A 104,487-nucleotide genomic window follows, 5' to 3' on the forward strand; every position below is an offset into this window, starting at 1 on the left:
CACCGAAACAAGCCCCAGCATGAGACGAAACGGGCTATCTCTCAAAGATCCCAAAACTTGGACACCTGAAAACCTGAACTGCAAAAAAACAAACCCGCCGAAAACGACGGGTTTGTCAGCAGTCTGAAACCCCGCGCTGCATGGCTGCGCGGGGTTTCTCATTGATCTCGAACTGCCAGATATCAGTCGTCCTTCGCTTCCAGCTCGTCGATGATGCCTTCGATCACCGACAGGCCCTTCTTCCAGAAAGCCGGGTCGCTTGCATCCAGACCAAAGGGCGCAAGCAGCTCGGAGTGATGCTTGGTGCCTCCTGCCTTGAGCAGATCGAAATACTTCTCCTGAAAGCCGGTTTCCGCGTCCTGATAGACCGCATAGAGCGAGTTCACCAGACAGTCGCCGAACGCATAGGCATAGACGTAAAACGGCGAATGGATGAAGTGAGGGATATAGGTCCAGAAGGTCTCGTATCCCGGATTGAGTTTGATCGCGGGCCCAAGGCTTTCGTTCTGGACCTCAAGCCACAATTCACCGATCCGGTCCGATGTCAGTTCGCCGTTCCGGCGTTCTGTGTGGAGCTTGCGTTCGAACGTGTAGAAGGCGATCTGGCGCACGACCGTGTTGATCATGTCCTCCGCCTTACTGGCGAGGAGGATCTTGCGCGTCTCGGGCGTCGCCGCCTGCTCCAAAAGGGACTGGAAGGTCAGCATCTCGCCAAAGACACTTGCTGTCTCAGCCAGCGTCAAAGGCGTCGGCGCCATGAGCGGCCCATTGTGCCCGGCAAGAACCTGATGCACCCCATGGCCCAATTCATGAGCCAGCGTCATCACGTCCCGTGTCTTGCCCTGATAGTTGACCAGCACATAGGGATGAGCGCTAGGAACCGTCGGATGAGCGAAGGCGCCCGGAGCCTTGCCGGCACGGGCAGGCGCGTCGATCCAGTTGCGCTCGAAGAACCGGCCCGCAATTTCAGCCATGTCCGGAGAAAACCGGCCATAGGCATCCAGCACGGTCTTGCGCGCCTCTTCCCAGGAGATGATCCGGTTATCCGTCTTCGGCAGCGGTGCATTCCGGTCCCAGGAATTCAGCTGATCCACGCCCAGCCACTTGGCCTTCATTGCATAGTAGCGGTGCGAGAGGCGCGGATAGGCGTCGCGCACGGCGGAGACCATCGCATCCACCACCTCACGTTCCACCCGGTTGGCCAGATGCCGGCTATCGGCAATGTCCGTAAATTTGCGCCAGCGGTCGGAGATTTCCTTGTCCTTGGCCAGCGTGTTGGTGATCAGTGTAAAGACCCGGAGGTTCTCCGAAAACGTCTTGGTCAGCGCCTTGGCGGCCGCTTCGCGCTTTTCGGGATCCTCGTCCTGAAGAAAGTTCAAGGTCGGCTCGATAGGCAGTTCCTGACCGTTCACATCGAAGGACAGTGAGGCCATGGTCTCATCAAAGAGGCGGTTCCACGCCCCCCGTCCCGTCACCGACTTTTCGTGGAACAGCTGCTCCACCCGGTCTTCAAGCTGAAACGGCTTTTCCTTACGCAGATCTTCAACCCATGGCCGGTAGTGAGCCAGCCCCGGATCCGCCAGGGCCGTATCCATCACCTTGTCATCGACACGGTTCAGCTCAAGTGTGAAGAAAAGCAGATGGGAGCTGATCGACGTGATCTGCTCCTGCACATCACCATAAAATTTCTGAGCCTTGGGGTCGGTGGTGTTGCCCGCATAAACGAGACCGGCAAAAGAAATTACCCTGCCCAGCAGATCCTCAAGCGCTTCATAAGCGCGGATCGCCGTTACAAGGGCCGTCACATTGTTTGCCGCTAGATCCGCAAGACGCCCTTTGTAGGATACCTCAAACGTCCGGGCACGCTCCTGCCCTTCGTTCAGATCGCTGGCGACCTGCGGCGAATCCATTGCCGGATAGAGATCCGTGAGATCCCATTCAGGCAGCGCGCCCAGTGCCTTTGCGCTGGAGCCTGCGGCTGCGGAGCGCAAGAACGGTTCCTGAAGCATCTTAATCCCTCCGGATCTGGGTCAAATATCTGAACTCGCGGATCCTAAATGGAAGAATCCGGCATATTTCCAATCAATAGGCTGCGGAAGCTATCCACCGCAATCAAAACAAGGTGCATTTTTTCACCCGGCTTGGACGATTTATTTACCGGTCTACAACCAGGATGGTCAGGATTGACACAATCAAGAACCTCCCGGAAAGCGAGACCATGGAATCCACCAGCGGCAAAATTCTGATAGTCGATGACGATCCGATCCAGCGCCGCCTGCTGCAGGAAGCCGTGACCCGGTTCGGATACCGCGCGAAACTGGCCGAGAACGGCGCAGAAGCCGTGAAGATCATGACCGGCCCGGAAGGCGCGGACATTGACCTGGTTGTTCTGGACATCGTGATGCCGGAACTCGACGGCATCGGCGCCCTGACGCAAATGCGCGCCCAGAAAGTCAGCACGCCAGTTATCGTCCAGACCGCTCACGGCGGCATTGACGCGGTGGTTTCGGCCATGAACGCGGGCGCCCAGGACTTCGTCGTCAAGCCAGTCGGCCCAGAACGGTTGAATGTCTCGATCCGGAACCTTCTGAAGACCTCTGCCCTGGCAGATGAAATCACAAGGTTCCGCAAGCAGGCCTCCGGCACGCTGACCTTTGCCGACATCATCACCCATTCTCCTGCCATGGAACGGGTCATCAATCTCGGCAAGCGTGCAGCCTCGTCCAATATTCCAATCCTGATCGAAGGTGAGAGCGGCGTCGGCAAGGAAATGATCGCAAGCGCCATTCAGGGCTCGAGCGAACGGCGGTCAAAGCCGCTCGTGACCGTGAACTGCGGTGCGATCCCGGAAAATCTGGTCGAATCCATCCTGTTCGGCCACGAGAAGGGCGCGTTCACGGGAGCTGTCGACAAGCACATAGGCAAGTTCCAGGAAGCCCATGGCGGCACACTCTTTCTCGATGAGGTCGGCGAGCTTCCGTCCGATGTGCAGGTGAAGCTTCTGCGCGCCCTACAGGAAGGCGAGATCGACCCGATTGGTGCCCGGCGTCCGGTCAAGGTTGATTTCCGTCTGATCTCGGCCACGAACCGCAGGCTGATCGATCAGGTGAAGGAAGGCGTCTTCCGCGAGGATCTCTATTACCGGCTGAATGTCTTCCCGATCTGGATCCCGCCGCTGCGCGACCGTCTGGAGGACATTCCCAGTCTCACCAGGCACTTCCTCGCCCGCTTCGCGGCAGAAGAAGGCAAGCCTCAGGTCTCCGGCGTTACGCCCGATGCCATGGCCCTGCTTCAGGCCTATCACTGGCCGGGCAATATCCGCCAGCTTGAGAACACGGTCTTCCGGGCCGTGGTGCTGTGCGACGGCCCGAGCCTGACTGTCGACGATTTCCCGCAGGTTGCCTCTGCCGTGGATGCCCCGGCTCCGTCCACTGCCCGACACTATGAAAGCCGGCGGGTTGAACCCGGCGCAGAACCAGCCCAGACGCACGCGCCCCATGCGCCGGAACCGAAAAGATATTCCTCCCCTCAGCCCCAGACAGCAGCTCCCAGCGGCTTCGAACTCTCAGCGCCCTTCGGCTTCATGAGAAACCTCGACAACGAGGGACACATAAGAAAACTTGTGGATGTTGAAGAGGAAATCATTCGGGCCGCAATCAATCATTACTCCGGACGCATGACCGAAGTGGCAAAACGTCTCGGCATCGGCCGGTCGACCCTTTACCGCAAGCTGAAGGAGTATGGCCTGGAAGAGCACATCGGCAAGGATGCAGCCGCCTGATTTTTCTGGCATTTCCGCCGGAAACCGGAACATTTCCGTTCTCGCCGTCTACACAGAAATGCGGACCCAATGTGGTCCGCATTTTGTTTTTCATCATGATTCAATGTTTTCTCAGGTGCCGTTGCATTTTCGCCACGTTTTTGGCTGAATTAGAAACAGGGTAAAAGGTTCTTAACCGGGGCGGGCTATTGGTGTTTCCTGCTGGGGAGCACCGACAGGCCATGAGCCATCAATAACGGCGAGACGGTAATTTGCGTAAACGGTTGTTTGGACATGACGCCGTAAGGGGATTTCAGCGTGCGGCGGCATTCGTGTGCCTTCTGGCAGCGCTGACCTTTTCCCTTTCTGCAGCAGTTCGCGCTGAAACGAGAACGCTTCACCTTTTCAACGCTCACACCAAGGAGCGGGTGGACATCACGTTCAAGAAGAACGGGAAATACATTCCCTCGGGTTTGCGTGACGCGAACCGTTTTCTGCGTGACTGGCGCCGCAACGAGATGACCACCATTGATCCGGAACTTCTGGATCTGGTGTGGGAAGTCTATCAGCAGGTCGGTGCGAAGAGCCCGATCCATGTGGTGTCCAGCTACCGGTCTCCGGCAACCAATGGCATGCTGCGCTCCCGGTCCAAGGGTGTTGCCAAGAACAGCCAGCATATGCGCGGCAAAGCCATGGACTTTTTCATTCCAGGTGTGAACCTCGCCACGCTCCGCGCGACAGGCCTGCGCAAACAGGTTGGCGGCGTCGGCTACTATCCGACCTCCGGCTCCCCGTTCGTGCATATGGACACCGGCAGCGTTCGCCACTGGCCGCGTATGACCCGCAGCCAGCTGGCAAAGGTCTTCCCTGACGGCCGCACCCTGCACGTGCCGACGGATGGAAAACCTCTGGCTGGGTATCAGCTCGCCCTTGCCGACGAAAAAGCAGGACGTCACAAGGCCGGTGGCCGGTCCTCCGGCACGTTGCTGGCCAGCGCCTCTGATTCTCCCGCTCCCGCACGCAACAGCACCCGCGGTCAGAGCCTCAGCAATTCTGGCAGCGTGATCCGTCCAGGTGCCGATACCGGCGGTGGAGAGGATGAGGAAACCGAAGATCAGCCGAGCTTCCTGGCCTCCTTGTTCGGCTCCGGCAAGAACACCCCGGCTCAGGAAAACGCCCGTGTGGCAGCTGTCCGCTCCGGTGGCAGCATTGTGCCTCCTGGTGCCGTCCCCGGCGTTCGTAATTCCGGCGATATCTCCTCACCTGCAACCGCAGAAGCGCCTGCGATCGTTGCACCTCCCGTTCCTGTGCTGAAGGACAAGGCCGAGCCGGAAGCAGCCCCGTCACCGGAAGCTCCGGTCGCGCCGACAGACGTGCCCGCAGCGATCGCGATCGCCAGCGTGCTTCCCTCCGCCAAGCCTGCTCTTGCACGTCCGGCACCGGTGCAGGTCGCATTTGCTCCCAACACGCTTGATTCGCAGCGTGTCCGCATGGAACGGGGTGAGCTGCCCACTCCCGTCCAGGAAGCAGCCTCCGGCACCCGTTTCAACGTTGCTGACGCAGTCCCCGGCCAGAAACCAGGCGGTAAGCTTCTCGCGGCCACCCAGCGGGCGGCAGCTCAGGCGACCATCTCGGGGAACATTCCCGTTCCGGCAAGCGCGCCGGCCAACGATCCGGTTGCCGCAATTCTGGCAGCCACCGGTAAGCCGACCGTCAACCGGGCCAACAATGGCCTTGCTCCGGAAACCCTGGCCTATGCATCGGCGACTTTGACACCGGCCGCCGTGGCTGCGAGCGCAAAGAAACCTGTTGTTGCCGCCAAGGCTCACAAGCCGGGTAAGGGTGAATTGACCCGCTCGGTGTCAGGCCGGATCCCGGTCAAGGAAATCAAGGATCCTCTCGCAGGCTTCGCAGGTCTTCCGGACAAGTCCGCACCGATGCTGCTTTCAAGCGATGGCACCATGCGGAACCAGACCTTCGCGTCTCTCAGCCACCCCCGTCAGCGGGTTCTCGGCACATTCCTTGAACCGGGCAACCGCTTTGTGGCGGGCGGATTTGGCAAGTTCCCCTATGGAGCTCTGCGCACCGACCGCTTCGATGGGCCTGCCGTCATCGTACTGCCGGTCACCTTTGCCCGGTAAGGCAAAAGAGAAATGATACCGCCGGGCAACCGGCAAAGGAAAAGGCCGCCTCAACAGGGCGGCCTTTTTCATGCCCCCGAAGGGCTTTGCTCCGGACCGCCCAGGAAAGCATGAAGACGGTTCGCACCTGCACTTCGGAAAGCTTCCGGTCTCTGGAGCGCATCAACAAAAAGGCCGCCCTGTAGAGGCGGCCTTTCGATTGTCTTGGCATCATCTAAACCGATTGAGATGTCAGATGCTGCCCTTGCCGTCGGAGCCTACGAAGGCAATCCGCAGCATATTGGTCGAGCCCGGCGTTCCGAACGGAACACCAGCTGTCACGATCACCCGCTGACCCGGCTTTGCAAAGCCTTCGGTGAAGGAGATCGAACACGCGCGATCGACCATGTCGTCTTCATTGGCAGCATCGACGCTGACCACGCAGTGAAGGCCCCAGGCAAGCGCCAGACGGCGGGCGGTGTTAACCACCGGTGACAGAACGATCAGCGGAGAGTTCGGACGCTCGCGCGCAGCACGGAGACCGGTTGCACCGGAAGTCGTGTAGCAAACGACCGCCGCCAGCTTCAGCGTTTCGGCAATCTGACGGGCAGCTGCAGAAATCGCATCCGCGCCGGTCGCTTCCGGCTCGGTCCGCTGTGCGTGGATGATGTTTTGGTAGTTCGGATCCTGCTCAACCTGGATCGCGATCTTGTCCATGGTGGACACTGCCTCGATCGGGTATTCGCCAGCTGCCGATTCTGCCGACAGCATGACGGCATCTGCGCCTTCAAACACGGCGGTCGCCACGTCCGACACTTCAGCGCGGGTCGGAACCGGAGCAGTGATCATGGACTCCAGCATCTGGGTCGCGATGACCACCGGCTTGCCTGCACGGCGGCAAGCACGGGTAATCTGCTTCTGCAGACCCGGAACTTGCTCCAGCGGCATTTCCACACCAAGGTCGCCACGGGCGACCATGATGGCGTCGGAGAGTTCAATGATCTCGGCCAGACGGCCAATGGCCTGTGGTTTCTCGATCTTGGCCAGAACACCTGCACGGCCGCGCACGATCTTGCGGACTTCCGCAATGTCATCCGGGCGCTGCACAAAGGAAAGGGCAATCCAGTCGACGTCCTGCTCAAGAGCAGCAACCAGATCCTTGTGATCCTTCTCGGTCATCGCGCTGGTGGCGATTTCGGAGTCCGGAACGCTGACGCCCTTGCGGTTGGACATCTTGCCGCCAACGATCACTTCCGTCACGGCTGAATCAGCCGTGCATTCGATGACCTTCAGCTGCACCTTGCCATCGTCCAGAAGCAGACGGTGACCAGGCTCAAGCGCCTTGAGAATTTCAGGATGCGGAAGGTGAACGCGGGTAACGTCCCCTTCCGTCTTGTCGGAATCCAGGGTGAACTTTGCCCCGTTCTCCAACATGACCGGACCGTCCTTGAACGTTCCGAGCCGCAGCTTCGGTCCCTGCAAATCCGCCAGAATGCCGATTGGCCGGCCTACCATTTCCTCAACAGAACGGATGCGCTGAACGAGCATCTTGAGGCGATCATGATCGGTATGGCTCATGTTGATACGGAAGACATCCGCACCTGCACGATACAGCTTTTCAATGATCTCTTGTTCCGAGGAGGAGGGTCCGAGAGTTGCTAGAATTTTGACTCGCCGGTTACGCCTCATTGCCCACCTGTCCCCTCTTGCACGGGCTCCGTCAGCTGGACCGTCCAGCTACTCTGCTCGCCCGTGTCGATTTCAAAAAATCCGGTTCGTTCGAAACCACGCGCCACGCAGTCCTCAATGCCACGGATCGTGAATTCTTTTTCACGCGTACACATGAAGGCGCGGCCACCCCATTCGCCAGACTGGTCATAATCAATGGCATATATGTAATAATACCGTGACACCAGCGCGCCGGGAACAAGCGTTTCACAGGAGTTGGACTCCAGATTCCACCAGCCTTCAGTGATCCAGTCGGTCTTGTCCTTGTAGCCAATGGCAACACCGACCTTGCTTTCAGTCTTGTTGCAAAGACGCAGGTCAGCTTTGGCCATTTCCACCGTGGCCGGGAAAAACAGCAAGAACATGCCCAGCAGCAACGCTGCCTTGGCAACAGAACTCCGTCCGGATGGGAGCCCGGCTTGGCATCGTTCCCCGACCTGTCTCATGAGCAGCTGTTCGTCTCGCGCTTTCTTATGGTTTCCATTAGCTTTTTGCTAGCACGTGCCTGGGATGTCAACGGCGATAACCTCTCCGCACTAGCCATAAGTATGACTTGCGCCTGAAATCTCCGGTCCAGACCAGTCCCTTTGAAGCATGCGCTGCCGTTTCGCACCAGAAATGAGGCGGGAACATGACCGCAGTCGCAGCGTTATGCCATGGGTGATGAAACTATTTTCAGAGCCAGAGACCCCGCTGGCTTATCCACCGGCACTTCCCGGTATTGACCCGCCTGCGAGGTCAAAGCTTCGGACACCTCTTCCGCGGAGGACACAAGGCCGGACGCGCTCTTTGATTCGGTCCGTCAGCTGTCATTTTTCCTGCGCGCCGGAGACATAAGCAAACCGCCTCCACCTATACGGCGGGCAGTGGCCGGTCACGCCTGGGCCGGGCGAACCAGACACCTGCCAGGATCAGGAAGCCGCCCAAGAACTGCAGCCAGGACAATTCTTCCCCCAGAAATGCCCAAGCCACAGCCGCTGCGGTGACAGCCTCTAGAAAGATCACCAGAGCTGAAAAGCCAGCCGTCAACCGTCCAAGTGAAAAGGCCAGCAGTCCCTGACCTGCTGCATGAGAGATGAGCGCAATAACCGCGAGCGCAACGGTTCCCTGCAGCGTCTGCGGCAGAATACGAGGCTCAAGCACCAGCGCCACGACAGCCAATATCGCAGCCGTCACCAGCGACGAGCGGAACATCAAGCCACCCGGTCCCAGCGTACGGCGGACGTAGCGCGTAGCCAGAATATACGCTCCGAAGAAGAACGAGGTCGCGAGGCCGAAACCGTCTCCAACCAGCCGGGCTGTATCAAGCCCCAGGCTGGCACCAACCAGGCCGGCCGCACCAAGAAGACAGGCCGCGAGACCGGCCCACATGGGTTTCGTCACCTTTTCCCGCAGGATCAAACTTGAGCCAAGCAGCACCCAGACGGGAGCAAGTGTCGCCAGAAAGGTCGCGTTGGCGATGGTGGTGTTCAAGATCGCCAGATGCCAGAAAAACAGATCGCCCGCGAAGAGCGCTCCGGAAATAATCACCGGCCAGGACCATCCCGACAGAATGCTCCGTCCGGGCTGTTCCATCCGCGCCCAGACACATAGCAGCGGCAAAGCTGCTGCAACCCGCCAGAAGGCGCTGGCAAATGGACCGACATCCGCAAGCCGGACAAAGACGGGCGAGATCCCCATGGCAACGGCTCCCGCCAGAAGGGCGGCAAAGGCGATTGCCGTTTGATTGGAACCGGCAGCAGCACCGGCCCTCTGCACGTCAGCAGTCATTTGGTCTCATATCCGGAAGGCTTGGTTCCGCGGGCGGGTTGGGCTAAATCTACCGCGAGACAGGGAACCCGTCACTTCCGATTTTCGCGCTCCCGCAATCCTGAGCAGCTCTTCAAGTAACAGACCATGACCCAAGCTTCACCTACGGCTCAAGCTGAGTTCGGACCGACGGAAACCATCGCCGGAGATCTGTCCTGCGGCATTCTTCTTCTGTGCGATCATGCGTCCAACGCCCTGCCCCCAGCCTATGGCGATCTTGGCCTGCCTGCTGCGCAGTTTCAGCGCCACATTGGTTATGACATCGGCGCGAAAGCCCTGACGCTGGCGCTTGCCGGGCGCCTGAACGCGCCAGCGCTGATGACCACCTATTCGCGGCTCCTGATTGATCCGAACCGGGGCGAGGACGACCCGACGATCGTCATGCGCCTGTCAGATGGCGCAGTGGTGCCGGGCAACGCCGGGGTTGACGCTTCCGAACGCCAGAAACGCATTGAGCTGTTCCACCGCCCCTATCACGAGCTGATTGCCTCGACCCTCGACAAGATGCTGGAAACTGCGCCTCCTCCCGTAATCATTTCCATGCACAGCTACACGCCGGTCTGGCGGGGCGTGCCGCGCCCCTGGCATGCCGGTATTCTGTGGGACATGGATGACCGCGCGGTTCGCCCCATTCTGGAGCGTCTCGGCGCTCAAGATGGCATCGTCGTCGGGGACAACGAGCCCTACGATGGTGCTCTCAAAAATGACACGATGTACCAGCATGGAACCATGCGCGGGCTTGCTCACGCCCTGATCGAAGTCCGGCAGGATCTCATCTCGGATGAGGCCGGTGTTACAGAATGGACAGAACGGCTGCTACCGATCCTCGCGGACCTTCCAGGACAGACAAGTCTCAGGGAGATCCGCAAGGGGCCATCGCGCTGCGACACGGCACCGGTCATTGCCGCTTAGGACCGAGGGAGAAACGACATGGACGAGAAGACCAGAACAGAACTTGAGGCAGCCGTTTTCCGGCGTCTTGTGTCCCACCTGCAAGGCCGTACCGATGTGCAGAACATCGATCTGATGAATCTCGCGGGCTTCTGCCGGAACTGTCTTTCCAACTGGTACAAGGATGCGGCGGACGAACGTGGCCTCGACCTCGACAAGGAAAGCGCTCGTGAATTGGTTTACGGGATGCCCTATGCCGACTGGAAGGCAAAATACCAGTCAGAAGCCACCCCGGAGCAAAAGGCCGCCTTCGAGGTGAACAAGCCCAGTCATTGAGTGCTCTATCAGGTCAATCCGCTTGACCTGAGGGGGCAACTCTGGCACGGCAGAGCCCCACGTCTGGCGCCAACCGGGTGCTTCGCCCCGCGGCCGGAGCCGGACCTTCCAGCATCATTTTGAATGAAGATACAAGCGAGAAGGAGAAGCACCCATGACAGTCGATTCGAATGCGGTGGCAGGCGATCAGCTGCGGGCTTTTGTCGAGCGCATCGAGCGTCTCGAGGAAGAAAAGAAGGTCATCTCCGATGACATCAAGGACGTCTATGCCGAAGCCAAGGGCAACGGTTTTGACGTCAAGATCCTCCGCAAGGTCGTGTCCCTGCGCAAGAAGCAGCCGCACGAGCGTGAGGAAGAAGAAGCGATCCTGGATCTCTATCTCCAGGCCCTGGGCATGAACGGCCCGGCTTGACCGCTTTTCGACCCTGAGATGACAGCGGCGGCCCAAGGCCGCCGTTTTTATTTGTCCGCAAGCATTTCAGCTGTTTGCGGCTGCGGCAATGCGGATTTTGGCGCCCAGGCCCGGTCCATCACCCACTCGATTTCCCGCACCACGTCTTGCGTGCGCGTGTGATGCGGCATGTGACCTGCACCTGGAAGGGTCACCAGGCGCGCCTGCGGCAGATCCCTGACCAGGCCATCGCTGTGAATGCTAGGCCAGACGATTGTGTCCTTGTCACCCGTAATCACCACAGCTGGCACGCCTATCTCGCTGTAGCGCTGCGATAGCTGCGCCACGTGCTCTTTCAGACCTGCCACATCCATCGCGTTGGCCCGGAAGCTGTCAGGCCGGAACAAAAGCGGCAGACGGATCATCTCGTCATAATCCGCCGGCGCTTCTTCTGGCGCAAAGACGCCGAGAATGGCTGCGGGAGCAACACGCTCTGCAATCGGCAGAGTAAGAGTGGCGCAAAAGATCCGTCCGATCACAGGAAGGGACGCGACGTTGTAGTACCAGGTCACTCCGCCGGGCCAGGGATGAGTCGCGGGAGCAATGAACACCAGCCCATCGACCAGATCTGGCCGCTCAAGGGCCAGCGCAGCCGTTACGGAAGCGCCGAGGGAATGTCCAAGCACAACAGCCTGCGTGACGCCCATCGCGTCCAGTGCCTTGCCGATCAGCCTCGCCTGCCCGGAAGGACCTGACTGCGCATCGCTGCTCCGGCCTGAATGACCAAGACCGGGCCTGTCGACAAAGATCAGATCGTAGCGGCCAGCGAGCGCCCCCCGGAAGGCTTCCAGCTGATCATAGGCATTGCCGCTGGCCCCATGAATGAACACCAGGGAGGGCTGCCCGGACAGGTCCCGGTCAGGCTTCAGTCTGTGAAAGTGGATCGGAACCCCGTCGGCGACAACAAATTGCCCATCCGCCGGAAGATCCGCTTCAATTCTTGTCACGCGGTATTCCGTATAGACCGAAAGTACCGGCAGGATCAGAAGCACGATGCCAAGGAAGTAGATCATAATCATCTCTCAGCGGGAAACATCTTCCCGTCAAGGATGACTACGCTCGAACCGGTCAAACCGATCAAATCCCTTCGCCTTCAGATCCCTTTTCCAGAGCTTCAACGGCGTCGCGGGCGTTGGAGAGGCCTGGATGGATCTTCAGAATCTGATGGAAAGTTGCCAAGGCCCGGTCCTTTTCTCCCAACCGGCGCTGGATCATGGCAAGTCCGGAAAGGGCGCCCCAATGGCGGGGCTCAAGAGCCAATGTGCGCTCGATATCCACCAGCGACCGGCCAAAGTCTTCCTGCAGATAATAAACCGTAGCTCTCCGGTTCCAGCCCTCCGCATAGTCAGGCGCAAGGGTCACAACCACATCAAGGAGATCAAGCGCAAGACCATAGTCTGAGGACTTGAGAGCCTGAGCAGAGCGGCTCATCAGAAGATCGACGGTCGCACTGCCGGATTCGAGCCAGGTAATCTGAATACGGCGCGCAATCCGCGCTGCAGACGTATCGTCCGGGGCTTCCGCCAGCTGGGAATAAAGATCGTTCAGACCCGGCTCCCGGCCATCACTCCCGGGAGCATCGCTTTTCCCCTGCTCCTGACCAGACTGGGATGGATTCTCATCCGGGTGCTGCAGCATCGGATCGAGATCCTCGATCGACGGAGCCTCTGAGTCAGGGTCGAGTTCAGGCACGGGCTGAGCGAAAACGCCAGCCGGCAAAGCGAACAGGAAAAGAAGAAACACAAAAAACCGCATACCGGCAAGTATGCCTTGCCGGTTGCAGCGGTCAATCCGGAATCGGATTCTCATCAAGAGTTGAAGAGCACGAAGCCCTTCCCCTGCTTAGCCCTGGCGAGCCTTGAAGCGCGGGTTCTTCTTGTTGATGATGTAGACGCGGCCCTTACGGCGAACCATGCGGTTCTCACGGTGGCGGGTCATAAGCGCTTTAAGCGAGTTCTTGATCTTCATGACTATGTCCCCCGGAAGGGCCTTGTTACCCGTAAACATGAAACGAGCGCCAAAGGCGCCCGCGACTGATAGGCTTTCCCGGGAAACCGCTGCAACAGCAAGCTATTGCGCAGATCCTTACCTCCGGGATCTACCCGCGCCAATCTGACCAGAACTGCCGGTTAGCGCAAGAATGGTGGGCGTGACAGGGATTGAACCTGTGACCCCTTCGATGTCAACGAAGTGCTCTCCCGCTGAGCTACACGCCCGAATTTCTCGGTATCACTGCGCCGGAGCGCCGTGGTGGAGAGCGATATAACGGGGTTCCGTGATTGACGCAACACCCTTTTTTACAGAACCGTCAAACAATTCCACAGGCACGCTCCGGACCGGTGGATATGTCCAGCCTCAGGCTGCGAGCATCTTGTCCACTTCCTGAACCAGATCGCGCAAATGAAATGGCTTGGACAGCACTTTCGCATCCTTGGGCGCATCAGATTCGGGATTGAGAGCCACCGCAGCAAACCCGGTGATGAACATGACCTTGAGATCCGGATCGAGCTGTGTCGCACGGCGGGCCAGTTCGATACCGTCCATTTCCGGCATCACGATATCGGTCAGGAGAAGGGAGAACGGTTCTTCGCGAAGACGTTCATAAGCACTTTTTCCATTATCGAAAGAGACGACATCATGACCCGCATTTTCCAGTGCCTTGGCCAGGAAACGGCGCATGTCATTGTCGTCTTCCGCAAGCAGGATACGCGGCATAGGTAGCAACCACACTAAATTGAAAAGACCCAGGCAGCGCCTTGAGGCTGCCTCTCGCCGGTTATAGTCCGAATCCGCGGTAAAGATAGAGTGAAACCACGGCCGGAAGATGCTTTGCCGGTTTCTGTGGACTGAATGTTAATTCCTTGGCACCATGGCATTTGACCGACACAAGAGGCCACACTTGGAGACCATAGACCAGCGCGATCCCTTTGCTGCGCACAGGACCGGCTTTAACGGGCACCCCCCGTTTGAAGTGCTCGCGCCCGCAGAACAGCGCCTGCCTTACGTGTTTAACTCGCCCCATTCCGGCTGCCAGTACCCCTCAAGTTTTCTCGAATCGTCACGGTTGGACGGGCGGGCAATCCGCCGCTCCGAGGATGCGTTTGTGGATCATCTCTTCTCCCATGTTGTTCCCTTGGGAGCCCCGATGCTGCGTGCCCATTTCCCGCGCGCCTATCTTGATGTGAACCGCGAGCCCTACGAACTCGACCCCAAGATGTTCGAAGACCGCTTGCCGCCTTATGCAAACGTCCGTTCGATCCGGGTCGCGGGAGGCCTGGGGACCGTGGCAAGGGTCGTCAGCGAGTCCCACGAAATCTACAAGCACCGGCTGCCCGTCAGTGAGGCGATGTACAGGATCGAGGAGATCTACAAGCCCTATCACACGACGCTTCGCCGGATGCTGGCCCAGACTCACGTCACTTTCGGTTATGCGATTCTGATCGATTGCCACTCCATGCCGTCCAGCATCCGCTGCCAGTCGACGGACATCCGCCCGGATTTCATCCTGGGAGACCGGTATGGAACAAGCTGCTCACAAGAACTGACGAACTATGCCGCCTCTATTCTGATCGGCATGGGCTACACGGTGAATCGCAACAAGCCCTATGCCGGCGGTTTCATCACCGAGCATTACGGCCGCCCGTCGCGCGGCCTGCATGCGCTTCAGGTGGAGATGAACCGGGGCCTCTACATGGATGAGGCAACCCATCAGCCGCATGCAGGTTTCCTGGAGCTGAAGAACAACCTTGAAGCCTTCGCCCGGGAACTCACGTCCATGCCTGACAGCAGTTTTGGGGCAGAGCCGATTGCAGCCGAGTAAGCGTCAAGACGCGAGCTGAACCCCAGCCTTTTGTCACGAAATCACCCGGAAATTCGATGCATATAAAAAAAGGGGCCGCATAAAGCGGCCCGAGTCTAGGGAGGAAACGCCCAAGGAGGGCGGCGCTACTCGGAAAATCGTTTCGCGCTGCAATAAAGTTCGCACCGCAACGCACAAAGGTCAAGCCTTGCTTATGAGCAGGTCATGCAAAAAAATGAGGCAAAACCTATGATTTTGCCTCCCTTGAACAGCTTGGACATTGACCAAATCCATGAAATCCTTAGAGAACAACCTATCCTCTTTCCCATCCGGGTTTGCCGGCAATCCAAGGCATACAGAATGAGCATTTCTTCCATGCAGCCAACGCATGCCTTCGCCCCCTTTCTTGAGCGTCTGGCCGAAGAGGCGCGGGCAGCAATCATGCCCCATTTCCGGTCTGCCTTCAGTGTCGAGAACAAGCAGGAAGGTGGCTTCGATCCGGTGACGATCGCCGACCGTGCGGGCGAGACTGCCATGCGCAAGCTGATCAATGCGGAGTATCCCGGCCACGGGATCCTGGGTGAGGAGCATGGCTCGGAAAACCTGGATGCGGAGCACGTCTGGGTGCTGGACCCCATCGACGGGACGCGCGCGTTCATTACGGGTCTGCCCACCTGGGGAACCCTTATCGGTCTGACCACCAACGGCAAGCCGTCGCTTGGCATGATGGCTCAGCCCTATGTGGGTGAGTTTTATGCCGGCGACTGCAAGAGCGCCTGGTACCAGGGGCCTCTCGGCGCAAAGACATTGAAAACCCGTTCCTGCGCTTACCTGACGGAGGCCGTTATGTTCACCACGACCCCCTTCCTGTTCAAGGGTGCGGAGCGCACCGCTTACGATGCGGTCGAGCGGGAAACCCGCCTCGCCCGCTACGGCACGGATTGTTACGGCTATTGCATGGTGGCCGCCGGGCAGGCCGATCTGGTGGTGGAATCCGGGCTTCAACCCTATGACGTGGTTGCTCTCGCTCCCATCATTGAAGGCGCAGGCGGCGTCATGACAACCTGGACAGGGGGCTCTCCCGCAAACGGCGGCCAAATCGTCGCCAGTGGCGACCCGCGTCTGCATGACATCGTCTTGAAGAAGCTCGCCAGCGCGGCTGCCTAGTCAATTTTGGGGCCGTCGAATTCCCTGCCGGGAATAAAGGCGTCAAAGGCAGCCCAGAACTGATTGCGGATCGGTTCCGCTTCCATCATCAGCTCGTGCTGAGCACCGGGGATTTCCAGGTAGCCCGCCGCCTTCGTGCGGGAAACGAGATCTTCAGTTGCGGGCGTTGAAACGATACGGTCAGCGCCCGCGGCAATCACCAGCACGGGAAGCGAGACCGACGGGCCGAACCGGCGCTGCCGGAACGAAAGCAGGCAGCGGGCAGCCGCATGAAGCCAGCCGACCGTTGGAGAGCCGATGCCGAGCGACGGCTCCTTGTCCAGCACCGCCAGAGCCCGCTCATAACGGCGCCGGTCGCTTGTCTGGACGTTATCCTCGAATTTCTCGTAAAGCCGGACATTCCCGCCCGGGATGAACATCCGGCCAAGGCCCGCGTATTTCAGCAGGCAGGCAGTCCGGAAGGCCCAGCGCTCACGCCGTCCCCAATCGAGAAGGCCGGTCAGCGGCGCTGTCAGCACAGCCCGGTCGATCATGGTGCGCAGCCGGGCGGTGTCCGCCAGAAGGATCGCGGCCCCCGTCGAATGCGCCAAGGCGAAATGCGGCCCGGGATATTCGGCCAGGGAGACTTGTTTCAGAACTGTATGAAGGTCCTCGAAATAGTCTGAAAACCGGCGGACATGTCCCCTGACCGGAGACCGGAGAAGCCGGCCGGAACCGCCCTGCCCCCGCCAGTCAAAGGCAATGACGGCAAAGCCGCGTTTCCGCAGGTCCTGCACCACCTCAAAATATTTTTCAATAAACTCGGCACGCCCCTGCAGGATTGTCACGGTACCGCGCCGGCGTGCGCCTTCCGCAGAGGGCCACCGGGCGTAGCGGATCTTGACCCCATCCGGTGTTTCAACAAAACCGCTCACCGCTCCGCCTGGAACCGGGTTTTCAGGAATGTCGACCAAGGTCATGCGGCGGAAACCTTTGCAAGAATGTCCACATTCTGCTTACAGCCCCGGCAGCGCAGGCTCAACCGGAAACGAAACGGCGCCCGGAGGCAAGTCCGGACGCCGTCTCGGAAACAGGATTGTTCAAGCTGATTACCAGCGGTATTCCCAGTGATGGCCACGGCCAATCGGCTCACGGCTGATCACAGCGCCGGAACGGCTGTCGACAACCAGACGCAAAGGCATGCCGCGCCAGCCGGTTGCGCTGGCAATGTAAACCCGGCCGCGTTCGCCAAGGATCCGGATATGACGGTAGCCCTGATGGCGCAGGCTGCGGCGGATCTCACGGGCATCCATGCGGCCCCAGTGATGGCCGCGCCCCCTGTCGTGATAGCCGTCACGTTGGCCGCCACGGCGGTCGTCCCGGTGCCAGTCCCGGTCGCGGCCATCGACCAGCTGCACCAGGCCTTCCGTGTCCTGGCCGCTCACCTGAACGGCAACCCTCGGCGCCGCACCCGAAGCGGCATGGGCGCCGGTGACGCTGCCAGCAAAAGACATGGTCACGACGGCCAGGGTCATTGCCGCTGCAAGTCCGGTTTCACGAGCCTTACGAATGATAAACATTGGAGTGTCTCCTCGTTTCGATTGCGGCCAGTCCGTCTGACCTTGAGGAGACATTGCCACCTGGCACTTGAACCGGACCGGAAGGCTCCGTTCATCTGGCGTTCAGGTAAAAATCCGGCGAAGGAAGCAGCGTTTCAGACCTCTTGAAACGCCGGAAGCATTCACCATCTCATTAGGGCAGGCGCCAATACGGGTCTGCAGAACCGCTGTTCTTCCCGCCTCTGACAGGGGGAAAACGACAGCAGACCATATCCGTTGCTCATAAGAGGACAGAACACATGCGTCACTTCGACTTTTCGCCGCTCTACCGCTCCACTGTTGGTTTTGACCGGCTTTTCAACATGCTCGACACCGCAAACGCAGACACTCCGAGTTATCCGCCCTACAACATCGAACGCACTGGCGAGAACACCTACCGCATCACCATGGCGGTTGCCGGTTTCTCTGATGCCGACCTCTCCGTCGAGGCCAAGGAGCACGTGCTGACGATCAAGGGCGACAAGCAGGACGATGAGCAGAACCGTGAAATTCTCTATCGCGGTATTGCCTCCCGCGCTTTCGAGCGCCGGTTCCAGATTGCAGAATATGTCCGCGTCGAGGGTGCGCTTCTCGAAAACGGACTGCTTCACATCGACCTTGTGCGCGAACTTCCCGAGGCCATGAAGCCACGCAAGATTGAAATCGGAAGCGGCAGTCCGAAACAGATTGAGACCAAGGCTCACTAAGCCTTCTCTCTCTTTTCCCTCCTCCAAAAACTGGCGCCCGGCAAAACCGGGCGCTTTTTTTGTTCAAGGAACAAGCTCAGAGCAGCGACAGGAACCGCTCGGTCTCGGTAGATTCGGTCGCGAAGCTCGCCACAAGCCGCACGCAGATTTCATTCTCAGAGGGCTTCAGTTCCGCCGGAATGGCGTGCTCCGGCCAAGGGTGGAACACCGCCCCGTTCTGCCGCAACCGGTCCGCCTGTACCTTTTCGATGATCGCGAAAACCTCATTGGCCTCTGTCGGCCACGCCATCCTCCCGCCAGAAGCCACGATCCCTTCCGACAGCTTTGCCGCCATGGCGTTTGCATGTCTTGCGGTCTGCAGCCAGTTGCCGTTCTCAAAATAGCCTTCCAGCTGGGCGGAGACGAAGCGAGCCTTGGAGAACTCGTGTCCGGCACGCTTTCTCAGATACTCGAATGACCGGGCAGCTTCCTGGTTGAAGAAGATCACGGCCTCGGCACACCAGCAGCCGTTCTTCGTGCCGCCAAAGGAAAGCACGTCCACACCGGCTTTCCAGGTCATTTCCGCGGGCGTGACCCCAAGCGAGACCAGAGCATTTGCGAAACGGGCGCCGTCCATGTGAAGGGGCAGTCTTCGGCTTTCGGCCTGCGCCTTGATGGCTCGGATCTCCTCAAGGCTATAGACCGTTCCATGCTCGCTTGCCTGGGTGATGGACACGGCTGCCGCCTGCCCATGCATGGCAGAGCCTTCCGGCAAGGCTGCCAAAGCGCTAGCCAGGCCATCTGCCGTGATCTTGCCATTGACCTGCCCGCCGACGGAAACCAGCTTGCTGCCACCGGTCATGAACTCGGCAGCCCCGCATTCATCCACCTGAATATGCGCTTCCGGATGACAGAAGATGATCCCGCCGGGCCGCGCGTAGGCAGTCAGGGCCAGCGCATTGGCCGCCGTACCGGTGGCGGTGTAGTAGACCGCGGCATCGGTTTCAAAAATATCGCGGAACTGTTGGATCACGCCCTGGGTCACGGCATCGTTGCCATAAGCAGGGGCGGGTCCGGCGGAGTGGCGGGCAAGAGCTGCCATCACTGACGGCGCGGCTCCAGCCCAGTTGTCGCTTGCAAAATTCATGTCCTGACGAATATCGCCTTCCGGTCTGACCGGCAAGATGGCTGACTGTCAGGTATAGCGCTCGCGGGCGGCTCGGGAGCGCACCAGCATCGCATCAAGAGACACGCGCCCACCGCCCTTTAAGGCAGGCACCAGCAGGATCATGATCCACATCAGCCGCTGATCGGCGATAAGGCTGCTCGGATTGCCGTCAAACATCCGCCCGATCGTCTCGGCACCGACCCCGTGCCCAGTGATATCAACGAAGGACATGACCACGATGAAACCGATCATGCCGACACTTGCGACCCGCGTAAAAAGGCCAAGGATCACGAGCAGTGGCAGGATGAACTCTGCCCAGGTTCCGGCAAGCACAATCAGGCCATAGGGGAAGAAGGCGATCTGGCTGGTGTCATAGCTGACCTGCTCCATCAGGGTCGGCAGAATCTGGGCATAGGCTCCGTCACTTGGCCTCAGAAATCCGAAGAGGCCTGGTCCAACCTTTGTCAGCGCTGAGTTGAAAAAGTAAACCAGCAGCACGCTGGCAAAAACAAACCGCGCTGCCAGCTCCAGAAACCACCCTCTTGTCACACGGTCGACGAAGCCGAACACGGCCTCATGCAGCCGCACGATCAGGTTTATCAGGATCCCCATTGTTTCCCCCATTCGTTTTACTTGCCGGCTTCGGGCCGGGATAGGACATCAAATTCTGCAAACGCGCCTGCGGTCAGCAGGTCGGCGAGACACTTGTCGAATTGGAATGCATGTTCCGGCACGCTCCCGGCGGCACGTTCCGCCGCCTGAACAAGAGAAAGACCCTCGGCCAAGCCCTCCAGAAGCACCGCGCACCCTGGCCGCATCAACCTGACTTCCACATCCAGATCAGGCCGGGTGACAAGAACGTCCTGTCCTTCGTTGAGGTCCACGCCCTCGTCTCCATCAAACCTGTTCACGGACAGGAGTGAAAACACGGGCCAGTCTGACCGGATCCAACGGCAGGCAGGATGCAGCGTCACGGTAAGATCCGCCAACTGGTCTTCAGGCACGGCGGCAAGGTGCTCAGGTTTCAGGATCTTGGCATCGGCAGCATGATACGCTTCGAGCCAGGCCCACTCCAGCCGCGCCACATCCGGCAGATAGCCATAGGCCTCCAGAGGCGGGAAGTTTTCAAGAAAACCGGCAAAGTCCGCTCCATACCAGATCAGCACAGGCGACTGAGGCGGCTGCTGTGTGACAAACAAGCGGGCCGCAGCCTTGAAATAGTCCTCGCCCAAAAGCTTCACGATGGCCGGATAGCTGTCCATGACCGCTTCGACCAGACTGACAACCACATTGTTCCGGTAGACATTAAAGCGCTTCGGCGCTGGCTGGCCATCTGGACCGACGACCCCTTGGGGAACTTCCAGGGCACTATCGAGCAAAGCCGGCGCGAAAGCCGCCAGCACAGAACAATCCGGCCTGCCGGGATCAGACCGCACGGCGTTTCTCCAATCCGGCATGGTGAGAAGACATCTGTCCTGAACCCGCCTTCTTCAAAAGACGCTCAGCTGCGGTGGCCTCGCTGAGCAGGACCGGCCAGGCAGGAACATTGTTATCCCACTCAATCAGTGTCGGCAGCGGGCCGGTCTTTCCAAGTGTGTATTCATAAAGAGACCAGACAGCCTCATCGACAGCACGGTCATGCGCGTCAATCAGCAAAGGCCGCCCCGCGTCATCCACATCGGGCGCATGGCCCCCAAGGTGAATTTCCCCGACAGCCTCCAGCGGAAAGGCATCCAAATAGGTTTCCGGGTCAGCCTGCTGGTTGGTGCAGGACACATGAACATTATTGACGTCGAGCAGCAGCCCACATCCGGTCCTCCTGACCACCTCTTTCAAAAATGCGGTCTCACTCATGGTGCTCTGCGTGAAAGCGACATAGGTGGACGGGTTTTCCAGAAGCATCTTCCGGCCAATAACCTCATGCACCCGGTCTATGTGGTCGCAGACACGTGCCAGCGTTTCCGCACTGTAGGGAACCGGAAGAAGGTCATTGAAGTAGGTCATATCATGCGTCGACCAGGCCAAATGCTCAGAAAACAAACCCGGCTCGTAGTGCTCATTGAGTGCCTTAAGTCGGGCAAGATGCGCTTCATCAAGAGGCCGCTCGGCGCCGATGGACAATCCCACGCCGTGCAGAGAGACAGGATACGCGCTCCGGATCGCTTCAAGCTGGCGGTGAGGCGCCCCTCCGGCGCCCATGTAATTCTCGGCGTGCACCTCGAAGAAGCCGATGTCCGGACAGGTCTCAAGGATTTCAGCCACATGGCTACCTTTGAGACCGGCCCCTGAACGGCACGGCACAGAGGCAAACGCGCGCTGGCTTCCAGATGGATTAAGAACCACGACGATCTCCGTGCGTTGAAAACAGTGTCTCAAGGCTGCGCCTGAGGAACTTCATTCTCCAGGCGGAGGCAATCTGCCCCTGCCCGGAGAATGACCTGGATATCAGCTCTTGGGCAAATCCCGGTCGAGCTCCGTCAACGACCCCTTGCGGCCATCAGGCAGCTCCATTGTCACACAGGTGCCAGCAGGGACCAAAGTCCAGGCATTGCCCTGATAGTCGACCGTCGAGGTCCCGGCGCAGGTCGTTCCTGCACCCGCCTTGCAGTCATTCTTGCCCTTCAGCGATACACCGTAACATTTTTCCTTTGCCTGAGCGTTTGCAGGCGCAGTGACGGACAGGCTGGTGACTGCGGATACAACAGCACCCGCAACAATCGCGGCGGTCATGGATTTGGTCTTCATATAGTCGTCTCCTAACTCCGCGGGCCATTGAACTCGAGGAAAGCACATTCCCGTTTCAGCCCGCTTCAGGAAAAATATGATTTGCGCTGAGATCAATGGGAAATCAAACGGGCGTGACAGTTGCGCGAGGGGAATCTGCCCCTCAAATCGATTGAAGTAATTTTGTTGCCTTATCGAGCCTGGATCTTATTCTTTATGATCGATTGGTGCTTGCAGGGCGAAACAATTATAACTTCCCCCAACAATAACGCACTTGCCGGATGGCTTGAAATCTGGCATGTTCGCGCCGCTTGGAATAGGACAGGATCACTGTCCCATTTATCGGCACCGGAACTCCGCACCTGACCAGGCCGGACGAACGTCGCCAGCAAGCCGGCCGGAGACCGCCAAGAGGAGGCGGGATCGGGGCCGAAGACGGGGAGCGGGCAAAAGCTGCTTCATACCGCGCAGGCTGAAAGCCGATGCGGCAACGTAACGGGTCGCCAAAACGAAGGCGAGCCGTTAAGTATTTCGACAGAGCCGGGGCTGAAAGCCGGGGTCGTCGCACGAGTCGTGTCCGGACAGGATGCGGCGCGAACGGGATCCGGCGCTTGAACCACGGCTCAGACCGGGTAATCGTGAGGGCGCAAATGATCAACGAAGAGCTGACAACCAGCACAGTCATCGAGGCAGGGGCAACGGGCGCGGACAAAACCGCGACCAAAACCACCCTGACCGACCGTCTGGAGCTGGCTGCCGAGAAAGGGCTCTATAATCCTGCGCGCGAACACGATGCCTGTGGTGTGGGCTTTGTCGCCCACATGAAGGGTGTCAAGTCGCACCGCGTCGTCGCTGACGGCCTGCAGGTCCTTGAGAACCTGACTCACCGCGGTGCGGTTGGTGCCGACCCTCTCATGGGCGATGGCGCCGGCATGCTGGTGCAGATCCCGCACGACTTCTTCGGTGAAGAGTTGTCTGCGCAGGGCATCACCCTGCCGGAGCCGGGCAAGTATGGCGTCGGCTTCCTGTTCATGCCGCAGGATGCTGATCTGCGCGCAAAGTGCGAAGCCATTGTGGAGCGCGTCATCAGTGAACAGGGCCAGTCCGTCATCGGCTGGCGCGACGTTCCGGTCGACAACTCGTCCCTCTCCAAGGCGCCGGACATTGCGGCAACGGAACCCGTTTCCCGCCAGGTGTTCATCGCTTGCAACAACTGTGAAGATCAGACGACCTTCGAGCGCCGCCTGTTCGTGCTGCGCAAGGTTGTCTCGAACACGGTTCGCGCAGAAACCAACGCGGTCAAGAGCGGCTTCTACCCGGTCTCCATGTCGAGCCGGACCATTGTCTATAAGGGCATGTTCCTCGCGTTCCAGCTGGGTGCTTATTATAAGGACCTGCAGGACGAGCGGTTCACCTCTGCCCTGGCTCTGGTGCACCAGCGCTTCTCGACCAACACCTTCCCGTCCTGGGACCTGTCACACCCCTATCGCATGGTCGCCCACAACGGTGAAATCAACACGCTGCGCGGCAACGTCAACTGGATGGCAGCCCGTCAGGCTTCTGTTTCCTCACCGCTGTTCGGTGACGACATCACCAAGCTGTGGCCGATCTCCTATGAGGGCCAGTCCGACACCGCCTGCTTCGACAACGCGCTCGAATTCCTGGTGATGGGCGGCTACTCGCTGGCGCATGCCGCGATGATGCTGATCCCGGAAGCCTGGGCCGGCAACCCGCTGATGGACGAAAACCGCCGCTCCTTCTACGAGTACCATGCCGCAATCATGGAACCGTGGGACGGACCGGCAGCCGTTGCTTTCACTGACGGACGCCAGATCGGCGCGACGCTGGACCGCAACGGCCTGCGTCCGGCCCGTTACATCGTCACCGACGAAGACTTCGTGATCATGTCCTCCGAAGTTGGCGTTCTGCCGGTTCCGGAAGAAAAGATCGTCCGCAAGTGGCGTTTGCAGCCGGGCAAGATGCTGCTCATCGACCTTGAGCAGGGCCGCATCATTTCCGACGAGGAAATCAAGCGCGAACTCTCGACGGCGAACCCCTACAAGGATTGGCTGCACCGCTCCCAGATCGTTCTGGAAGACATGCCGGGCGTGCGCGAACGGGCTCCGGTTGCCGGAGAAAGCCTGCTCGACCGCCAGCAGGCCTTTGGCTACACCCAGGAAGACATCAAGCTGCTCATGCTGCCGATGGCAACCGTCGGGCAGGAAGCCATTGGGTCCATGGGCACGGATACGCCGATCTCGGCGCTCTCCGACAAGTCCAAGCTGCTTTACACCTATTTCAAGCAGAACTTCGCGCAGGTGACGAACCCGCCGATCGACCCGATCCGCGAAGAACTGGTCATGAGCCTGGTGTCCTTCATCGGCCCGCGCCCGAACCTGTTCGACCTGAAGGGTCTTTCGACCTCCAAGCGCCTTGAAGTGCGTCAGCCAATCCTGACCAACGAGGACCTGGAAAAGATCCGGGCCATTGGCGATATCGGAGACAACCAGTTCTCGGCCAAGACGCTCGACATCACCTATTCCGCCCAGCGGGGCGCGGATGGGATGGAAGACGCTCTGGAAGAGCTCTGCCAGCGCGCGGAAAAAGCCGTCACCAACGGCTACAACATCATCATCCTGTCCGACCGCCTGATCAGCCGGTCGCGGATCGCGATCCCGGCCCTGCTGGCGACCGCTGCCGTGCACCATCACCTGATCCGCAAGGGCCTGCGCACCTCCGTGGGTCTCGTGGTTGAAACCGGCGAAGCCCGTGAAGTTCATCACTTCTGCGTTCTGGCCGGTTATGGCGCCGAGGCGATCAACCCGTATCTGGCATTCGAGACGCTGCTGTCCATGCATGCCGAGCTGGACTTCCCCGAGGAAGTCGACGCCGGTGAAGTGGTCCGCCGCTACATCAAGTCCATCGACAAGGGCATCCTCAAGGTCATGTCCAAGATGGGCATCTCGACCTACCAGTCCTATTGCGGCGCCCAGATCTTCGACGCGGTCGGCCTGTCCAGCGCTCTCGTGGAGAAGTACTTCTTCGGCACGGCAACCTCTATCGAAGGCATCGGCCTGAAGGAAGTCGCAGAAGAAACGGTCATCCGTCATGCGGAAGCATTCCAGGATGTCGCCATCCTGCGCCGCTCGCTGCAGGTCGGCGGCGAATACGCCTACCGTATCCGCGGTGAAAGCCACATGTGGACGCCGGACTCCATCGCTGTCCTACAGCATGCTGTCCGTTCCAAACTGCCGGAAAAGTACCGCGAATTCTCGAAGATCGTGAACGAGGAAACCGGACGCTTTGCGATCCGTGGCATGTTCCGCATCAAGGGCGCCGATGAAATCGGCCGCACGCCGGTGGACCTTGCCAAGGTTGAGTCCGCAGAGAACATCGTGAAGCGCTTCGTGACCGGTGCCATGTCCTTTGGCTCCATTTCCCGCGAAGCTCACTCCACGCTGGCCATTGCCATGAACACCATTGGCGGCAAGTCCAACACGGGCGAAGGTGGCGAGGAGCCGGAACGCTTCAACCCGCTCCCGGATGGCTCGTCCAACCCGCAGCGGTCTGCCATCAAGCAGGTGGCTTCCGGCCGCTTCGGTGTTACGACCGAGTATCTCGTCAATTCCGACATGATCCAGATTAAGGTCGCCCAGGGTGCAAAGCCCGGTGAAGGCGGCCAGCTTCCGGGTCACAAGGTCGACGCGGTCATCGCCAAGGTCCGTCACTCCACGCCGGGTGTGGGCCTCATCTCACCGCCGCCGCACCATGACATCTACTCGATCGAAGATCTGGCTCAGCTGATCTACGACCTGAAGAACGTCAATCCGGAAGCCGATATCTCGGTGAAGCTGGTGTCGGAAGTCGGTGTCGGCACGGTTGCCGCCGGCGTTGCCAAGGCACGCGCCGACCACATCACCGTGTCCGGCTATGACGGCGGCACCGGGGCCTCCCCGCTGACCTCGATCAAGCATGCCGGCTCGCCGTGGGAAATCGGTCTTGCCGAAACCCAGCAGACCCTGGTGCTCAACGGGCTGCGCTCGCGCGTTGCCCTTCAGGTCGATGGCGGTCTGCGGACCGGCCGTGACGTGCTCGTCGGTGCGCTTCTGGGCGCGGACGAATTCGGCTTCGCAACCGCTCCGCTGATTGCTGCGGGCTGCCTGATGATGCGCAAGTGCCACCTGAACACCTGCCCGGTCGGCATCGCGACCCAGGATCCGGTACTGCGCAAGCGCTTCAAGGGTACGCCTGAGCATGTCATCAACTACTTCTTCTTCGTTGCAGAAGAAGTCCGTGAGCTGATGGCTGCCCTCGGGTTCGAGAAGCTGGACGACCTGATCGGCCGGTCCGACATCCTCGACAAGGAACAGGCGCTCAATCACTGGAAGGCTCAAGGCCTCGACTTCAGCCGCATCTTCTTCCAGCCGGAAGCAAAGCCGGAGGAGGTCCGCTGGACCGAGCGTCAGGAGCACCCGATCGTCGACATTCTCGACCGCCGCCTGATCGCAGCTGCAAAGCCGGCCCTCGACTCCAAGGAGCCGACCATCGTCGACGAGACCATCTGCTCGGTCGACCGGTCTGCAGGCGCAATGCTGTCTGGCGAGATTGCCAAGCGCTACGGTGCCAAGGGCCTTCCGGACAACACGCTGAAGATCCAGCTCAAGGGCACGGCAGGCCAGGCGTTCGGCGCTTTCCTCGCCAAGGGCGTCACGCTGGAGCTCTCCGGCGATGCCAACGACTATGTCGGCAAGGGCCTGTCGGGTGGCCGCATCATCGTCCGCCCGCCGGAAAACACGCGGATCGTGGCAGAAGACTCCATCATCGCCGGCAACACGGTGCTGTATGGCGCGACCACCGGTGAGTGCTACCTGCGTGGTGTCGCAGGCGAGCGGTTCGCGGTCCGTAATTCCGGCGCCCTTGCAGTTGTTGAAGGCGTGGGCGACCATGGCTGTGAATACATGACGGGCGGTGTGGTCGTGGTCATCGGTCAGACCGGCCGCAACTTCGCGGCGGGCATGTCCGGCGGCATCGCCTATGTGCTCGACATGGAAGGCACCTTCGGCACCCGCTGCAACCTCGCAATGGTGGAACTGGAACCTGTTGAGGAGGAAGACGACCTGCTCGAGAAGCTGCATCACCACGGCGGCGACATCGAGCACAAGGGCCGCGTCGACGTGACGGGCGACATGACCCGCCACGATGACGAGCGCCTGCGTCAGCTTCTGACCAAACATGTTCAGTACACCGGATCGGCCCGGGCACAGGCGATTCTCGACGACTGGGCAACCTATCGTCCGAAATTCGTGAAGATCATGCCGGTTGAATACCGCCGCGCCCTTCGCGAAATGGAAGAGAAACGCCTCGGCATGGCCGCTGCCGAATAAGCAGGATCTGGAAGCACCGCACGGCTCTCGGGCGCCCAGGCGCCCGGTCGCAGCCGGAACCATGAAACGAGATTTGTGAGGGAGGTCGCCTTGGGAAAGGTAACCGGATTTTTGGAGATCGACCGGCAGGAACAGAAGTATCAGCCTGCCTCTGACCGTATCCGCCACTTCAGGGAATTCACGCTGCCGCTGGCAGAGACCGAAGTCGAGCGCCAGGCAGCCCGCTGCATGGACTGCGGCATTCCCTTCTGTCATGGCCCGACCGGCTGCCCGGTCAACAACCAGATCCCGGACTGGAACGATCTGGTTTATCAGGGTGACTGGGATCTGGCCCTGCGCAACCTGCATTCGACCAACAACTTCCCGGAATTCACCGGGCGCGTCTGCCCCGCCCCGTGCGAGGAAGCCTGCACGCTGAATCTGGAAGACGTGCCGGTCAACATCAAGACCGTCGAACAGGCGATTGCCGACAAGGGCTGGAACGAGGGCTGGATTGTTCCGGAACCCTCCGCCACCAAGACCGGCAAGGCTGTCGCCATCGTCGGCTCCGGCCCTGCAGGCATGGCAGCTGCCCAGCAGTTGACACGCGCCGGCCATACGGTTCACGTCTATGAGCGTGAGCCCAAGGCAGGCGGTCTTCTGCGCTATGGCATTCCCGACTTCAAGATGGAAAAGAAGTACATCGACCGCCGCGTGGCGCAGATGGAAGCGGAAGGCGTGACCTTCCACTACGGTGTCAACGTTGGCGTGACCGTCAGCCTCGAAGAGCTGTCCGAGCGTCATGACGCCGTGATCCTGTGCGCAGGCGCCGAGCGTCCACGCGACCCGGGGGTCGGCGGGATGGAGCTGGAAGGCTGCCATTGGGCGATGGACTATCTGGTCCAGCAGAACCGACGCGTTGGCGGTGAGCCTGAAATCGGTCCGGACAGTCTAGTCGGCCCAATCTGGGCCGCGGGCAAGCACGTCGTCGTCATCGGCGGCGGCGATACGGCCTCCGACTGCGTCGGCACGGCGTTCCGTCAGGGCGCCCTGTCCGTTACCCAGCTCGACATCCGCCCGATCCCGCCGCTGAAAGAAGACAAGCTGAACATCTGGCCCTATTGGCCGACCAAGTTCCGCACTTCCTCCTCTCAGGCCGAAGGCGCAGAACGCGAGTTCTCCGCAGCAACCCTGGCTCTGGTTGGCGAAGATGGCCACGTAACCGGCGTCAAGTGCGCACGCGTTGATGAAAAGCGCCGCCCGATCGAAGGCACCGAGTTCATTCTGCGCGCCGACCTGGTGATGGCCGCTATTGGTTTCTCCGGCCCGCGTCTGGACACGTTCATCGCAGCTGCTGGCGACAAGCTGGAGCTGGATGGCCGCACCAACGTCAAGGCCAACACCGAAGACTACAAGACCAGCTTGCCGAATGTTTTCGCCGCCGGCGACGTACGCAAGGGCCAGTCTCTGGTCGTCTGGGCCATCCGCGAAGGCCGTCAGGCTGCCCGCTCGGTCGACGAGTTCCTGATGGGATCGAGCAACCTGCCGCGCTGATTGCACGCCAACAAACAAGAAAAGGGCTCCGGTGTTCCTGCACCGGAGCCCTTTGTCTTTTGGACAGGCTGAAAATCTTCAAGACCCGCCTGGCGCTTTCCAGACGGTGCTGTCCGCCCGGCCTTCCGGTCCCTTGCGGGCTTCCCCCAGAATGAAAAACCTGCGGGCGGCGTCAACTGCAACGCCTTCATACGGGACAGGCCCGTTTCCGTCCTGACCTCCAAGAAGCTGGTCTTCCGGCGCTGTCGTGCGCCCGGTCAGCACAATAAAGTTCGGGTCGTCCTCCACCCCTTCAAAGGCCATTCCACCGTATCCGCCCAGCAGCCGGGAGAGCTCCCGTTCAACGAAAAACGCGACCTTCCGGTAACCGTCCCAGGTGAACCCAACCTTGTCCGCATCACGCAGGCGCGCCCGCTTGCCGTCCACATCGGGACCGAAAGAGTCGTACTCGCCGTTTTCGGTCAAGAAGATGTCCCACACGTCCACATACTTGCCGCGGTTTTCCTCCGTGCCCGCCTGGAACAAGCTGTTCAGGAGGGTGAAATCCGTGTTGGTCAGCGGATTTCCTGTCGGCGGCAGCCCAACCCAGATCAGCTGCTTGCGCTCCTGACGGATAGAGGAAACGAGCGCGGAGACCTTGGACGAATAGGCCTTTTCCCAATCGGCGGTCGCGAACTCGACAGGCGGTTCACCCGCGAAAGGCACCGCGAGATCGTGGCGGCCCATCATCAGAACGACGGCCTTGACGTCTTCTCCACGGATCCGGGCGGTAATCTCCGTACCCCAGTCCGGAACACCGGCACCGGCAAGGCCTGACTTTTCATGGATCAGCGTGTCTACGCGCACCATGGATTTGTCCGCCAGCGTATAGCGCAGCCCCTCCGCAACCCCCTTTGCCATCTGATCACCAGCCACAAGGATCACTCCCGCATCCGGATCCTTTGGCTTGGCCTGGAATGCGGGAGCAGTATTGGCCGCTCTTGGCCGCTTGACGGCTTCAGAGGGACTAGTCCGGGTTCTGGCTGGGCGCTTTGTTTCACCGAAGCCAAACAGACGGAAGAGAGGCCGGAATCCCGTGGAATTACCCGGCGCGGGCCGGATCACCGCACCGCCGCTGCTCTGCGCAACAGCGTCAGGAGCGGCAAGTCCCCACAGGCCCAGGCAAATCGCCCCGCAAAGCAGACCCGGCACAAACCAGGAAATGCCTTGACGCCGGACCCGTCCCGCGATCAGGTCTGCCAGTTTCCGTAAGAGTGTAAGCACGGCCATCCGTTCCGCCAGATCTGTCTGACGGCAATTCTAGCCGTCCATTTTGATCCGGGCTAGCAAAACAACAGAGGCATAGCCGTCAGGGATGATGCCACGGGACTTTTGATAGGCCCGGATACCCGCCCGCGTTGCCGGCCCGATGATTCCGTCAGCAGTGCCGACATTGTAACCGCGCCGGTTCAGCTCATGCTGCAGCTCAGCCGTCTCATCCCGGTTCAGCGGCAGATATTCCCGCGCCCAATCGCCTGCCAGCTCGCTGCCGCCATTGATCCGGTCAGCCAGATGGCCAACGCCCAGCGCATAGGCCGTGGCATTGTTGTAGCGTTTGATAACGTAAAAGTTCCGCAGCATCAGAAACGCCGGGCCCTTGGCGCCCGCGGGCATGACCAGAATGGCATCGTCATCCGGACGGGGGAAGGACCTGCCATTCACCCGCTCCACGCCCTGCCGCTCCCAATCCTTCAAGGCCAGCGTGGTCTTGTCATCGGCAAGATTGAAATTGAAGTTCCGCGGCAACCGGACCTCATAGCCCCAAGTCTTACCGGTCTGCCAGCCGTGCTCTTTCAGATAGCGGGCCGTCGAAGCAAGCGCATCGGGAACGGACGTCCAAATGTCCCGGCGGCCATCACCGTCATAGTCAGCCGCATAGGCCTGCCAGCTGGACGGCATGAACTGGGTGTGGCCCATGGCACCTGCCCAGGAACCTTCCATGTCCTCGAAACGGACGTGACCGGCTTGAACGATCCCCAACGCCTTGACCAGTTCGCTGCGCCAGAAGTCATTCCGGCGGGGAGCAGCATAGGCAAGCGTGGCAAGCGCACGGATCACATTGTGTTTGCCCATGTAGCTGCCGTAATTGGTCTCCATGCCCCAAATCGCCAGCACAGCCTCCCGGTCCACGCCGTAGCGCTCTTCGATCACGGCCAGAACGTGAGAATACTGCTGCAGCATCTCTTTGCCGCGCGCGATCCGCGCTTCAGAAACGGCACTGTCCAGATAGTCCCAGACCGGTTTCACGAACTCCGACTGCTTGTCCATGAACTTCAGCGTGTCAGGATCCGGGTCCATGTTCCGGAAAACATGCTTGTAGGTCGAAGACGAAATTCCGGCCGCCTTGGCGGTCGGCCAGAACCCGGACACGAAACGGTCGAACCCCGGATCCGCGAAGGCCTGGCCAGCGGACAGCGTCAAGCTCGCCGCCGCCAACGGACCCGCCAGCCAACGGGCTGTCAGCCGTTTGGTCAGGGAAGAGCGGATAGCACCGGCACGGTTGCTGCGGTGCGTTTTGGGGGCGTGTCCGAAGCTGCTCATTTTGGGCAAGACCTCTCGTCTCTGGGTACTCTAACTCTTCTGCCGGGCAAAACCATGGCAGGACGTACGGGCTTTTTTTTTCGCGGCCGTCCGGATGCCGCTTTCTTCAGTGCCGGATCCGGATTCCGGCTTCGATCCGGTTCTCGTCATAATCCGCTCCAGCAGTGGAGCTATCGAAGGACCGGTAGCTGTAAGTCGTCAGAAGCGCGATATTCCGGGTCAGAGCGAAGGTTGCCGACGCCCTGCCGGTGATAGTCGTCTCGTCGATCGACACGCCTTCATAGGTGCGGAAGCTGTAGCCAGCACCCAGCTCTCCTGCGAGCCGGTCACTGAAGCTGTGCGCAATCCGAAGATCGCCCGAGTAAATGATCGAGCCCGACGACCCATCGATATCCGTCGAGGCGAACTGCGTCCCCAGACCTGCCGTCACAGTCGTCAGACGCGTCGGGGACCAGACAATGGAGCCATCCGCAATCAGTCCGGCCAGATCCTTCAGGCGGTTGTCGTCCAGACGTTCCAGCCGCCAGCCCGCACCAAGTTCACCGCGCAGCTTCGGCCCCGCATCGACTGTCACACCGCCGCGCAGCTGGTATCCATTGGCATCGCGCTTTTCGCACAAGGCATCGGAGCAAGTCTTGTCATAGCGGCGCAGCAGCAGAGAGCTCTCAACGAAGGGAGCCAGAACAGCCCCTGTGTTGCCATCGAGCCGCAGGCTCGCCGAATAGACCGTGTTGTTGCGCCCATCCTGAGACACAGACCCCGAAGTGCTGTCGTAGGTATTGCGATCGAGCGCCCCGCGAAGCGTCACAGACAGAATACCGGCATCCCGGGTTCCGCTCAGCGACGCGTTGTATTGATGGACATTGTCGCTTCCGGACGCCGTTTCTGCCGTGCCGGAATCTTCCTGTGACAGGCTGTAGCCGAGCTGACCGTTCAAAGTGGTGCCTTCGGAAACGTCCACTCTCAAGGCAGCCGAAGTGTTCAGGCTCTTGTCAGCGTCCGTGGCATCGTCAGGATAGCCTGCATAGCTGCCGCGGAGGCTCAGATCGAGCTGGTGCCGCGACCAGTTTGAGCGTGCGGAAACCGAAGGGGCAAAGCGGTAGAATCCGGCAGACTTGCCGCCCACCGTTCCGGAGGCATTGTCCGTTGCACCGCCCATGACGGTCAGTTCGGGAAGGATCGTGAAGGTTCCGACCCGGAAACCCTCGGCCTGATCGAAGGTGGTGTCGCCATCAAAAACGCCATCATCCGCCCGGCTCAATCCCTGAGGCTGTAAACGCCGAACGGCTTCCACCCGGTCCGAGAAGGGCCGCACCGGCACTGTCCGCCCCGTTGCCCCCAGACCTGTCGAGCCCGTTTCTGCTTCCGCGCTGTTTCCCGAAAGCCGCAGAGCGTGAACATTCGCATAGACAGGTGATCGCGGAGCTGCAGCATCCTCTGCTTGCGCTGGCCCGTTGGTCAGGTCCGTATTGTCCTGCAAGTCCGCCGTTCCCCGCAAGCCCTGGTCAGCCGTCTGCGCTTCCGCCCCCGCGAGGGAAGAAACAACGAGGCCTAGGCCCAAGAATATCGCGCGGTTGAGCGTCAAAACAATTAATCCAGATTCCCGGCATGATGAGGCCTACACACTGCCCCGACATGGTTAATTGTTTGTTTCCAGCTTGCAGAATGCGTCCGCCGAACCGATTGAAATTTCCAGCCAGAACCACGCTGCCGCTTCCTCTCTTGCAGCCCTTGCCGCGCTGGCGTAGACACGGACTGGCTGGGCAAAGAAGAATGACAGGACACGAGAATGCCACTCACCAAAGCCGAACAAGCCGATGGCCTTCAGGACCGTGCTGAGTTTCAGTATCTGGCCTCTGCCCTGCGGACACTCGAAACCGAGATCGAGGGTCTGCGTGCGCTGGACATTGCGCTGAGCAACGGCCTCTCTGGCCCGTTCAACGCAGCTGCAGAGCTGATTGCGTCCCTGCCCGGCCGGGTCATCGTCTCCGGCATTGGCAAAAGCGGCCATATCGGAACCAAGCTGGCTGCCACCCTGGCATCCACGGGAACACCGGCCTTCTTCGTTCATGCGGCGGAAGCAAGCCATGGTGACCTGGGCATGATCACCCGGAACGATGCGGTGATTGCCCTTTCCTGGTCCGGAGAAACGAAGGAACTGGCCAGCATCGTGGCCTACACACGCCGGTTCAAGGTTCCCTTGATTGCGATCACGTCACGGGAGACCAGTGCACTCGGCGCGGCGGCGGATATCGTCCTGCATATGCCTGACGTTACAGAAGCCTGCCCGCATGGTCTTGCCCCCACGACCTCCGCTCTGCTTCAGATGGCAATCGGAGACGCCCTGGCAATCGCCCTTCTGGAAGGCCGTGGCTTTACCGCCCAGGACTTCCGTATCTTCCATCCGGGCGGAAGCCTGGGAGCCAGCCTGAAGACGGCCCGTGACATCATGCACCGGGGCGAAACCATTCCGCTCGCGCCCGTTGGCACACTCATGCGCGACGCGATTGTCCTGATGACTCAGAAGGGGTTCGGAACGCTTGGCATCACCGATGACAACGGTCATCTGATTGGCGTTGTGACGGACGGTGACTTGCGCCGGCACATTACGACCAACTTCCTCGACAAGCCGGCCGAAGACATCATGACCCGCACACCCAAGACCATTGAGCCAGGTTTGCTTTCAGGAGCCGTTCTGGAACTGGTCAACAGCTCGGGTATCACTTCGGTCTTCGTTGTCGAAAATGGCCGGCCCGTCGGCATTGTCCACCTTCACGACCTGCTGCGCATTGGCGCAGCGTGAAACGAACCATCCCTGGCACTTTTCGCCGGTTTCACGACAACTTGTAGGACAATCGTAAAACTCAGTCCGCCCCGGTTAGGAATTGATTAGCCTTGCCGCTCCTAATATGGCGCCAAAGTCACAACGGGCCTCCCGCCCTGAATTTTGGTGTGCGTTATGGATCTGGCGACAATTGTCGGCATTGTCGGTGCTTTCGGGATTGTGGTCGTCGCCATTTTCATGGGCGGCAGCTTCGGGCAGTTCGTTGACATCCCCTCAATCCTGATCGTGTTCGGCGGCGGGATCATGGCGACCCTGATCCGGTTCCAGCTGTCGGATGTAGGCAGTGCTTTCGGCACCGGCTTCAAAGTGGCCCTCGCTGGCAAGGGTCCCAGCCCACGCGACCTGATCAACGAAATCACCCATCTTGGCGAAATCGTCCGCAAGTCCGGTCCGCTGGGCCTGGAAAATGTCGACGTGTCAGATCCGACGCTTGCGAAAGGCGTTCAATACATCGCTGACGGCTATGAACTGGACTTCATCCGTGAATCCATGGAACGCGAGCGCGATCTGCAGCTCTCCCGCCTGTCGGAAGGCAAACGCGTCATGAAGGCTCTGGGGGACTCCGCACCCGCGTTCGGGATGATCGGGACACTGGTTGGTCTGGTGCAGATGCTTGCCAACATGGATGACCCCTCCGCCATCGGCCCCTCCATGGCCGTCGCCCTGCTGACGACCCTCTACGGCGCGCTCATTTCAAACGTGATCTGTCTGCCTCTGGTGGACAAGCTGGATGCCAAATTCGACGTCGAGGAAATCAACCAGACGCTGATCATTGACGGTGTGCTGCAGATCCGTGAATCGAAGAGCCCTGCTCTGATCAAGGAAATGCTGATCGCCTATCTGCCCGAGAAAGTCCGCGCGACCATGCAAGAGGCCGCCTGACCTCGGGCTGAACGGAGAAATAGACCGTGGCAAGAAAGAAACCTCAAGGCGGAGGTGCTCCCGAGTGGCTGGTGACATTCGCCGACCTCATGTCCCTGCTCGTCTGCTTCTTCGTTCTGATCATCTCCTTCTCTATCCAGGACAAACAGAAGCTTCAGGTCGTTGCCGGCTCCATGCGCGAAGCCTTCGGCGTCAAGGAAACCTCCAAGCGGAATGGCATCATCGAGATCGAGGGCATTCCAGTCCGCGAATATATGAAAAACGTTTCCCAAGTGAATCAGGAGCTGGATTCAGATTTCTCCGCGGAGCGCCATGACCAGCGGACAAAGCAGGGTCCGGAAGCGAACACCTACGACACAATGGAAGCGGATATCGAGAAGCCGCGCCAGTTTGCGACCGCCGCGGCCTCCCTGCGCCAGGCCTGGCAGGAAATGCCGGAAATCACCGAGATTTCCACGAACATCATCCTTGAAGAGACGGAAGAAGGCCTCAATATCCTTCTGGTCGATCAGGATGGCCGGTCCATGTTCAGGGAAGGATCAAAATACCCCTACGAGACCACCCGCCGGCTCTTGGCCAAGATGGCACCCGTTCTCTCCCGTATGCCAAACCGGATTGAAATCACGGGCCATACGACGGCTGGCCAGCAAACGACCGATCCGAGCTACACAGGCTGGGACTTGTCTTCCGAGCGCGCCAACATCGCCCGCCAGATCTTGAACGAATATGGCGTGCCGGATGATCAATTCGCTGCTGTAATCGGCAAGTCGGATACGGAACCCATGTTCCCTAACGACCCCTACCTTGCCGCAAACCGGCGTATCGGCATCCTGCTGAAGGCAGAGGCCCCGCCGGTTCCGCCGGGGCACAAGCTCTAAGTCACGGCGCTTGAATTTTGCTGATCCGCAGACTGTCAGACTGCGGAAACGGCAAGCCTGACACCCTCAACAGCATCCACGCGCACGCGGGCTCCAGCGGGTAGATCTGGTCCGGAAACCCGCCAGACCGTGTCGTCAATCGAAAGACGGCCAGTGCCTTGCTCAATCGGCTCATCGAGAACGAAAGTCCGCCCCACGTAGCGGCTGCCGCGCTTGTTCAGGCCTGGATCGCCCCGCTCCGAGGCAAGCCGTGCCATAAGGCGGCGGCCCGTGAACAGGGTCACGAAAGACAGAACCAGAAAAATGACGACAGCGGTTTGCCAGCTGAGGCTGACAAACAATGCGAGGGTGCCGACCAGGATCGCCGACACGCCGAACCAAAGAAATACGGACCCCGGCGCAAGAATTTCGAGACCGAGAAGCAGAAGACCTGCGATCCACCAGTTCCACGGTCCGAGCTCCGCAAAAACCTTGGCGATTAAAGTCATGCGTCATTCTCCGGACGGCCGGTGCTCGGCACCCGGCCGGGACGTGGGGCAGGTGAAGATCCGCCTTCCGGGGAAGCAGAGCCGAACGCCTCCTTGGCGATCTCACCGATACCGGAAAGCGAACCCAGCAGGGCGCTTGCTTCCATGGGCAGGATCAACGTCTTCTGATTGCGGGAATTCGCCAGTTCCTTGAACGCTTCCACGTATTTCGTTGCAACGAAGTAGTTGATCGCCTGGACATTTCCGCCGGCGATGGCCTCGCTGACGAGTTGGGTCGCCTTGGCTTCCGCCTCTGCCGCACGCTCACGGGCTTCCGCGTCCCGGAATGCGGATTCCTTGCGGCCTTCCGCTTCCAGAATGAGTGCCTGCTTCTGGCCTTCGGCCTTGAGGATTTCCGACTGGCGCTTGCCTTCGGCCTCCAGAATGGAAGCGCGCTTGTCGCGCTCTGCCTTCATCTGACGGGCCATGGAATCCACCAGATCTTTCGGCGGATTGATGTCCTTGATTTCGATACGGGTGACCTTCACACCCCAGGGCTCGGCAGCCGCGTCCACCACGTGCAGAAGCCGGGTGTTGATCTCGTCACGATTGGACAGCAGCTCATCAAGCGCCATGGAGCCCATCACCGAACGGATGTTGGTCATGGTGAGATTGAGGATCGCGTTCTGAAGGCCTAGCACCTCATAGGCAGCCCGTGCCGCATCCAGCACCTGATAGAAGGTGATGCCATCCACCATGACGGTGGCGTTGTCCTGGGTAATCACTTCCTGGGACGGAACATCCAGGACCTGCTCCATCATGTTCAGCTTGTGGCCAATGCGGTCGATGAAGGGGATGATGAAGTTCAGACCAGGGGAAAGTGTCTTCCGGTACCGTCCGAAACGCTCGATCGTGAAATTGTAGCCCTGAGGGACGGTCTTTACGCCCGCAAAAATGACGAGAATCGCCAGGAATGCGAGGACAATCAATACGATGTCGAACCCGAAAAACTCTTGTGACATGGAAAACCCTCCGCCGTGCCTAGAACCGGCACACAAAACCAAGGACACTTCCTACTGTCTGCGCGATGGCAAGTCCATGACACAGCCCTGAAAGCACAGTGCCATCCTCCTTATACGGGAAGATGGCACCAAATTCAGCTGGGGATTTGAAGACGTAAGGGAAGGATATCTGGACCTCTCAGATCCAGCCGCCCAGTTCCCGGCGGACGACATGCTCGATCACGTCCATGCCCAGGTCGCTGTCGTTGAGGCAGGGAATGTGGGTGAAGTGCTCGCCGCCGTGTTCCTCGAAGATCTCGCCAGCCTCGCCTGCGATTTCCTCAAGGGTTTCCAGGCAGTCGGCGACAAAGCCCGGGTTCATCACCGCGATCCGCTTCACGCCGTCCTTCGCCAGTTGCTCCACTGTCTTGTCCGTATAGGGCTGAAGCCATTCTTCCGGGCCAAAGCGGGACTGGAAGGTGACCCGCAGCTTTTCCTTGCTCCAGCCAAGCACCTCCCGCATCAGCCGCGTCGTCTTCATGCAGTGGCAATGATAGGGATCGCCCTTCTTGAAATAGGACTGCGGAATGCCGTGGTAAGAGGTCAGCACCAGTTCCGGTTCAAAGTCGAGGTTCGCCAAGTGGCGCTCGACAGACTTCGCCAATGCGGTCACATAGACCGGGTCGTCATGATAAGGCGGAACCGTGCGGATGGCCGGCTGCCAGCGCATTTCCAGCATCGCCCGGCAGATTTCGTCATTCACCGTTGCCGTCGTGGCTGCCGCATATTGCGGATAAAGCGGAAAGACCAGAATACGGTCACAGCCGTCATTCTTGAGCGCTTCCAGACGCGAGCGGATAGACGGATTGCCATAACGCATGGCCCAGTCGATCTTCAGGCGGCCACCGCCATCTCCCATACGCTCCACCAGCTTGTCCGACTGGCTGCGTGTGATGGTGCGCAACGGAGATTCGTTCAGATCGTGGTTCCAGATTTCCTCATAGGCCTTGCCAGACTTCTTCGGCCGGGTGTTGAGGACGATGCCATAAAGGATCGGATACCAGAAGAAACGTGACCATTCGATGACGCGTTTGTCAGACAGGAACTCACGCAGATAGCGCCGCATCGGCCAGAAGGACGTGCCATCCGGCGTACCGAGATTGACAAGAAGAACGCCCACCTTGCCGGATTTCACCTGGGGATGGCCATCAGGAAGGGCCAGCTTCTGGAACTCCCGTTCCTGTTCAGGAGAAACGGTGGTTGCTGCGTGATCGATCATAGGATGTCCGTGGCTGCGCAATAGGGCTGAAACGACAAGCCGCACCAACAGGGTGCGGCTTATCCTTACGCTGTTATTCAGCTTTTAGATCAAGCACGCCAGGATTTAAAGCCAATGGGCGGAATGCCGCAGGCAAACGCAAGCATCAACCATAAGTCCGCTCGTCGCTGATCACCTTGCCGTCGTTCGGCAAAGAGCCTGGATCGACAAATTGAACATCCCCTTTCAGCCCCGTGACGGCCTTCAAGGTCAGACCGACCGCCTCCAGTAACGAAGGTGTGCCCCCTGCCACTTCCACGGAAAGGGTCATGGCATCGCTTTCGCCCTTGCGGGTCACAGCCAGCCGGGCCTTGGTCACTTCCTGATGAGCCTTCACCAGTTCTGCAATCTGGGCAGGGTCAACGAACATGCCCTTGATTTTGGTGCGTTGATCCGCACGGCCCATCCAGCCGCCGATCCGCCGGTTGGTCCGCCCGCAGGGAGAAAGACCCGGCAGCACGGCCGATAGATCTCCGGTGCCAAAGCGGATCATCGGATAGGTCTTGTTGAAGCTGGTCACCACCAGTTCGCCGACATCCCCATCGGCAACCGGCTCTCCGGTTCCAGGGCGGACGATCTCGACAATATAGTCCTCATTGACGATCATCCCTTCACGGGCAGAGCTTTCATAGGCAATCACACCCAGCTCAGCCGTAGCATAGCATTGGGAGACGTCGACCCCACGGTCCGCATATTCCTTGCGCAAAGAGGGGAAGAGGGCGCCCCCCGAGACCAGTGCCCGCTTGAAGGAAGAGGCATCGCGGCCCATTTCCTGAGCCTTGTCGAGCAGGATCTTGAGATGGTCAGGCGTCCCGACAAAGGCGCTCGGCTTCAGAACCTCGATCGCTTCGAGCTGAAGATCCGTATTGCCGACGCCTGCGGGCAGGACCGTGCAGCCAAGCGCTCTCGCACCGCAGTCCAGAATGAATCCTCCAGGGGTCAGGTGATAGGCGAAGGCGTTGAAGACCAGATCACCGGACCTGAACCCGGCTGCATGCAGCGCCCGTGCCCCGTTCCAGGGATCGGATCCCGAAGGCTGCGGCTCAAAAATCGGACCTGGTGACATGAAGACGCGTTCCGCACCAGCAAGCCCGCCGGACAGGAACCCGCCGAAGGGGGGCTGCTCCTTCTGCAGCCTCATCAGGTCGGATTTGCGCAGAATAGGGAGAGCCGCGAGCGTGTCACGGCTCGTGATCGCAGTAGCATCGACGCCAGCCAGATGGCTTGCCCAGCCAGGCGCGGTCGCCTGTGCATGGGCAATGGCCGCCGGCAATTTGGCAAAAAGATCCGCCTCACGCTGCGCCGGATCGCACCGGTCGCGCGCTTCAAACATGTCTGTGCTCATGGTCCTTCTCCGGTCTGCCCGTCAGGCGAGCCAACGCTTTCTTCGCTTGTAATGTTTGACATTGCGGAAGGACTTCCGCCCTTCGCCGCCGACACCCAGGTAGAATTCCTTGACGTCCTCGTTGTCCCGCAGGGCTTTCGCATCCCCGTCCAGAACGATGCGGCCAGCCTCCAGAATGTAGCCGTAGGTGGCATAGCGCAGCGCAACGTTGGTGTTCTGCTCGGCCAGCAGGAAGGAGACGCCTTCCCGCTCGTTGAGCTGCTTCACGATTTCGAAGATTTCCTCGACCAGCTGCGGCGCAAGCCCCATGGAAGGCTCGTCCAGCAGGATCATTTCGGGCCGGCTCATCAGCGCGCGGCCAATCGCGCACATCTGCTGTTCCCCGCCAGAGGTGTAGCCCGCCTGGCTTTGCCGCCGCTCCCTGAGCCGCGGGAAATAATTATAGACCATCTCAAGATCGGCCTTGATCGCCGCTGCCCCGTCCTTGCGGGTATAGGCGCCGGTCAGGAGGTTTTCCTCAATGGACAGATGACCAAAGCAATGGCGGCCTTCCATCACCTGAATGCAGCCCTTGCGGACCAGATCATTGGGGGAAAGCGCCTGCACCTCGTCGCCCTTGAAGACAATCTTACCCTTGGTCACCTCGCCGCGCTCTGCACCAAGCAGATTTGAGATCGCTTTCAACGTGGTCGTTTTGCCCGCGCCATTCGCGCCCAGAAGTGCAACGATCCCGCCGCGCGGAATGGTCAGCGAAACCCCTTTGAGCACCAGGATCACGTGGTCGTAGATAACTTCGATATTGTTGACCGACAGGATCGTGTCACCAGCAGAAGCAGGTTCCTTTGTCCGTGTCATTTCCTGGGTCTGCATGGTCTGTGCGCTCCGGCTTGCGAGTGTCCGTTCTTCCGCCCGGCCCGGGAGAGCCGGGCGGAAGAACCTGTTGCGTCAGGCCGCCCGGTCAGTTCGGGCAGGCTTCGGTGCGCGCCGGCCAGGGCGCATTCTTTTCGGCATAGTCCTTCGCAGCCGCTTCAAGCAGCGGACGGACGACATCGGTCATCGGCTCGATCCAGCCGCTGGCCCGCTGCCACTGCTTGCCATCCCATTCCTGAATGAAGACCGGATGGCTACCCGCGTGATCCTCGCAGGTCACCTTCATGGGGTGGGCAAAGTCAGGAAGGCCGATTTCAGCAAGCCGCTCAGCAGTGAGATTCAAGGATTCGAGGCCAATACGCATGTCCTCGCCCGTCAAAGCTTTTTTGCCGGTCTTTTCCTGAGCGTTGCGGATGGCTTCCGCGATAATCACCGAGTTGAGAACGCCGCGGTTATACAGCGTGGACGCAAAGCTGCTCGGCTCTGTCTGGGACTTGCCAGCATCAATCACCAGCTTCTTGATGTCGTCAAGCGCCTTGAAATCCGAGCCAACGCCCGAGAAGTTCATCGCCTTGTAACCCTTTGCTGCTTCACCACCGGCAGCGGCGTCCTCATCACCAGCCGACCACCACACGCCGATGAATTTCTCCATCGGGAAGCGGGTCTTGACCGCTTCCTTGACCGCCGTCGGGGTCATCGCACCCCAGCCCCACATAACCATATAGTCCGGACGGTCGCGGCGGATGTTCAGCCACTGAGACGACTGATTCTGCATTTCCTTGCCCGGAACCGGGTATTGCAGCAGCTCAAAGCCGTACTTCTGGGAAAGCTGCTCAAGCAGCGGAATCGGCTCACGGCCATAGCCTGCGTCCAGGAAGATGTAGCCGATCTTCTTGCCCTTCAGCTTCTCGAGACCGCCTTCCTGCTCACCGATGTACTTGATCGCAACCGACGCACCGTCCCAATAAGTGTCCGGAACGTTGAAGATCCAGGGGAAGGTGTTGCCGACAGCTGCGGCTGAGAGGCCATAGCCCATGGACAGCATCGGGATCTTGTCGACACCCGCTTTCGGGATCAGCTGAAGAGTGATGCCGGTTGAATAGGGGTTATAGACCAGCGCGTTCTTGCCTTTGGTGGACTCGTAACACTCGACGCCCTTCTGCGCGTCATAGCCGGTCTCACATTCTTCGATGGCAATCTTGACGCCGCCGATTCCGCCGTCGCGCTCATTCAGCATGGCCAGATAGTCATGCATGCCATTTGCAATATGAACGCCCGAGCCAGCGTAGGCACCTGTCCGGTAGGTCAGAAGCGGCACATAGTTGGTGTCTTCCGCCACAGCCTGGCTGAAACTACCGGATGCTCCCATGATGAGCGCGGCGGCAGTGCCAAGCGCGAGATGCTTCAAGTACGTCATCCAATTCCTCCCTTGCGGCTGAAGCAGCACTCCAAGCCACCGGACCCATTGTTGCGCCACTCCTCCCCGGACGGGCCCGTTGTCCGGATGGCGTGTCGTGAGCGCTGCCGTTCAATAAGGGAACGGCCACACCCGAAGCTTTTGCTTGCCGATCTGCCAGAGCCGGGCAAATCCGTGTGGCTCCACGATCAGGAAGAAGATAATCAGCGCGCCGACGATCATGAAGGTGAGATGCTCAACCGTTGCGGCCTCAACATCGATGCCGATCATGCCCGGCACGAATTTCAGGATTACCGGCAGGATCCAGATGAAGGCTGCGCCCATGAAGGCCCCCGACAGACTGCCGAGACCGCCCAGGATCACCATGAACAGGATCTGGAACGACAGCTTGATCGAATAGGACGACGGCTCCGCAGCGCTCAGCCAGAAGAACACCATCATGGCCCCGGCAACACCGCAGATGAAGGACGAGACGGCAAAGGCCAGCAGCTTGGTCTGCAGCGGGCGGATGCCCATCAGTTCGGCGGCAATGTCCATGTCGCGGATCATCATCCAGGACCGGCCAATCCGGCCGCGCAGCACATTCGCCATCAACAGCGCGATGACGGACGTGATGGCCAAAACAATGAAATAGCGGGTCAGAGGCGTAGCTTCCGGTCCTGTGATCAGGATGCCGAACATGTCACGGCTTGGCACTTCGATCGCGCCGGATGCGTTGTAGTTGTATAGCCACGGAATGCGGATAAAGCACCATTCCAGGAAAAACTGGGCGGCGAGCGTGGTGACCGCAAGATAGAGGCCCTTGATCCGGAGGCTCGGCAAGCCGAACACGGCACCGATGGCCGCCGAGAAGAACCCGGAGCACAGCACCATGACGATGACGTTCACCTCCGGGAAGAGAGACGTCAGCTTATAGGCCGAATAAGCGCCGACGCCCATGAAAGCGCCAGTTCCCAGGGAGAGCTGCCCGGCAAAACCGGTCAGGATGTTGAGCCCGATGGCGGCCAGGGAAAAGACCAGGAACGGGATCATGATCGACGTCAGGACAAAGTCGTTCGCTGTCAGCGGAATGCCCACAAAGGCAATCAGCAGGATGACAGCCAGGCCGATCCGGTCCTGACGGATCGGGAACAGCGCCTGATCGGCTTCGTAGCTCGTTTTGAATTGGCCGGCTTCGCGATAGAACATGTGCTTACACCCGCTCGATGATGCGTTCGCCAAACAGACCCTGCGGACGGAACAGCAGGAAGATCAGCGCGATGATATAGGCAAGCCACGACTCGATGCCGCCGCCCACAAGTCCGCCCCAGTAGATTTCACCGATCTTCTCGCCGAAGCCGATGATCAGGCCGCCGATGATGGCGCCGGGGATGGAAGTGAACCCGCCAAGAATGAGAACGGGCAGCGCCTTGAAGGCGACGATTTCGAGGGCGAAGGACACATCGGACCGTGCGCCCCACATGATGCCGGTCGCAAGGGCCACAAGCCCTGCGGCGAACCATACGATGGCCCAGATCTGATTGAGCGAAATGCCCACCGACAGAGCGGCCTGATGGTCGTCGGCGACGGCGCGCAACGCACGACCGATGCGGGTCTTGTTGAAGAAGATACCGAGCGCCGTCACCATCAGGATAGCAATCACCGCTGCGGCGATGTCGATGTGCTGAAGGATAACCAGGCCCCGCTCGCCCATCTCGAAAGCCGTCGATCCTGTCGGCAGTCCCAATTCCTCGGCGATCATGCGCTTTGGCTCGCCGCCAAAGACGAATTCACCGAGACCGATCAGGAAATAGGTCAGGCCAATGGTGGCCATGAGCAAGATGATATCCGGCTGGTTGACCAGCGGCCGCATGACGAACCGCTCGATGCCATAGGCCAGCGCCCCCATCACCCCGATGGTCAGAAGCAGGGCCAGCAGCGCGGGCACGCCGCTTTCGTAGAACCCGACCAATGTCAGGCCCGCGAACACCACCATGATGCCCTGAGCAAAATTGAAGACACCCGACGCCTTGAAGATCAGGACGAAGCCAAGCGCGATCAGCGCATAGAGAATTCCGGCGACAAAGCCTTCCCACAGAACCTGGAGGAAGAAGTCCGGCATTTCGACCATCTGGACAAAGGGTCCGATGAAAATATCGTAGAGCATCTGCATTCCCCCCGTCAGTGGCTCACGCCGAGATAGGCGTCGATCACCGCCTGGCTTGCCTGCACTTCCTCCGGCGGGCCATCAGCGATCTTCTTGCCGTAATCCAGCACGACCACCCGGTCGGACAGATCCATCACGACGCCCATATCATGCTCGATCAGGGCGATTGTGGTGCCGAACTCCTGATTGACGTCGACGATGAAGCGGCTCATGTCCTCTTTTTCTTCAAGGTTCATGCCGGCCATCGGCTCGTCGAGCAGCAGAAGCTCCGGCTCCATGGCCAGTGCCCGTCCCAGCTCCACCCGCTTTTGCAACCCGTAGGGCAGCTTGCCGACCGGTGTCTTGCGGATGGCCTGGATTTCCAGGAAATCGATGATGTCCTCGACCTTGCGGCGATGCTCGATCTCTTCCCGGCGTGCCGGGCCGAACCAGGCCATTTGCCATAGGAAGTTGCGGTGCATCTTGAGCGACCTGCCGGACATGATGTTGTCCAAAGTGGTCATGCCCTTGAACAGCGCCACGTTCTGGAACGTGCGGGCAATGCCCTGGCTGGCGGCCTCATAGGGCTTCATCTTGCGGCGCACTTCGCCGCGCCAGGTGATGGTGCCTTCCTGAGGATGATAGAAGCCGTTGATCACGTTCAGCATCGAGGTCTTGCCCGCGCCGTTCGGACCGATGATCGCCCGGATTTCCCCCTTCTGAATGTCGAAGGAAATATTGGTGATGGCCTTCACCCCGCCGAAGGACAGGGAGACGTTGTCGACCCGCAGCAGCAGGTCACGTTCCTTGGTCGGGGCCTGCCCCGCAGGCTGCGCAAGATTACTGACGATGGCGTTCATTCGGCAGCCTCCTGCGTGGAGCCAGAGGGCACGTGGGTGGCCATGCTCCGGATTTCGACCGTCGCCTCGATGGCGCCGACACGGCCATCCTCGAAGGTCACTTCAGTGCGCACATGTTTGGAGGAAGACCCGTCATAAAGGGCTTCGATCAGCGGCGCATAGCGCTCGGCGATGAAAGAGCGGCGGACCTTCTGCGTCCGGGTCAGCTCGCCATCATCCGCGTCGAGCTCCTTGTGCAGGATCAGGAATCGCTGCACCTGCGCCCCGGCCATCATCGGCTCACTGGCAAGATCCCGGTTCACCTCATCCACGTGGCTCTCGATCATCCGGTAAACGTCCGGATGGGCAGCCAGCTCCTGATAGCTCGCGTAATTCACATTGTTACGCTCTGCCCAGGACCCGACGGCGGTCAGATCAATGTTGATGAACACACCGACCTTGTCCCGCTCATGCCCGAAGGCCACGGCCTCCTTGATGTTCGGGAAGAACTTGAGCTTGTTCTCGATGTATTTCGGCGCAAACAGGGACCCGTCGGTCAGCTTGCCGACGTCCTTCGCCCGGTCGATGATCTTGAGATGGCCGTTGTCCGCAATGAACCCGGCATCGCCCGTGAACACCCAGCCGTCTTCGGTCTTGGTGGAGCGGGTGGCCTCGTCGTTCTTGTAATACCGGACAAAGGTGCCGGGAGAGCGGTAGAGCACTTCGCCATTTTCGGCGATCTTCAGTTCGACCTCCGGAGCGGGTTTGCCGACCGTATCGCCGTAGATCTCGCCGTCCGGCTGAAGTGTAATGTAGACGCTCGCTTCCGTCTGGCCATAAAGCTGCTTCAGGTTCAGGCCAAGCGCCCGGTAGAACCGGAAGATCTCGGGACCAATCGCCTCCCCCGCCGTATAGCCCACCTTGAGACGGGTCAGACCCATGCGGTTCTTGAGCGGCCCATAGACGAAGAACTCGCCAAGCGCATAGAGCAGACGGTCCTTTGCCGGGACAGCTTCTCCATTGAGGATCTTCTCGCCGGCCCGGCGGGCGACCCCCATGAAGAAGTCGAACATCTTCTTCTTCACCCGGCCGGCATCCTCCATCTTCACCATGATAGCCGTCAGCATGTTTTCAAACACCCGCGGCGGTGCGAAGAAATAAGTTGGTGCGATTTCGAGCCTGTCGACGTCGATGGTGTCCATGCTCTCGGGACAGTTCACGCAGTAACCAGCCAGATAGGCCTGGGCGAGCGAAAAGACGTGATCGCCGATCCAGGCAAGCGGCAGATAGGCGAGGGTTTCTTCGGTCTCGTCCAGCTTGTCGAAGGCGTTTGCATTGCGGGCGGAAATGACCAGATTGTCAAAGGAAAGCATCACCCCTTTCGGCCGGCCCGTGGTGCCTGAGGTGTAAAGCATCACCGCAATATCGGCACCCTGCTCCTCGGCGAACCCGGCTTCCCATTCGGCAGCTGCTTCCGGTCTTTGAGCAAGAACCAGCTGCCCGCGCTCCTGGACACCTTCGAAAGCATGAAGATGGCCGTGATCATAGTCACGCAAGCCGCGCGGCTCGTCGTAGACGATATCCGTCAGGGTCGGGACCTGCTCGCCCATCGACTGCAGCTTGTCGACCTGCTCCTGGTCCTCGACCACCGCGAAACGCACTTCCGCATGGCCAAGCACATAGGCCATTTCCTCGGCGACCGAGTCTGCGTAAACGGGAACGGGGATGCCACCGAGCGCCTGGACAGCGACCATGGACCAGTAGAGGCGGGGCCGGTTCGAGCCGACGATAGCGACCTTGTCGCCTGCCGCAAGTCCCAGGTCCTTCAACCCCAGGGACAAGGCCCTGATCTCATCGCGGACTTCAGACCAGGTCCAGCTTTGCCAGATACCGAAATCTTTTTGCCGGACCGCAGTCCGGTTTCCGAAGCGCTGCGCATTGCGCAGCAAAATCTTCGGAAAGGTGTCCTCGCCGCCCGCAGCGGCGCCGGGCAGCCTTGCCATAGCGCGTTCCATCCCTGTTAGGCTCGCCCCGTTTGCCGGGGTCGAATTTTATGTCCTCATCAAACAACCCTTCCGCCTGACCATTCAAGTCATTCTTTTTCAGGCCATCCTCCGGAAGGGTGTTCCCGGGACTGTTGAAACGCTAAGCCTCCGCAGTTACACCAGTATGATCCAATTATTACGAATTGTTTCGTCGGACCAAATTCGACCAAAGGATAGCAGGCATGGGATCTGGCAAAGCGGAGAGCGCCGTCCTAATCTGCGGTCATGGAGGAAACATCACCCGAACAATCCCAGATCGACCTGCTTCAGGCCGCGCTGGACCATGTGAACCAGGGCTTTTCGGTTTTCGACAAGGATCTCAAGCTTGTCGCCTGGAACCGCGGCCTGTGGGAAATGCTGGACTTCCCCCCGCGGCTCGCCCGCCGGGGCACCCATCTGGAGGAGTTCCTCCGCGTTAACGCGGAGCGGGGCGAATACGGGCCCGGTGATATCGAAGGCAAGATCCACCGCCGCGTGGAACGGGCCCGGCTGTTCGAGCCCCACTACTTCGAGCGCATCCGGCCCAATGGCCAGATCATCGCCGTCTCCGGCACTCCCCTGCCGCACGGCGGCTTTGTCACCACCTATGCGGATGTGACCGAAGACAGAATGCGCCAGCAAAAGCTGGAGAAAACCGTCGAGGAACGGACACGTGCACTGCGCCAGAGTGAAGACTGGCTGCGTCTCGTCACAGATAACATTCCAGCCCTGATCGCCTATATGGCCCCCGGTCCGGTATTCCGCTTTGCCAACCGGCGCTATGCGGAATGGTTCGGCCAGTCGGTCGCCTCCATTGTCGGGAAACCTGCCCCGGAGGTGGTCGGCGAACAGCTTTTCTCCGAGATCGAGCCCCATGTGAGGCGTGCCTTCGAGGGCAACGCCGTGTCCTATGAGTATAATCGCGAGCGCCCGGATGGCACCGCCGTCTATATGCGATCGACACTGATCCCTGACATGACCCTGGATGGCCGGACACTCGGGGTGTTCGTTCTCTCTCTGGACGCAACCGAGCATAAGCGCAGCGAAGCAGCCTTGATGCAGTCCCAGCGCATGGATGCTGTCGGCAAGCTGACAGGCGGTCTTGCCCATGACTTCAACAATCTTCTGACCATTCTCATGGGCAATCTGCTGAGCCTCAGCCGGACAACAGGGCAGATCCCGCCAGAAGACCTGAAAGCGCGGATTGCCCCGATGCTGCAGGCCACCCAGCGCGGATCAGATCTCACCCAGCACCTCCTGGCCTTCAGCCGCGGCAAGCTGATCGACCCGCAGACGGTCCGGCTGCAGGGACTGATCAACAATGTCGAAACCCTTCTGCGTGGGTCTCTCCCGTCGTCCATCAAGCTGAGCATTGAGCAAGGGCCGCCCGGACTAGCAGCCCGGATTGATCCGACGCAACTGGAGACTGCGTTGATCAATCTCGCCTTCAACGCCCGCGATGCTCTTTCGGAGGGCGGAGACCTGATCATCAGGCTGGAGACCTGCGAACTCTCCGGCCGCGCGGCGGATGATCTCAACCTTGCTCCCGGAGCCTATGCCCGGATCACGGTTAGCGACACTGGCACGGGCATGGACGAGGCAACGCGGCTGCGGGTGTTCGAGCCGTTCTTCACCACAAAGACCTTCGGCACCGGCAGCGGTCTTGGCCTGTCGATGGTCTACGGTTTTGTCACCCAGTCCGGCGGGGCAGCCGCAGTTACGTCTGCCCCCGGGCAGGGGACCCGCATCAGCCTCTATCTCCCGGCGGTCGACCTTTCCAGCGCTGTCGAATTGCCGGAGACCTCCAACGACGGAGGTGACGAGCCGCGCGGGTCGGGCGAGCTGGTTCTTCTCGTGGAAGACAACGCGGATGTGGCAACCGTTCTTGCCGAACAGCTGAGGGATCTTGGCTATATGGTGCTGCTTGCCGAAAGTGCGGAAGACGCGCTGCAGCTTGCCGCGTCCCTGCCGGAGATCCGGTGCATGCTTAGCGATATCGTCATGCCCGGCCAGATGAACGGAGTGACGCTTGCCCGCTCCATACGCTCGGCCCGCCCTGATCTCGGCATCATCTTGATGACGGGCTACGCTGATTGGGGCATGCTGCAGGAGAAGGATGAGTCGGTTGGTTTTCCGGTTCTCTCAAAGCCCATACGCCCGCAAGCCCTTGCCCAGACACTCAGAAACACATTGAGCGCATGAACCGGCCGGACAACCAGCAAGACAAGACAGCTTCCCGGGACCACGTGGTTTATGTGGTCGACGACGAACCGGACATCTGCGCCTTGCTGAGCGATGCCATGCGTCCCTTCGCCATCAAGGCCAAGCCCTTTTCCAAGGCGCGGGATCTGCTTGACGCACTTGCCCATGGGGTGCCGGATGCCTGCCTGATCGATCTCGGCCTGCCCGACATGGAGGGCATGACCCTCATCAACGAAATCCGGAAACAGTCTTCGGTGCCAATCATCGTGCTGTCCGCCCGCAATCATTCGTCCGACCGGGTGATGGGGCTGGAGCTTGGTGCCGACGATTATGTGGTCAAGCCGTTCGATCCCCGAGAAGTGGTGGCCCGGATCCGCTCAATCCTGCGCCGGGCGGGCGAAACCCTGCCAGAGAAGACCGGCACAGCCTGCGCCCGGTTCGAAGGCTGGTGCTACCGGCCCTCCTCGCACAGCCTCACCTCCCCGGATGGTGAGGAAACCTATCTCTCCACCGGAGAAGCCTCCTTGCTGGACGCCCTGCTCCGGGCGCCCCGCCGGGTGCTGACCCGCGATTACCTGCTGGAACATGGCGGGCGGGACGAAAGCCTCGACCGTTCCATCGACGTGCGGATCTCACGCATCCGCAAGAAACTGAGCGCGCCGGGCGTTCCCAGCCTGATCCGGACGATTTACGGCTCAGGTTACATGCTCACAGCGTCCGTCGACTGGAGCTGATCACGCTACTTGGAGAAACAATTGCGGGAGGGCGGTTTCCCGTCCTCCCGCAATTCGTGATGCCTGGATGCCCGCTCAGAAGTTGAGTGAGACATCCCGGTGACCAGAGAGGCAACTCGCGACGCTGAGCGCGATGTCCCGCGGCAGAGCCGCCTGCTGGCGCAGGCCGATGTTGTTGCGGATCGCGGCGTCATAGGTTTCCAGCTTTGGCAGAAGCTCGGCTTCGGCCTTCTTCCGCCAGGCCAGATCGGCCTTCAGTGCCGCAATCGACTTGTCGATCTCGGCTTGGGCGCCGGCAATGTCATCCGCTTTCTTGCGCAGAAGCGAACGGGCATCTCCGACACCCTTGCGGATATCGCTGGTCCCTTCGATCTCGCCTATTTGCGACCGGATTTCCGCAAGCCGGTCAACGGCAGCGGTGTGCTCCAGCGTTGCGATCTCGGACTTCAGACCTTCAAGAACCGGCTCAAAGGCGGCCAGCTTGTCAGCTCCCTTGAGAACCGCGATCGTCTCGGCGAGAGGCTGATACGCAGAGTCCGCGGTCCGGCGGTAGGTCAGACGCGCCTTGTTCTCAGCCTTCTGGATGGTCGAGAAGGTCTTGTTAGCGTCCTTCCAGGTTCCGGGAATCTGAGCGATCAGCTCATCATGCTGCTTCTGCAGAGCATCGATCCGGGTCTTTGCACGTTCGCCTTGTGCCTCGGTATAGATACCTGTCGGACCAGCGCGGCTGACAACCACCTGCAGTTCCTTGATCCGGGTCTCGATCCGCAGAGCATCACGCTCAATCGCCCGCACCTCGCGATGCAACGGACGGTAGTCAACGGCAGCCTCGGTAACCGCTTTTTCAGCAGAACCGATCTCGGACATTTGCGGCATGACCTGATTTGCAGCCTCAAAGCTCTTTTTCAGGTCCTTCTGCAGATCCTTTGGCAGATAGGAGATATCCAGCCCTTCAGCCGTCTTGATCGCGGACATGATGCCCTGACCATTCTGGCTGAAGTCCTCCGCAACCGAATTCTCCATGCAATATTGCAGGCGCGGGTTCATCGGTGGCGGCGCGTTCTCGGACAAGAGACTGGACCGGTTGGGCAGATAGTTCACCAATTGCGGGTAGAAGCCGGCAATGAACAGGGCCAGAAGCTGCAGGCTGATGAAGGCCACAACCCCTTTGTACATGTCGATGGTCTTCACCGCTGCCGGAGCCACGCCGCGCAGATAGAACAGGGCGAAGCCGAAGGGCGGAGTCAGGAACGACGTCTGGATGTTCAGGCCGATCATTACCCCGAGCCACACTGCGGTGACGTTGGCCGCCGGATCCGCCAGCAGGATGGGAGCCACGATCGGCACCACGACCACCGCGATTTCAATGAAATCGAGGAAGAAGCCGAGGATGAAAATCACCAGCATGACGATCAGGAACTGAACCCAGAACCCGCCCGGGAGACCCTGCAGGAAGTGCTTCACCAGCTCTTCCCCGCCGAAGGCGCGGAAGGAGGCGGTTAGCATGGCCGCACCGATCAGGATGATGAAGACGAGCGACGAGGTCTTTGCCGTTTCCAGCATCACGCCCCGGAGCGTGTCTTCAAACTTGAGGGTACGCCAGCCGCTCCAGAACACTGCGATCAACAGTAGGGAGACAGCAATCAGCGCGATGACCAGCCCGAGCACTTCCTGAGAGGTCTGAACACGCTTGATGTTGATCGCGCCAATGAAGCTGACGACAATAGCAATCGCCAGAAGCGCAATGATCGCAAGGATCGCAGGCGTGTAGCGCGCCTTGGTTCCCTCTCCGCCAAGCCGGTAGCCGGCCATGACCATGGCGCCGATAGCACCGATCGCCCCTGCCTGGTTCACAGTTGCGATACCGGCGACAATCGAGCCAAGAACAAGGAAGATCAGGGCCAGCGGCGGCACGAGCGTGACGAAGACCTGGCCCAGGAACTTGCGGTCGAAGCCGCTGTCGCTGTGTACGGCCGGAGCCGCCTTGGGATTGATCAGTGCGAAACCGAGAATGAAGAGCATGTAGAGCCCGACGAGCACGAGGCCCGGCAGGAACGCACCCAGGAACATTTCACCAGCACTTGTAGACACCACAGCAAAGTCTGACGGCATGGTCACTTCGCCGGTAGCCTGCTTGTACAGGGTCTGGCGGATGGTTCCCGCCTGATCGACGGCGCTGGCAAGCTGGTCGGCCAGAATGATCAGAACGATCGAAGGCGGAATGATCTGTCCAAGCGTGCCGGACGCGGCAATGGTCCCGGTTGCTAGCGGCACCGAGTATTTGTTGCGCAGCATGGCAGGCAGGGAGATCAGGCCCATGGCCACCACCGTGGCGCCAACGATGCCCGTGGTGGCTGCGAGCAGCGCCCCCACGAAGACCACCGAGATGCCCAGACCGCCAGGAACCGGTCCAAACAGACGCGCCATGGTGACCAGCAGATCTTCAGCGATCTTGGACCGCTGCAGCATGATGCCCATGAACACGAACAGCGGAATGGCGATCAGCGTATCGCGCTCGGCCTCCCAGTAGATGCCCCGGAAGTTCGTGACCCCCGCACTGAGCCACTGGCTGGGTCCCCCGATCGAGAAATATGCGTCCACACTTCCCGTGAACACATACCCCGCGAGGGAGGCGATGCCGATGGTGATGATCGCCGAGCCCGGCAGAGCAAAGGCCACCGGAAATCCGGAACCCAGCGCGGTAGCCATCAGCAGGATGAGAAGGATTAGAAAGAAAAGTTCCATATCATTCGGTCTCTGACGGCTTATTGGACGGTATGGGAATCATGGTCGCGTCCGCCGGGTTCACCCCGGATATCGGCCACCGCATCCATGAAATAGCTGACGAACTGAACCATCATGGTGACTGCGAAGACACCGAGGTAACCTGCCATCAGATATTTGACATAAAGTCCGAAGCCAGCCTGCGTCGTCTCGTAAGAGAGGATCGGGCTGTTGATGATGTTCTGCTTGCCACCCATGCCGATGATCAGCACAACCCAGCACAAGGCAACGCCCAGGAAGAGACTTCCAATCGCGTTCACATAGCCCTTCGTGCGGCGGCTGAAGCTGGCATAGAGAATGTCCACGCGCACATGCCCCTCTTCCAGCAGCGTGTAGGCGCTGGCGAACAGAAACAGCCCGGCGTACCAAAAGCGCACCAGGTCAGCCATGAAGGCCTGCTCATAGGAGAAGATAAAGCGGCCGATCACGATCAGCAGCTCCGACACAACAACAAGAAGAGCCAGCCAGGTGAACCCGAGTGTCCGGGTAAAGGCGGCGATGACAAAGGACAGGGCGATCAGCGGCATGTGCACATAGGCGCCGCGGAACTGCGAACGGCCAAGTTCTGCCGTGAGGTCCGTACCGGCAACCGCTTCAAGCAACCCTTCCACGCGGAGGAAGGAAATAACCGTATCGACCACACCGACAATCACCACTGCCCAGAACGCTGCACGGATCAGATAGGCATTCAGGTCACTGATGCGTTTGGAATCCTGCCGTAGCGTCACTGAACCGGTCTTGCCGACATAGACGAAGGCCAGAGCCACCATCACTCCGTAGACACCAAGCTGGGCCCACGACCAGACGATCGGAAGCGAGCCGTTTGCCTTGCCTCCGAAGATCGGCGCAATGCCCGGCAGGTCCTGCCAGTAATTGAGATAGTTGTTGAGCAGAAAGGCTGCCATCACGGCCAGAATCGCCCAACCGAGCATGCGCACCGGCACCGGATTCTTGCCCGAACCGGTCTGGCTGCTGACATGGGCGGACATTCCGGCCGGAACGCCGTGAGCGGACGTCATCGCAGGTTGTCCTTTGAAAGATTGGATACAACAAGGTAGGGGACGGAATTTCTTCCGTCCCCGCTTTCAGGACCAGACATCCGCCGCCTTAGACGGTGATGCCCAGAACGCGGTTCCGCTGCTGCGTGTAACCAGTGTCGGCCAGGAGCATCCAGCGGCCGATTTCGGTACGCGCCTTCGCGAAGCTTTCGTGGGTACGTGCAGCAAGATCAGAATGCTGGATGGTTTCCTCGAACACGGCCTCGGCAGCATCGCCGAAGGCATCATAGACTTCGTCCGAGAACTTCTTCAGGACGACGCCGTGCTCGTTGATCAGCTTTTCAAGGTAGACACCGTTGTTGTTGTTGGTTTCTGCCATCTGCAGGGCGTTTTCTTCCATGCAGGCTGCCTTGATGATTTGCTGATCGGTCTTGGACAGCGAGGTTAGCCAGGACTTGTTGCAGCCCAGCGCAAGCTGGGAGCCCGGCTCATGCATGCCCGGATAGTAGTAGTACTTCGCGGCTTCGTAGAACTTCATGAAATAGTCGTTCCACGGGCCAACCCACTCGGTTGCGTCAACAGCGCCAGAAACGAGGTTTTCGTAGATCTGGCCACCCGGCAGGGACACCGGAGACGCACCGAGCTTTGCCATGACGTCACCGCCCAGGCCCGGAATACGCATCTTCAGACCCTTGAGGTCGTCAGCGGTTTCGATTTCCTTGTTGAACCAGCCGCCCATCTGCACGCCGGTGTTGCCGGCTGCGAAGTTCTGCAGGCCGAATTCGCCGGCCAGTTCATCCCACAGCTCCTGACCGCCGCCGAACTTGATCCAGGCGTCGATTTCCGCATAGGTCAAACCAAAGGGAACAGCCGTGTAATAAGCCCAGGCCGGGTGCTTGCCCTTCCAGTAATAGTCCGCGCCGATATAGGCCTGCGCGTTGCCGGAAGCGACTTCGTCAAAGGAGTCAAATGCGCCGACGCGTTCGCCAGCAGCGAAATACTGAACGTTGATACGGCCTTCGGTCAGTTCACCGATACGAGCGGCAAGGCGCTGAGCCGAGGTGCCGAGACCCGGCATGTCCCGCGGCCAGGTCGACACAATCACCATCTCGGTGGTCGACTGCGCGATTGCCGGAGCTGCCAGCGCGGTTGCCGCTACGGCACCACCCGCACCAAGACCTGCTTTCTTAATAAATGAACGACGATCCATGTACTTTCTCCTCCCATACCGGATGTCAAATTCAATCGGCGCTTACACTTGCACCGATCTAACTGTATGTCTAGGAGAACGGGAGAGCTTTGCGCTATTCGTGGTTCTGCGCATTGATTGCGTAGTAATACTGAACCGGCTGCGGAACTCCGCCGGAAAACTGCGTTAAGCGAGATGGACCACCCGATTCCGTGACCTTCAAAACCAAACTCATGCTGATAACGCTGCTGCCATTGGTGACGGTTTCGTTGCTGATTGGTGTGGCCAGCTATTACCAGGCGCAGCAGTTGATCGAGGCCGAAACGGCGTCCGTGGAACAGCGGGTTCTGGAAGCCAAGAAGACGGAAATCCGCAATTACATAAGCCTTGCCCTCACGTCGATCCAGGAGATCTACGAGAAGGAGCCAGGAGGACGGGGCGCCGCCCAAGCCGCGGTCAAGCGGATCCTGAACGACATGACCTTCGATGAAGACGGATACTTCTTCGTCTATGAGCTCGACGGCACAAACATTGTCCATCCCAAGCTCAATTATCTGGTGGGAAACAATTGGTGGGATCTGCAGGACCCTAATGGCGACTACGTCATCCGGAACCTGATCCTGGAAGCCAAGAAAGGGGGCGGTTTCCACCGCTATGTCTGGCACAAGCCCAGCACAGGCAAGGTGGAGGAGAAACTGGCCTACGCCATCCTGCTCGACAAATGGGGCTGGATGATGGGAACCGGTCTCTATACCGACGATATCGCAAGCGAAATATCCAGCATGAACAATGATTTCGAGGAGGCCATCCGCCAAACGGTCATTGCCATTTTCGCAATCACGCTTGTCGCCATCATGATCGCCGGAACCTTGATCATCGGCGTGCGCTTTTCCGAACAGCTCTTTGCAGACGTCAAGCTCAAGGAGCTCACGAAGCGTATCGTCGACGTCCAGGAGCAGGAGCGCAAGCGCGTGTCCACGGAGCTGCATGACAGCATATCCCAGCTGCTCGTTTCCATCCGCTACGGCCTTGAGATGATACAGGCGGAAGCTGCCGACCATCCAGTACTGAAACGCCAGGCAGACAAGTGCCTTGCCATTCTGGACGGCACGCTCGCTGAAGTGCGGCGTATTTCACGTGACCTGCGCCCAAGCGTATTGGATGACATCGGTCTTGCGGCAGCCCTTGTCAGTCTTGGCAAGGAATTCGAGATGCAGTCGGGCATCAAGGTGACCGTTAGCGCGGACCGCAGCCATTCCCGGCTTTCCGATGGTGCCAAGACAGCGCTTTACCGGGTCGTTCAAGAGGCGATGACGAATGTCGCCCGGCACTCTGCCGCCGATCATGTGGATATCCGCCTATCCGTTGGTCCGAGCCTGCTGACCCTTACCATCGAGGACAACGGCAGGGGACTGCCAATGCCTCTTGGGACAGGCACCGGCCTTGGTATCCCGAACATGCGCGAGCGCATGGAAAGCCATAACGGGTTTCTCCAGCTTTCAAACCTTGCCAAAGGCGGAACCCGGATCCAAGTGACGATGCCGCTTGAGAAACAGTATGCTCCTCAATCCAGTCAGGCGGCCTGATGACCGGCTCTCCTTCCCTCTCTTCACTGCATCAGACAAAACGGATCCGGGTGCTCCTGGCCGATGATCACGAGCTGGTACGGGATGGAATTCGCGCGCGCCTCGAAAAGACGACGACCCTTGAGGTTGTCGGAGAGGCGACCAATGGCCGGGAAGCCGTGGAGAAAGCCGAAGCCCTGAAGCCCGATGTGGTCCTGATGGATGTTTCAATGCCGCTGATGAATGGTCTGGACGCCGCCCGCGAAATCCAGCGCAAGTTTCCGGCAACGGGGATCCTCGTTCTGTCGATCTACGACAATCCGGAATATGTCCGGGGTGTCATGCAGGCAGGGGCCCGCGGCTATATCCTGAAAGACATTTCGGCCATCGAAATGATCACTGCGATTACGTCCGTGGCAAGTGGCGGTTATTATTTCTCTTCCGCCGTGGGGCCGACGCTGATCGGGTCCAAGCCTCCAGTTCAGAAGGAAGATCCCTATGGCCTGACAGACCGGGAGCGGGAAGTCCTTCTCGGTATTGCCAAAGGCCAGCCGAACAAGGAAATTGCCAAGTCCCTGGGGATCAGCGTAAGGACGGTGGAAACACACAGGCTGAACCTCCGTGAAAAAGTCGGCAGCAAGAACGCGGCCCAGCTCTACAAGATCGCTCAGGATCTCGGATTGCTCGTCTAAACTGAACTGCGGCCGATCAGGCCTTCTTCAAACCCGGACACGTTTTCCCAAATGACCAAGCCCCTCATCCTCGTGACCTCTGACGTCAAGCCGGTTGACGGTTACAACTGGCATGCAGCGCCCTCGACCTACCTGAAGGCCGTGATCAGCGGCGCTGACGCGTTGCCCGTCATCCTTCCCTCCTTCGGTGCGGATATTGATCTGGATGCTGTGCTCGACCGGGTGGACGGCGTTCTGGCGACCGGATCACGCAGCAACGTCAATCCTGAACTTTATGGCGGCGAGGCGACTGAGGCCAACGGGCCGTATGATCCGGAACGTGACGCCACCTCCTTGCCCCTGCTGCGCCGCGCGATTGAACGGGGCATCCCGGTCTTCGCCATTTGCCGGGGCATGCAGGAACTGAACGTTGCCATGGGTGGAACGTTGCTGTCCGAAATACAGGATCTCGACGGACGGGATGATCACCGTGCTCCCGTGTCGGAGCATCAGGACGAGCGGTTCAAAATCGCGCATCCCATTGCCGTCAAGCCGGGAAGCCAGCTGGAGGCCGTCGTCAGCAGTCCGGAGATCAATGTCAATTCCCTGCACCGGCAAGCCCTTGGCACGCTCGGTGAAGGCGTTGAGGTCGAGGCCTCGGCGGAAGACGGTACCATCGAAGCCGTCAGCATCAAGAATGCCTGCGGCTATGTTCTTGGCACCCAGTGGCACCCGGAATACTGGGTCGGCAGCGACGCGCCTTCCGCAAAGCTGTTCAAGGCCTTTGGCGATGCAGCGCGCGCCTACCGGTCGGCGCAGAAGTAACCAGCCCTGGCAGCTCAAAAAAGAAGCCCCCGCGCCTTCCGGTACGGGGGCTTTTTTCGTTCAAGCTTCCAAAACGGTCAGATCAGCCCCACCCTGCGGTGGCAATCAACAGGGTTAGACCGAGGAAGAAAACAATGAAGGCTCCAAGGATGCCCAGCGTCCGCTGGATCCTGCCTGCCATGACCGACTCTTGACCGAACAGACGCGTCGCCAGATCCCGCGCGCCGACAGCAAGCGAGGCCAGAATGGATACGGTGATGCCGGTTCCAACCGCCATGGCAAAGGTAGAGGCAACGCCGGCCCAGATCATGTTCTGAGACAAGGCGAAGACCAGCACGATCAGGGCGCCCGAGCAGGGACGCAGGCCGACCGCCAGAATGATCGACACCATCCGGCCAACCGACAGGGGCTCCTGCAGCATGTCCGGCGCCGGCGCATGGGAATGGCCGCAGCTTTCACAAACACCGTCGGCGCCGACAACATGCTCCTCATGCGCATGATGGTGGTGATGAGAATGGTGTCCGTGGCCATGATCATGGTTATCGTGATGACCATGATGCGCGTGGCTATGGCTTTGATCGTGGTTCCCCATGATCGCCGGGCGGAACAGCTTCTGCCAGAGCAGGACCATACCCAGAAGCATCACCAGGGCATAGGATCCAATCTCGAACCACCGTGCGGTGTCCTGGATGGCAATGGAGGTCAGCTTCAAGGCGATTGCGGCGATCCCTATCAGGAGCACCGCCGTGACAGCCTGGGCGAAAGCGGACAGGAAGGAGAGAAGAATGCCCTTCTTCAACGTTTCGTTGTTGGCCAGAAGATAGGACGAGATGACAGCCTTGCCATGCCCCGGCCCGGCCGCATGGAAGATGCCATAAAGGAATGAAATCCCGACCAGCAGCCAGCCCGCATTGGGATTGGTGCGGAAGGAGCGCATTGCGGAAATGAGCTTCTGATAGAAATCGGCCTGGAAGCTGGCGATCGTGCCGAACCAGCGGTCTGCAAGGCTCCGGCGGGATTGCGATGCACTCGGTGCGGCCTGGTCAGCTGCAGGCTGGTCATGCGTGGCAGCAGCATTCCCTGGCTGAGCCGGTGTGGTGTTGAGTGCGGCGTCTATGGCCGCCTGGCCTTCCGCCTTTGCCGCATCCGCACTTTGGGGCGCGGGATCGCGTGTTCCGGATGCAGGCGTGCTGCCATCGGCGAGCACCATGGCCGGAGCATTGTCACAGGTCACGATCATCTGATTGACTTGGCTTGCCGCCGCGTCCTGCAGCTCCGGCGGAATGTCGCGCTGATCGGCGCCGATCTGGGCCAGCGCATAGGCAGCTGCTGCATCCATCGGCGGCGGGTCCTTCCGCTCCACCTTGCAGGCTCCCGGAGCATTCCTGACCCCGACAGCGTCAGGCCGCTTGCTGAAACGAAAGTCGACGTAATAGGTCGGATCGTAGACATCGAGGGTAATCGGACGGGTAGCGTCCGTAGAACTCTTTAGGGGCAGCGTGAAATGCAGCTCGAGAAGCTGAAACGTCGTCGGCACCTTGGTGCCGTTGCGGATCTCGTCATCCTTCATCGCCTGAATGTCTTCAGGCTTCATGGCCCAGTAGTCAGCGAGGGGCACGTCGGCAACTTCAAGCCAGTAGTCGTCGGGTGGCGCGTTGAAATCCAACTCGACCCGGGCGTTATCACCGAAAGTGAAGTAGCCAAACTCGGCCATGCTCTCGACGTTGACCTTGGCCAGCTCTGAAAGCTCCTTCCTGTCATAGACACCATCATTGTTGGTGTCGAAGCCCTGGATGGCGAAGGCGGTAAAGGCATCGTCAAACCGGAACACATGCTCGACAGCAACCGCATAGCCCTTGTCATCAAAGACAAGATGGCTGGTCGCCTCTACGAAAACGTGAGGATGCGACTGTGCCATGCGCACGGGTCCGAGGACCGCGATGCTCAGAACCAACAGGCGGATGAGGGCGGAAATCAGGTGGCTTCGCAAGATCATGTATTCCCGTGAGAGGGCCGTTGCCTGTGTTTGCCTCCGGAAGGGGGCGGGATCAAGGCCGATCTGCTTCGCAGCGCAGAAAAGGCGAAGAATAATAAAATCCGGTATATCTCCAACAGAGGATGAAACTGGTACTTAGTCCGGCAAAATAAGGAAAATTAGACACAATATTTCCAGTAAAAAGCGCATATTTATCTCTACGCAGACCAATCCGCTGAGGCGATCATGAACGCTGTATCCAAGACCATTTCCCCTTCCACGGTTTTTGACCATCCGGAATTCGCAGACCACGAGGACGTAGTGTTTGTCCGGGACAAGAAAACGGGGCTCAAGGCGATCATCGCCGTGCACGACACCACATGCGGCCCCGCCCTTGGGGGCTGCCGCGTCTGGCCCTACGAGACCGCTGGCGAGGCTCTGACAGACGCGTTGCGCCTGTCCCGTGGCATGACCTACAAGAATGCGCTTGCCGGCTTGGATCTGGGCGGTGGCAAGGCGGTTATCATCGCCGATCCGCGCAAGGACAAGACACCCGGGATGATGGAGGCCTTTGGCCGGCACGTTGAGCGCCTGTCCGGCACCTATATCACTGCCGAAGACGTCGGCGTCTCCACGGACGATATGGAAGCCGTTGCCCGGCACACCAGCCATGTGCGCGGCACCATGGCAACCGGCCTTGGCGACCCGTCGCCCTATACGGCTCTCGGTGTCTTCGAAGGCCTCAAAGCTGCCGCCGCTCACGTCTATGGCACGTCTGATCTAACCGGTAAAACCGTCTCTGTTCTCGGTCTCGGCCATGTCGGCTATGCCCTGTGCCAGATGCTGCATGAGGCTGGGGCCAAGCTGGTTGTTTCCGATATTCACGCGCCTGCCGTACTCAGGGCTCTGGATGAGTTCGGCTGCAAAGCGGTCGATCCAAGTGAAGCGCACCGGATCAAGGCAGACATTTTCGCCCCCTGCGCCCTGGGCGGGATTCTCAACAGCCGGACCATTCCGCAGCTGTCGGCGAAGGTCGTCGCCGGGGCAGCCAACAACCAGCTCCAGACGCCGCAAGACGGCACGAGCTTGCGGGACCGCGGCATCCTCTACGCGCCGGATTATGCCATCAACGCCGGTGGCGTGATCTCAATCGCCCTGGCCTCACCGGGCGCGGGTGAAGATAAGGTGCGCGCAAAGACACTGGCAATCGCCGGCACATTGTCGGAAATCTTCAAACGGGCCGATGCAACTGGCGAAACGCCAGAGCACATCGCGGACCGGATGGCGGAAGAGCGTCTCCGTAAATAACGCCGCGCGGATCGCAGTCAGCCGGGGCAGTTTTCTCCGGTCCGCTTGCGTTCCGCGAACCACGCGACCAGATGATCCACAAAAGCCCGCACCTTGCCGGTCAAATGGCGGCGGTGCGGGTAGACCGCATAAATGCCCCGGTTGTCGGGTTCATAGTCTTCCAGCATGGGCACGAATGTCCCGTTCCGGATATCCTCCGACACAAAGATCAGCGGCGTGCGCAGAAAGCCCAAATTGCAGAGTGCCGCATCCCGTCCAGCCGACGCGCTGTTGACCTCCACAGGGCCGCTGACAGTCACCGTGATGCGTTGCCCATTTTCCGAAAAGCCCCAGTTCTGTTTGAAGCGATAGTTCGTATCGATGATACACGGACGGGACTGAAGATCTGCCGGGGTCTGCGGAACTCCGTATTTTTCAATCACCTGAGGCGTCGCGCAGACGACCGTACGGAACGGCGCAATTTTGCGGGCAATCAGGCTGGAATCCTCCAGATCCGTGACACGGATCGCGACATCAAAGCCTTCATCGACCACATCGACAAACCGGTCCTCCAGACGCAGATCCAGCACCACTTCAGGATTATCGACCAGGAACTCCATCATCGCCCGGTTCAGCCAGCCATCGCCCATGGAGCGCGGCGCGGACACCCGCAGGCGTCCCCGGATCGCATGGTGAGAAGACTGGACCGACGCCTGAAGATCATCGATCCGCTGCAGGATCTCCGCCGCTTCCTTGTAATAGGCCTCGCCCACCTCGGTCAGCGAGACCTGCCGCGTGGTCCGGTTCAAAAGCCGTGCCCCAAGCTCGTCTTCAAGCTCGCCGATATACTTGGACACCAGCGCCTTGGATCGCCCCATTTCCCGGGCGGCAGCGGAAAAGCCCTTGCTATCGACGACCTGGATAAAACAGCGCATGCGGGTGATGGCGTCCATGGGTGCAAAAGGCCTTTGGCTCGCGGATTTAAAAGAAAGGCAAATTGAAGCCGAAACCGCCCGGAAAGCAAGTCTTCAGCCAGGCAGGATGGGTTCATGCGACAGCAGCTCCGCCATCGGCCCGCGGATCATGCGCCCCTTCCAGACCGCCACGGGCATTGCGCACGATCATGCCAGCGTGGCCCATCGTATCGGAATAGTCCTCGCCGATCTGCACGACCTCATGCCCGGCCCGCTCCAAGGCACGGACGAGATCCGGATCGGACCGGCTTTCCAGCCGGAGTGCCGTCGCCGCATCTCCCCAGGTGCGGCCAAGCAACCAGCGCGGCGCGTCAATGGCCTCGCCAACGGGCATCTTGTTGAAGACATGGCGGGCGAAGATTGCAGCCTGGGTCTGAGGCTGCCCCTCACCGCCCATGGTGCCATAAGTGACCGTCCTGCCGTCGGACAAACGCGCCATCGCCGGGTTGAGCGTATGGAACGGCAACCGCCCCGGTGCCAGCGCGTTGAGATGCTCGGGATGCAGGGAGAAGCTGGCACCCCGGTTCTGCCAGGTGATGCCCGTGCGCGGCAGAACGCAGCCGGAGCCGAACTCCCAATAGACCGACTGGATGAACGACACAGACACGCCCTTGCTGTCGACAGCCCCCATCCAGATGGTATCGCCGTCTTTCGCCACATGGGGCCAGGGCAGCGCCCGCTTCATATCAATCCGGTGGACTTCCGCATCCAGCCAGTCCGGCTTGAGGAAGGTGCTGGCTGGCTCAGGCGCGTGCATAGGGTCAGTCACCACCCGGTCCCGGATGATAAAGGCGCGCTTGGTGGCCTCCACCAGCCCATGCACCAGATCATAGCCCTCGCGGCCATTGACCGTCAGCCGGTCGTAGAGCCCAAGAATGATCAGGGAAGCGAGGCCCTGTGTCGGCAAGGGCGTGTTGAAAATGGTGCCGCAGGACAATTGCGTCTTCAGCGGCTCCCGGAAACGCGCCTCATAGCGCTCCAAGTCTGCCTTGGTGACAGGCGATCCGCTCCGCTCCAGATCTTCGGCGATCGCTGCTCCAACATCGCCACGGTAGAAGTCATCAAGACCTGCATGCGCCAGATGATCCAAGGTATCCGCCAATCGCTCCTGCCGGAGCAAGTCCCCCTCTTCCGGAGCCTTGCCATCCTTCAGAAAGACCTGAGCAAATCCTGGCTGTTCCTTCAGCTCTTCGAGTTTCTCAGCTGTCAGAGCCGCCTGGCTCCGGGTGACCGGCGTGCCCTCCTTGGCAGAACGCACGGCGGCGGACAAAAGCTCGCGCAGAGGCATCCGGCCAGCTCCAATGGATCTGGCCCCTTCCAGCGCCTTGTCCCAGCCCCCGATGGTTCCCGCGACCGTCAGAGCGGCAAGCGGGCCCCGGGTGGGAACGGTGCTGTGCCCGGCCTTGTTATAGGCCTCGATAGTAGCCCTGGAACCAGCTCCACCGCAGGCCATCAGCGCTTTGGGATCCTTCCCTGGCTCCGCAATCAGCCAGAACCCATCCCCTCCGATGGCGTTCATATGCGGATAGACGACGGCGATGGTGGCCGCGGCGGCAACCATGGCCTCGATAGCTGAGCCGCCCTCGGCCAGAATATCCGCGCCCGCCTGTGCCGCAGCCTTGTGCGGGGCGACAACCATGCCGCCGGAAGAAGTGATGGTATCCATGTGGGCTCCGTTAGCGTCTCATGTGGGACCGGCGCAGGCGAATGCGCTTGAGTGGACGGCCAGCCGCCTGAAGCAACCGCATCAGTAGAAGGCCTGCAAAGGCACCAAGACCCGCGCTTGCCAGACCTTCGGTGGTCACGGGAACGGCTGGCTCGAAATCGGCAGCCGTTGCCTTGGCAAGAGCGGGGTCGGCGTTTTCCGCAAAGATGACAATGCGGGCAAAGGGGCCAGCCGTTGCCATTGCCAGTTGCTGACGGCGCAACTTCTCCAGCCTCTCTTGCGTTCTGGCAAGCGTGTCCCCGCGCTGGCGGATGAAGAGGTCTTGCCCGCCGCGCATGCGCTGAAGGGCTTCATCGGGAGAAAGACCGAAGCTTTCCGCATCGGTCCTGAAATCAGCCATCACCTCCGCCAGCGCATCGATGGTGCCACCGAGCCGCTGACGGTATTGCTGGGCAAACTCGGGAAGCTGAGAAGCCGTGCCGCCCGTCACAAGCATGACGGCTAGCATGATGATCCTCAGCATGGCCTCTCCTCCCCCTTGCCTCCGCCTACATCAGCGACACGATCCCCGCCTCGCCTTCCTCCGTACCGAAGGCAAGCCGGACACCTGCATCATCCCAGGACAGGGAGCTGACGGCCCCCTTGCCCGGACGGCGCAAAAGCACTTCCGCATTGTCCTCAAAGCGGCACATGAGCACCATGCCATCCGCATAGCCGACAGCGGCCACCTCTTCCTTGGGATGACAGGCAACCGCCGTGACAAGACTGTCGCCCCGGGTGCCCAGTTGCAGCGGCGTCTGCCCCATCGGGCCGGTCTTGCCGAAGAAAGGCCAGACGATGGCAGCTGTCGCTCCGGAGGTCGCCAGATACCGGCCTTTCACGGACCAGCTCCAGGACTTCACCTTGGAAGGATAGCCGGTCATGCGCATGTCCTGCATGTCAGACAAGCGCCAGCCATGCATGGCGTTTTCCTGCATGCTGGAGACGAGATACTTGCCATCCGGAGAGAAGGTCACGCCCAGATGCGCGCCTTTCCAGGGCAGTTCCTGCGGCTTGCCGGTGGCATTGGCCCACCAGATGGTGGCGCCGTCATAGCGACCGACCGCCAGTTTCATGCCCTTGGGAGCAAAGGCGATCCCGCCAACAGCGCGCTCATGATTGAACTCATTTTCCTTGCCGTCCGCCAGACGCACCCAAGCAGTGCGGCCGGAGGCAAAGGCAATGGCACCGGACGGACCGCAGGCGATCATGTCGATCCATTTGCGCGGACGCTCGGCCATAAGCTCAAACGAGCCATCCGGCGCAATGCAGACAATACGGCCATCATCGCCGGAAGTCAGCAGCGCCTTGCGGTCCGGCATTTCCTCTGCCGCAAGAAGACCAGCCTTGTGCGGGCGGACCTCGTTCTGACCGGAGCCGATCAGAACGACAACCCCCTCGCCAGTTGCGAAATAGGCCTGATCGGCAATGAACCCGGCGCGGACGACAAAGCCATCCACCTCCACAGGAGCGAGTGTTGTCACTGTACTCGGCCCCTTAGCTGACTGCGCAAGCGTTGAAGCTGGAACGCAGCACATCCCAGTTCAGATCACGGCCGATAAACACAAGCCGGCTTTCCCGCGGCTCGTCTGCACCCCAGTCCCGCTGATGATCGCCTTCGACGATCATGTGGACACCCTGAATGACATAGCGCTGCGGATCATCCTTGAGGGCGATGATGCCCTTCATACGCAGGATGTTCGGGCCCTGCACCTGGGTGACCTGATTGATCCAGGGGAAAAACAGCTCCGGATCCAGATCGCCCGCCTTGAGGGAGATGCTCTTGACCGAATGCGGGTTGTCATCATGGTGATGATGATCGTGATCGCAATCCGGGCCGCACTCATGGCCGTGGTCGTGATCATGGTGATGCCCGTGATCGTGTCCGTGATCGTGGCCATGGTGGTGGTGATCATGGTCATGATCGCAGTCAGGGCCGCATTCGTGCTCATGATGGCCATGCTGCAGGAAATGCGGATCCAGCGACAGAATGCGGTCAAGATCGAAAGCGCCGCGATCCAGAACAGACTTCAGGTCGATGGCGCAGCGCTCGGTCCGGTGCAGGACGGCATAGGGATTGATCGTCCGGATGCGGGCCTGAACCTTGTCCAGCTCTTCCGCGGAAACCAGATCGGTCTTGTTGAGCAGGATCACGTCGGCAAAGGCGATCTGATCTTCGGCCTCTTCCGTGTCTTCCAGACGCTGCAGCACGTGGCGCGCATCGACCACGGCAACGACGGCGTCCAGCTTGGAGGCGGCCCGCACATCGTCATCCATGAAGAAGGTCTGGGCGACCGGAGCCGGATCGGCAACGCCGGTGGTCTCCACAATGATGGCGTCGAAGGCGCCCTTGCGCTTCATCAGGTTCTGAACGGTACGGATCAGGTCCCCGCGCACGGTGCAGCAGATGCAGCCGTTGTTCATTTCAAAGATTTCCTCGTCGGACTCGACCAGGAGATCATTGTCGATGCCGATCTCGCCAAACTCGTTGACGATGACCGCGTAACGCTGACCGTGGTTCTCGCTCAAAATGCGGTTCAGCAGCGTGGTTTTGCCCGAGCCGAGATAGCCCGTCAGAACGGTAACCGGAATCTGGCTGGTGGAGTTGGTCTGGGTGTCAGACATGAAACAGCCCCTTGAAGGAAACAGGATTGGCCAGGCGTCTGCCCGGCATGAGTCTCGGGGAATATAGGCGGTCTTTTCCCCGACGTGGAGTGCCCAATACGTATTTGTCTGAAAGCGCAAAGATTTGCGTTTTTCCGGCGCCTGAGACCGGGGCAGAGGAGCCTGCGCGAACACCTTTGGCAGGAACAGCCCTTTTCAGACCGGGGTTTGCGGGGGTACGCATGATCAACTGTCAGCCGTTGGAGGAAACATGGGACTGCAGACCATTGCCGGCTTCGACCGGATCGGTGAGGAAAACGCCTTTGCGGTTCTCGCCCGCGCGACGAAACTTGCGGCGGAAGGCCGGGACATCATCAATCTCGGCATCGGTCAGCCGGATTTCCAGACCCCGCCGCACATTGTCGAGGCCGCCATCAAGGCACTTCGGGATGGGCACCACGGCTATACACCGGCGACCGGCATCCTGCCCCTGCGCGAAGCGGTCTGTGCCGATCTTGCGAAACGCACGGGACACACGCCGAACCCGGACAATGTGCTGATCGTGCCGGGCGGCAAGGTCACCATGTTCATGGCGATCCTGATGTTCGGCGAGCCCGGCGCGGAAATCCTCTATCCGGATCCCGGCTTCCCCATCTACCGCTCCATGATCGAATTCACTGGCGCAACGCCGGTTCCGGTTCCCATCCGCGAAGAGAACGGGTTTGCTTTCTCGGCAGAGGAAACCCTTTCGCTGATCAACAGCAAGACCCGGCTTCTGATTCTCAATTCCCCGGCCAACCCAACCGGCGGGGTGACGCCGCGGGCCGAGATTGAAAAGCTGGTGAAAGGCCTTGAGGCTTTCCCGAATGTCGCGGTCATGTCGGATGAGATCTATGCCCAGATGACCTATGACGGCATGGAGCATGTGTCGCTGCTGGGGTTCGACTCCATCCGCGACCGCCTGATCTTGCTGGACGGCTGGTCCAAGACCTACGCCATGACTGGCTGGCGCATGGGCTATTCCGTCTGGCCGCACGCCCTGATCGACAAGGCACGCAAGCTTGCCGTCAACTGCTGGTCCTGTGTCAACGCACCGGCCCAGTTCGCAGGCCTGGCCGCCCTCACCGGACCACAGGATGCTGTCCGGGAGATGGTTGCTGAGTTCGACCGGCGCCGGAAAGTGGTTGTCGATGGCCTGAATGCACTGCCCGGCGTCACCTGCCGCACGCCCCTCGGCGCCTTTTACGCGTTCCCGAACATTAAGGGCACGGGCTGGAAGGCAAAGGCGCTCGCCTCGGCTTTGCTTGAGGACTGCGGTGTTGCCACCATTGGCGGCCCCGACTTCGGAATTCTGGGCGAGGGCTATATCCGCCTCAGCTATGCAAACTCGACAGAGAACATCCAGCGGGCTCTAGCCCGTATGAAAGAATTCCTGAGCACGCACAGCAAGAGCTGACATCCAAGAAAACGCAGAAACCGGCAGGAAACCCTTGCCGGTTTCCGCCGTACCTGAGAGGATAACCTCCTCATCAGGAGGATATTGGCATGTCCGGATCTATTCCCCGCTGGGTCCTGTTTTCAGCCGGAGCGGCTGTTCTGTACTGCATCGTCGTCATGGGCGGCGTTGTTACCTACAACACCTCGGTTCTGAACGCGTCAAGCTACGCGGAAATCACCGGCGGCGGCTTCATCTACAATTACCGGATCGCCGATATCCGCTCAGGGATCACTGTCGGCGTCCGGCGGGAGCTGCCAGCCGGAACCCATCTCGTTGCCGACTTGGAAACTCCGGACGGCATGCTTGAACTCAACCAGGACTTCGTGCCCGGTCACAGAAACTACATGTTCGAGACCCCCCCTCTGACAGGCGTGGAGCCGGACCGTGATTATCTGGCCCGGCTGCGGGTTGTTGATGCTGTCACAGGCAATGAGATCGAACGCCACGAAAAGGCCCTCAAGACAGGTGTCGCCCCGAAGGTAATGCCGGACAAGCCTCTAACGCTCGGCCCCGGCTATTACCCCAATCCGGATTTCTGGAAGAAACCGGACGACGCCGATCCAACCAAGGCAAGCCTCACGAACGGCGGGTGACAGCCGCCGTTTCGGCAACGGGCGTAATGGCCTTGCCGGTCTCGAACCAGCTGACCAGATTATCGACGACCAGTTGCCCCATTGCGTCCCGCGTGCTGACAGACGCAGATCCCACATGCGGCAGCAGAACCGCATTCGGCAGAGCCATAAGCGCTTCTGGAACATGCGGTTCGTTTTCAAACACATCGAGACCGGCGGCATGGATAGTGCCGTTGGACAGGGCGTCAATCAGGGCCAGCTCATCCACCACGGTGCCGCGGCCGATGTTGATCAGAATGCCCGTCGGGCCAAGGGCCTTGAGGATTTCCGCATTGATCATGTGCCGGGTTTCGTCGCCACCAGGCGCAACCAGCATGAGCGTATCGACGGTCTCGGCAAGCCCCTTCAAGGTCGCGTGATATGGATAGGTGACACCAGCCTGCTGGTTGCGCCCGTGATAGTGCACTTTCAGACCGAAGGCCTCTGCTCGCGAAGCAATGGCCTTGCCGATCCGGCCAAGGCCGACGATCCCGAGCGTCCGGTCCTTAAGGGAGGCCTTGGTCAGCGGGAACGGTCCCTTGCCGCTCCAGTTGCCGTCACGCAGCCAGCGTTCGGCAGCTGACAACTCTCGAACCGTCATGATCAGAAGCCCAATCGCGGTATCCGCGACTTCTTCCGTCAGTACGTCAGGCGTGTTGGTGACCATTATGCCGCGAGCCCCACAAGCTTCCGCATCAATGTTGTCGTAGCCGACGCCGAAATTCGACACGATCTCGAGATACGGGAACTTGTCCAGATAGGCCGCATCGATCCGAGTCCCAAGCACGGCAAGACCCCGCACTCCAGCAGAACTTGCGCTTATGGCTTCGCCGCCATCCGCGGCCTCATAGGGCTTGTGAAGGGTAAAGCGCGCTTCCAATCCGTTCAGAACGATATCCCGCATTGCCTTGGGCATTAAAATCTCTGGCTTGCTCATCAGAGCATTTCTCCCGTCTGGTACTCTGGCGCGTAACGGCACCCGTTTACAGGTACACGAAACCCTCACCGATCGCATAGCCACCGAGCGGAATCTTTGCCAACCAGCCCGCTGGTTCTACTGGTTCCCGCAACTTGAAAATTGGTAGAAATGGCAAGTGCTCAGATTGGGTTTACACGCTAAACTAGATCAATTGAGCGGCCGCCACCCCATAACGGTATTCTTTTGTTTAGCATTTTCAGCAAAAATCAAACCACCTACCGTTACGGAATCAAAGAATGTCCTCATCGAGCCATATCAGCGGAATCCATCTCGATCTGGAGAAAACATTCGGGGCAATGTCCGAGTGTGTGATCATCACCCGTCCGGATAGAAGGGTCCTGTTCCTGAACCGGGCAACAGAGCAACTGTTTGGCTATTCCCTGACAGAATTGATCGGGAAAACAGGAGAAGACCTCTACGCCAATCCCTCGGACTTTGAGACTGCCGGCAAGATTCATCAGGAAGCGGCCCACAATCGCGACGGCCAGAAGTTCGTGATGGAGTTGAAGAGCAAGCAGGGACGGATCTTTCATGTCGAAACGATCACAACGCCCCTGTTCGATGCAACGTCCAAGCACGTCGGCTATCTCCTCATGGGGCGGGACATTACCGACCGTCTCGAACTTGAGGCCATGGTCGAGAACTCTCTCCAAACCCTTGAGGATGCGATCGAGACGATTTCTGAAGCCTTCGCGCTTTATGACAGCGAAGACCGGCTGGTGACCTGTAACGAAAATTACCGCAAGACCTATCCGGATTCTGCTCCCGCCATGATCCCGGGCAAGACCTTCGAGGAAATCCTGCGCTATGGCCTGGACAATGGCCAGTACCACCTTGGCGAAGGATCCAAGAACGACTGGCTGCAGGAACGTCTGCGCTGGCACCGCGAAGCCTCCGGCGAAGTTCTGGAGCAACGGCTTGGCGATGGCCGCTGGTTGCGTATTGCCGAAAGAAAAACCCGCGCCGGGGGAACCGCCGGCATCCGTACAGACATTACAGAGCTGAAGGAAAGCCAGCAAAAGCTGGCTGCCGTCTACGAAAACATAAAGCTGGTAACGAACAGTCTCGCCTGCAGCATTGTGGAAGTAGACGCGGCGGGAATTTGCACCTTCATCAATGAACATGGCGCGGCATGGCTCAACGCCTGTCCTGCGGACCTGACAGGAACACGTCTGCGGGACCGGTATTCGGAAGAGATGCAAGCCGTTGATGAAGAGGGGTGCCGGACCGCCCTTGCCGGCACACCGGTACGCCGGGAACTCACAACAGGCTTTCAAGACGGGACTTGCAGGGACGTCGAAATCGACTTCACACCCAAGCGCAGTGACACCGGCGAAATTATCGGGGTCATCATTTTCACCAAGGACATTACCGACAGGAAGAACGTGGAGCGGACGCTCGCCGAACTGTATCAGGTGACATCCACACGGGCTTTGAACAGCGATGAGAAGATCAGCCGCATCCTTAAGATCGGTTGCAGGTACTACGGCCTTCCGCTCGGCGTGATCAGCCATATCGAAGAGAGTACTTACTCCGTGAAATGGGTGGAATGCCCCTCTGGAGAAATTGAACCGGGCCTCACTCTTCCTCTCGGTGACACCTATTGCAGCCACACGCTAAATGCCACCGGGCCGCTGGCGATCGCCCATGCTGCCAAGTCAGAAATTTCAGGCCACCCCTGCTATGAGCGTTTCAGCCTCGAGGCCTATATTGGTGCTCCAATTCTGGTGGATGGTGTTCGGTACGGGACGATCTGCTTCACCAGCCACACCCCCAGGCGCGACGAATTTACCCAGACCGACAAGGAAATCATAAGGCAGTTTTCCGACTGGATCGGCACCGAGATTGCCCGTCAGCGCGACCACGAGGCGCTTCTTGCTGTCCAGGCCCGCCTGGAGCGGATGGCCAGTGTTGATGACTTGACCAAAGTCCTCAACCGGCGGGCTTTTCTCGAGCGGGCGGAGACAGAAGTCGCGCGTTTCCGCCGCACGGGAAACCCGTTTTCAGTCGTCATCGCCGACATAGATCACTTCAAATCGATCAACGACACCTACGGGCACGCCACCGGAGACGAGGTTCTGCGCCGTTTTGCTGCGACCTTGAGCCATGCCTTGAGGGCCATTGATGTGCTCGGCAGGATTGGCGGTGAGGAATTCGGCATCATTCTGGACAACACCCGGTCCGAAGATGCTGTTCTGGTCTGCGAAAGGCTGCGGAAAGCGATAGCGGAAACCTGCAGCCTGGAGAGTATGAGCCACAAGGTGACCTGCAGCATGGGCATCGTGACCGCGTCTCTCGCGGACATAAAGTTCAGCAACCTGATGCAACGCGCGGATCTTGCCCTCTACGACGCCAAGAACAACGGGCGGAACCAATGCGCTGTGTATCACCCGTCGCAAGCCTTTCAGGCAGAACATCCCTGATGGGGTGGTCTGTTCCCCGAGACCGCAAGCTCAGTTTTTCACTCCACCAGCCTTGGCCCTAGCCTGACACCGTGCGGCGGTGAGCTTTCGCGGATACGCAGCTCTGGCTCTATGAGAATGGGGCGGTGGGGCACACGCTCGCCAGCGATCTGACGCAACAGGGTCAAAGCTGCCAGCCGTCCGATCTTGTCCGGGTGGTTGCATACAGAGGTCAAAGCCGGAGTGCGGCTTGCGGCCCCGTCAACGTCGTCATACCCCGTAACCGCAATATCCGGCCCTGGCTCGACATCCATTCTCCGGAAAACCGGCATCATGCCCAGGGCAACCAGGTCATTGAAGCACATCACGGCCGTCGGCCGCTCCCGGGCCTGAAGAATGTCGGGCACCACTTTCCGGCCATCGGCCTGGGTCATCATTTCCGGAATGTCGAGCTGCTCGTCCGGATCAAGACCAGCCTCGATGAGAGCCTTGCGCCAACCCGCATTCCTGTCGCGCCCCGCAGAGCTGCCCCGGCGGCCACCAACCATGGCGATCCGCCGGTGCCCCTGGGAAATCAGGTGTTTGGTGACCGCGTAGGAACCCGCGACATCATCACCATGAATGGAAGGAGCCCAAACGCCACTAACCTCCCGGCACATCAAGGTGACCGGAATCCCCTGCCCGACAAGACGGTTGATCTCTTCCGCCGTCGTGCCGACCGAAGGACACAGAATCAGGCCATCGGCACGATGCTGCAGCAAGGTGTTGATGAAGGCACGCTGCCGTTTCACGTCATCCCGGTGGTTGCAGATGAAGATCATCTGTCCCTGTTCTTCCAGAACATCCTCAAGAGAGGAAAAAATCTCGGCAAAATAGGGGTTCAGGATGTCATGGACCGCCACACCGACGATCTGGCTTCTTGCGGTCCGCAGGGATGCCGCGGAGCGGTTATAGATATAACCGACTTCCTCTGCCGTCTTCTTGACCCGTTCCCGCGTCTCGTCCGCAACCAGCGGACTGTCGCGCAGGGCGAGAGACACCGTCGCTGTGGAAATGCCCAGCTGATCCGCGATATGTCCCAATGTCAGGCGTTTGCCTGGTTTTGGAAAATCCGGTTCGCCGTCCGGCCAGTTTGCTGCCTCTTTCTCGTCAAAGGGACTGTCCGCCGGTTTTCCGGCACCCGTATCGTTGGTCATGCCTATGTCTCAAGCCTGCATGCGCCGCCCGGAAAGAGCAGCGCCACACCTGCAGCAAAGCCAGGGCTCTAGCGTCGCGGTGCCGATTCGTCGAATTCCTCGCGCAGGTTAACGACCACACGACGATTTTGCGACTGGCAAGTGATGTCATCACAGTTGGTGACCGGACGCTCGATCCCGTAGCCTTTGACCCACATGCGTTTACGGTCGACGCCCTGCGCTACAAAGGCGTCATAGACCGCCTGCGCCCGCTTTGTGGACAACGCCTTGTTGGCGGCTTCAGACCCTGGATCATCCGCATGACCCTGAATCTTGACCAGCCAGCCGGTGTTCTGTTTCAACCATGCGGCCTGTTTGTTGATGCTGATCCGCGCCTCATCGGTAATGCTGTCGGACCCTGCCTCGAAAAAGATCCTCCGGCCAACATTCAGCATGAAATCTTCTTCGGATCCCGGCTTGATATTGACGAACCCCGCAGCTGCGGCGTTGGTCACATCAGGCGTGCTGAGATCAGCCGTATTGCACCCTGCGAGGGCCAAAGCACCCAGCAAGATGACACCCTGCGCTCCAAAGCGCCTGCCTGCAATTGCTCTCAATCCGCCCCCCAGTTTCATGCCGCCGTTCTGTTTTGTTCCGCTGGACCGCCCGTTGCTAACCGGCGTTGGCGCCCAGATGCTCCAGAACCAGCACTTTGGTTCCCTTCGGGCAGCGCTGATAAAGATCGATGACATCCTCCGGGAACATCCGGATGCAGCCACTGGAAACGTCCTTGCCAATGCTCCAGGGCTCCAGCGTTCCGTGAAGCCTGTAGCCGAGATCCGAACCATCACGGTAGAGATACATCGCACGGGGACCAAGCGGATTGTTCGCCGCGCCGCCTTCCACCATCTTGGGCAGGTCTGGCTGCCTCTGGATCATTTCGGGCGGAGGAACCCAGCGCGGCCATAGCGCCTTGCGGTCGATCCTCGCCCGCCCGAACCATTGGAATCCCTCACGGCCAACGCCAACCCCATATCGCAGAGCGGTACTGTTCTCGAAGACGACATAAAGGAAGTGATTGCGTGTATCGATAACAACTGTTCCCGGAGGCTCGGGACTGAAATACTTCACCATCTGCCGTTGCCAGACAGGCTGGATCTTGTCGAAATTTGTCCGCCTGAAACGGAAGCCACTGTCCTCGGCATAGCCCTTGAAATAGGCCTCAGCCGCGGTATTGGCAGATGCTTCAGAGCCGCTCAACGACAAAAGCCCGGCCGCCCCTGAAGCGGCAAACACCCCAAGTCTGGCGCCGCTGGCGAGAAAGTCTCGTCGGGTCAATGACATCAGCTCTCCTCCCGTCCGGCAGCAGCGTCTCTTGAAACATCAGGCCTTTGACGCTGCGGCAGCGGCCAATTAGGACCCAACTTCCCGGAAACGTCAACCAACAGCTAAAGAGATGAAGTCTTCGGTCCCCTCATCACGGCCTGCGCACCCTCTCCCGGTACAAAAGATAAAGGCCTGAACACACAACGATCGAAGCTCCCGCGATGGTGCTTGATGTGGGAACATCGCCAAAGACCAGGTAGCCAAGCCCAACCATGCTGACGATCTGGGCATAGCTGAAGGGGGCAAGAACCGGTGCCGGTGCAAGGGCGCTGGCCTTGATAAAAAGCCAATGCCCAACCCCGCCAAAGACACCGGTGCAAATCAGCAAAAGCCAGTGAACCAGGCTCGGGGGCGCCGTCCAGACGGACAGGCCGGCAGGCGCCATGGCGAACATTGCAACCACCGCCGAAATCAGCAGCATGCTGGACGCACTGTCGGTGGCCGATAGCATCCGGGTCAGCAGCGCATAGAAGGCATAGGAAATCATCGCTGCGACCGAATAGATCACCGCCCAATGCATCTCACCGCTGCCGGGCTTGGCGACGATCAGAACCCCGATGAATCCGACCACAATGGCTGCCCAGCGCCTCGGCCCTGCCCATTCTCCCAGCATTGGCCCGGCGATCGCCGTCACCAGGAAGGGAGCCGCAAACATGATCGACATTGTCTCGGCCAGCTGCAGATACCGGACCGCCATAAAGTTCCCGATGGTGCTGCCCAACAGGCAGAAAGCCCTTACAATCTGAAGCAGGGGCCTATCCGTGTGGAACAGACGCGGCCGCCTCCAGACCTGGAACACAATCAGCGCCAGAACCACATGACTTGTAAACCGCATCCAGACCACTTGCAGAGAGGGCAAGGATTCGACCAGATATTTTGCCGTAGCATCGAGACAGGAAAAGCAGAGATAGGCGAGCAGTGTCAGTCCAATTGCCACAAGAGGCGTTTGCGGGTCACCGGCACGGCCTCCCATAAGAGGTGAGCCCTTGGGGTCTGCTGTCATGAGGGATAATAACCTGGAAATTACGGCACAAGCTGCACCTTATCTAATCCAGAACGCTATCCTGTTCCCTGCCCTGCCGAAAGGCCTCATGCGCCCGGAACGGTACGGGCGGCAAAGCGCAACTCTTAGCCGGGGTTACCCCGCACCGCAGAGGACAGTTATGCCCGAAACCTTGATTTCATCCCCTTTCGGCATCTTGCGTCTTCACGAGGCCGGCGGGGCCATCACGGCACTCAGCTGGACCAATCAGCTCAGGCAGACACCCGAACCGCCAACACCTCTGCTGACCGAAGCCGTTTCCCAGCTTTCAGCCTATTTCGCCGGAAAACTGACACGCTTCGATTTGCCTCTCGATCCGAAAGGAGGGGACCTCAACCAGGCTGTCTTTCGGGCAATGCTGGATATTCCCTTTGGCGAGACCCGTACCTATGGAGAGATCGCCCGCCAGCTTGGCACCGCGGCCCAACCCGTAGGACAGGCTTGCGGCGCGAATCCGATCCCAATCATCATTCCTTGCCACCGGATCCTTTCCGCCCAGGGGCTGGGCGGTTACTCGGGGTCCGGTGGTCTTGAAACGAAGATCGCCCTTCTCAAGCTCGAAGGCAGTTTCCCGTTCCTTCTCTAGCATGAGCACGGGCTGCAGCGTCAAACCAGCTGCAGATCTTCCGTCTTTTCCAGCTCCCGCAGCGGTTCGCCATCCGCGTCCAGCTCGTCTGTTTCGTCTTCAGTGGCCGTCAGGCTCAAGTTCTTTTCGACCGCCCGCAGAAGCTTGCGGAGTTTTTTACGGTCTTTTTCGTCGATCCCCGCCATGGCTTCCCGCTCAAGACGCTTCCAGGCCCGGTCCACATTGGACACCAGACCACGGCCCTCGTCCGTCAGATAGACCCGTGCCAGACGGCCATCCGCGTCAGAAACCTGCCGGCGGACATAGCCTTGAGCGGACAGGCGGGTGATCATCTTGGTCACCGTCGGCGGCTGAACGCCCAGCGTGGTGGCAAGCTGGCTCATCGTCAGCCCGTCGGTTTCAAAGAGAACTTTCAGCACCAGCTCCTGGCCGGGGTGAAGCCCGATGCGAGCAAGATGATTGCCCGAACGCGCGCGCTGCGCTTTGGCAGCTTGAACGAGCCTGAACGTCACGCTCTTCTTGTGATTGAATGCCATGGTTTTTCCCTGACCCAGAATCAGCGGTACCGGCCGGTTCCGCCCGTTTATGCGGCGCAACCGTAGTCAGGTTATTTAACCGACGAATGACACTGCAAGCAGGAATGCAATTTTTTAGAAGCAGGATAGTTTTCTGCCGACAAGATTCAGATAGCGGCTCCGGCTTTCCGGCGTCGAAGTGTCCATCTTGTAATGGGCCAGATAAAGCGTCTTACAGCCCGGCGCGCAAAGGGCCCGCATACCGCGCATGATCGTCTTGCGGCCAGGCTCGCCCACCCATTTCGACACCACCCAGGAGGCCCCGCAGGTGGTGACCACTGCGATCTTGCGGATATGCTGCATTAGGGGGCGCATGCCCTGATCTTCTGTCGGCATGCCGAATGTCACATGCGGAACCCAGACACGGTCGAACCAGCCTTTCAGCATGGCCGGAAGCCCGAACCACCACGTGGGATAGACAAAAACCAGCATCTCGCACCAACGGATATCTGCGACATAGCTTTCGACAGGAATGACGTTGTCCCCCTCATCGTGATAACGCCGCCGTTCCTCCGCCCCCATCGCCGGGTCGAACCCCTCCTCATAGAGATCTCTCAGCCGGACATCATGGCCAGCTGTCTCCAGCGTTCTAACGACCCGGTCCCGGATCGCCGCATTGAAGCTCTCCGCGCAGGGGTGGCAATAGATCACCAGAGCTTTCATCAGAAGGCCTCCATGCTCTGGCCGACCTTTTTGAGAAAGGCACTACGGGTCTGCTCCGTGACACGGTTCATGTCATACAGTGCATGATAAGAAACAGGCGCCACCGGTTTGATGACAGCCCGCAAGACGCGGGTTACGATCTTGCGCGGCGGATCCCCCACAAGGAAGGCACGCAGCCACGTTCCCCCATAGGTGCTGATGACCGACAGCTTGCGGATGTTGTGCAGGCTGGGCCGCACTTTGCCGTCAACCATCTTGAAAGAGACACCGGGCAGAAACACCCGGTCGAAGAAGCCCTTCAGGATCGCCGGGTGACCGAAGTTCCAGACCGGGGTCACAATGACCAGAGCTTCTGCCGCGAGCAGCCGGTCCACATAGGAGGCAACGCCTGCCTGATTGGTCTCCAGGTCATGATAGCCCATGCGCTCTTCACGGGTGAGGCGCGGATCAAATCCCTCGGCGTAAAGGTCGCAATCATCGACCTCATGGCCCGCCGCCGTCAGCCCGCGAAGAACCTCCGCGTGGAGAGCCGACGCAAAACTTGTCTCCACCGGATGGGCGTAAAGAACAAGAACCCGCATTCATCACTCCAATCGTCATTTTCAAAATTCAGACATGCCAAAGGGACGGCCCGCGGGATCCGCAGGGCGGCCGGTCCAAGGCTTTCGAGTGTTAGTGCCCCCTAACCGCGTTGAAGTCCGGGAAAGAGGAAAAGTTTTTTTGACGAATAATCGTAGGAGGGGTCTTCCCAGGCAATCATCTTGCCCGGATTGAGCAGTCCCTTCGGATCGGCTTCCCGTTTGAAGGCAAGCTGTACCTCATCGGTCTGCTTCATCCCGCCTTCTTCCAGCGTGTAGCGGTGCGGATTGAAAATTGGGCAACCGTTGTCCTCATGCAGCTTGATGATCTCGTTCAGCCGCTCTTCCGTCGTATAGCGGACGATGGGCAGGCCGAAACAGGTGATCTTGCCGTCAAAGCGCACATATTCCAGATGGGCCGGAACCTCGTCTCCCAGCAGTTCCACCATGGTGCGCACCTTCTCGATCTGGTTCGGGAAGGGATAGAGCACCTGAAGATAGGTGATGCCCGGCTCGACCCGCAGACCGCGAAGGGTCGTGTGGTTCCAGGCCAGCTCATAAGCAGGCGGCAGAGACTTCAGATCCGCTTCGCTCGCCAGATCCGACCGGTAAAGGATCGAGGCCTTGCTGTTGCGGCCCACGAAGGCAGCAAAGGCATCCATGGCGAAGGGGGCCACCATGCAGACCACAACGGACTGATCCTTGCGGATGAACTTCTGGTGGCGGAGGAAATAGTCATGGGGCACAGGCGCTGCAATCGGCGCAATTTCCTTGACCAGCAAGCCGTCCTGATTGCCCAGACTATCTGCGAAATGCACGCCGTCCATGAAAGCATCAAAGCCGACAAGAACATCGACCCAGTCATAGGAAGCCGTCAGTGGCATTTCGACTTCGGTGATAATGCCGTTGGTGCCATAGGCATGCATGACCTTGTGCAGATCTTCGCCAGTCAGTTCCAGCACCCGGGGTTCCGCTTCCATGGTGAGGACGCGCAGGCGGATAACGTTGCCCAGATCACGAAGGCCGCCCCAGTTGATGGAGCCGACGCCGCCCGATCCTCCGGCGATAAAGCCGCCAATCGTGGCGGTGCGGTAGGTCGAAGGATGAAGCCGCAATTCCTGGCCCGAATGCGCCCGGCATTCCTCATCGATCTTGGAAATGATCGCGCCGGCTTCAACCACGACGGTTCCCGGACGGATCGACTTGACCTTGTTGAGTTCGGCAAGGTTCAGGATGACGCCACCGGAGAGCGGCATCGCCTGGCCATAGTTGCCTGTCCCCGCGCCACGGGTGGTCACCGGAATGTCGAGGGCATAGCAGGCCTTGAGAACCTGAATGATCTCCTCTTCGCTTTTCGGCGTAACGACCAGATCACCGGTGACATGATCCAGCTGCTGTTTCAGCACCGGCGAGTACCAGAAGAAGTCCCGGCTTTTCTGTTTCACGATTTGCGGATTGTCTTCAAGCTGAAGGCCCGCAAGCTCGGTCTTGAGTTGGTCGAGGCTGCTCATGCCATGGCTCCGCTGTTCTGCATCAAAATATCAAGCTCCCGGTAGTCGGGCAGTGTCTCCGTCACACTCCGGCCAGCCCGTAGAACGTGACGCGGACCGCCTGGGCGGGACATCAATTCACTCCAGTCCCGTGTCCGGAACAGGATCAGGTCTGCGGGCCGTCCGCGCCCGATCAAACCGGCCTCCACCCCAAGCATGCGGGCTGGGGACGTGGTAACCGTGCTAATCCAGTCACCGACCGGATGATCGAGCTGAAGAATACGGGTCGCCTGGGTGTAGACCTCGATCAAATCGAGATCGCCATAGGCATAGAAGGGGTCGCGCGTGTTGTCCGAGGCAACGGCAACGGGCGTGCCTCTCGAACGCATTTCATGGAGCAGGGTGACCCCGCGCCAGCGCGGCGTGCGGCCTGCCTCCCGGTCCTGCAAATACATGTTGCACATGGGCAGGGACACGATGCCAAGACCGGCCTCGGCCACACGATCCATGGTCTCGTCCGCCTCCGCATCCCCCTGCCGGGCAAGAGAGCAGCAATGGCCACAAACCACCTTGCCCGCATAGCCGGTGCGCAGCACCGCTTCCGCAATCGCCCTCAGGGTCCGCGCTTCGGGATCCTTGGTTTCATCGACATGGAAATCCACGTCCAGCCCGCGCTCCATGGCCGCCCTCAAGATCGCATCAAGATGCCTCTCAAGATCGGGGATCATGTAGGTCACGGCGCCTAGAATGCCCCCGGCCTCCTTCACCCTGCCGGCAATCGAGATCAGGAATTCAGGCTCGGTGATCAGTCGGTCGATGCCGAAAAGGCAGGAACCCTGCAGGGTGATCCTGCCCGCCCAGGCTTCCCGGATTTCCTTGAAGACCGGCCAGGAGATCTCGTCCTGAGGCGGCAGGCTGTCGATGTGGGTCCGGACGACCGATGTCCCGTGGACATAGGCGCATTTCAGAGCGAACTCCATGCGCGCCCGCACATCCTCCGCCGTCCAATGGGCAATGCGGTCCGCGCCCACTGATGCCAGAGCACTGGCGAACGTGCCATCCGGGTTCGGCTGACGGGGCCAGATATGCCCCTTGTCCAGATGGGTATGCATGTCGACCAGCGCCGGCAGCACCATGCCGCCATCCAGATCGAGAAGGCCGTTGCCCTCCTGTTCCAGCTGCCCCTTTGGGGCAAGCCGCACCACCTTGCCGTTCTCGATGTCCAGGTCGATCCGGACAAGGTCACCGGAACCAGCGGGAATATCATCCGCCCCGTCGATCAGACAGGAAGGCACTGTGCCGTTGCGGATCCTGAGACCGCCGGACACAAGGTCTCCAAACGCCACCATCTCAATTCTCCCGCTTCAGGGCACTTTCGTGCCATTTGCGCAGCAGCAGATGGGACAGGAGGCTGGTGGCCGCGAAGATCAGAACGCCCGTAAAGGACAAGAGGATCAACGCGGCAAAGAGCCGGGGGATGTTGAGCCGGAACTGGGATTCCAGCAGCCGGTAGGCAAGGCCCGATCCGGCCCCTGCGGACCCTGCCGCGAACTCCGCCACCACGGCAGCGATCAGGGCAAGGCCACCCGCAATACGCAGGCCCGCCAGGAAATAGGGCAAGGCATTCGGCAGCTTCAGATAGACCAAGGTCTGCCATGGCGTTGCGCCATAAAGCTCGAACAGATTGAGCAGATTGTGGTCCGTCGACTTCAGTCCTTGCGTCGTATTGGACAGAACCGGAAAGAACGCCACGATCCAGGCACAGATGAGCAAGGCTGATTGAGTGGATGGCGCATAGATGAGGATCAGCGGCGCAATCGCAACAATCGGTGTCACCTGCAGGATGACCGCGTAAGGATAGAGCGCCAGCTCGATCCAGCGGGACTGCGACATCAGAACCGCGAGCCCCACTCCGCCGACCAGCGCAATGCCAAGGGCCGTGAAGGTGATCTTCAGGGTGACCAGCAGGGCGCTGGATAACGTACCCCAGTCGTCCACCAGAGACTGCGCAACACGAAGCGGGCTTGGAAGGATGTAATGGGGGACGTTATAGGCCTTCACATACCAGGCCCAGAGCAGCACCAGCAGAACCAGCATGGCCACCGGGATCAGCACCTTCAACAGGCGCTCGAAGGTGGTGTCCCGTGCCGCGAAAACGGGCTGCGGTTCATCGAGCTTTGCGGGTGCCGAAACAGGCGGCTGCCCCTGTTCTTCAAGTGCGCTCATAGATGATCATTCGCGCCCATAGCCGCATGCAATGCGGCGGACGCGTCCCTGCAATAGTCGTTGTAGACGCTCGAGGTACGGAAATCCTCTTCGCGCGGATAGGGGGCGTCGACCCTCATGTCATTGACGACCCGGCCCGGCCGCGCGGCCATGACAACGATGCGGTTGGAAAGATAAACGGACTCGAACACCGAGTGAGTCACGAACACCACGGTCCAGCCGAACTTCTCCCACAGATGCAGGAGATCGTTGTTTAGCTTGAAGCGGGTGATTTCATCGAGTGCGGCGAAGGGTTCGTCCATCAGCAGGATCTTCGGCCGGGTCACCAGCGCTCTGGCAATGGACACGCGCATCTTCATGCCACCGGACAGTTCGCGCGGATAGGCGTCTGCGAATTTCGCAAGCCCCACCATCTCCAGCGCTTCCATCACCCGGTCATGAGCTTCCTGCTTGGAAATGCCCTTCAGCCGAAGCGGCAGCCAGACGTTCTTGAACACGGTCGCCCACGGCATCAGGGTCGGTTCCTGAAACACGAAACTGATTTCCGGCAGGGCCTTGCCGCTGGCATCGTGACCGGACGTCGGCCAGTCGATAGTGCCGGATGAAGGATCCCCCAGACCGGCGATAATCCGCAGCACCGTGGATTTCCCGCAGCCGGAGGGGCCGAGCAAGCTTATGAACTCACCCTGACGGATGTCCATGGTCATGTTCTGCAAGGCAGTGGTGCCGTTGGAGAAGACCTTGGACACTCCGGACAAGCTAACGAGAGGGCGGCGGCTGCCGGACTCAGCTGAAAGGGTCCCGGCAGCAGCCGGAACAGGATTGCTCTGAGACACGTGACGGTCCTTCAAGATCTGGCTGTTTTCATAGGTCAGCATCTGTCGTGAGACCCGAATCCGGGCCTCACGCACAGGTCTGTTGGAGACAGCTTACTTCTTGAGATCCATGCCGACACCCTTGCAGACGAACTCGGTCGTGTAGATCGCCTTGATGTCGATGCCTTCCTTGACCACGCCCGCCTTGACCATGGAGTCGTAAAAAGCCTTCTGGTGTTCATCGGTCATGCAGCCGATGCCCTTTTCCAGCGCCTCCCCGGACTCAACCAGACCAAAGGACTTCATCGTCTCGATGGAGAAGGCGAGCTGACCGTCCGTCATCTCTGGGTTGTCTTTCTTGATCAGCTCGTTGGCAGCGGCGTTGTCGCCATAGAGATAGTTGTACCAGCCAATGATCGTCGCATCGACAAAGCGCTGGGTCAGGTCTTTGTTCTCTTCTACGAAATCCTTCCGGCCTTCGATCAGGGTCGAATAGGTCTCGAACCCGGCATCAGCCAGAAGGAACAGCTTTGGCTTGAACCCGCCCTCGGTCTCGATCGCATAGGGCTCGGATGTGATGTAGCCCTGCTGCGCGGACTGCTTGTCCGCCAGGAACGGACCCGGATTGAAGGTGTAAGGCTTGTACTGCTCATCGCGGAAGCCTTCATAAGCGGACTTCATCCACTGGAAGTAGGAAGCAAAACCGTCCTTACCCATGAAGATGGTTGGCAGCTTGGCCAGATCCTCGAACTTTTCAAGGCCCTGATCCGGATGAGCAATGAGGACCTGCGGATCCTTTTGGAAAATGGCAGCGACTTCAAGAACCGGAATGTCCTCGGCAAGCGCGTTCAGCGGCTGCAGCATGTTGCCGGCCATGTAGAAATCGATCTTGCCTGCCAGCAGCAGGGCGCGGTTGGCCGCCTGCGGCCCGCCCTGAACAATCTCGACCTTCAGACCGTATTTCTCGTAAGTGCCGTCGGCGACGGCCTGGTAGTAGCCGCCATGCTCAGCCTGAGCGAGCCAGTTGGTGCCGAACTTAACCTCGTCCAGCGCATAGGCGCTCGTGGACGCCAGAAGCGTTGCCGCAGTGAAACCGATCGTCTGAAGGATGCGCATATTGTCCAACCTCTCCTATAGCTCTCGCCCGGCAGGCTAGGTGCCCGCCGGTTCTGTGCTCTGCCGCTGTGCCTCCACAGGCCCTGGGAGCGGATCAGGCAATCACGCCCAATCATTTTTGCAAGCCCCATGCCAAACCGGACGACATTTTGCTGAGTCCCGGCTTTCCGCCCCTGCCGGAAATTGCAGAAACCCCAAATGCCACCAAAGAGCGAACAGCTGATAACACTCCGGCAAGAGGATGCCTATTTTTCAGGCATGAAGACAAGCCCCTGCCCGCCGCATATTCAATAGGCAGCCTTGCCCCTCCGCCATCCGCCTCCTAGTTTCTGGAGGAATCCAAGCACCGCCCTTTCAGGAAAGCAGAGAGAACCGATGACAAAACCTTTGCAGCCAGAGACGATCCGCGCGCCTTTTGCCCGCTACAGCCACGGAGTGGAAATCCCTGCGGGACACCGGATCGTCTTCACCTCCGGCCAGCTTGGCATCACGGAAGATGACGTTATCCCGAAAGGCGTCGAGGCCCAGACCCGGCTCTGCTTCAAGAACATCAAGGCCATTCTGGAATCCGCCGGCATGGATCTGGGCGATATCGTGCGCATCAACGCCTTCGTGACCGATCGCATGCACATGGGCGGCTATATGAAGACCCGCGACGAGTTCACCAAGAGCCCTCCCCCCGCCTCGACCCTGATGATCGTCTCCGGATTTACCCGCGAAGAGTTCGTGGTTGAAATCGAGGTCATCGCGGCCAAGGCCGGATAGTCTGGGACTTGCCTTCGGCGGCGTTCGGGTTCAACACTGTCTCCCGGCTTGATGACAGGCTGGCGCGGCGGGTTTCGCGCCTACTCATGATACGACCCCTGTGCGGAACTCGGGCGGGAGACAACTCACCGCTATCTAAGCCTGCAGGTCCAAAGACAAGGACCAGACTGAATGCGTCTATGGATCAAGGATCCCATTGCCATTCTCGCAGACGGCGCCGAACGCGGCGTTGTCGTTGAAGACGGTGTGATCGTCGAGCTGATTGCCTCCGGCAAGGAGCCGATGCTTCCCGTCGATCAGACATATGACGCCTCCCGGCATGTGATCATTCCGGGGCTGATCAACACCCACCATCACTTCTTCCAGACGCTGACACGGGCCCATCCGCAGGCGATCAACAAGGAGCTGTTTCCCTGGCTCCAGACGCTGTACCCCATCTGGGCACGGAACGTGACACCGGAAACTTTCCGGCTCGGAACACGGCTTGCCCTGACAGAACTGATGATGTCCGGCTGCACGGCAGCATCGGATCACCATTATCTCTTCCCCGGTGGACTGGAAGCGGCGATGGACATTCAGGCCGAGGAAGCCGAGCGGGTTGGCCTGCGGATGACCATCACCCGTGGTTCCATGAACCTCAGCCAGAAGGACGGCGGGCTGCCGCCGGACACGGTCGTGCAAGATGAAGACACGATCCTGGCGGACTGCGAGCGTGTGCTGAACCGCTACCATGACACCTCAAAAGGCTCGATGCTGCAGGTCGCCCTTGCTCCGTGCGCGCCCTTCACCGTCACCAAGCGACTGATGCAGGAAAGCGTGGCGCTGGCTGACAAATACGACTGCCGGCTTCACACACACCTCGGCGAAACCATCGACGAGGACAATTATTGCCTGGAAAAATTCAACTGCCGTCCAGTGGACTACCTCGAGGAGTGCGGGTGGCTGAATGAGCGCGTGTGGCTCGCCCACGGCATTCACTTCAATGATGATGAGGTGAAACGCCTTGGCCATGCTTGCGTTGGTGTCTGTCACTGCCCGACTTCAAACATGGTGCTTGCCTCTGGCCAGTGCCGGACGAAGGAACTGGAAGCCGCAGGTTGCCCGGTCGGTCTTGGTGTCGACGGCTCCGCCTCCAATGACAACTCAAACCTGATCGAGGGCGTGCGCCACGCCCTGATGATCAACCGTCTGACCTATGACGCGGCCAGCGTGACCCACTTCGATGCATTCCGCTGGGCAACAGAAGGGTCGGCCCGCTGTCTGGGCCGCTCGGACATCGGTGCCATCCGCCCTGGAATGATGGCGGACATGGCCTTCTACAGTCTGGATGAGCTGCGTTTTTCCGGCGCGGGTGATCCACTGGCAGCACTCGTTCTCTGCGGAGCACACGAGGCTGACCGGGTGATGATTGGCGGTGAATGGAAGGTCATCGACACGGTTCCGACCGACATGGATATCGGCCAGTTGCGCCACGAGCACGGCCAAGCCGCCAAACGCTTTCTCGAAAGCCTTTGAGACAATTTATCAGACGGCGGGTGACCGCCGTCTGATTACGTCTGAGCAGGCTTTTCCACCTTCAGATTGCCCGCCATCAGGCTGATGAAGACGGCCAGAACGGCCACGAGCGCAAAGGACATGCGCAACGAAAGCGCATCACCGATGAAACCGAGCACCGGCGGGCCGAACAGGAAAGCCCCATAGCCAAGCGTCGCTACGGAAGCCAAAGCGCGGCCTTTGGACATATTCGGGTCGGCTGCGGCACGGGACATGGCAAGCGGAAAGATCACCGCGTTGCCCAGGCCCATGACTACACAGCCAACCCAGACAATCCAGACCGAGCCGCCAAGCACGACCAGGCCCGTGCCAACCGCGGCTGCAATGCCGCTCACCCTCGCGACCTTGACCGGCCCGAAACGGGCAATGATCCTGTCACCGGCGAGACGCATGATCACCATGGCCACGGAAAAGACCGAGAAACCGATGGCGGCGGTTGAGCTGTCAAAACCCAGCTCCTGGATCTGATAAAGCGCCGCCCAGTCCGTGATTGCTCCTTCGCCCAGCGCTGCGATCAGTGCCATCAGCCCGACAAAGAGAAGCGCCCCCTTCGGCACGGCGAACATAGGCGCCTTCTGCCCGGAAGGCTCAGCAATCTTTGAGGTCCAGGGCGTCATCAAGGCCCAAATCAACGGCACGACCGAAAGCACGGTCCAGAGATAGAAATGCACCGGCACGGACAAATCGAGCCAGAGAGCGAGTGCGCCAATCCCAGCGCCTGCTCCAGCACCTAGACTGTAAAGACCGTGGTAGGAAGACATCACCGGCTTGCCGAGTTCCTGCTCGACCTCCGCTCCCCAGCCATTCATCGACACATCCAGCGCCCCCATCCCAAAGCCGTTGAGATAGGCGATCGGGATCATGAGCGGGACGGAGGTCCCGAATGTCAGTCCCACGAAAATGACCAGAATGAAGACTGCGGAAAGCTTTGCCACCCGCACGGCACCCCAGCGGTCGATCAAGGGCCCGGAAAGGGGAAAAGACGAAAAAGCGCCAAGAGCCATGCACAGCAGGATCAGGCCGAAACCGCTCTCATCCACCCCCAGAATGATCTTGATGTCCGGAATTCTCGAAGCCCACACGCCTACGAGTGAGCCGAGCATGAAGAAGGCATAAGCAACGGCAAGCCGTGCACGACGAACAGACATTTCGGGAACCTGAAAGGAAGTGCCGGAAGGCAGATTGCAGAACGCTCAAGCTAGGTGGGCAAGCTCAGGAATTCAAGTCCGGACGGGCGCTTCTGGAAGCACTCTCATGAACCAAAATGGTCAGGCAAAGAGACCGGCGGAAGCAGGTTGCCGATCGCCAAAGGCACCAAGTTGACCTGCCGATTGATAACTCTGGATGGCCGCGAAAAGATCTGACGACCGTCCCTGATCCGAAGACGAAGAAGACCCTGCGCCCTCATCCCCGGACGCAGCAGAGGCCCGCTCTGCGCCTGCACCGGACTTTGACTCCTTGCCAGCCTCAGCACCACCGCTCGCATCCGTGTCCTCGTCATCACTTTGCAGTTCCTCTGCCCGCTGGGTGCGCGCCTCGGCCTGGGCCTCTGCCAGCTGCGCGCGTGCCTGCTGGGCAACCTTCAGATCCTGCGAGGAGGGCTCTGCAGGGGCTGTTGCCGCGCGGATCACCGTCTGCATTTTCCGGATGGTCGCTTCCGGGGTCCGTTCCGCGGATGTATCAATGGACACCTCGCCGCCAATCGCATACCGCTTGCCGTCCGGCCCCTGCTGGAAGGTGTAGGATGGTGCACCCGCATGCGGTCCGCCGGTCCGGGCGTGCGCAGCCTCATGTGCCCTGACTTCCCGGTCGCGCTGCTGAAGCTTGTCAACCTGCTTTTCCTCTTCTTGGGTCAACTCCTGCGGATCTTTTGAACTTTCCTCTTCGCTCTGTCCGGATGCCTGCGCGGTATTCTGACCAGACGCGCCACCCGCTTGCGTATCGCCGCCTGCGCCAGAAGCATCCGTTTCTGAAGAATTCGCCCCAGGTGTACCCTGCCCATCCCCCCGGCGGCGCGAGGCGGCAGGCTGGCTGGTGCCGTCCCCCTGAAGGGCCAAGATGGCTTCACCTGACAGCGTCGGCGCGTTGCCCGCACGAAGACTGCGGGCAGCGGGGGCGGCTGCAGGTTCCTTGTCGCGCACGTCTCCCTTAACGGCCAGCGTCTCATCCGCGGCCGTTTTGATATCTCCCATCAATCCACTGCCGCGCAGGGCACTGGCGGGAGAGTTGGAGAAAAGTGCAGCAATCATTGGAAAAGTATCTCCGATCTGGCCTATCGATTCGTTAACAGGCCTTAACCCGCCGATCAGCTTTGCGTGAGGAAGAGGCTTCCCATGCCTAAATTTTCGCACTGACGGCACCGGCAAAGCCGCGCTAAGGTGCGGGCAAATCAGACCAAAGGACCTGACAATGACTGCGTTGCCGCGCCGCTACTGGCATGAGATGACCACCCTCGACTTTCGGGATCCCTCTACCCGCGACTGGATTGCGATCCTCCCCGTTGCCGCCATCGAGCAGCATGGCCCGCATCTGCCGGTGTTCACTGACACGGCGATCGCTGAGGGCCAGATCCGCCGGGTGCTGGAACTCATGCCCGAAGACCTGCCCGCCACCTTCCTGCCGACACAGGCCATCGGCAAGTCAAACGAACACATCTCCTCCCCTGGCACCTTGACACTCAACTGGGACACCCTGACCCGCGCCTGGATCGAGATCGGCGAGAGCGTTGCCCGCGCCGGCATCCGCAAGCTGGTGCTGATCAATTCCCATGGCGGCAACGTGCCGATCATCGACATTGTCGCCCGCGAACTGCGCGTGAAGCACGAGATGCTGGTCACGGCCACCGCCTGGTCCCGCTTCGGTCAGCCGGAAGGGCTCTTCCCCGAGGGGGAATTCACCTACGGCATTCACGGCGGTGATGTGGAAACCTCGATCATGCTGCACCTCCATCCGGAGCTGGTACGCATGGACCTTGCTGAGGATTTCAAGTCGGCGCAGCAGGACTTCATCAAGGAATTCAAATACCTGCGTGGTCATGGAGCGCAGCAGTTCGGCTGGAAGGCTCAGGATCTGGGGGCCAAGGGCGCTGTGGGCAACGCGGCCAATGCAACGGCTGAAAAGGGCCGCCAGTCTCTTGACCGGGCCGCTCACGCCTTCGTGGACCTCCTGAAGGACGTCCACGACTTCGACTTGAAGCGTCTTTGGACGCCTGAGAGCTAGACGGTGGGGCGGTTCCCAGAATTGTTCGAGAAGGAACGCCCCTCCGTCCAAATCCCCGCGGTGAAGGGGCACCCTTACAAAATGGTGCGTACTTCAAAGGAGGGCTTCTGGACGCGATAGTCTTGCGAACGCGAAGATCTATTGAGGGAAGCCAATCAATGAAGTTCATCCTCCCGGCCTTGTCCGGCATCTGCATCGCCCTGAGTGCGCCCGCATCTGCTCAGGAGGCCGTCACCGCCGCTCCGGATGTGGAGGCGCTTTTCACGAGCCCTGATCCGCAGCTGAACGCCAACAAGCAAATCGTCTATCACGTCTTCAAGGATCTGCTGGGTGCCGGACATTGGGAAAAAGCGGATCAATACCTGAGCGAAGAGTATCTTCAGCACAATCCTAATGTCGCGAGCGGACGAAAGACGGTTGTCGACTTCTTCACCAAGACATTGAAGGTGGAGCCTCGGCCTATTCCGGAAAAGCTGGACTGGCCGGTTGTCTCCGTGACAGCCGAGGGTGATCTCGTCGTTGTCGCGACGCGCCGCGTCGTCAAGGATCCAACGGCCGCGGGCGGCGAATACACCACCACCTGGTTCGACATGTGGCGGATCAAGGACGGCAAGGCCACGGAACACTGGGACACTGCACTGCGGAACGAAAACCCCACGTTTGAATAAACCATCCGCTCTCGCCGGCTACCAAGGGATCCCCTTTCCGTGATGATCAAAGAAACCGCCTGATTGGTCAGGTTGCAAGGTCTCTATGACCTTCAGGATCCGGCCTGCCGCTGTTGCCGGATCCTGCACCTCCAGCCCTGTGGCCTGAAATCCGCCGGACAAATTCGTGGCCACCGTTCCAGGATGCAGAGCCACACAGACCGCTTCTGAATTTTTACGCCGCAATTCAACGGAAGCCGTCCGGACAATCTGGTTAAGGGCCGCCTTGGAAGCCCGGTAGCTGTACCAGCCGCCCAAATGGTTATCGCCAATGCTGCCGACCCGGGCCGAGAGATTGGCATAGACGCAGCGCCCCTCGCGCAGGAAAAGGGGAAGGAAGTGCTTGATCACCAGCGCAGGACCGATGGCATTGACCTGAAACACTTTCGCCATGTGCGCGGGATCAATGGTCCGCCAGCTTTTCTCAGGACCAGCGGCTTCCGGAGCCAGAATGCCGGTCGCATTTACCACCAGTCCGATCGGCCCCAGTGCCGCGCAATGCCGCGCAGCCTCTTCGATAGACGCCTCGTCGCAGACATCAAGACGAGGTGTGCTATTCCGGTGTAATCCGGCAATCGTGAGGTCAGGTCTTGTTTCGCTCAAACAGTGGACAAGCGCACCGCCGATCCCGCCGGATGATCCGAGAATAACAGCGCCGGGCATTTTGCACTCCTTCAGCAAAAGCTTCTGTTGCCATGCGGCATCCGCGAACAAATGCGATGCCCTTTCAGCTTAAACTGGGAGATTTGTCTCATGTGTCCAGATGGCTGATTGGCGCAAGAACTCTTTGCCAGCTACGGATTTTAGAATCCGGCAAAAAACTGGCGCCTACTCTCCAATCAGGATCATCTCGAAGGTGACGCAAACGGGTGCGCCGCCGCGGATGATATCCCCTTCAAAAAAGCCGCCTTCCGGATCGACACAGAACATCGGCAGATGAGGATCGCTCCCCTGTGTCCCGCCGCGCGCTCCTTTCAGCAGAAGCACTTCGGAAATCGGTGACTCCATCGAAGGGGTACTCGTGAAATCCGCACCAATGAGACTGCCAATCCCCAGCACTTCGGGGTTATCGAACCCCAGCTCAGCCGAAAGCTCGGCCACTGACGTTGCCAGATCCTCATGGGGTGCCAGGCAGATGATGGCCGCATTTACACGCGGCGCCTCGACGAGTGGCTTTGGACGGAAGAAGGAAAAATTTGTCTCAGCATCAGCTGTCACTTCAAAACAACCGCCAATGAATCCGTGGCCGGTCCCGGTGTAGTGAACAGCCAACGTCACCTGATCTGGCAGCAAATGCCCGGCGTGGCGCCCGGTGTTCTTGTCTTCCCAAAACGCATGGCAATGAAGAAACCAGTCGCCGTTGCGCCGGCCGACAATAGCCGTTGCCTGCTGCAGAACCGCTTCTTCTCCAGAATGGGTTTCGCTGTACCAGGCCACATGCTCGTCATCGGGGGACTTGTCCGGCAAGACATAGCTGTAGGGCCCGATCTTAAGTCCATCGAGCCGGATCACCGCCGTATCGCACCCCGCCTTGTCCATGGCAGCAGCCACCGCCGCCATAAGCGTCATGCCTTCAGACAGATCAAAGGCCAGAGGTGCAGAAAGGCCCCGGACCACGTGACGCCGGGGTGAAGTCTTGGGTCCTGGATGCTGGATCAGATGAGAGCGGCTCATGTGGCACTCCCCGCATCCGGCATCAGGCCCCGTGCCGTCAGCTCTTCACGCACCAGCTTCTTGGTGATTTTGCCATAACCGGTCTTGGGCATCTCATCGAGGAAGACGAAATGGCTCGGCAGCTTGTACTTCGCAAGCTTGCCCGCAATCACGCTCATCAGCTCTTCCTCGTTCAAACTGTGTCCGTCTTCCGCGACACAGACGGCAAGGCCCACCTCACCCCACTTGGGATGGGGAACACCCAGTACCGCAACCTCCTTGAGACCAGGATGGGTCAGCAACAGCTCTTCAATCTCGCGCGGATAGACGTTGGAGCCGCCAGAGATATACATGTCCGACGCGCGGCCTGTGATGTAGAGATAGCCTTCCGTATCCATATGGCCAAGGTCGCCCGTGCGGAACCAGCCATTGCGGAACGCCTTAGCGTTGGCCTCATTGTCCTTGTAGTAACCAGCACAGACCGCCAGCCCCGCGACACAAATCTCGCCGCTGGCCATCGCGGGCAAATGATTGCCCTCATCGTCCTGAATGCTGATGTGAATACCGGTGCGTTCAATGCCACAGGTGCCAACCCGGGCCTTCGGACCATCCTCGATGTGATGATCCTCCCGGGGCAACACGGTAATGCAGCCGGTCACCTCACCGAGACCGAAATACTGGACCAGCACCTTGCCCAGTTTCTTCAGAGCAAATTTCTGATCCTCGCGGTACATGGGCGCACCGGCATAGATCACATAGCGCAGGCTGGAATGGTCGAACTCATCCACCGAAGGATGCTCGACCAGCATCTTCACGATGGTCGGCACGGTGAACATGTTCGTCACCTTGTAGCGCTCGACCATCTGCCAGGCCATGGCAGGATCAAACCGGCCGGACGGCAGCAGCACACTGACAGCTCCTACTGCGATCTGGTTGAGCTGGTGCATACCCGCGCCATGGGAGAGCGGCGCGACGACAAGGCTGACATCCTCCACTGTTGACGCAGGTAGAAGATCATTCAGGTGATTGACGATGGTGAAGGTCAGCTGGCCCTGGGTCAGAACCACGGCTTTCGGTCGGCCTGTCGAGCCGGAGGTGAAGAACAGCCAGCACGGATCGTCCCGCTCCACATCCGCATTGGGCACATCAACGCCCAGCGCCCCGGCAATCAAATCCTCATAGGAAGGACCGAAATCAGACGCACCGATAGAGATCACGCCGGAAAGATCCGGAATAGCTGCCAGGCAGGCTTCGGCATGCGCCGGAAATCCTGCCTCACAGACCATCAGCGCGGCCTCTGCCTTCTGCCCCAGAAACGCGACTTCGTCCGGCCCCTGCCGGAAATTGGACGGCACCCAGACAGCTCCAAGCCGGAAACAGGCCAGCATCACTTCGGTGATCTGGTTGTTGTTCGGCGACTGCACCAGAATGCGGTCGCCATGTTTGACGCCATATTTTTCCCGCATTACCGAGGCGAGCGCGGAGACGCGCTTGTCCAGCTCCGCCCAGGTCCAGGTGTCATCACCCCAGATGATCGCAGGCCGATCCGCAAAGCGGCGAGCGTTGCGGGTCAGGAAATGGGCGATGTTGGTGGTACGGGTGGACCAGGGAAGGGCCATGTCCCGATTGAGGGTCTGCGTGCTCATTTCACCCGCTCCAGAATGGACACATAGTTGGCGACGGCTGCACCGCCCATATTGAAGACACCGGCAAGCTGAACGTCATCGAGCTGCATCTCGCCAGCCTCGCCCGCCAGCTGCATAGCGGCCATCACGTGCTGGGAAACGCCGGTTGCCCCCAGCGGATGACCACGTGACTTGAGCCCGCCGGACGGATTGACCGGCAGCTTGCCGTCCCGCGCGGAGATCCCTTCGCGGATCACGCGTCCGCCCTGACCGCGTTCTGCAAGACCCATGGCCTCATATTCCAGAAGCTCGGCAATGGTGAAACAGTCGTGGGTCTCGACCATATCGAGATCATCAAGGGTGAGCCCCGCTTCCTCCAGCGAGGCTTTCCAGGCGCCGCGTGCGCCCCGGAACTCGGTCACATCCCGACGTGAAAGCGCCAGCACATCATTCACCTGATTGCGGGCGCGGAAGGCAATCGCCCGGTTAAGCGATGCAGCCACATCTGGCGCTGCCACGATGATCGCCGCTGCCCCATCGGAAATCAGCGAGCAATCCGTCCGCCGCAAGGGGCCTGCGACGAGTGGGTTCTTGTCGGAGACCGTGTTGCAGAAAGCGACGCCAAAGTCCTTCTGCATGTGAGCGTAAGGGTTCAAAAGCCCGTTGCGGTGGTTCTTGGCCGAGATCATCGCCAGCTCTTCGGAATGATCGCCATTTTCCTGAAAATAGGTCTGGGCGATCTTGCCGAAGATCCCGGCGAAGCCGGCCTCCACCTGATCCTCTTCGGCCCGGTAGCAGCCGCTGAGCATGATGTCGCCCGCCCGCGCGGTCGGAACGGCCGTCATTTTCTCGGCACCGACCACAAGGGCAACTTTGCCCCGCCCAGCTGCGATGAAATCCATGGCCGCGTAAAGCGCTGCGGAGCCTGTGGCGCAGGCGTTCTCAAGCCGCGCGGCCGGCACATTGCGCAAGCCGTCCATGGCCATGCCTACCAGAGCGCCCTCAAAGGCCTGGGGCGAAAACCCATTGTTGAAGACGCCCACAAAAATACCGTCGACATCTTCAGCACCAAGACCTGCATGGTCCAGCGCTGCCGGCACCACTTCCGCCATCAGCCCCTCAAGCCCCGGCGTTTCGGATTTGCCGAACTTGGTGTGAGCCCAGCCCACGATCTGTGCGTGTTCCATCTGTCCTCCTCCCGGACCAGTCCAAGCGGCTAAGCCGTGCTCGGACTGTTGAAATCGAGCTTTCTGTTGAGTTTCTTTTCGATGACGCGTTTCTCCCGTTTCAGAAGTTCAGCAATCATCTGCTGGCGTTCCGGCGTCATGCGCGTATCGATAGCCGCCACGGACAGGGCGCCTATTGGCTCGCCACCTGGTCCGGCAATCGCGATGCCCAGCGCCCAGGAATTCGGCAGATAGAGCCCCGGATTGACGGACCAGCCCCGTTCCCGTGTCTCGTGCCTGTGTTGCCGCAAGAGCTCCGGCGAATAGCCGGGATAGTCGCTTGCAAGAAGCTCCGCCGTATCCTCAATCACCGCCTCGGCTTCCGCGTCTGCCAGTGCAGCCAGGATCGCCATCGCCCCGGCACCAACGCCCAGAGGGTGCCGTTGCCCAGCCTGAAGGGCATGGGTGCGGATGGGATAAGGACCATCTTCCCGGTGCAGGCAGATCGAGTGCGATCCGCGCCGGATGGAGAGGAAACTGGTGTCGCCACTGTCCCGGGACAGCGCCAGAAGACTGTCCATCGCGAGATCGAGAAGGTTGAACCGGCGGCTGGCCATCAGGCCAATGACATAGCTTTCCGGCCCGAGCGCATAGGTCCGCTTGGCTTCGTCCTGCTCGACGAAACCGGCACGAATGAGCGCAAGCAGCATGCGCCGCACAGTCGGGCGGCTGAGACCGCTTTCGTCCACCAAGACATTGATCGGGACGGACTTTCCGCCGGAGCGGGCAAGTGCCGACAGCAGGCCCAACGCCCTGTCAACGCTCTGAGCCCCCACTGCATCACCCGGTTTCTGTTGCGCCGCAGTATCCATATTATGGATATTTCCTATTATCGCTTTCGATCATTCTGAAATGAAATTTCAAAATGCGCAATAGAATGGCGTTTTTCTCTTACATTTTTCGAGAGATAGCGTTACGCTCCCGTCAGCGCTAACATCCACGATATGGATATATGCCTTCTCTATACGAGGGCTAAGTCATGACGATGAAGGCGCACTGGGAGGAAAACACATGAAGACTTTTGCACTTGCCGCTGCCGCGGCATTGTCCCTCACCTATTCCGCTTCGGCTGAAACGCTTGTCATGCAGAGCGTCTATCCGTCGTCCCTGCCGCTCTTGGGAGACAGCGGGATCAACCTGACCAAGCAGGTTGAGGCGCTGACCAACGGCGAACTCAAGATCGAGTTCAACGAACCGGGCGCCATCGTTGGCGGCAATGAAATGTGGGACGCGATCTCCACCGGCGCTGTCGATGCCGGCTGGTACAGCCCCGGCTTCGCGCAGGGCATCATTCCCTCAGCCGCAATCTTTACCGCTGTTCCCTTCGGCCCGGATATCCGCGCCTATACCGCATGGTGGTACTATGGCGGCGGCAAGGACATCTGGGCGGACATCACGGCCAAGTACAACATCCATACCGAACTCTGCGCCATCCTGGTTCCGGAAGCTTCCGGCTGGTTTGCCAAGGAAATCAACAAGCCCGAAGACCTCAAGGGCTTGAAGATGCGCATCTTCGGTCTGGGTGCCGCTGTCATGGGCAAGCTGGGCGCCGAAGCCCAGTCCATGCCGGTCGCCGACACGATGACAGGCCTTCGCCTCGGCACCATCGATGCGGCGGAAGTCTCCTTCCCGCTGATCGACAAGGCCGTCGGGATGAACGAATACGCCAAGCACTACTACTTCCCCGGCTGGCACCAGCAGACGTCTCTGATCACGTTCATTGCAAACCAGGATGTCTGGGACGGCCTCAGTGATCAGCAGCGCGCCGCTATTCAGACGGCTTGTCAGGCAAACGTTGCCATGACGGCAGCAGAAGGTGAAGCCAAGCAGCTCAAGCCGCTGGAAGAGCTGAAAGCCGCCGGCGTACAGGTTCACCAGTGGAACCCCGAGATGATGGCTGCTTTCTCCAACGCCTGGGATGAAGTTGCCGCCGAGCAGTCGGCAGCAGACCCCGACTTCAAACGCGCTTGGGACAGCCTCAACGAGTTCCGCCAGAACTTCAAGACCTGGTCCGACCTCGCGTACCTCAAGTGATCCGCCAGGCCGGGTGCTCCGCGCCCGGCCACACCTGCATCTTCTCAGGTAGATCCAATGAATACCTTGTTGCGGCTCTCAGATCTGCTGGCTATGCCATGCCGTCTTGCTGCCCGCCTGTGCGGCTGGCTGCTGATGGCACTCATGGCGGTCATCCTCTATGACGTTGTGGGCCGGCGCTTCTTTTCAACCGGCTCCTTCAAGCTGCAGGAGCTTGAATGGCATATTCATGGCGCAATTGCCGTGCTCTGCTTTGGCTGGGCCTATCTGGCCAACGCCCATGTGCGGATCGATATATTCTCCGCCAATATGCGCCGGAACACGACGCTCTGGATCGAGATCTTCGCCATAGCGGCCTTTCTCATTCCCTTCATGGTGCTGCTGACCTGGTTTGGCTATGACTTCGTTCTGCGCGCTTTCGAGCGCGGCGAAGGCAGCCCCGGGGGCGTCGGCCTGCCGAACCGCTGGATCATCAAGTCAATGATCCCCATCGCTGCCATCCTGACCATCTCCGGCGGACTGGCCGTGCTCTTCAGGGCCATCGTCGCCCTGCGCCGTCCGGACCTCTTGCAAGACCCCTGGGAGCGTTAAGCCATGGTCGAGCTCATCTCCTCCATCCTGCCGGGCGCCATGTTCCTGTCGCTGATCGTGCTTCTGTTCTCAGGCGCACCGGTCGCGATCATGCTGATGGGCATCAGCCTCGTCTTCGGCCTTCTGGCCATGTGGACGGGAGACATGAAGCTGGTCCACGCCACGCTTCTGCCCAACCGGATCTTCTCCGGCACCATCGACAATGCAGTTCTGGTCGCAGCCCCCATGTTCATCTTCATGGGGCTGATCATGGAAAAAACCCGGATCGCTGAAGACCTGCTGCTCACCTTGCAGCGGCTGATGAGGGTTATCCCAGGCGGCCTCGCCCTCGCTGTCATTCTGATGGGCACGATCCTGGCTGCAGCCACCGGGATCATCGGCGCGTCGGTCGTCATGCTGACCATGCTCGCCATTCCGACCATGATCGAACGCGGATATGACAAGGGCCTTTCCGCTGGAACGGTTGCCTCCGCTGGCACCCTCGGCATTCTGATCCCACCATCGGTCATGCTGGTGTTCATGGGCGACCTGCTTTCGGTTTCCCTGGGCAGACTTTTCATTGCAGCCCTTCTACCAGGGCTCCTGCTGGCTGGCTGCTACGTTGTCTATATCGTCGTCCGCTCGTTCCTCCAGCCGTCTCTCGCCCCAAAGGCGCCGCCGCCCACTGCCGAAGAGTCTCAGGGCCTCTGGCTGGAAGCTGCCAAGTCCGTTCTCGCGCCGCTCGTTATGATCATTGCCGTTCTGGGGTCGATCCTTGGAGGTGTCGCAACTCCGACCGAGGCTTCCGGCGTCGGAGTGGCAGCCGCCCTTCTGCTCGGCCTTCTACGCGGACGCCTGTCCATGAAGGCCTTGAGAGAATCCATGGACGGGTCCGTCATTTCCCTGGGCATGCTGTTCTTTATCTTCGTGGGCGCCACAGCGTTTTCCTATATTTTCCGGAAAGTCGGCGGCGAGCATTTCATCGTCGAAACCGCCCGCGCCTTGCCCCTGGGCGACTGGGGGCTGCTGATGTCCATGATGGTGATGATCTTCATCATGGGTTTCTTCTTCGACTGGATCGAAATCACTCTCATTATGCTGCCAATCTTTGCCCCGGTGGTGGCACTGATGGACCTGGGTGATCATGTCGAGAAGACCCAGATGATCTACTGGTTCGCCATTCTGGTGTCTTTGAACCTTCAAACCAGCTTCCTGACCCCGCCCTTCGGCTTTGCTCTGTTCTATCTGAAGGGAGCTGCGGGGGACATGCTGACCATGCGCGACATCTACCGCGGCATCGTGCCTTTCGTTCTGGTGCAGCTGGTGCTTCTCGGACTGGTTATCGCCTTTCCGGAAATCGCGCTTTGGCTTCCAAATCAGGTGATCCAATGACAGCCGTTCTGAGAGGAGCAGGCCGGGTCGCCGGCAAACGCGTGGCTGTGATCGGAGCAGGCTCCGTGGGACCTGGATGGGGCAACGGCAAGGCGGCTGCAGTCCTTTATGCCCGCGAAGGCGGGCAGGTGCTGGCTGTTGACCGGGATGGCAAGGCAGCTGATGAAACCGTGGAACTGATCCGCTCAGAAGGTGGATCGGCATGCGGTTTTGCCGGAGAAATGACCGATCCCGAAGCCGCACGGTCTACAATCGAGGCCATGATCGGTGCCTTTGGCGGTCTGGACATCCTGCATTTCAATGTGGGCATCAGCACCCGCGGCGGCATTGAGGCCACCAGCTACGAGGACTGGCGCAAGGTTTTCAGCGTCAATCTGGACGCGGCCTTTCACATTACAAAGGCCGCCCTTCCCGTGCTGGAGCGGGACGGTGGAGGCGCGATCGTGTTCATCACCACACTCGCGGCCCATTTGAATGGGCCCTATCCCTATGTGGGGTACGAGACTTCCAAGGCAGCCCTCAGCCGCCTCTCCCGCAGCATCGCCATTGAATACGCCGCCCGCGGCGTGCGGTCCAACACGGTCGTTCCCGGAATGATCGACACGCCCCATGTGCATGCCCACGTCGCGACCTCGACCGACGCCGGGGCCGTCGCCTCGGCCCGCGCAGCCCAGGTCCCCATGAAACGTCAGGGCACGGGCTGGGATGTGGCGGAAGCCGCGCTCTTTCTCGCATCCGATGCCGCAGGCTTCATCACCGGCGCTGATCTTCCCGTTGATGGCGGCATGTCCATCCTGATGGGCAATGCCTCAGTCTGATCTTTTGTTCTGGAGACCAACTTCAAATGACACAGAAAATTGCTCTCGTGACGGGCGCCGCCCGGGGCATCGGCCTTGCGACCACAAAGCTTTTCCTGCGCGAAGGCTGGCAGGTTGCCATGATCGACCGTGACGTTCCCGCACTGGAAGAAGCATCGAGCGGCCTTGAAGGCGTGCAGGCTTTCGTTTGCGACGTCTCTATTCCGGACGCTGTCGACCAGCTTTTCAAGGACGTACTCGCCCGCTTTGGGCGGATTGACGCGCTGGTGAACAATGCAGGCGTCGCGGATTTCGGCCCCATTGAAGAAACCGACTTTGCCCGCTGGCGCCGGGTGATGGAGACCAACCTGGATGGGGTGTTCCTGATGACCCAGGCTGCCACGCCCGCACTGAAGGAAACCAGAGGCGCGATCGTCAATATCGCGTCGATCTCCGGCCTTCGCGCCTCCACCCTGCGTGTTGCCTATGGCACGTCCAAGGCTGGTGTCATTCACCTGACCAAGCAGCAGGCGGCGGAACTTGGCGAATATGGCATCCGCGCCAATTGCGTCTGTCCCGGTCCGGTGCGCACCAAGCTTGCCATGGCCGTCCACACGCCGGAGATCATTGCAGCCTATCACGATGCCATTCCGCTAAACCGCTATGGCTCTGAAGAAGAAATCGGCGAAGTGATCGTGTTTCTCTGCTCACCAAAGGCAAGCTACGTGACCGGGCAGGTGATTGCGTCCGACGGTGGTTTTGAAAGCACAGGCGTCGGCCTTCCAGCGCTTCGCACCTGACGTGACCAGGCCTCCCAGGCCGGTTCAACGCAGCACGCGGCGCAACCCGTCTTGAACCTTGAGCAGCGCCGGGAGATAGAGCTGGATCAGATCGCCCGCCTCTGCCTGCACCGCAGCAACACCCGTGTTCAGCGCAGCGACCATCCGGCCGCTGCTGCCATAAAGTGGAACTGCGATCGACCGAAGTCCACTTTCCACCTCCTGGTCGATCACCGCATAGCCGTTCTCGCGCACAAGCCGGATCCGCTTCATGATCTCGTCCGGATCCGTCAGGCTGAAAGCTGTACGGGGTGTCAGGTCGGAGGCTTCAATCAATGCCCGCGCTTCGGCTTCCGGCAGGCCGGAAACAAGCACCCGGCCCATGGAAGTGCAGTGGGCGGGTAGTCTCGAGCCGGGCATCAGACCGATGGACATCACCCTGCGCTGCACGGCACGGGCGATATAAACGATCTCGTTGTCGTCCAGGATCGAGACGGACGTGGACTGCCCGATCTGCTCTGATAACTGATCCAGCCAGGGCTGTACCATCTGCGCCAAGGGCAGGGCCGCCAGTGCCCCCATGCCGAGGCGCATGATCCGGGGCGTCAGCGTGAAGAACTTGCCGTCATAGGCGGCATAGCCCAGTTCATGCAGGGTCAAGAGGCAACGCCGTGCGGTCGCCCGGTCGAGACCGGTAATCTCGCTGACATCGGAAATCGCCAGCTTCGGCCGCTCCGCCCGGAAGGCTTCAATCACCTTGAGCCCCTTTGCCAGCGAGCCAATGACGTCGGTTTTGTTCAACATGCGAACAGAATTCGTCACAATGCAAACAAAAGTCAATATGCGCACAAATCCCGTCGCGCGAAAGCAGAGGCGGGATTAGGGTCCGCTCACCAAATCCGTGGAGGACATCATGGACAAACGCATCGCCACGCTGAACGAAGCCGTGGCAGACATCCCCAACGGCGCAACGGTCATGATCGGTGGTTTCGGCGGTTCTGGCGCGCCGATCGAGCTGATGCACGCCCTCATTGACCGGTTCCTTGCCACCGGCAGCCCGAAGAATCTGACCATCATCAACAACAACGCCGGAAACGGACATGTTGGCATCGCCGCCTTGATCGAGCAGGGCCTCGTCTCCAAGATGGTCTGCTCCTTCCCGCGCTCCGCCGACCCGCGCGTTTTCACCGAACGCTACCTGGCAGGTGAAATCGAGCTGGAACTCGTCCCCCAGGGCACCTTGGCCGAACGCATCCGCGCAGGCGGCGCAGGCATTCCGGCGTTTTACACCCCGACCAGCTACGGCACGGATCTCGCCAAGGGCAAGCCGGTCGCCGAATTCGATGGCCGCCCCTATGTGCAGGAGCGCTGGCTGAAAGCCGACTTTGCCTTGATCAAGGCCGAGATTGGCGATGCCCACGGCAACCTGACCTACCGGATGGCCGCCCGCAACTTCTCCCCGATCATGGCCATGGCTGCCGCAAAGACTGTCGTGCAGGTCAGCAAGGCCGTCGACGCCGGCGGGATCGACCCGGAAGCTGTCATCACCCCGGGCATTTTCGTGGATGCGGTCGTCGAAGTCCGCGAGCCACAGCAGGAAGAAGCGCTGAACCGCGCCGATGCCCATTACCCCGGAGCGCAGTGACCATGACGACCAAACTCACAAACGCCCAGATCGCCTGGCGCGCAGCGCAGGATATTGCAGACGGCGCCTATGTGAACCTCGGCATCGGCTTCCCGGAAATGGTCGCCAAGTTCCAGCCGGAAGGCCGTGAAGCTATCTTCCACACGGAGAATGGCGTCCTGGGTTTTGGCCAGGCTCCTGCCGCCGGTGACGAAGACTGGGATCTCATCAACGCCGGCAAGAAGGCGATCACATTGAAGCCGGGCGCAGCCTTCTTCCACCATGCGGATAGTTTCGCCATGGTGCGCGGCGGCCATCTGGATGTGGCTATTCTGGGCGCCTATGAAGTGGCGGAAACTGGCGACCTCGCCAACTGGTCCACGGGGCCCAAGGGTGTTCCGGCAGTTGGCGGCGCAATGGATCTGGTACACGGCGCCAAGCGTGTCGCAGTGATCACCGATCACGTCACCAAAGACGGGAAGCCGAAGCTGGTAGAACGTTGCAGTCTGCCTCTGACCGGTGTCGGCTGCGTGACCCGCGTCTACACCTCTTTCGCCGTCGTTGACATCGAAAACGGCCATTTCGTGCTGCGCGAGAAGCTGCCCGCCCTCAGCCTGGAAGACCTTCAGGCCCAGACCGGCGCGAAGCTGCATCTTGATGGCCAGCCGGCAGACCTTATCGTTCCGGAGCTTTGATATGACCGACGTTTTTATCTGCGACTATATCCGCACACCGGTCGGCCGCTTTGGTGGCTCGCTCTCCTCCGTAAGAGCCGACGATCTCGGCGCCATTCCGCTGCGCGCCCTTATGGCCCGCAACACAGGCGTTGACTGGGCTGCCGTTGATGACGTCATCTACGGCTGCGCCAACCAGGCAGGCGAAGACAACCGGAACGTGGCCCGCATGTCGTCCCTTCTGGCTGGCCTTCCGGTCGAGGTTTCAGGCACCACCATAAACCGCCTGTGCGGATCGGGCATGGATGCGGTCATCACCGGTGCCCGTGCCATCAAGGCAGGTGAAGCAGACTTGATTCTTGCAGGCGGTGTGGAAAGCATGAGCCGCGCACCCTTTGTCATGCCCAAGGCAGAAAACGCCTTCAGCCGTGCTGCCGAAATCCATGACACCACCATTGGCTGGCGCTTCATCAACCCGTTGATGAAGGAACAATATGGCGCCGATTCCATGCCGGAAACAGCTGAGAACGTTGCCGAGGACTTCAATGTGTCCCGGGAGGATCAGGATGCATTTGCCCTGCGCAGCCAGCAAAAGGCGGCAGAGGCTCAGGAAAACGGCCGTCTTGCCAGCGAGATCACACCGGTTTCGATCCCCCAGCGCAAGGGCGATCCGAAGATCGTCGACAAGGATGAGCATCCGCGCGAAACGACGCTGGAAGCGCTCGCTGGCCTGAAGGCTCCGTTCCGCAAGGGCGGATCTGTCACCGCAGGCAATGCGTCAGGTGTGAACGATGGCGCCGCAGCTCTGATCCTCGCTTCCGCTGAGGCTGTAAAGAAATACGGCCTGACACCAATTGCCCGCGTTCTTGGCGGCGCAGCTGCTGGCGTTGCGCCGCGCATTATGGGCTTTGGCCCGGCTCCGGCCTCTCAGAAGCTGATGGCCCGCCTCGGCATGACCCAGGACCAGTTCGACGTGATTGAACTGAACGAAGCCTTCGCGTCCCAAGGCCTCGCAACGCTTCGTGCCCTTGGCATTGCAGATGATGATACCCGTGTGAACCCGAATGGCGGCGCCATCGCGCTTGGTCATCCGCTTGGCATGTCCGGCGCCCGTATCACCGGCACGGCAGCGCTCGAGCTGAAGGCAAAAGGCGGCAAGTATTCCCTGTCGGCCATGTGCATCGGCGTCGGCCAGGGCATTGCCATCGGCCTTGAGCGCGTCTGACCTATACCCTGTCCCCTGGGCCGCTGGCAGCATGCGGCCGCCTTGTCCCTCCGGTTATGCCGGAGGGATTTTTTCTGGTTTCCGTGTTGCTTATTTTGCCCGTCATTTGTTTTTGTTTTGGGATCGTGTCTGTTTTGTGCATTGACGGGACTTGAACGCGTTTAGCCCCGCTGTTTTGCGAGGCTTGTTGTATTATTTTTTGGTGTATTTTGGTTGCGGGGGCAGGATTTGAACCTGCGACCTTCAGGTTATGAGCCTGACGAG

Annotated in this window: 93 protein-coding genes and 1 tRNA gene; 35 read left to right on the top strand and 59 right to left on the bottom strand. The window is 59.8% G+C overall.

Going from position 1 to position 104,487, the window contains the following annotated elements; genetic code table 11:
• Positions 1-182 precede the first annotated feature (182 nt).
• Positions 183-2,009, bottom strand: a complete 1,827-nt coding sequence (locus tag IG616_RS19730; protein ID WP_192150108.1) for a M3 family oligoendopeptidase — start codon at positions 2,007-2,009, stop codon at positions 183-185.
• Between the two features lie 209 nt (positions 2,010-2,218).
• Between IG616_RS19730 and IG616_RS19735 the strand changes: the two genes are divergently transcribed.
• Positions 2,219-3,781 (top strand): sigma-54-dependent transcriptional regulator, encoded by a 1,563-nt coding sequence (locus IG616_RS19735; protein ID WP_192150110.1) that lies wholly within the window; start codon positions 2,219-2,221, stop codon positions 3,779-3,781.
• A 311-nt stretch (positions 3,782-4,092) separates the two neighbouring features.
• Complete coding sequence (locus IG616_RS19740) at positions 4,093-5,901, top strand: peptidoglycan L,D-endopeptidase MepK (protein WP_343072405.1); 1,809 nt, start codon at positions 4,093-4,095, stop codon at positions 5,899-5,901.
• 231 nt (positions 5,902-6,132) lie between these two features.
• Here IG616_RS19740 and pyk read toward each other — a convergent pair whose 3' ends face one another.
• From pyk to IG616_RS19755, 3 genes are all read right to left on the bottom strand, one after another.
• The gene (gene pyk / locus IG616_RS19745) at positions 6,133-7,569 is read right to left on the bottom strand and encodes a pyruvate kinase (protein ID WP_192150114.1); all 1,437 of its coding nucleotides are present in this window, start codon (positions 7,567-7,569) and stop codon (positions 6,133-6,135) included.
• Positions 7,566-7,973, bottom strand: coding sequence for a DUF1036 domain-containing protein (locus tag IG616_RS19750; RefSeq protein WP_192150115.1), 408 nt, complete (start codon positions 7,971-7,973; stop codon positions 7,566-7,568). The genes pyk and IG616_RS19750 overlap by 4 nt, the downstream gene beginning before the upstream one ends.
• A 487-nt stretch (positions 7,974-8,460) precedes the next feature.
• Positions 8,461-9,378, bottom strand: a complete 918-nt coding sequence (locus IG616_RS19755) for an EamA family transporter (RefSeq protein WP_192150117.1) — start codon at positions 9,376-9,378, stop codon at positions 8,461-8,463.
• A gap of 126 nt (positions 9,379-9,504) precedes the next feature.
• Here IG616_RS19755 and IG616_RS19760 point away from each other — a divergent pair, with 126 nt between their 5' ends.
• From IG616_RS19760 to IG616_RS19770, 3 genes are all read left to right on the top strand, one after another.
• Complete coding sequence (locus tag IG616_RS19760) at positions 9,505-10,329, top strand: N-formylglutamate amidohydrolase (protein ID WP_192150119.1); 825 nt, start codon at positions 9,505-9,507, stop codon at positions 10,327-10,329.
• Between the two features lie 18 nt (positions 10,330-10,347).
• Positions 10,348-10,644, top strand: a complete 297-nt coding sequence (locus tag IG616_RS19765) for a DUF1244 domain-containing protein (protein WP_192150121.1) — start codon at positions 10,348-10,350, stop codon at positions 10,642-10,644.
• Positions 10,645-10,798: 154 nt separating this feature from the next.
• Complete coding sequence (locus IG616_RS19770; RefSeq protein WP_192150123.1) at positions 10,799-11,056, top strand: DUF2312 domain-containing protein; 258 nt, start codon at positions 10,799-10,801, stop codon at positions 11,054-11,056.
• Positions 11,057-11,103: 47 nt separating this feature from the next.
• Here the strand turns inward: IG616_RS19770 and IG616_RS19775 are convergent, their stop codons facing one another.
• The 5 genes from IG616_RS19775 to cpdR form a co-directional block, all read right to left on the bottom strand.
• The gene (locus IG616_RS19775) at positions 11,104-12,108 is read right to left on the bottom strand and encodes an alpha/beta fold hydrolase (RefSeq protein WP_192150125.1); all 1,005 of its coding nucleotides are present in this window, start codon (positions 12,106-12,108) and stop codon (positions 11,104-11,106) included.
• 64 nt (positions 12,109-12,172) lie between these two features.
• A complete protein-coding gene (locus IG616_RS19780; RefSeq protein ID WP_209007832.1) occupies positions 12,173-12,838 on the bottom strand; it encodes a tetratricopeptide repeat protein in 666 nt (221 codons plus the stop codon).
• 99 nt (positions 12,839-12,937) lie between these two features.
• On the bottom strand, positions 12,938-13,063 hold the full coding sequence (gene ykgO, locus IG616_RS19785; protein ID WP_008196524.1) for a type B 50S ribosomal protein L36: 126 nt from the start codon (positions 13,061-13,063) through the stop codon (positions 12,938-12,940).
• 173 nt (positions 13,064-13,236) lie between these two features.
• A tRNA-Val gene (locus tag IG616_RS19790) sits at positions 13,237-13,311 on the bottom strand.
• A gap of 139 nt (positions 13,312-13,450) precedes the next feature.
• Positions 13,451-13,810, bottom strand: a complete 360-nt coding sequence (cpdR, locus tag IG616_RS19795) for a cell cycle two-component system response regulator CpdR (protein ID WP_073013634.1) — start codon at positions 13,808-13,810, stop codon at positions 13,451-13,453.
• A 193-nt stretch (positions 13,811-14,003) separates the two neighbouring features.
• Between cpdR and IG616_RS19800 the strand changes: the two genes are divergently transcribed.
• Both IG616_RS19800 and hisN read left to right on the top strand, forming a co-directional pair.
• Positions 14,004-14,915 (top strand): N-formylglutamate amidohydrolase, encoded by a 912-nt coding sequence (locus tag IG616_RS19800; protein ID WP_343072407.1) that lies wholly within the window; start codon positions 14,004-14,006, stop codon positions 14,913-14,915.
• Between the two features lie 339 nt (positions 14,916-15,254).
• Positions 15,255-16,061, top strand: a complete 807-nt coding sequence (gene hisN / locus IG616_RS19805; RefSeq protein WP_246476335.1) for a histidinol-phosphatase — start codon at positions 15,255-15,257, stop codon at positions 16,059-16,061.
• On the opposite strand, the gene IG616_RS19810 is transcribed toward hisN, so the two are convergent.
• On the bottom strand, positions 16,058-17,020 hold the full coding sequence (locus tag IG616_RS19810) for an alpha/beta fold hydrolase (protein ID WP_192150128.1): 963 nt from the start codon (positions 17,018-17,020) through the stop codon (positions 16,058-16,060). The genes hisN and IG616_RS19810 overlap by 4 nt on opposite strands.
• A 129-nt stretch (positions 17,021-17,149) precedes the next feature.
• Entirely contained in the window at positions 17,150-17,620 is a 471-nt protein-coding gene (locus IG616_RS19815) for a hypothetical protein (RefSeq protein ID WP_192150130.1), read from the bottom strand.
• A 278-nt stretch (positions 17,621-17,898) separates the two neighbouring features.
• Here IG616_RS19815 and IG616_RS19820 point away from each other — a divergent pair, with 278 nt between their 5' ends.
• Entirely contained in the window at positions 17,899-18,345 is a 447-nt protein-coding gene (locus tag IG616_RS19820; RefSeq protein ID WP_192150132.1) for an Hsp20 family protein, read from the top strand.
• 76 nt (positions 18,346-18,421) lie between these two features.
• Here IG616_RS19820 and IG616_RS19825 read toward each other — a convergent pair whose 3' ends face one another.
• From IG616_RS19825 to IG616_RS19845, 5 genes are all read right to left on the bottom strand, one after another.
• The gene (locus IG616_RS19825) at positions 18,422-19,471 is read right to left on the bottom strand and encodes a threonine aldolase family protein (protein ID WP_192150134.1); all 1,050 of its coding nucleotides are present in this window, start codon (positions 19,469-19,471) and stop codon (positions 18,422-18,424) included.
• Positions 19,472-19,519: 48 nt separating this feature from the next.
• Entirely contained in the window at positions 19,520-20,104 is a 585-nt protein-coding gene (locus IG616_RS19830; RefSeq protein WP_192150136.1) for a DoxX family protein, read from the bottom strand.
• A gap of 17 nt (positions 20,105-20,121) precedes the next feature.
• Entirely contained in the window at positions 20,122-20,928 is an 807-nt protein-coding gene (locus IG616_RS19835) for an HvfC/BufC N-terminal domain-containing protein (protein ID WP_209007834.1), read from the bottom strand.
• Positions 20,918-21,835, bottom strand: a complete 918-nt coding sequence (gene bufB, locus IG616_RS19840) for an MNIO family bufferin maturase (protein WP_192150140.1) — start codon at positions 21,833-21,835, stop codon at positions 20,918-20,920. The genes IG616_RS19835 and bufB overlap by 11 nt, the downstream gene beginning before the upstream one ends.
• A 102-nt stretch (positions 21,836-21,937) precedes the next feature.
• Positions 21,938-22,237, bottom strand: coding sequence for a BufA1 family periplasmic bufferin-type metallophore (locus tag IG616_RS19845; protein ID WP_192150142.1), 300 nt, complete (start codon positions 22,235-22,237; stop codon positions 21,938-21,940).
• A 629-nt stretch (positions 22,238-22,866) separates the two neighbouring features.
• Between IG616_RS19845 and gltB the strand changes: the two genes are divergently transcribed.
• Positions 22,867-27,600, top strand: coding sequence for a glutamate synthase large subunit (gltB, locus tag IG616_RS19850; RefSeq protein ID WP_192150276.1), 4,734 nt, complete (start codon positions 22,867-22,869; stop codon positions 27,598-27,600).
• Positions 27,601-27,690: 90 nt separating this feature from the next.
• Positions 27,691-29,133 (top strand): glutamate synthase subunit beta, encoded by a 1,443-nt coding sequence (locus IG616_RS19855; protein ID WP_192150143.1) that lies wholly within the window; start codon positions 27,691-27,693, stop codon positions 29,131-29,133.
• A 78-nt stretch (positions 29,134-29,211) separates the two neighbouring features.
• Here IG616_RS19855 and IG616_RS19860 read toward each other — a convergent pair whose 3' ends face one another.
• From IG616_RS19860 to IG616_RS19870, 3 genes are all read right to left on the bottom strand, one after another.
• Positions 29,212-30,396: an SGNH/GDSL hydrolase family protein gene (locus IG616_RS19860; RefSeq protein ID WP_209007840.1), complete on the bottom strand. Its 1,185-nt coding sequence runs from the start codon at positions 30,394-30,396 to the stop codon at positions 29,212-29,214.
• 36 nt (positions 30,397-30,432) lie between these two features.
• Entirely contained in the window at positions 30,433-31,713 is a 1,281-nt protein-coding gene (locus IG616_RS19865) for a lytic murein transglycosylase (protein WP_192150145.1), read from the bottom strand.
• A 106-nt stretch (positions 31,714-31,819) separates the two neighbouring features.
• Entirely contained in the window at positions 31,820-33,193 is a 1,374-nt protein-coding gene (locus IG616_RS19870; RefSeq protein ID WP_209007842.1) for an outer membrane beta-barrel protein, read from the bottom strand.
• Positions 33,194-33,502: 309 nt separating this feature from the next.
• Between IG616_RS19870 and IG616_RS19875 the strand changes: the two genes are divergently transcribed.
• The 3 genes from IG616_RS19875 (at position 33,503) to IG616_RS19885 (ending at position 36,318) form a co-directional block, all read left to right on the top strand.
• On the top strand, positions 33,503-34,516 hold the full coding sequence (locus IG616_RS19875; protein WP_192150149.1) for a KpsF/GutQ family sugar-phosphate isomerase: 1,014 nt from the start codon (positions 33,503-33,505) through the stop codon (positions 34,514-34,516).
• A 156-nt stretch (positions 34,517-34,672) separates the two neighbouring features.
• Positions 34,673-35,440 (top strand): motility protein A, encoded by a 768-nt coding sequence (locus tag IG616_RS19880; protein ID WP_192150151.1) that lies wholly within the window; start codon positions 34,673-34,675, stop codon positions 35,438-35,440.
• Positions 35,441-35,466: 26 nt separating this feature from the next.
• Positions 35,467-36,318 carry a flagellar motor protein MotB gene (locus tag IG616_RS19885; protein WP_192150153.1) on the top strand — a complete coding sequence of 284 codons (852 nt, stop codon included), beginning with the start codon at positions 35,467-35,469 and terminating at the stop codon, positions 36,316-36,318.
• A 35-nt stretch (positions 36,319-36,353) separates the two neighbouring features.
• Here the strand turns inward: IG616_RS19885 and IG616_RS19890 are convergent, their stop codons facing one another.
• From IG616_RS19890 to IG616_RS19935, 10 genes are all read right to left on the bottom strand, one after another.
• Entirely contained in the window at positions 36,354-36,806 is a 453-nt protein-coding gene (locus IG616_RS19890; RefSeq protein WP_192150155.1) for an NfeD family protein, read from the bottom strand.
• Complete coding sequence (locus IG616_RS19895; RefSeq protein WP_192150157.1) at positions 36,803-37,807, bottom strand: SPFH domain-containing protein; 1,005 nt, start codon at positions 37,805-37,807, stop codon at positions 36,803-36,805. Before IG616_RS19895 ends, IG616_RS19890 begins: the two co-directional genes overlap by 4 nt.
• 178 nt (positions 37,808-37,985) lie before the next feature.
• Positions 37,986-39,065 (bottom strand): ferrochelatase, encoded by a 1,080-nt coding sequence (gene hemH / locus IG616_RS19900; RefSeq protein WP_192150159.1) that lies wholly within the window; start codon positions 39,063-39,065, stop codon positions 37,986-37,988.
• Positions 39,066-39,210: 145 nt separating this feature from the next.
• Positions 39,211-40,449, bottom strand: a complete 1,239-nt coding sequence (locus IG616_RS19905; protein ID WP_192150161.1) for a phenylacetate--CoA ligase family protein — start codon at positions 40,447-40,449, stop codon at positions 39,211-39,213.
• 21 nt (positions 40,450-40,470) lie between these two features.
• Positions 40,471-41,304, bottom strand: coding sequence for an ABC transporter ATP-binding protein (locus tag IG616_RS19910; protein WP_192150163.1), 834 nt, complete (start codon positions 41,302-41,304; stop codon positions 40,471-40,473).
• Between the two features lie 103 nt (positions 41,305-41,407).
• The gene (locus IG616_RS19915) at positions 41,408-42,736 is read right to left on the bottom strand and encodes an ABC transporter substrate-binding protein (RefSeq protein WP_192150165.1); all 1,329 of its coding nucleotides are present in this window, start codon (positions 42,734-42,736) and stop codon (positions 41,408-41,410) included.
• 111 nt (positions 42,737-42,847) lie between these two features.
• Positions 42,848-43,924, bottom strand: a complete 1,077-nt coding sequence (locus IG616_RS19920) for a branched-chain amino acid ABC transporter permease (protein WP_192150167.1) — start codon at positions 43,922-43,924, stop codon at positions 42,848-42,850.
• Between the two features lie 4 nt (positions 43,925-43,928).
• Entirely contained in the window at positions 43,929-44,882 is a 954-nt protein-coding gene (locus IG616_RS19925; protein ID WP_192150169.1) for a branched-chain amino acid ABC transporter permease, read from the bottom strand.
• A 14-nt stretch (positions 44,883-44,896) separates the two neighbouring features.
• On the bottom strand, positions 44,897-45,721 hold the full coding sequence (locus IG616_RS19930) for an ABC transporter ATP-binding protein (RefSeq protein ID WP_192150171.1): 825 nt from the start codon (positions 45,719-45,721) through the stop codon (positions 44,897-44,899).
• Positions 45,718-47,703, bottom strand: a complete 1,986-nt coding sequence (locus tag IG616_RS19935) for an AMP-dependent synthetase/ligase (RefSeq protein ID WP_246476336.1) — start codon at positions 47,701-47,703, stop codon at positions 45,718-45,720. The genes IG616_RS19930 and IG616_RS19935 overlap by 4 nt, the downstream gene beginning before the upstream one ends.
• A 267-nt stretch (positions 47,704-47,970) precedes the next feature.
• Between IG616_RS19935 and IG616_RS19940 the strand changes: the two genes are divergently transcribed.
• Together IG616_RS19940 and IG616_RS19945 are read left to right on the top strand one after the other, a co-directional pair.
• Positions 47,971-49,926 (top strand): PAS-domain containing protein, encoded by a 1,956-nt coding sequence (locus IG616_RS19940; RefSeq protein WP_192150175.1) that lies wholly within the window; start codon positions 47,971-47,973, stop codon positions 49,924-49,926.
• Entirely contained in the window at positions 49,923-50,660 is a 738-nt protein-coding gene (locus IG616_RS19945) for a response regulator transcription factor (protein ID WP_192150177.1), read from the top strand. Before IG616_RS19940 ends, IG616_RS19945 begins: the two co-directional genes overlap by 4 nt.
• 75 nt (positions 50,661-50,735) lie before the next feature.
• Here the strand turns inward: IG616_RS19945 and IG616_RS19950 are convergent, their stop codons facing one another.
• The 3 genes from IG616_RS19950 to IG616_RS19960 form a co-directional block, all read right to left on the bottom strand.
• Positions 50,736-53,405 (bottom strand): TRAP transporter large permease subunit, encoded by a 2,670-nt coding sequence (locus IG616_RS19950; protein ID WP_192150179.1) that lies wholly within the window; start codon positions 53,403-53,405, stop codon positions 50,736-50,738.
• Positions 53,406-53,425: 20 nt separating this feature from the next.
• Complete coding sequence (locus tag IG616_RS19955; protein WP_209007847.1) at positions 53,426-54,463, bottom strand: TRAP transporter small permease subunit; 1,038 nt, start codon at positions 54,461-54,463, stop codon at positions 53,426-53,428.
• Between the two features lie 88 nt (positions 54,464-54,551).
• Positions 54,552-55,652 carry a TRAP transporter substrate-binding protein gene (locus tag IG616_RS19960; protein ID WP_192150181.1) on the bottom strand — a complete coding sequence of 367 codons (1,101 nt, stop codon included), beginning with the start codon at positions 55,650-55,652 and terminating at the stop codon, positions 54,552-54,554.
• Between the two features lie 191 nt (positions 55,653-55,843).
• On the opposite strand from IG616_RS19960, the gene IG616_RS19965 reads away from it, so the two are divergent.
• From IG616_RS19965 to IG616_RS19975, 3 genes are read left to right on the top strand one after another with little or no spacing between them, the layout of a single operon-like run.
• Entirely contained in the window at positions 55,844-57,217 is a 1,374-nt protein-coding gene (locus IG616_RS19965; RefSeq protein WP_192150183.1) for a cache domain-containing protein, read from the top strand.
• Entirely contained in the window at positions 57,217-57,888 is a 672-nt protein-coding gene (locus tag IG616_RS19970; protein WP_192150185.1) for a response regulator transcription factor, read from the top strand. Before IG616_RS19965 ends, IG616_RS19970 begins: the two co-directional genes overlap by 1 nt.
• A gap of 51 nt (positions 57,889-57,939) precedes the next feature.
• Complete coding sequence (locus IG616_RS19975) at positions 57,940-58,692, top strand: gamma-glutamyl-gamma-aminobutyrate hydrolase family protein (protein WP_192150187.1); 753 nt, start codon at positions 57,940-57,942, stop codon at positions 58,690-58,692.
• 82 nt (positions 58,693-58,774) lie between these two features.
• On the opposite strand, the gene IG616_RS19980 is transcribed toward IG616_RS19975, so the two are convergent.
• A complete protein-coding gene (locus IG616_RS19980; protein WP_192150189.1) occupies positions 58,775-60,688 on the bottom strand; it encodes a HoxN/HupN/NixA family nickel/cobalt transporter in 1,914 nt (637 codons plus the stop codon).
• A 225-nt stretch (positions 60,689-60,913) separates the two neighbouring features.
• Here IG616_RS19980 and IG616_RS19985 point away from each other — a divergent pair, with 225 nt between their 5' ends.
• A complete protein-coding gene (locus IG616_RS19985; protein WP_192150191.1) occupies positions 60,914-61,975 on the top strand; it encodes a Glu/Leu/Phe/Val dehydrogenase dimerization domain-containing protein in 1,062 nt (353 codons plus the stop codon).
• 17 nt (positions 61,976-61,992) lie between these two features.
• Here the strand turns inward: IG616_RS19985 and IG616_RS19990 are convergent, their stop codons facing one another.
• From IG616_RS19990 to IG616_RS20010, 5 genes are all read right to left on the bottom strand, one after another.
• The gene (locus IG616_RS19990) at positions 61,993-62,907 is read right to left on the bottom strand and encodes a LysR family transcriptional regulator (RefSeq protein WP_192150193.1); all 915 of its coding nucleotides are present in this window, start codon (positions 62,905-62,907) and stop codon (positions 61,993-61,995) included.
• A 94-nt stretch (positions 62,908-63,001) separates the two neighbouring features.
• A complete protein-coding gene (locus IG616_RS19995) occupies positions 63,002-64,594 on the bottom strand; it encodes a gamma-glutamyltransferase family protein (RefSeq protein WP_192150195.1) in 1,593 nt (530 codons plus the stop codon).
• A gap of 10 nt (positions 64,595-64,604) precedes the next feature.
• Complete coding sequence (locus tag IG616_RS20000) at positions 64,605-65,117, bottom strand: DUF2937 family protein (protein WP_192150197.1); 513 nt, start codon at positions 65,115-65,117, stop codon at positions 64,605-64,607.
• Positions 65,118-65,142: 25 nt separating this feature from the next.
• The gene (locus IG616_RS20005) at positions 65,143-66,117 is read right to left on the bottom strand and encodes a WD40 repeat domain-containing protein (RefSeq protein WP_192150199.1); all 975 of its coding nucleotides are present in this window, start codon (positions 66,115-66,117) and stop codon (positions 65,143-65,145) included.
• Between the two features lie 13 nt (positions 66,118-66,130).
• Positions 66,131-67,258 carry a CobW family GTP-binding protein gene (locus IG616_RS20010; protein ID WP_192150201.1) on the bottom strand — a complete coding sequence of 376 codons (1,128 nt, stop codon included), beginning with the start codon at positions 67,256-67,258 and terminating at the stop codon, positions 66,131-66,133.
• Between the two features lie 250 nt (positions 67,259-67,508).
• On the opposite strand from IG616_RS20010, the gene IG616_RS20015 reads away from it, so the two are divergent.
• Entirely contained in the window at positions 67,509-68,693 is a 1,185-nt protein-coding gene (locus IG616_RS20015) for a pyridoxal phosphate-dependent aminotransferase (RefSeq protein WP_192150203.1), read from the top strand.
• A gap of 89 nt (positions 68,694-68,782) precedes the next feature.
• Positions 68,783-69,328 (top strand): hypothetical protein, encoded by a 546-nt coding sequence (locus IG616_RS20020; RefSeq protein ID WP_192150205.1) that lies wholly within the window; start codon positions 68,783-68,785, stop codon positions 69,326-69,328.
• On the opposite strand, the gene IG616_RS20025 is transcribed toward IG616_RS20020, so the two are convergent.
• Complete coding sequence (locus IG616_RS20025; RefSeq protein ID WP_192150207.1) at positions 69,312-70,283, bottom strand: 2-hydroxyacid dehydrogenase; 972 nt, start codon at positions 70,281-70,283, stop codon at positions 69,312-69,314. The genes IG616_RS20020 and IG616_RS20025 overlap by 17 nt on opposite strands.
• Positions 70,284-70,561: 278 nt before the next feature.
• Between IG616_RS20025 and IG616_RS20030 the strand changes: the two genes are divergently transcribed.
• Positions 70,562-72,748: a diguanylate cyclase gene (locus tag IG616_RS20030; protein WP_192150210.1), complete on the top strand. Its 2,187-nt coding sequence runs from the start codon at positions 70,562-70,564 to the stop codon at positions 72,746-72,748.
• A gap of 38 nt (positions 72,749-72,786) precedes the next feature.
• Here the strand turns inward: IG616_RS20030 and IG616_RS20035 are convergent, their stop codons facing one another.
• From IG616_RS20035 to IG616_RS20050, 4 genes are all read right to left on the bottom strand, one after another.
• On the bottom strand, positions 72,787-73,923 hold the full coding sequence (locus tag IG616_RS20035; RefSeq protein WP_192150212.1) for a LacI family DNA-binding transcriptional regulator: 1,137 nt from the start codon (positions 73,921-73,923) through the stop codon (positions 72,787-72,789).
• A 68-nt stretch (positions 73,924-73,991) separates the two neighbouring features.
• Complete coding sequence (locus IG616_RS20040) at positions 73,992-74,417, bottom strand: OmpA family protein (RefSeq protein ID WP_343072406.1); 426 nt, start codon at positions 74,415-74,417, stop codon at positions 73,992-73,994.
• Positions 74,418-74,574: 157 nt separating this feature from the next.
• Positions 74,575-75,246: a L,D-transpeptidase gene (locus IG616_RS20045; RefSeq protein ID WP_192150217.1), complete on the bottom strand. Its 672-nt coding sequence runs from the start codon at positions 75,244-75,246 to the stop codon at positions 74,575-74,577.
• Positions 75,247-75,379: 133 nt separating this feature from the next.
• Positions 75,380-76,291 (bottom strand): DMT family transporter, encoded by a 912-nt coding sequence (locus tag IG616_RS20050; RefSeq protein ID WP_192150219.1) that lies wholly within the window; start codon positions 76,289-76,291, stop codon positions 75,380-75,382.
• Between the two features lie 160 nt (positions 76,292-76,451).
• Between IG616_RS20050 and IG616_RS20055 the strand changes: the two genes are divergently transcribed.
• Positions 76,452-76,916 (top strand): methylated-DNA--[protein]-cysteine S-methyltransferase, encoded by a 465-nt coding sequence (locus IG616_RS20055; protein ID WP_192150221.1) that lies wholly within the window; start codon positions 76,452-76,454, stop codon positions 76,914-76,916.
• Positions 76,917-76,936: 20 nt separating this feature from the next.
• On the opposite strand, the gene IG616_RS20060 is transcribed toward IG616_RS20055, so the two are convergent.
• From IG616_RS20060 to IG616_RS20095, 8 genes are all read right to left on the bottom strand, one after another.
• The gene (locus IG616_RS20060; RefSeq protein WP_192150223.1) at positions 76,937-77,452 is read right to left on the bottom strand and encodes a MarR family winged helix-turn-helix transcriptional regulator; all 516 of its coding nucleotides are present in this window, start codon (positions 77,450-77,452) and stop codon (positions 76,937-76,939) included.
• A 114-nt stretch (positions 77,453-77,566) separates the two neighbouring features.
• The gene (locus IG616_RS20065) at positions 77,567-78,154 is read right to left on the bottom strand and encodes an NAD(P)H-dependent oxidoreductase (protein ID WP_192150225.1); all 588 of its coding nucleotides are present in this window, start codon (positions 78,152-78,154) and stop codon (positions 77,567-77,569) included.
• On the bottom strand, positions 78,154-78,735 hold the full coding sequence (locus IG616_RS20070; RefSeq protein ID WP_192150227.1) for an NAD(P)H-dependent oxidoreductase: 582 nt from the start codon (positions 78,733-78,735) through the stop codon (positions 78,154-78,156). Before IG616_RS20070 ends, IG616_RS20065 begins: the two co-directional genes overlap by 1 nt.
• 101 nt (positions 78,736-78,836) lie before the next feature.
• Complete coding sequence (locus IG616_RS20075; protein ID WP_192150229.1) at positions 78,837-80,243, bottom strand: FAD-binding oxidoreductase; 1,407 nt, start codon at positions 80,241-80,243, stop codon at positions 78,837-78,839.
• Positions 80,240-81,571: a cytosine deaminase gene (locus tag IG616_RS20080; RefSeq protein WP_192150231.1), complete on the bottom strand. Its 1,332-nt coding sequence runs from the start codon at positions 81,569-81,571 to the stop codon at positions 80,240-80,242. The genes IG616_RS20075 and IG616_RS20080 overlap by 4 nt, the downstream gene beginning before the upstream one ends.
• Position 81,572: 1 nt before the next feature.
• Positions 81,573-82,448 (bottom strand): ABC transporter permease, encoded by an 876-nt coding sequence (locus IG616_RS20085; RefSeq protein WP_192150233.1) that lies wholly within the window; start codon positions 82,446-82,448, stop codon positions 81,573-81,575.
• Complete coding sequence (locus tag IG616_RS20090; protein ID WP_192150235.1) at positions 82,445-83,326, bottom strand: ABC transporter ATP-binding protein; 882 nt, start codon at positions 83,324-83,326, stop codon at positions 82,445-82,447. The genes IG616_RS20085 and IG616_RS20090 overlap by 4 nt, the downstream gene beginning before the upstream one ends.
• Before the next feature lie 51 nt (positions 83,327-83,377).
• Positions 83,378-84,379: an ABC transporter substrate-binding protein gene (locus IG616_RS20095; RefSeq protein WP_192150237.1), complete on the bottom strand. Its 1,002-nt coding sequence runs from the start codon at positions 84,377-84,379 to the stop codon at positions 83,378-83,380.
• 375 nt (positions 84,380-84,754) lie between these two features.
• On the opposite strand from IG616_RS20095, the gene IG616_RS20100 reads away from it, so the two are divergent.
• Entirely contained in the window at positions 84,755-85,144 is a 390-nt protein-coding gene (locus tag IG616_RS20100) for a RidA family protein (protein ID WP_192150239.1), read from the top strand.
• Positions 85,145-85,315: 171 nt separating this feature from the next.
• Positions 85,316-86,659: an 8-oxoguanine deaminase gene (locus IG616_RS20105; protein ID WP_192150241.1), complete on the top strand. Its 1,344-nt coding sequence runs from the start codon at positions 85,316-85,318 to the stop codon at positions 86,657-86,659.
• Between the two features lie 35 nt (positions 86,660-86,694).
• On the opposite strand, the gene IG616_RS20110 is transcribed toward IG616_RS20105, so the two are convergent.
• Positions 86,695-87,846, bottom strand: a complete 1,152-nt coding sequence (locus IG616_RS20110) for an MFS transporter (protein ID WP_192150243.1) — start codon at positions 87,844-87,846, stop codon at positions 86,695-86,697.
• 120 nt (positions 87,847-87,966) lie between these two features.
• The gene (locus IG616_RS20115) at positions 87,967-88,947 is read right to left on the bottom strand and encodes a putative metalloprotease CJM1_0395 family protein (RefSeq protein WP_209007857.1); all 981 of its coding nucleotides are present in this window, start codon (positions 88,945-88,947) and stop codon (positions 87,967-87,969) included.
• Between the two features lie 160 nt (positions 88,948-89,107).
• Between IG616_RS20115 and IG616_RS20120 the strand changes: the two genes are divergently transcribed.
• Together IG616_RS20120 and IG616_RS20125 are read left to right on the top strand one after the other, a co-directional pair.
• A complete protein-coding gene (locus IG616_RS20120; protein WP_192150245.1) occupies positions 89,108-89,917 on the top strand; it encodes a creatininase family protein in 810 nt (269 codons plus the stop codon).
• Positions 89,918-90,075: 158 nt separating this feature from the next.
• Positions 90,076-90,585 carry a nuclear transport factor 2 family protein gene (locus tag IG616_RS20125; protein WP_192150247.1) on the top strand — a complete coding sequence of 170 codons (510 nt, stop codon included), beginning with the start codon at positions 90,076-90,078 and terminating at the stop codon, positions 90,583-90,585.
• An 18-nt stretch (positions 90,586-90,603) separates the two neighbouring features.
• Here IG616_RS20125 and IG616_RS20130 read toward each other — a convergent pair whose 3' ends face one another.
• The 5 genes from IG616_RS20130 to IG616_RS20150 form a co-directional block, all read right to left on the bottom strand.
• Positions 90,604-91,287 (bottom strand): SDR family oxidoreductase, encoded by a 684-nt coding sequence (locus IG616_RS20130; protein WP_192150249.1) that lies wholly within the window; start codon positions 91,285-91,287, stop codon positions 90,604-90,606.
• 165 nt (positions 91,288-91,452) lie between these two features.
• The gene (locus IG616_RS20135) at positions 91,453-92,298 is read right to left on the bottom strand and encodes a hypothetical protein (RefSeq protein ID WP_192150251.1); all 846 of its coding nucleotides are present in this window, start codon (positions 92,296-92,298) and stop codon (positions 91,453-91,455) included.
• Entirely contained in the window at positions 92,295-93,923 is a 1,629-nt protein-coding gene (locus IG616_RS20140; protein WP_246476337.1) for an acyl-CoA synthetase, read from the bottom strand. The genes IG616_RS20135 and IG616_RS20140 overlap by 4 nt, the downstream gene beginning before the upstream one ends.
• The gene (locus tag IG616_RS20145; protein WP_192150253.1) at positions 93,920-95,089 is read right to left on the bottom strand and encodes an acetyl-CoA acetyltransferase; all 1,170 of its coding nucleotides are present in this window, start codon (positions 95,087-95,089) and stop codon (positions 93,920-93,922) included. The genes IG616_RS20140 and IG616_RS20145 overlap by 4 nt, the downstream gene beginning before the upstream one ends.
• Before the next feature lie 29 nt (positions 95,090-95,118).
• On the bottom strand, positions 95,119-95,940 hold the full coding sequence (locus tag IG616_RS20150; RefSeq protein ID WP_192150255.1) for an IclR family transcriptional regulator: 822 nt from the start codon (positions 95,938-95,940) through the stop codon (positions 95,119-95,121).
• A gap of 199 nt (positions 95,941-96,139) precedes the next feature.
• Between IG616_RS20150 and IG616_RS20155 the strand changes: the two genes are divergently transcribed.
• Genes IG616_RS20155 through IG616_RS20175 form a run of 5 tightly spaced genes read left to right on the top strand, consistent with a single transcriptional unit; the run spans position 96,140 to position 100,721 of the window.
• Positions 96,140-97,162: a TRAP transporter substrate-binding protein gene (locus tag IG616_RS20155; protein WP_209007860.1), complete on the top strand. Its 1,023-nt coding sequence runs from the start codon at positions 96,140-96,142 to the stop codon at positions 97,160-97,162.
• A 57-nt stretch (positions 97,163-97,219) separates the two neighbouring features.
• Positions 97,220-97,753: a TRAP transporter small permease subunit gene (locus tag IG616_RS20160; protein ID WP_192150257.1), complete on the top strand. Its 534-nt coding sequence runs from the start codon at positions 97,220-97,222 to the stop codon at positions 97,751-97,753.
• 3 nt (positions 97,754-97,756) lie between these two features.
• The gene (locus IG616_RS20165) at positions 97,757-99,124 is read left to right on the top strand and encodes a TRAP transporter large permease (RefSeq protein ID WP_192150259.1); all 1,368 of its coding nucleotides are present in this window, start codon (positions 97,757-97,759) and stop codon (positions 99,122-99,124) included.
• Positions 99,121-99,942 (top strand): SDR family NAD(P)-dependent oxidoreductase, encoded by an 822-nt coding sequence (locus IG616_RS20170; RefSeq protein WP_192150261.1) that lies wholly within the window; start codon positions 99,121-99,123, stop codon positions 99,940-99,942. Before IG616_RS20165 ends, IG616_RS20170 begins: the two co-directional genes overlap by 4 nt.
• A 26-nt stretch (positions 99,943-99,968) precedes the next feature.
• Entirely contained in the window at positions 99,969-100,721 is a 753-nt protein-coding gene (locus IG616_RS20175) for an SDR family NAD(P)-dependent oxidoreductase (RefSeq protein WP_192150263.1), read from the top strand.
• A 24-nt stretch (positions 100,722-100,745) separates the two neighbouring features.
• Here the strand turns inward: IG616_RS20175 and IG616_RS20180 are convergent, their stop codons facing one another.
• Positions 100,746-101,504 (bottom strand): IclR family transcriptional regulator domain-containing protein, encoded by a 759-nt coding sequence (locus IG616_RS20180; protein ID WP_192150266.1) that lies wholly within the window; start codon positions 101,502-101,504, stop codon positions 100,746-100,748.
• A gap of 109 nt (positions 101,505-101,613) precedes the next feature.
• Between IG616_RS20180 and IG616_RS20185 the strand changes: the two genes are divergently transcribed.
• From IG616_RS20185 to pcaF, 3 genes are read left to right on the top strand one after another with little or no spacing between them, the layout of a single operon-like run.
• Positions 101,614-102,345, top strand: a complete 732-nt coding sequence (locus tag IG616_RS20185) for a 3-oxoacid CoA-transferase subunit A (RefSeq protein ID WP_192150268.1) — start codon at positions 101,614-101,616, stop codon at positions 102,343-102,345.
• A 2-nt stretch (positions 102,346-102,347) separates the two neighbouring features.
• Complete coding sequence (locus IG616_RS20190; protein WP_192150270.1) at positions 102,348-103,019, top strand: 3-oxoacid CoA-transferase subunit B; 672 nt, start codon at positions 102,348-102,350, stop codon at positions 103,017-103,019.
• Position 103,020: 1 nt separating this feature from the next.
• On the top strand, positions 103,021-104,223 hold the full coding sequence (gene pcaF / locus IG616_RS20195; protein ID WP_192150272.1) for a 3-oxoadipyl-CoA thiolase: 1,203 nt from the start codon (positions 103,021-103,023) through the stop codon (positions 104,221-104,223).
• The last annotated feature ends 264 nt before the right edge of the window (positions 104,224-104,487 follow it).

It is taken from the genome of Roseibium litorale, from assembly GCF_014842915.1.
GTDB lineage: Bacteria > Pseudomonadota > Alphaproteobacteria > Rhizobiales > Stappiaceae > Roseibium > Roseibium litorale.

What these genes read in the sequence shown, in the direction of transcription:
- IG616_RS19730 (WP_192150108.1), bottom strand. Translation starts at nt 2,009, where the DNA reads ATGCTTCAGGAACCGTTCTTGCGCTCCGCAGCCGCAGGCTCCAGCGCA.
- IG616_RS19735 (WP_192150110.1), top strand. Translation starts at nt 2,219, where the DNA reads ATGGAATCCACCAGCGGCAAAATTCTGATAGTCGATGACGATCCGATC.
- pyk (WP_192150114.1), bottom strand. Translation starts at nt 7,569, where the DNA reads ATGAGGCGTAACCGGCGAGTCAAAATTCTAGCAACTCTCGGACCCTCC.
- IG616_RS19750 (WP_192150115.1), bottom strand. Translation starts at nt 7,973, where the DNA reads ATGTTCTTGCTGTTTTTCCCGGCCACGGTGGAAATGGCCAAAGCTGAC.
- IG616_RS19755 (WP_192150117.1), bottom strand. Translation starts at nt 9,378, where the DNA reads ATGACTGCTGACGTGCAGAGGGCCGGTGCTGCTGCCGGTTCCAATCAA.
- IG616_RS19760 (WP_192150119.1), top strand. Translation starts at nt 9,505, where the DNA reads ATGACCCAAGCTTCACCTACGGCTCAAGCTGAGTTCGGACCGACGGAA.
- IG616_RS19765 (WP_192150121.1), top strand. Translation starts at nt 10,348, where the DNA reads ATGGACGAGAAGACCAGAACAGAACTTGAGGCAGCCGTTTTCCGGCGT.
- IG616_RS19770 (WP_192150123.1), top strand. Translation starts at nt 10,799, where the DNA reads ATGACAGTCGATTCGAATGCGGTGGCAGGCGATCAGCTGCGGGCTTTT.
- IG616_RS19775 (WP_192150125.1), bottom strand. Translation starts at nt 12,108, where the DNA reads ATGATCTACTTCCTTGGCATCGTGCTTCTGATCCTGCCGGTACTTTCG.
- ykgO (WP_008196524.1), bottom strand. Translation starts at nt 13,063, where the DNA reads ATGAAGATCAAGAACTCGCTTAAAGCGCTTATGACCCGCCACCGTGAG.
- cpdR (WP_073013634.1), bottom strand. Translation starts at nt 13,810, where the DNA reads ATGCCGCGTATCCTGCTTGCGGAAGACGACAATGACATGCGCCGTTTC.
- hisN (WP_246476335.1), top strand. Translation starts at nt 15,255, where the DNA reads ATGAGCATTTCTTCCATGCAGCCAACGCATGCCTTCGCCCCCTTTCTT.
- IG616_RS19810 (WP_192150128.1), bottom strand. Translation starts at nt 17,020, where the DNA reads ATGACCTTGGTCGACATTCCTGAAAACCCGGTTCCAGGCGGAGCGGTG.
- IG616_RS19815 (WP_192150130.1), bottom strand. Translation starts at nt 17,620, where the DNA reads ATGTTTATCATTCGTAAGGCTCGTGAAACCGGACTTGCAGCGGCAATG.
- IG616_RS19820 (WP_192150132.1), top strand. Translation starts at nt 17,899, where the DNA reads ATGCGTCACTTCGACTTTTCGCCGCTCTACCGCTCCACTGTTGGTTTT.
- IG616_RS19825 (WP_192150134.1), bottom strand. Translation starts at nt 19,471, where the DNA reads ATGAATTTTGCAAGCGACAACTGGGCTGGAGCCGCGCCGTCAGTGATG.
- IG616_RS19830 (WP_192150136.1), bottom strand. Translation starts at nt 20,104, where the DNA reads ATGGGGATCCTGATAAACCTGATCGTGCGGCTGCATGAGGCCGTGTTC.
- IG616_RS19845 (WP_192150142.1), bottom strand. Translation starts at nt 22,237, where the DNA reads ATGAAGACCAAATCCATGACCGCCGCGATTGTTGCGGGTGCTGTTGTA.
- gltB (WP_192150276.1), top strand. Translation starts at nt 22,867, where the DNA reads ATGATCAACGAAGAGCTGACAACCAGCACAGTCATCGAGGCAGGGGCA.
- IG616_RS19865 (WP_192150145.1), bottom strand. Translation starts at nt 31,713, where the DNA reads ATGAGCAGCTTCGGACACGCCCCCAAAACGCACCGCAGCAACCGTGCC.
- IG616_RS19875 (WP_192150149.1), top strand. Translation starts at nt 33,503, where the DNA reads ATGCCACTCACCAAAGCCGAACAAGCCGATGGCCTTCAGGACCGTGCT.
- IG616_RS19880 (WP_192150151.1), top strand. Translation starts at nt 34,673, where the DNA reads ATGGATCTGGCGACAATTGTCGGCATTGTCGGTGCTTTCGGGATTGTG.
- IG616_RS19890 (WP_192150155.1), bottom strand. Translation starts at nt 36,806, where the DNA reads ATGACTTTAATCGCCAAGGTTTTTGCGGAGCTCGGACCGTGGAACTGG.
- IG616_RS19895 (WP_192150157.1), bottom strand. Translation starts at nt 37,807, where the DNA reads ATGTCACAAGAGTTTTTCGGGTTCGACATCGTATTGATTGTCCTCGCA.
- hemH (WP_192150159.1), bottom strand. Translation starts at nt 39,065, where the DNA reads ATGATCGATCACGCAGCAACCACCGTTTCTCCTGAACAGGAACGGGAG.
- IG616_RS19905 (WP_192150161.1), bottom strand. Translation starts at nt 40,449, where the DNA reads ATGAGCACAGACATGTTTGAAGCGCGCGACCGGTGCGATCCGGCGCAG.
- IG616_RS19910 (WP_192150163.1), bottom strand. Translation starts at nt 41,304, where the DNA reads ATGACACGGACAAAGGAACCTGCTTCTGCTGGTGACACGATCCTGTCG.
- IG616_RS19915 (WP_192150165.1), bottom strand. Translation starts at nt 42,736, where the DNA reads ATGACGTACTTGAAGCATCTCGCGCTTGGCACTGCCGCCGCGCTCATC.
- IG616_RS19920 (WP_192150167.1), bottom strand. Translation starts at nt 43,924, where the DNA reads ATGTTCTATCGCGAAGCCGGCCAATTCAAAACGAGCTACGAAGCCGAT.
- IG616_RS19925 (WP_192150169.1), bottom strand. Translation starts at nt 44,882, where the DNA reads ATGCTCTACGATATTTTCATCGGACCCTTTGTCCAGATGGTCGAAATG.
- IG616_RS19930 (WP_192150171.1), bottom strand. Translation starts at nt 45,721, where the DNA reads ATGAACGCCATCGTCAGTAATCTTGCGCAGCCTGCGGGGCAGGCCCCG.
- IG616_RS19935 (WP_246476336.1), bottom strand. Translation starts at nt 47,703, where the DNA reads ATGGCAAGGCTGCCCGGCGCCGCTGCGGGCGGCGAGGACACCTTTCCG.
- IG616_RS19940 (WP_192150175.1), top strand. Translation starts at nt 47,971, where the DNA reads ATGGAGGAAACATCACCCGAACAATCCCAGATCGACCTGCTTCAGGCC.
- IG616_RS19945 (WP_192150177.1), top strand. Translation starts at nt 49,923, where the DNA reads ATGAACCGGCCGGACAACCAGCAAGACAAGACAGCTTCCCGGGACCAC.
- IG616_RS19950 (WP_192150179.1), bottom strand. Translation starts at nt 53,405, where the DNA reads ATGGAACTTTTCTTTCTAATCCTTCTCATCCTGCTGATGGCTACCGCG.
- IG616_RS19955 (WP_209007847.1), bottom strand. Translation starts at nt 54,463, where the DNA reads ATGACGTCCGCTCACGGCGTTCCGGCCGGAATGTCCGCCCATGTCAGC.
- IG616_RS19960 (WP_192150181.1), bottom strand. Translation starts at nt 55,652, where the DNA reads ATGGATCGTCGTTCATTTATTAAGAAAGCAGGTCTTGGTGCGGGTGGT.
- IG616_RS19970 (WP_192150185.1), top strand. Translation starts at nt 57,217, where the DNA reads ATGACCGGCTCTCCTTCCCTCTCTTCACTGCATCAGACAAAACGGATC.
- IG616_RS19975 (WP_192150187.1), top strand. Translation starts at nt 57,940, where the DNA reads ATGACCAAGCCCCTCATCCTCGTGACCTCTGACGTCAAGCCGGTTGAC.
- IG616_RS19980 (WP_192150189.1), bottom strand. Translation starts at nt 60,688, where the DNA reads ATGATCTTGCGAAGCCACCTGATTTCCGCCCTCATCCGCCTGTTGGTT.
- IG616_RS19985 (WP_192150191.1), top strand. Translation starts at nt 60,914, where the DNA reads ATGAACGCTGTATCCAAGACCATTTCCCCTTCCACGGTTTTTGACCAT.
- IG616_RS19990 (WP_192150193.1), bottom strand. Translation starts at nt 62,907, where the DNA reads ATGGACGCCATCACCCGCATGCGCTGTTTTATCCAGGTCGTCGATAGC.
- IG616_RS19995 (WP_192150195.1), bottom strand. Translation starts at nt 64,594, where the DNA reads ATGGATACCATCACTTCTTCCGGCGGCATGGTTGTCGCCCCGCACAAG.
- IG616_RS20000 (WP_192150197.1), bottom strand. Translation starts at nt 65,117, where the DNA reads ATGCTGAGGATCATCATGCTAGCCGTCATGCTTGTGACGGGCGGCACG.
- IG616_RS20010 (WP_192150201.1), bottom strand. Translation starts at nt 67,258, where the DNA reads ATGTCTGACACCCAGACCAACTCCACCAGCCAGATTCCGGTTACCGTT.
- IG616_RS20015 (WP_192150203.1), top strand. Translation starts at nt 67,509, where the DNA reads ATGGGACTGCAGACCATTGCCGGCTTCGACCGGATCGGTGAGGAAAAC.
- IG616_RS20020 (WP_192150205.1), top strand. Translation starts at nt 68,783, where the DNA reads ATGTCCGGATCTATTCCCCGCTGGGTCCTGTTTTCAGCCGGAGCGGCT.
- IG616_RS20025 (WP_192150207.1), bottom strand. Translation starts at nt 70,283, where the DNA reads ATGAGCAAGCCAGAGATTTTAATGCCCAAGGCAATGCGGGATATCGTT.
- IG616_RS20030 (WP_192150210.1), top strand. Translation starts at nt 70,562, where the DNA reads ATGTCCTCATCGAGCCATATCAGCGGAATCCATCTCGATCTGGAGAAA.
- IG616_RS20035 (WP_192150212.1), bottom strand. Translation starts at nt 73,923, where the DNA reads ATGACCAACGATACGGGTGCCGGAAAACCGGCGGACAGTCCCTTTGAC.
- IG616_RS20045 (WP_192150217.1), bottom strand. Translation starts at nt 75,246, where the DNA reads ATGTCATTGACCCGACGAGACTTTCTCGCCAGCGGCGCCAGACTTGGG.
- IG616_RS20050 (WP_192150219.1), bottom strand. Translation starts at nt 76,291, where the DNA reads ATGACAGCAGACCCCAAGGGCTCACCTCTTATGGGAGGCCGTGCCGGT.
- IG616_RS20055 (WP_192150221.1), top strand. Translation starts at nt 76,452, where the DNA reads ATGCCCGAAACCTTGATTTCATCCCCTTTCGGCATCTTGCGTCTTCAC.
- IG616_RS20060 (WP_192150223.1), bottom strand. Translation starts at nt 77,452, where the DNA reads ATGGCATTCAATCACAAGAAGAGCGTGACGTTCAGGCTCGTTCAAGCT.
- IG616_RS20065 (WP_192150225.1), bottom strand. Translation starts at nt 78,154, where the DNA reads ATGAAAGCTCTGGTGATCTATTGCCACCCCTGCGCGGAGAGCTTCAAT.
- IG616_RS20070 (WP_192150227.1), bottom strand. Translation starts at nt 78,735, where the DNA reads ATGCGGGTTCTTGTTCTTTACGCCCATCCGGTGGAGACAAGTTTTGCG.
- IG616_RS20075 (WP_192150229.1), bottom strand. Translation starts at nt 80,243, where the DNA reads ATGAGCAGCCTCGACCAACTCAAGACCGAGCTTGCGGGCCTTCAGCTT.
- IG616_RS20080 (WP_192150231.1), bottom strand. Translation starts at nt 81,571, where the DNA reads ATGGTGGCGTTTGGAGACCTTGTGTCCGGCGGTCTCAGGATCCGCAAC.
- IG616_RS20085 (WP_192150233.1), bottom strand. Translation starts at nt 82,448, where the DNA reads ATGAGCGCACTTGAAGAACAGGGGCAGCCGCCTGTTTCGGCACCCGCA.
- IG616_RS20090 (WP_192150235.1), bottom strand. Translation starts at nt 83,326, where the DNA reads ATGCTGACCTATGAAAACAGCCAGATCTTGAAGGACCGTCACGTGTCT.
- IG616_RS20095 (WP_192150237.1), bottom strand. Translation starts at nt 84,379, where the DNA reads ATGCGCATCCTTCAGACGATCGGTTTCACTGCGGCAACGCTTCTGGCG.
- IG616_RS20100 (WP_192150239.1), top strand. Translation starts at nt 84,755, where the DNA reads ATGACAAAACCTTTGCAGCCAGAGACGATCCGCGCGCCTTTTGCCCGC.
- IG616_RS20105 (WP_192150241.1), top strand. Translation starts at nt 85,316, where the DNA reads ATGCGTCTATGGATCAAGGATCCCATTGCCATTCTCGCAGACGGCGCC.
- IG616_RS20110 (WP_192150243.1), bottom strand. Translation starts at nt 87,846, where the DNA reads ATGTCTGTTCGTCGTGCACGGCTTGCCGTTGCTTATGCCTTCTTCATG.
- IG616_RS20115 (WP_209007857.1), bottom strand. Translation starts at nt 88,947, where the DNA reads ATGATTGCTGCACTTTTCTCCAACTCTCCCGCCAGTGCCCTGCGCGGC.
- IG616_RS20120 (WP_192150245.1), top strand. Translation starts at nt 89,108, where the DNA reads ATGACTGCGTTGCCGCGCCGCTACTGGCATGAGATGACCACCCTCGAC.
- IG616_RS20125 (WP_192150247.1), top strand. Translation starts at nt 90,076, where the DNA reads ATGAAGTTCATCCTCCCGGCCTTGTCCGGCATCTGCATCGCCCTGAGT.
- IG616_RS20130 (WP_192150249.1), bottom strand. Translation starts at nt 91,287, where the DNA reads ATGCCCGGCGCTGTTATTCTCGGATCATCCGGCGGGATCGGCGGTGCG.
- IG616_RS20135 (WP_192150251.1), bottom strand. Translation starts at nt 92,298, where the DNA reads ATGAGCCGCTCTCATCTGATCCAGCATCCAGGACCCAAGACTTCACCC.
- IG616_RS20140 (WP_246476337.1), bottom strand. Translation starts at nt 93,923, where the DNA reads ATGAGCACGCAGACCCTCAATCGGGACATGGCCCTTCCCTGGTCCACC.
- IG616_RS20145 (WP_192150253.1), bottom strand. Translation starts at nt 95,089, where the DNA reads ATGGAACACGCACAGATCGTGGGCTGGGCTCACACCAAGTTCGGCAAA.
- IG616_RS20150 (WP_192150255.1), bottom strand. Translation starts at nt 95,940, where the DNA reads ATGGATACTGCGGCGCAACAGAAACCGGGTGATGCAGTGGGGGCTCAG.
- IG616_RS20155 (WP_209007860.1), top strand. Translation starts at nt 96,140, where the DNA reads ATGAAGACTTTTGCACTTGCCGCTGCCGCGGCATTGTCCCTCACCTAT.
- IG616_RS20160 (WP_192150257.1), top strand. Translation starts at nt 97,220, where the DNA reads ATGAATACCTTGTTGCGGCTCTCAGATCTGCTGGCTATGCCATGCCGT.
- IG616_RS20165 (WP_192150259.1), top strand. Translation starts at nt 97,757, where the DNA reads ATGGTCGAGCTCATCTCCTCCATCCTGCCGGGCGCCATGTTCCTGTCG.
- IG616_RS20170 (WP_192150261.1), top strand. Translation starts at nt 99,121, where the DNA reads ATGACAGCCGTTCTGAGAGGAGCAGGCCGGGTCGCCGGCAAACGCGTG.
- IG616_RS20175 (WP_192150263.1), top strand. Translation starts at nt 99,969, where the DNA reads ATGACACAGAAAATTGCTCTCGTGACGGGCGCCGCCCGGGGCATCGGC.
- IG616_RS20180 (WP_192150266.1), bottom strand. Translation starts at nt 101,504, where the DNA reads ATGTTGAACAAAACCGACGTCATTGGCTCGCTGGCAAAGGGGCTCAAG.
- IG616_RS20185 (WP_192150268.1), top strand. Translation starts at nt 101,614, where the DNA reads ATGGACAAACGCATCGCCACGCTGAACGAAGCCGTGGCAGACATCCCC.
- IG616_RS20190 (WP_192150270.1), top strand. Translation starts at nt 102,348, where the DNA reads ATGACGACCAAACTCACAAACGCCCAGATCGCCTGGCGCGCAGCGCAG.
- pcaF (WP_192150272.1), top strand. Translation starts at nt 103,021, where the DNA reads ATGACCGACGTTTTTATCTGCGACTATATCCGCACACCGGTCGGCCGC.